Source organism: Stenotrophomonas sp. C-A (genome assembly GCF_054030835.1).
This window is the reverse complement of the sequence record NZ_CM132916.1, coordinates 3,261,365-3,376,707: the sequence shown is the minus strand read 5'-3', so window position 1 is coordinate 3,376,707 and position 115,343 is coordinate 3,261,365. Positions and strand designations below refer to the sequence as shown.

The 115,343-nt window shown below is 66.1% G+C and carries 97 protein-coding genes and 4 tRNA genes (1 of these 101 cut by a window edge); 69 read left to right on the top strand and 32 right to left on the bottom strand.

Going from position 1 to position 115,343, the window contains the following annotated elements; translation table 11 throughout:
• The 7 genes from leuS to ACW5IY_RS15875 form a co-directional block, all read left to right on the top strand.
• Positions 1-86 carry the 3' end of a leucine--tRNA ligase gene (gene leuS, locus ACW5IY_RS15905; protein WP_049437364.1) on the top strand. It extends 2,557 nt beyond the left edge of the window, so only the last 86 of its 2,643 coding nucleotides appear in the window; its start codon lies beyond the left edge, outside the window; it ends in the stop codon at positions 84-86.
• Positions 87-222: 136 nt separating this feature from the next.
• Positions 223-807 carry an LPS-assembly lipoprotein LptE gene (locus ACW5IY_RS15900; RefSeq protein ID WP_010482940.1) on the top strand — a complete coding sequence of 195 codons (585 nt, stop codon included), beginning with the start codon at positions 223-225 and terminating at the stop codon, positions 805-807.
• Positions 808-816: 9 nt separating this feature from the next.
• Positions 817-1,854, top strand: coding sequence for a DNA polymerase III subunit delta (gene holA, locus ACW5IY_RS15895; RefSeq protein ID WP_010482943.1), 1,038 nt, complete (start codon positions 817-819; stop codon positions 1,852-1,854).
• A 3-nt stretch (positions 1,855-1,857) separates the two neighbouring features.
• On the top strand, positions 1,858-2,523 hold the full coding sequence (nadD, locus tag ACW5IY_RS15890) for a nicotinate-nucleotide adenylyltransferase (RefSeq protein ID WP_010482945.1): 666 nt from the start codon (positions 1,858-1,860) through the stop codon (positions 2,521-2,523).
• 58 nt (positions 2,524-2,581) lie between these two features.
• Positions 2,582-2,992, top strand: a complete 411-nt coding sequence (gene rsfS / locus ACW5IY_RS15885) for a ribosome silencing factor (RefSeq protein WP_005418109.1) — start codon at positions 2,582-2,584, stop codon at positions 2,990-2,992.
• A gap of 64 nt (positions 2,993-3,056) precedes the next feature.
• Positions 3,057-3,527, top strand: a complete 471-nt coding sequence (gene rlmH, locus ACW5IY_RS15880) for a 23S rRNA (pseudouridine(1915)-N(3))-methyltransferase RlmH (protein WP_049437350.1) — start codon at positions 3,057-3,059, stop codon at positions 3,525-3,527.
• A gap of 22 nt (positions 3,528-3,549) precedes the next feature.
• Positions 3,550-3,626, top strand: a tRNA-Asn gene (locus ACW5IY_RS15875).
• Between the two features lie 128 nt (positions 3,627-3,754).
• Here the strand turns inward: ACW5IY_RS15875 and ACW5IY_RS15870 are convergent.
• The 4 genes from ACW5IY_RS15870 to ACW5IY_RS15855 form a co-directional block, all read right to left on the bottom strand.
• Positions 3,755-5,176: a basic amino acid/polyamine antiporter gene (locus ACW5IY_RS15870; protein WP_049437349.1), complete on the bottom strand. Its 1,422-nt coding sequence runs from the start codon at positions 5,174-5,176 to the stop codon at positions 3,755-3,757.
• A gap of 108 nt (positions 5,177-5,284) precedes the next feature.
• A complete protein-coding gene (locus ACW5IY_RS15865) occupies positions 5,285-8,095 on the bottom strand; it encodes a TonB-dependent receptor (RefSeq protein ID WP_049437348.1) in 2,811 nt (936 codons plus the stop codon).
• Between the two features lie 191 nt (positions 8,096-8,286).
• Entirely contained in the window at positions 8,287-8,937 is a 651-nt protein-coding gene (locus ACW5IY_RS15860) for an energy transducer TonB (protein ID WP_049437346.1), read from the bottom strand.
• Positions 8,938-9,154: 217 nt separating this feature from the next.
• Positions 9,155-9,892: an SIMPL domain-containing protein gene (locus ACW5IY_RS15855; RefSeq protein ID WP_006382138.1), complete on the bottom strand. Its 738-nt coding sequence runs from the start codon at positions 9,890-9,892 to the stop codon at positions 9,155-9,157.
• Between the two features lie 131 nt (positions 9,893-10,023).
• Between ACW5IY_RS15855 and ACW5IY_RS15850 the strand changes: the two genes are divergently transcribed.
• Genes ACW5IY_RS15850 through tldD form a run of 4 tightly spaced genes read left to right on the top strand, consistent with a single transcriptional unit; the run spans position 10,024 to position 17,503 of the window.
• Positions 10,024-10,632, top strand: a complete 609-nt coding sequence (locus ACW5IY_RS15850) for a Maf family nucleotide pyrophosphatase (protein ID WP_029379848.1) — start codon at positions 10,024-10,026, stop codon at positions 10,630-10,632.
• Positions 10,625-12,112, top strand: coding sequence for a ribonuclease G (rng, locus tag ACW5IY_RS15845; protein WP_049437343.1), 1,488 nt, complete (start codon positions 10,625-10,627; stop codon positions 12,110-12,112). The genes ACW5IY_RS15850 and rng overlap by 8 nt, the downstream gene beginning before the upstream one ends.
• 30 nt (positions 12,113-12,142) lie before the next feature.
• On the top strand, positions 12,143-15,997 hold the full coding sequence (locus ACW5IY_RS15840) for a YhdP family protein (protein ID WP_049486914.1): 3,855 nt from the start codon (positions 12,143-12,145) through the stop codon (positions 15,995-15,997).
• 60 nt (positions 15,998-16,057) lie between these two features.
• Positions 16,058-17,503, top strand: a complete 1,446-nt coding sequence (tldD, locus tag ACW5IY_RS15835; RefSeq protein WP_049437340.1) for a metalloprotease TldD — start codon at positions 16,058-16,060, stop codon at positions 17,501-17,503.
• 41 nt (positions 17,504-17,544) lie between these two features.
• Here tldD and yjgA read toward each other — a convergent pair whose 3' ends face one another.
• Positions 17,545-18,132 (bottom strand): ribosome biogenesis factor YjgA, encoded by a 588-nt coding sequence (gene yjgA, locus ACW5IY_RS15830; RefSeq protein WP_049437338.1) that lies wholly within the window; start codon positions 18,130-18,132, stop codon positions 17,545-17,547.
• A gap of 68 nt (positions 18,133-18,200) precedes the next feature.
• On the opposite strand from yjgA, the gene pmbA reads away from it, so the two are divergent.
• Positions 18,201-19,568 carry a metalloprotease PmbA gene (pmbA, locus tag ACW5IY_RS15825; RefSeq protein ID WP_010482969.1) on the top strand — a complete coding sequence of 456 codons (1,368 nt, stop codon included), beginning with the start codon at positions 18,201-18,203 and terminating at the stop codon, positions 19,566-19,568.
• An 87-nt stretch (positions 19,569-19,655) separates the two neighbouring features.
• On the top strand, positions 19,656-20,027 hold the full coding sequence (locus tag ACW5IY_RS15820; RefSeq protein ID WP_010482972.1) for a DUF4870 domain-containing protein: 372 nt from the start codon (positions 19,656-19,658) through the stop codon (positions 20,025-20,027).
• An 85-nt stretch (positions 20,028-20,112) separates the two neighbouring features.
• Here the strand turns inward: ACW5IY_RS15820 and ACW5IY_RS15815 are convergent, their stop codons facing one another.
• The 5 genes from ACW5IY_RS15815 to ACW5IY_RS15795 all read right to left on the bottom strand — a co-directional run bounded on the left by ACW5IY_RS15815 (position 20,113) and on the right by ACW5IY_RS15795 (position 25,369).
• A complete protein-coding gene (locus tag ACW5IY_RS15815; RefSeq protein WP_005410523.1) occupies positions 20,113-20,991 on the bottom strand; it encodes a polyprenyl synthetase family protein in 879 nt (292 codons plus the stop codon).
• The gene (locus ACW5IY_RS15810; protein ID WP_010482975.1) at positions 20,981-21,241 is read right to left on the bottom strand and encodes an exodeoxyribonuclease VII small subunit; all 261 of its coding nucleotides are present in this window, start codon (positions 21,239-21,241) and stop codon (positions 20,981-20,983) included. Before ACW5IY_RS15810 ends, ACW5IY_RS15815 begins: the two co-directional genes overlap by 11 nt.
• 36 nt (positions 21,242-21,277) lie before the next feature.
• Positions 21,278-22,564 (bottom strand): tRNA lysidine(34) synthetase TilS, encoded by a 1,287-nt coding sequence (tilS, locus tag ACW5IY_RS15805; RefSeq protein ID WP_049437336.1) that lies wholly within the window; start codon positions 22,562-22,564, stop codon positions 21,278-21,280.
• 556 nt (positions 22,565-23,120) lie between these two features.
• Complete coding sequence (locus ACW5IY_RS15800) at positions 23,121-23,666, bottom strand: WG repeat-containing protein (RefSeq protein WP_049436809.1); 546 nt, start codon at positions 23,664-23,666, stop codon at positions 23,121-23,123.
• On the bottom strand, positions 23,663-25,369 hold the full coding sequence (locus ACW5IY_RS15795; RefSeq protein ID WP_049436808.1) for an alkaline phosphatase: 1,707 nt from the start codon (positions 25,367-25,369) through the stop codon (positions 23,663-23,665). Before ACW5IY_RS15795 ends, ACW5IY_RS15800 begins: the two co-directional genes overlap by 4 nt.
• A 154-nt stretch (positions 25,370-25,523) precedes the next feature.
• Between ACW5IY_RS15795 and ACW5IY_RS15790 the strand changes: the two genes are divergently transcribed.
• Positions 25,524-26,858, top strand: a complete 1,335-nt coding sequence (locus ACW5IY_RS15790; protein WP_049409184.1) for a dicarboxylate/amino acid:cation symporter — start codon at positions 25,524-25,526, stop codon at positions 26,856-26,858.
• A 259-nt stretch (positions 26,859-27,117) separates the two neighbouring features.
• Here ACW5IY_RS15790 and ACW5IY_RS15785 read toward each other — a convergent pair whose 3' ends face one another.
• Both ACW5IY_RS15785 and ACW5IY_RS15780 read right to left on the bottom strand, forming a co-directional pair.
• Positions 27,118-27,894 carry a C40 family peptidase gene (locus tag ACW5IY_RS15785; protein WP_049436807.1) on the bottom strand — a complete coding sequence of 259 codons (777 nt, stop codon included), beginning with the start codon at positions 27,892-27,894 and terminating at the stop codon, positions 27,118-27,120.
• 131 nt (positions 27,895-28,025) lie between these two features.
• Complete coding sequence (locus ACW5IY_RS15780) at positions 28,026-28,604, bottom strand: C40 family peptidase (protein WP_065428014.1); 579 nt, start codon at positions 28,602-28,604, stop codon at positions 28,026-28,028.
• A gap of 73 nt (positions 28,605-28,677) precedes the next feature.
• Between ACW5IY_RS15780 and ACW5IY_RS15775 the strand changes: the two genes are divergently transcribed.
• The 7 genes from ACW5IY_RS15775 to ACW5IY_RS15745 all read left to right on the top strand — a co-directional run bounded on the left by ACW5IY_RS15775 (position 28,678) and on the right by ACW5IY_RS15745 (position 35,297).
• Positions 28,678-29,160, top strand: coding sequence for an FKBP-type peptidyl-prolyl cis-trans isomerase (locus ACW5IY_RS15775; RefSeq protein WP_049436806.1), 483 nt, complete (start codon positions 28,678-28,680; stop codon positions 29,158-29,160).
• Positions 29,161-29,259: 99 nt separating this feature from the next.
• Entirely contained in the window at positions 29,260-30,504 is a 1,245-nt protein-coding gene (locus ACW5IY_RS15770) for a DUF418 domain-containing protein (RefSeq protein WP_049436805.1), read from the top strand.
• Positions 30,505-30,507: 3 nt separating this feature from the next.
• A complete protein-coding gene (locus ACW5IY_RS15765; protein ID WP_049436804.1) occupies positions 30,508-31,758 on the top strand; it encodes an FAD-dependent oxidoreductase in 1,251 nt (416 codons plus the stop codon).
• Positions 31,755-33,113: a glutathione-disulfide reductase gene (gene gorA, locus ACW5IY_RS15760; protein ID WP_049436803.1), complete on the top strand. Its 1,359-nt coding sequence runs from the start codon at positions 31,755-31,757 to the stop codon at positions 33,111-33,113. Before ACW5IY_RS15765 ends, gorA begins: the two co-directional genes overlap by 4 nt.
• Positions 33,114-33,273: 160 nt before the next feature.
• The gene (locus ACW5IY_RS15755) at positions 33,274-34,194 is read left to right on the top strand and encodes a DMT family transporter (RefSeq protein WP_049436812.1); all 921 of its coding nucleotides are present in this window, start codon (positions 33,274-33,276) and stop codon (positions 34,192-34,194) included.
• Positions 34,191-34,529 (top strand): MGMT family protein, encoded by a 339-nt coding sequence (locus ACW5IY_RS15750; RefSeq protein WP_224329410.1) that lies wholly within the window; start codon positions 34,191-34,193, stop codon positions 34,527-34,529. Before ACW5IY_RS15755 ends, ACW5IY_RS15750 begins: the two co-directional genes overlap by 4 nt.
• A gap of 93 nt (positions 34,530-34,622) precedes the next feature.
• Positions 34,623-35,297, top strand: coding sequence for a rhomboid family intramembrane serine protease (locus tag ACW5IY_RS15745; protein WP_005410509.1), 675 nt, complete (start codon positions 34,623-34,625; stop codon positions 35,295-35,297).
• 180 nt (positions 35,298-35,477) lie between these two features.
• Here the strand turns inward: ACW5IY_RS15745 and ACW5IY_RS15740 are convergent, their stop codons facing one another.
• The 8 genes from ACW5IY_RS15740 to ACW5IY_RS15705 all read right to left on the bottom strand — a co-directional run bounded on the left by ACW5IY_RS15740 (position 35,478) and on the right by ACW5IY_RS15705 (position 53,467).
• Complete coding sequence (locus ACW5IY_RS15740; protein WP_049436811.1) at positions 35,478-37,061, bottom strand: phytoene desaturase family protein; 1,584 nt, start codon at positions 37,059-37,061, stop codon at positions 35,478-35,480.
• A gap of 76 nt (positions 37,062-37,137) precedes the next feature.
• Positions 37,138-37,632, bottom strand: coding sequence for a VOC family protein (locus ACW5IY_RS15735; protein ID WP_049436802.1), 495 nt, complete (start codon positions 37,630-37,632; stop codon positions 37,138-37,140).
• A gap of 126 nt (positions 37,633-37,758) precedes the next feature.
• Complete coding sequence (locus ACW5IY_RS15730) at positions 37,759-39,765, bottom strand: M13 family metallopeptidase (RefSeq protein ID WP_049436801.1); 2,007 nt, start codon at positions 39,763-39,765, stop codon at positions 37,759-37,761.
• Positions 39,766-39,987: 222 nt separating this feature from the next.
• Positions 39,988-42,090: a M13 family metallopeptidase gene (locus ACW5IY_RS15725; protein WP_019338610.1), complete on the bottom strand. Its 2,103-nt coding sequence runs from the start codon at positions 42,088-42,090 to the stop codon at positions 39,988-39,990.
• A gap of 190 nt (positions 42,091-42,280) precedes the next feature.
• Positions 42,281-45,163 carry a TonB-dependent receptor plug domain-containing protein gene (locus tag ACW5IY_RS15720; RefSeq protein ID WP_043401138.1) on the bottom strand — a complete coding sequence of 961 codons (2,883 nt, stop codon included), beginning with the start codon at positions 45,161-45,163 and terminating at the stop codon, positions 42,281-42,283.
• A gap of 196 nt (positions 45,164-45,359) precedes the next feature.
• Positions 45,360-47,387, bottom strand: a complete 2,028-nt coding sequence (locus ACW5IY_RS15715) for an alpha/beta hydrolase family protein (RefSeq protein WP_049436800.1) — start codon at positions 47,385-47,387, stop codon at positions 45,360-45,362.
• Positions 47,388-47,528: 141 nt separating this feature from the next.
• Positions 47,529-50,336: a TonB-dependent receptor domain-containing protein gene (locus ACW5IY_RS15710; protein ID WP_049436799.1), complete on the bottom strand. Its 2,808-nt coding sequence runs from the start codon at positions 50,334-50,336 to the stop codon at positions 47,529-47,531.
• 341 nt (positions 50,337-50,677) lie between these two features.
• Entirely contained in the window at positions 50,678-53,467 is a 2,790-nt protein-coding gene (locus tag ACW5IY_RS15705; RefSeq protein ID WP_049436798.1) for a TonB-dependent receptor plug domain-containing protein, read from the bottom strand.
• A gap of 214 nt (positions 53,468-53,681) precedes the next feature.
• Here ACW5IY_RS15705 and apbC point away from each other — a divergent pair, with 214 nt between their 5' ends.
• Entirely contained in the window at positions 53,682-54,536 is an 855-nt protein-coding gene (gene apbC / locus ACW5IY_RS15700) for an iron-sulfur cluster carrier protein ApbC (protein ID WP_026347084.1), read from the top strand.
• A gap of 77 nt (positions 54,537-54,613) precedes the next feature.
• Positions 54,614-55,186 carry a dCTP deaminase gene (gene dcd / locus ACW5IY_RS15695; protein ID WP_010483020.1) on the top strand — a complete coding sequence of 191 codons (573 nt, stop codon included), beginning with the start codon at positions 54,614-54,616 and terminating at the stop codon, positions 55,184-55,186.
• Between the two features lie 96 nt (positions 55,187-55,282).
• Here the strand turns inward: dcd and ACW5IY_RS15690 are convergent, their stop codons facing one another.
• From ACW5IY_RS15690 to ACW5IY_RS15680, 3 genes are read right to left on the bottom strand one after another with little or no spacing between them, the layout of a single operon-like run.
• Positions 55,283-55,450 carry a LiaI-LiaF-like domain-containing protein gene (locus ACW5IY_RS15690; protein ID WP_049436797.1) on the bottom strand — a complete coding sequence of 56 codons (168 nt, stop codon included), beginning with the start codon at positions 55,448-55,450 and terminating at the stop codon, positions 55,283-55,285.
• Positions 55,451-55,465: 15 nt separating this feature from the next.
• Positions 55,466-55,888 (bottom strand): HIT domain-containing protein, encoded by a 423-nt coding sequence (locus ACW5IY_RS15685; protein ID WP_010483023.1) that lies wholly within the window; start codon positions 55,886-55,888, stop codon positions 55,466-55,468.
• Positions 55,885-56,556 carry a dienelactone hydrolase family protein gene (locus tag ACW5IY_RS15680; protein WP_049409172.1) on the bottom strand — a complete coding sequence of 224 codons (672 nt, stop codon included), beginning with the start codon at positions 56,554-56,556 and terminating at the stop codon, positions 55,885-55,887. The genes ACW5IY_RS15685 and ACW5IY_RS15680 overlap by 4 nt, the downstream gene beginning before the upstream one ends.
• Before the next feature lie 203 nt (positions 56,557-56,759).
• On the opposite strand from ACW5IY_RS15680, the gene rimO reads away from it, so the two are divergent.
• Both rimO and ACW5IY_RS15670 read left to right on the top strand, forming a co-directional pair.
• Positions 56,760-58,121, top strand: a complete 1,362-nt coding sequence (gene rimO, locus ACW5IY_RS15675; RefSeq protein WP_049436796.1) for a 30S ribosomal protein S12 methylthiotransferase RimO — start codon at positions 56,760-56,762, stop codon at positions 58,119-58,121.
• The gene (locus ACW5IY_RS15670) at positions 58,118-58,954 is read left to right on the top strand and encodes a DUF3025 domain-containing protein (protein ID WP_049436795.1); all 837 of its coding nucleotides are present in this window, start codon (positions 58,118-58,120) and stop codon (positions 58,952-58,954) included. The genes rimO and ACW5IY_RS15670 overlap by 4 nt, the downstream gene beginning before the upstream one ends.
• 53 nt (positions 58,955-59,007) lie before the next feature.
• On the opposite strand, the gene greB is transcribed toward ACW5IY_RS15670, so the two are convergent.
• Positions 59,008-59,514 (bottom strand): transcription elongation factor GreB, encoded by a 507-nt coding sequence (gene greB / locus ACW5IY_RS15665; protein ID WP_049436794.1) that lies wholly within the window; start codon positions 59,512-59,514, stop codon positions 59,008-59,010.
• Positions 59,515-59,595: 81 nt separating this feature from the next.
• Complete coding sequence (locus ACW5IY_RS15660; RefSeq protein ID WP_049436793.1) at positions 59,596-61,101, bottom strand: helicase HerA-like domain-containing protein; 1,506 nt, start codon at positions 61,099-61,101, stop codon at positions 59,596-59,598.
• Positions 61,102-61,223: 122 nt separating this feature from the next.
• Between ACW5IY_RS15660 and ACW5IY_RS15655 the strand changes: the two genes are divergently transcribed.
• Together ACW5IY_RS15655 and ACW5IY_RS15650 are read left to right on the top strand one after the other, a co-directional pair.
• Positions 61,224-62,828 (top strand): transglycosylase SLT domain-containing protein, encoded by a 1,605-nt coding sequence (locus ACW5IY_RS15655; protein WP_049436792.1) that lies wholly within the window; start codon positions 61,224-61,226, stop codon positions 62,826-62,828.
• A gap of 23 nt (positions 62,829-62,851) precedes the next feature.
• Positions 62,852-63,199, top strand: a complete 348-nt coding sequence (locus ACW5IY_RS15650; protein WP_049436791.1) for a ribonuclease E inhibitor RraB — start codon at positions 62,852-62,854, stop codon at positions 63,197-63,199.
• Between the two features lie 131 nt (positions 63,200-63,330).
• On the opposite strand, the gene asd is transcribed toward ACW5IY_RS15650, so the two are convergent.
• The gene (gene asd / locus ACW5IY_RS15645) at positions 63,331-64,173 is read right to left on the bottom strand and encodes an archaetidylserine decarboxylase (protein WP_049436790.1); all 843 of its coding nucleotides are present in this window, start codon (positions 64,171-64,173) and stop codon (positions 63,331-63,333) included.
• Positions 64,170-64,820, bottom strand: a complete 651-nt coding sequence (locus ACW5IY_RS15640; RefSeq protein ID WP_010483041.1) for an SCO family protein — start codon at positions 64,818-64,820, stop codon at positions 64,170-64,172. The genes asd and ACW5IY_RS15640 overlap by 4 nt, the downstream gene beginning before the upstream one ends.
• Positions 64,821-64,942: 122 nt before the next feature.
• On the opposite strand from ACW5IY_RS15640, the gene prmB reads away from it, so the two are divergent.
• The 10 genes from prmB (at position 64,943) to ACW5IY_RS15590 (ending at position 75,938) form a co-directional block, all read left to right on the top strand.
• Complete coding sequence (gene prmB / locus ACW5IY_RS15635; RefSeq protein WP_010483043.1) at positions 64,943-65,872, top strand: 50S ribosomal protein L3 N(5)-glutamine methyltransferase; 930 nt, start codon at positions 64,943-64,945, stop codon at positions 65,870-65,872.
• Positions 65,869-66,972, top strand: coding sequence for a chorismate synthase (aroC, locus tag ACW5IY_RS15630; protein WP_049436789.1), 1,104 nt, complete (start codon positions 65,869-65,871; stop codon positions 66,970-66,972). The genes prmB and aroC overlap by 4 nt, the downstream gene beginning before the upstream one ends.
• A complete protein-coding gene (locus ACW5IY_RS15625) occupies positions 66,965-68,002 on the top strand; it encodes a 2-hydroxyacid dehydrogenase (protein WP_049436788.1) in 1,038 nt (345 codons plus the stop codon). Before aroC ends, ACW5IY_RS15625 begins: the two co-directional genes overlap by 8 nt.
• A 92-nt stretch (positions 68,003-68,094) precedes the next feature.
• The gene (locus tag ACW5IY_RS15620) at positions 68,095-69,123 is read left to right on the top strand and encodes an aspartate-semialdehyde dehydrogenase (RefSeq protein ID WP_049436787.1); all 1,029 of its coding nucleotides are present in this window, start codon (positions 68,095-68,097) and stop codon (positions 69,121-69,123) included.
• Positions 69,124-69,253: 130 nt separating this feature from the next.
• Positions 69,254-71,320 (top strand): FimV/HubP family polar landmark protein, encoded by a 2,067-nt coding sequence (locus ACW5IY_RS15615; RefSeq protein WP_049436786.1) that lies wholly within the window; start codon positions 69,254-69,256, stop codon positions 71,318-71,320.
• Positions 71,321-71,346: 26 nt separating this feature from the next.
• Complete coding sequence (locus tag ACW5IY_RS15610; RefSeq protein WP_032952441.1) at positions 71,347-71,709, top strand: VOC family protein; 363 nt, start codon at positions 71,347-71,349, stop codon at positions 71,707-71,709.
• A gap of 32 nt (positions 71,710-71,741) precedes the next feature.
• On the top strand, positions 71,742-72,512 hold the full coding sequence (truA, locus tag ACW5IY_RS15605) for a tRNA pseudouridine(38-40) synthase TruA (protein ID WP_049398724.1): 771 nt from the start codon (positions 71,742-71,744) through the stop codon (positions 72,510-72,512).
• Positions 72,509-73,165, top strand: a complete 657-nt coding sequence (locus tag ACW5IY_RS15600; RefSeq protein ID WP_019660598.1) for a phosphoribosylanthranilate isomerase — start codon at positions 72,509-72,511, stop codon at positions 73,163-73,165. The genes truA and ACW5IY_RS15600 overlap by 4 nt, the downstream gene beginning before the upstream one ends.
• Positions 73,166-73,352: 187 nt before the next feature.
• The gene (locus tag ACW5IY_RS15595) at positions 73,353-74,030 is read left to right on the top strand and encodes a hypothetical protein (RefSeq protein ID WP_100049987.1); all 678 of its coding nucleotides are present in this window, start codon (positions 73,353-73,355) and stop codon (positions 74,028-74,030) included.
• 48 nt (positions 74,031-74,078) lie between these two features.
• Positions 74,079-75,938, top strand: a complete 1,860-nt coding sequence (locus ACW5IY_RS15590; protein WP_100049988.1) for a C40 family peptidase — start codon at positions 74,079-74,081, stop codon at positions 75,936-75,938.
• A gap of 48 nt (positions 75,939-75,986) precedes the next feature.
• Here ACW5IY_RS15590 and ACW5IY_RS15585 read toward each other — a convergent pair whose 3' ends face one another.
• Positions 75,987-76,874, bottom strand: coding sequence for a LysR family transcriptional regulator (locus ACW5IY_RS15585; RefSeq protein WP_049436785.1), 888 nt, complete (start codon positions 76,872-76,874; stop codon positions 75,987-75,989).
• A 96-nt stretch (positions 76,875-76,970) separates the two neighbouring features.
• Between ACW5IY_RS15585 and trpB the strand changes: the two genes are divergently transcribed.
• The 5 genes from trpB to glmM all read left to right on the top strand — a co-directional run bounded on the left by trpB (position 76,971) and on the right by glmM (position 82,125).
• Entirely contained in the window at positions 76,971-78,188 is a 1,218-nt protein-coding gene (gene trpB, locus ACW5IY_RS15580) for a tryptophan synthase subunit beta (RefSeq protein ID WP_019336660.1), read from the top strand.
• Entirely contained in the window at positions 78,185-78,862 is a 678-nt protein-coding gene (locus tag ACW5IY_RS15575) for a hypothetical protein (protein WP_049436784.1), read from the top strand. The genes trpB and ACW5IY_RS15575 overlap by 4 nt, the downstream gene beginning before the upstream one ends.
• 1 nt (position 78,863) lies before the next feature.
• Positions 78,864-79,673, top strand: a complete 810-nt coding sequence (trpA, locus tag ACW5IY_RS15570; protein ID WP_049436783.1) for a tryptophan synthase subunit alpha — start codon at positions 78,864-78,866, stop codon at positions 79,671-79,673.
• A gap of 215 nt (positions 79,674-79,888) precedes the next feature.
• On the top strand, positions 79,889-80,764 hold the full coding sequence (gene accD, locus ACW5IY_RS15565; RefSeq protein ID WP_005410473.1) for an acetyl-CoA carboxylase, carboxyltransferase subunit beta: 876 nt from the start codon (positions 79,889-79,891) through the stop codon (positions 80,762-80,764).
• Positions 80,764-82,125, top strand: a complete 1,362-nt coding sequence (gene glmM, locus ACW5IY_RS15560) for a phosphoglucosamine mutase (RefSeq protein WP_010483073.1) — start codon at positions 80,764-80,766, stop codon at positions 82,123-82,125. Before accD ends, glmM begins: the two co-directional genes overlap by 1 nt.
• A gap of 78 nt (positions 82,126-82,203) precedes the next feature.
• On the opposite strand, the gene ACW5IY_RS15555 is transcribed toward glmM, so the two are convergent.
• Genes ACW5IY_RS15555 through ACW5IY_RS15545 form a run of 3 tightly spaced genes read right to left on the bottom strand, consistent with a single transcriptional unit; the run spans position 82,204 to position 86,106 of the window.
• Complete coding sequence (locus tag ACW5IY_RS15555) at positions 82,204-83,061, bottom strand: polysaccharide deacetylase family protein (protein WP_010483075.1); 858 nt, start codon at positions 83,059-83,061, stop codon at positions 82,204-82,206.
• A complete protein-coding gene (locus ACW5IY_RS15550) occupies positions 83,054-84,199 on the bottom strand; it encodes a glycosyltransferase family 4 protein (RefSeq protein ID WP_049436782.1) in 1,146 nt (381 codons plus the stop codon). The genes ACW5IY_RS15555 and ACW5IY_RS15550 overlap by 8 nt, the downstream gene beginning before the upstream one ends.
• Before the next feature lie 20 nt (positions 84,200-84,219).
• Positions 84,220-86,106: a DUF3413 domain-containing protein gene (locus tag ACW5IY_RS15545; protein ID WP_049436781.1), complete on the bottom strand. Its 1,887-nt coding sequence runs from the start codon at positions 86,104-86,106 to the stop codon at positions 84,220-84,222.
• Between the two features lie 194 nt (positions 86,107-86,300).
• Here ACW5IY_RS15545 and ACW5IY_RS15540 point away from each other — a divergent pair, with 194 nt between their 5' ends.
• The 27 genes from ACW5IY_RS15540 (at position 86,301) to pnp (ending at position 114,101) form a co-directional block, all read left to right on the top strand.
• Positions 86,301-87,236: an isopenicillin N synthase family dioxygenase gene (locus tag ACW5IY_RS15540; protein ID WP_032128257.1), complete on the top strand. Its 936-nt coding sequence runs from the start codon at positions 86,301-86,303 to the stop codon at positions 87,234-87,236.
• Between the two features lie 687 nt (positions 87,237-87,923).
• Positions 87,924-88,679, top strand: coding sequence for a triose-phosphate isomerase (tpiA, locus tag ACW5IY_RS15535; RefSeq protein WP_049437078.1), 756 nt, complete (start codon positions 87,924-87,926; stop codon positions 88,677-88,679).
• Positions 88,680-88,710: 31 nt separating this feature from the next.
• Positions 88,711-89,148, top strand: coding sequence for a preprotein translocase subunit SecG (gene secG / locus ACW5IY_RS15530; protein WP_010486424.1), 438 nt, complete (start codon positions 88,711-88,713; stop codon positions 89,146-89,148).
• A 51-nt stretch (positions 89,149-89,199) separates the two neighbouring features.
• A tRNA-Leu gene (locus tag ACW5IY_RS15525) sits at positions 89,200-89,284 on the top strand.
• Between the two features lie 111 nt (positions 89,285-89,395).
• A complete protein-coding gene (locus ACW5IY_RS15520; protein WP_008265012.1) occupies positions 89,396-89,752 on the top strand; it encodes an NADH-quinone oxidoreductase subunit A in 357 nt (118 codons plus the stop codon).
• Positions 89,743-90,297 (top strand): NuoB/complex I 20 kDa subunit family protein, encoded by a 555-nt coding sequence (locus ACW5IY_RS15515; protein WP_005410463.1) that lies wholly within the window; start codon positions 89,743-89,745, stop codon positions 90,295-90,297. Before ACW5IY_RS15520 ends, ACW5IY_RS15515 begins: the two co-directional genes overlap by 10 nt.
• 33 nt (positions 90,298-90,330) lie before the next feature.
• A complete protein-coding gene (locus ACW5IY_RS15510; RefSeq protein ID WP_010486428.1) occupies positions 90,331-91,080 on the top strand; it encodes an NADH-quinone oxidoreductase subunit C in 750 nt (249 codons plus the stop codon).
• Positions 91,077-92,384 (top strand): NADH-quinone oxidoreductase subunit D, encoded by a 1,308-nt coding sequence (locus ACW5IY_RS15505; protein WP_032957439.1) that lies wholly within the window; start codon positions 91,077-91,079, stop codon positions 92,382-92,384. The genes ACW5IY_RS15510 and ACW5IY_RS15505 overlap by 4 nt, the downstream gene beginning before the upstream one ends.
• A gap of 97 nt (positions 92,385-92,481) precedes the next feature.
• Positions 92,482-93,009: an NADH-quinone oxidoreductase subunit NuoE gene (gene nuoE, locus ACW5IY_RS15500; RefSeq protein WP_006381132.1), complete on the top strand. Its 528-nt coding sequence runs from the start codon at positions 92,482-92,484 to the stop codon at positions 93,007-93,009.
• 4 nt (positions 93,010-93,013) lie between these two features.
• Complete coding sequence (gene nuoF / locus ACW5IY_RS15495; RefSeq protein ID WP_005410459.1) at positions 93,014-94,354, top strand: NADH-quinone oxidoreductase subunit NuoF; 1,341 nt, start codon at positions 93,014-93,016, stop codon at positions 94,352-94,354.
• Positions 94,351-96,585 carry an NADH-quinone oxidoreductase subunit NuoG gene (gene nuoG, locus ACW5IY_RS15490; protein WP_049437080.1) on the top strand — a complete coding sequence of 745 codons (2,235 nt, stop codon included), beginning with the start codon at positions 94,351-94,353 and terminating at the stop codon, positions 96,583-96,585. The genes nuoF and nuoG overlap by 4 nt, the downstream gene beginning before the upstream one ends.
• On the top strand, positions 96,582-97,676 hold the full coding sequence (gene nuoH / locus ACW5IY_RS15485) for an NADH-quinone oxidoreductase subunit NuoH (protein ID WP_006381129.1): 1,095 nt from the start codon (positions 96,582-96,584) through the stop codon (positions 97,674-97,676). The genes nuoG and nuoH overlap by 4 nt, the downstream gene beginning before the upstream one ends.
• A 3-nt stretch (positions 97,677-97,679) precedes the next feature.
• Complete coding sequence (gene nuoI, locus ACW5IY_RS15480) at positions 97,680-98,168, top strand: NADH-quinone oxidoreductase subunit NuoI (RefSeq protein WP_006381128.1); 489 nt, start codon at positions 97,680-97,682, stop codon at positions 98,166-98,168.
• A 9-nt stretch (positions 98,169-98,177) separates the two neighbouring features.
• Positions 98,178-98,834, top strand: a complete 657-nt coding sequence (locus tag ACW5IY_RS15475) for an NADH-quinone oxidoreductase subunit J (RefSeq protein ID WP_049437083.1) — start codon at positions 98,178-98,180, stop codon at positions 98,832-98,834.
• Positions 98,831-99,136: an NADH-quinone oxidoreductase subunit NuoK gene (gene nuoK / locus ACW5IY_RS15470; RefSeq protein ID WP_006381125.1), complete on the top strand. Its 306-nt coding sequence runs from the start codon at positions 98,831-98,833 to the stop codon at positions 99,134-99,136. The genes ACW5IY_RS15475 and nuoK overlap by 4 nt, the downstream gene beginning before the upstream one ends.
• Before the next feature lie 7 nt (positions 99,137-99,143).
• On the top strand, positions 99,144-101,303 hold the full coding sequence (gene nuoL, locus ACW5IY_RS15465) for an NADH-quinone oxidoreductase subunit L (RefSeq protein ID WP_049437085.1): 2,160 nt from the start codon (positions 99,144-99,146) through the stop codon (positions 101,301-101,303).
• A gap of 23 nt (positions 101,304-101,326) precedes the next feature.
• On the top strand, positions 101,327-102,835 hold the full coding sequence (locus ACW5IY_RS15460; protein WP_049437087.1) for an NADH-quinone oxidoreductase subunit M: 1,509 nt from the start codon (positions 101,327-101,329) through the stop codon (positions 102,833-102,835).
• Between the two features lie 15 nt (positions 102,836-102,850).
• Positions 102,851-104,311 (top strand): NADH-quinone oxidoreductase subunit NuoN, encoded by a 1,461-nt coding sequence (nuoN, locus tag ACW5IY_RS15455; protein ID WP_049437089.1) that lies wholly within the window; start codon positions 102,851-102,853, stop codon positions 104,309-104,311.
• Positions 104,312-104,438: 127 nt separating this feature from the next.
• A tRNA-Met gene (locus ACW5IY_RS15450) sits at positions 104,439-104,515 on the top strand.
• An 82-nt stretch (positions 104,516-104,597) separates the two neighbouring features.
• Positions 104,598-104,674: transfer RNA gene (locus ACW5IY_RS15445), tRNA-Met, on the top strand.
• Between the two features lie 366 nt (positions 104,675-105,040).
• Positions 105,041-105,631: a ribosome maturation factor RimP gene (gene rimP / locus ACW5IY_RS15440; RefSeq protein WP_049434111.1), complete on the top strand. Its 591-nt coding sequence runs from the start codon at positions 105,041-105,043 to the stop codon at positions 105,629-105,631.
• Between the two features lie 4 nt (positions 105,632-105,635).
• The gene (gene nusA / locus ACW5IY_RS15435; RefSeq protein WP_006458580.1) at positions 105,636-107,147 is read left to right on the top strand and encodes a transcription termination factor NusA; all 1,512 of its coding nucleotides are present in this window, start codon (positions 105,636-105,638) and stop codon (positions 107,145-107,147) included.
• A 92-nt stretch (positions 107,148-107,239) separates the two neighbouring features.
• Positions 107,240-109,885 carry a translation initiation factor IF-2 gene (gene infB, locus ACW5IY_RS15430; RefSeq protein ID WP_049434113.1) on the top strand — a complete coding sequence of 882 codons (2,646 nt, stop codon included), beginning with the start codon at positions 107,240-107,242 and terminating at the stop codon, positions 109,883-109,885.
• Between the two features lie 124 nt (positions 109,886-110,009).
• Positions 110,010-110,393 (top strand): 30S ribosome-binding factor RbfA, encoded by a 384-nt coding sequence (gene rbfA / locus ACW5IY_RS15425; protein WP_005410447.1) that lies wholly within the window; start codon positions 110,010-110,012, stop codon positions 110,391-110,393.
• Positions 110,394-110,498: 105 nt separating this feature from the next.
• Positions 110,499-111,407: a tRNA pseudouridine(55) synthase TruB gene (gene truB, locus ACW5IY_RS15420; protein ID WP_049434114.1), complete on the top strand. Its 909-nt coding sequence runs from the start codon at positions 110,499-110,501 to the stop codon at positions 111,405-111,407.
• A gap of 173 nt (positions 111,408-111,580) precedes the next feature.
• Positions 111,581-111,841, top strand: coding sequence for a 30S ribosomal protein S15 (gene rpsO / locus ACW5IY_RS15415; RefSeq protein ID WP_005410445.1), 261 nt, complete (start codon positions 111,581-111,583; stop codon positions 111,839-111,841).
• Positions 111,842-111,992: 151 nt separating this feature from the next.
• A complete protein-coding gene (gene pnp, locus ACW5IY_RS15410; protein WP_032128652.1) occupies positions 111,993-114,101 on the top strand; it encodes a polyribonucleotide nucleotidyltransferase in 2,109 nt (702 codons plus the stop codon).
• 114 nt (positions 114,102-114,215) lie between these two features.
• Here pnp and ACW5IY_RS15405 read toward each other — a convergent pair whose 3' ends face one another.
• On the bottom strand, positions 114,216-115,214 hold the full coding sequence (locus ACW5IY_RS15405; protein ID WP_235304012.1) for a tetratricopeptide repeat protein: 999 nt from the start codon (positions 115,212-115,214) through the stop codon (positions 114,216-114,218).
• Between the last annotated feature and the right edge of the window lie 129 nt (positions 115,215-115,343).

Genomic DNA, 115,343 nt, shown 5'->3' with positions numbered 1-115,343 from the left:
CCAACGCGGCCAAGTTCATGGAAGGCCTGACGGTGCGCAAGATCATCATCGTGCCCGGCAAGATCGTGAACATCGTCGCCGCCTGATGTACCCCGCACCGGCCACCCGTGTGGTGGCCGGTGCCATTCCGGTGCAGGGCCAGGCGTTTGATGGCCCTGCATTCACGCGGCTTCGGGCACGCTGTGTGTTGCCGTGATCGCCCGGCTCCGCCAGACTGTCTCCATGACCCGAATCCTGCTTGCCCTCGTTCTTGTCCTCGGCCTTGCCGGCTGCGGTTTCCATCTGCGCAACAAGCTGATGCTGCCGACCGACACGGCACCGGTGAAGGTGGTTTCCACTGCGCCGTACAGCGAACTGGTCAAGCTGCTCAACCGCAGCCTGCTGGCCTCCGGCGCCAGGCTGGCCGATGAGGACAGCAAGGAACCCAGTACCCAGCTGCAGGTGCTGTCCGAACGCTGGGGCGACCTGCCGATCGCCATCGACTCGCAGGGCCGTGCGCAGGAATACAGCCTGCGCTACGCGGTGATCTTCATTTTCCGTCGCGAAGACGGCAGCGAGCTGGTGCCGCAGCAGGTGATCGAGCTGTCGCGCGACTACGTGTCGCCGCCGACCGACGCCACCGGTACCACCACCGAACGTGAAATCCTGGCCAATGAACTGCGCCGGGAAATGTCCGCCTCGATCATCCGCCGCATCGACAGCGTGGTGCGTGCCGAGATCGAGAAGGGCGGTAGCCTGTCGGCGCCGAAGGACAAGCCGGTTGAAGGTGCGGAGCCGGCCGAACCGGTCCCCGCAGCCAAGCACTGAGCCGCGACGATGGAACTGCGTCCGGAGCAGCTGGCCAGCCAGGGCGCTGATACCGCGCTGGCGCCGGCCTACCTGATTGCCGGCCCGGAAACCCTGCGCGTGCTTGAGGCGGCCGACGCCATCCGCGCGCGCGCGCGCGCCGCCGGCATCGGCGAGCGGGAAGTGTTCGACGCCGATGGCCGTGATTTCGACTGGAACCAGCTCGACGCCAGCTTCAACGCGCCCAGCCTGTTCAGCGCCCGCCGCCTGGTCGAGGTGCGCCTGCCCAGCGGCAAGCCGGGCAAGGACGGGGCCGAGGTGATCAGCCAGTTCTGCGCCAATCCGGCGCCGGACGTGGTGCTGATGATTACCGCCAACGAATGGAGCAAGGCCCACCAGGGCAAGTGGGCCGAGGCGGTCAACCGCATCGGCGTGCTGTCGGTGGCCTGGGCGATCAAGCCGCACGAATTGCCGGACTGGATCGAGCGCCGCCTGCGTGGCAAGGGCCTGCGCGCGGACCCGGCCGCCGTGCAGCGCCTGGCCGAGCGGGTGGAAGGCAATCTGCTGGCTGCCGCCCAGGAAATCGACAAGCTGGCGCTGTTGGCCGACGGCCAGCCGCTGGACGTGGAACGGATGGAATCGCTGGTGGCCGACGCCGCGCGCTATGACGTGTTCCGGCTGGTGGAGGCGACGTTCTCCGGGCAACCGCCGGCGGTGCTGCGCATGCTGGCCGGCCTGCGCGGCGAGGGTGAGGCGGTGGCTGCACTGATGCCGATGGTGATCCGCGAACTGCTGGCTGGTGCAGGCCTGGCCCGGGTGCAGGCCCGTGGCGGTAACCTGGCCGCCGAAATGAAATCGCGCGGCATCTGGGAATCGCGGCAGGCGCCGTACAAGCGCGCGCTGCAGCGGCATCCGGAAAGCAAGCGCTGGGAGCGCTTCGTGGCCGAAGCCGGGCTGGTCGACCGCATCGCCAAGGGGCGCGCCGACGGTGATGCCTGGCTGGCGCTGGAGCGCCTGCTGGTGGCTGTGGCCGAACCGCGTGCCGTGCGCCTGCTGGCGCGGGCCTGAGCAATGAGTCTGCGGATCTATTACGGGGGCACCTTTGATCCGGTGCACCTCGGGCACCTGGCGATCGCGCGCGCTGCCCGTGACGAACTGCAGGTTGCCGTGCGCATGCTGCCGGCCGCCGATCCGCCGCACCGGGCCGTGCCCGGCGCCACGGCCGAGCAGCGCTGCACCATGCTGTCGCTGGCCATCGGCGACGAACCGGGTCTGCTGCTGGACCGCCGCGAGCTGGACCGTGCAGCGCGTTTCCCCGGTCGGCCGTCCTACACCGTGGACACCCTGCGCGAGCTGCGTGGCGAGCTGGGTCCGAGCCGGCCGCTGGCTTGGCTGGTCGGCGCCGACAGCCTGCTTGGCCTGTCCCGCTGGCACGAGTGGGAGGCGCTGTTCGGGCTGGCTCATTTCGTGGTGGCGGAGCGCCCGGGCAGCCCGTTGCAGGCTGCGGTGGATGGCGAGCTGGGCCGGGCGCTGGAAGGGCGCTGGGCCGACACCGAGCAGGCCCTGTTCGCCAGCCCGGCCGGGCGCATCCTGCGCCTGCACCACCCGCTGCGCGAGGAATCGGCCAGCGCCGTGCGTTCGCAGATCGCCGGCGGCGGCCCCTGGCGCGCCCTGCTGCCACCCGGCGTGGCGGACTATGTGGCTGCACACGGGCTGTACCGCCCGGCCACAGCGTGAATGGCGTAGCGGCGCCATCCCCGTATAATCGCCCCCACGTTTATCGAGTCGATCCACTTTGAGCAACCAGACCCAGCCCCAGACCATCAAGGTCGATCTGCCCAGCCCGCCGCCGTCCGTGCCGGAACTGCTGGCCAGCGTCCGCCAAGCCACCGAAGACCTGAAGGCCAAGGACCTGGTCGAGATCGACGTGCGCGGCCGGTCCAGCGTTGCCGACTACATGATTGTCGTTTCGGGCACCTCGACCCGCCACGTCAAGTCGATTGCCGATGAAGTGGTGCGCTTCGCCAAGAACATCGACGTGATGCCGCTGGGCGTGGAAGGCGAGCGTGAAGCCGAGTGGGTGCTGGTCGATCTGGGCGACGTGATCGTCCATGTGATGCTGCCGCGCGTGCGTGAGTTCTACGCCCTCGAGCGCCTGTGGACCGTCGGCGACCAGCCGCCGTCCAGCGACGACGAAGTGGCTTGAGCCACGCGTTGATGCATCCCTTCGACGGCGCCGGTGGCGCCGTCGACGTTTTGGAGGACCGTTGATGAAAGCCCGCCTGATCGCCACCGGTGAACGCGCCCCCAGCTGGGTGGCGCAGGGCTTCGCCGAGTACCAGAAGCGGCTGTCGCACTGGCTGCCGTTCGAGCTGGTGGAAATCGAGCCCGGCCTGCGCGGCAAAGGCCGTGATCCGCGCCGCGCCACTGAAGATGAAGGCAAGCGGGTGATCGCTGCGCTGCCGAAGAATGCCTATGTGGTGGCGCTGGATGTGCCGGGTCGCCAGCTCAGTTCCGAACAGCTGGCACAGCGCCTGGAACACTGGCGCGGGCAGGGCAGGGACCTGGCGTTCCTGATCGGTGGTCCGGAAGGGCATTCGCGGGAAGTATCCGCGCTGGCCGACGAGAAGTGGTCGATCGGACCGCTGACGCTGCCGCACATGCTGGTACGCCTGGTGGTGGCCGAGCAGCTGTATCGGGCTGCCGCAATGATTGCCAATCACCCCTACCATCGCGCGTGAAGAGTGGTTATACTAGTCGTCTGCCCGAATAGCTCAGCCGGTTAGAGCACTTGACTGTTAATCAGGGGGTCGTTGGTTCGAGTCCAACTTCGGGCGCCACCTTGAGAAACCTGCATCGCGAGATGCAGGTTTTTTTTTGCGTCTTTGTGGAGTCGAGCTTGCTCGACTGCTGTTGTGGAGCCGAGCCGTGCTCGGCTGCCTGTGCGAAGCCGAGCGTGGGCTCGGCTCTACAGCGCCAGCGCTCCTCGCCAGAACGCCACCAGCGTGGCGATCGCCACGATCAGGATCGCACCGAACAGCGCCCATTCCCATCGCGTGAATACCTGTTCGCCGCGTTGGCGCCGGGTCAGTGCGAACAACACCACACCGGGCACGTACAGCAATACCGACAGCAGCAGGTTGTCCAGGCCACCGGCATACACCAGCCACAGCGCATACGCACTGGCCAGCAGTGCTACTCCGAAATCACGCCAGCGCACACCCGGCTCACCGGCATAGGCCTGCCCGCGCCAGGCCAGCTGCACGCCGAATGCCGTGGACAGGAAGTAGGGCACCAGGCTCATCGACGCGGCCAGCAGCACCAGCCCGGTGTAGCTGCCGGAACTGACCAGCACCAGCAGCAGGAACAACTGGATCAGGCCGTTGCTCAACCACAGTGCATTGGCCGGCACGCCGCGCGCGTTCTCACGGCCAAGGAAGGCGGGCATGGTGCCGTCACCTGCGGCGGCATAGAGCACTTCAGCGCACAGCAGCACCCAGGCCAACAATGCACCGAGAACGGAGATGATGGAACCGATGATGATCACCGTCGCGCCCCATTCGCCGACAATGGCGCGCAGCACATAGGCCATCGACGGATTTGGCAGTCCGGCCAGTTCCGCCTGCGACAGCACGCCCATCGACAACAGGCTGACCAGCACCAGCAGCAGCCACACGCCAAGGAAGCCGATCACCGTGGCGCGACCCACGTCGGTGCGGCGTGCCGCGCGTCGCGAATAGATGCTGGCCCCTTCGATGCCGATGAACACCCACACGGTCACCAGCATCATGCCGCGCAGCTGCTGGCCAAGGTCGCCGAGTGCAGGCGTGCCGAGGAAATCGGCGCGGAACACGTCCATGCGGAACGCGCCGGCGGCCAGGATCAGGAACAGCGCGATCGGCAGCAGCTTGGCCACGGTCACCAGGCCGTTGACGATGGCTGCGGTGCGCAGGCCACGCAGCACCAACAGGTGCACGGTCCACAACAGCAATGACGATGCGGTCACGGCGGCCGGGGTATTGCCTTCGCCGAACACGGGCATGAAGTGGCCGAGGCCACTGAAGATCAGCACGAAGAAGCTGGCGTTGCCAAGCACCGAGGCAACCCAGTAACCCCACGCAGCGGAGAAGCCGATGTAATTGCCGAAGCCTTCGCGCGCGTATGCGTAGATGCCGGTATCGAGATCAGGCCGGCGGTTGGCCAGCGCCTGGAACACGAAGGCCAGCATCAGCATGCCCGCGCCGCTCACCGCCCAGCCGATCAGCGCGGCGGCCGGACCGGCGCTGCGCGCTACGTTCTGCGGCAATGAAAAGATACCGGCGCCGACCATCGAGCCGACCACCAGTGCGGTCAGTGCGGTCAGGCCAAGGCGTTGGTTGGAAGAGGGCATCACGTGCGCTGCAGCTGTCGGGGTGCCCATGATGGACGCTGTCGCGTGCGGAAAAAAGCAAAGGCCCGGGCGAGAGCCCGGGCCTTTGCGGGTGACGCTGCAGCAGGATTACTTGAACGTGTACTTGGCACCGACGGTGAAGTAACGGCCCAGCGCACCGGAGAAGTGCATCGGGTTGTAGTTCACGCCGCCGTAGGTGGTCGGATCGAGCGGGGCGATACGGTCGAACACGTTGGCCACCGAGGCATTGAGCTCGAAGGCTTCGGTGATGTTCCAGCGACCGGACAGATCGAAGGTGGTGAACGAAGAGATCTTCTTCACCGGCGTTCCATCTTCATAGAACGCCTGATACGTGCCGCCGCGCTTGTCGGTGTTGTCCATCTTGCCGATGTAGTTGGCAATGCCGCTGACGCTCCAAGGTCCCTGTCGCCAGGTGGTACCGAAGTTGATCTTGTCCTTCGGGGTGCCGATGCAGTTGGTGACGTCGCAATTGCCGTGGGTGCCGGCATAGTCGACAGTCTCATCGCCTTCGGTACGCTCGAACTTCAGGACGTGGCTCCACTGCAGGTCCATTTCCAGCTGGCCCGGTCCGATGTCGAAGGTCTGGCGGATATCGGTATCGATGCCGCGAACACGTGAAGAGTTGGCATTCACGTAGGCCGTGTTGACCGCGAGGATGTTGCCGCTGTTGGGAACGCCGCCGATGTTGTTGATGTCACGCACCACATTGCCGGCCCGGATCGCTGCCGTCGTGCTGCCCTGGGCGATTTCGTTGGTGCGCTTGATCTGCCACGCATCGACGGTCAACGAGGTCGAGGACGTCGGCTGCAGCACGATGCCCACCGAGTAACTCTTGGATTCCTCCGGCTTCAGATCCTTGTTCGGGCGGGTGATGATCGCTACCGTACGGGCGGTACATTCGCCGGCGTCGATGGCGCAACGAACCGGGTCGGATGCGTTCGAGAATGCAGCCAGGCCACCGTCACCATTTTCGGCAGGGTTCGGTGCGCGGAAGCCTTCAGCATAGCTGGCACGCAGTGCGATCCAGTCGGCAGGAGTCCACTTCACGCCGAGCTTCGGCGTGGCCTTGCCTTCACCGCTTTCGTACTTGTCGTATCGCAGGGCACCAGACAGTTCCAGCTGTTCCAGAACAGGTGCGGACAGTTCGACGTAACCGGCGTACACGTTCTGGGTGCCGTCGTAGGCCGAGTAACCCAGACCGATGATGTCACCCGTGTCGGTATAGGTCTGCGGGGTCAGGCTGTTGCTGGTCTTGCGCCATTCCGTGCCGATTGCCAGGCCCAGTGGACCACCCTTCAGGTCCATCAGGCTGCGCGACACGGTGAAGTCGAACATGTCCAGGCCGGATTTCGCACGGGCGCTGATGGTTGGTGAGATGTAGTCGTACAACGCCTGCGAATTCAGATTGGCATTGTCGCCGATGCGCCACACGCCACCTGCGCAGTTCGGATTGCCCAGCGCGCACTGCACGGCGCTGTAGCGCAGGAAACCAGTGCGCTTGTTGACCAGGTCGGTCGCCGAATGCAGGTAGGCGGTGTCGTAGCTCCAGTCACCCCAGTTGCCCTTGACGCCCACCAGGAAGCGGTTGAACTCGTTGGTGTTGTTGGTCACGCGCGGACCGACATCCCACGCCGAATAGCGCAGCCTGGAGGCCTGGCCGGGAATCGGGTTGTCAGGATGGTTCGGGCCGAGCACGGTGGCTTTGGAGCCACTGTTCGCGGTGACGACGCCGCCTGGATAGCCCCAGGTACCCGCAGCGCCTGACGGGGTGTTGCTGAAGATCGTTTCCTTCTTCGAGTAGCCGATCTCCGTGTAGATCTCGCCGCCTTCGCCGAAAGCGAAGCTGGCACGGCCGAACACGTTGATGTACTTCTCTTCAGGAGTCAGGTCGCGATACTGCTGCGCCGGATCCCACAGGCAGCCCTGCGCCTGCGCGCTTGCATCCGTCTGGCCCGGAATGGTGGTGAGGTTCGCGCAGCCCGGCAGCGCGACCAGGAAGGCAGGATTGTCCTTGGTTACATTGCGGTCGTCGAAGACCGAACCATTGGGGCCGACGCCGCCTGCCGTGCCCTTGGATAGATACGCGCCGCCCAGGAACTGCGAGTCGGCTGCGTCGTAGCCCCACGGGCGGGTATCGCCGGTACCGATCCACTTGCGGTTCTTGCGGTCGCTGATCTTGATGGCATCGGTCTTGCCGACGTCCAGGCTGAAGAATGCGTTCCAGCCATCGGTGGCCAGATCGCCGGTACCGGCGGTCAGAGTGGCCTTCTTGGCATCGCCGTCGCCATCACCGGAGGTGCCGTAGGAGGCACGCAGGATCGCGCCCTGGAAGTCGCTGCGCAGGATGATGTTGACCACGCCTGCGATGGCATCGGAACCATAGATCGCCGAGGCGCCGTCCTTCAGTACTTCCACGCGCTCGACGGCATCGAGGGGGATGGTGCTGAGGTCGGTGAACACCTTCTGGCCGTCATCGGCCAGGCCGTAGGTGGCCATGCGGCGGCCGTTCAACAGCACCAGCGTCGAGCCGGCGCCCAGGCCGCGCAGCGAAATGCCGGCGCCGCCACCGGCGAAGCCGTTGCCGAAGGTCTTGGGGATGGAGCCGGCGCCATCGGCGGTGATGGTCTGCAGGTACTCGGCAAGTGTGGTCTTGCCGGTGCGATCGATCTCCTGGCGGGTCACCACCTGCACCGGGGACGGTGTTTCCGTGTTGGTGCGCGGGATGTTCGAACCAGTGACCGTGATGCGGTCCAGGTTGGTGGCCTTCTCCTGCGCGAAAGCGGAGGTGGACGCCACGGCGCCAACCAGCAGCAGGGTGCCGCCGGTAAGGATGTGGGTGATGGACGATGCCAGGGTGGTGCGGCGGCGGCTGGCGGGCCGTTGGATCAGGTGTTTCACAGCTTCTCTCCTAACTGGAAAACCGTAGCGTTGAGGGCTGTCTCCGGTAGATTCCGGGACGGACCAATCTAGGTTTCCGGCAGGTGACGAAGTCGTGAATTTTTACTTAATTGATAACAGTTGATCCTGTTCCGTCCGTACCCGCCCGGACGGAAGGGCCGGCCCGGCAGAGGGCCGGGCCGGCGATCACTTCAGTCCGGCAGCGAGAACTGCACCGGCACCATGCCGATGGCCGGCACGGCCACGCCATCACGCTGGGCCGGCTCGAAGCGCCAGTGCCTGAGCACCTGCTGGCGTGCGGCCTGATCCAGGCTGCGCGAGCCACTGCTGCGCTCGATGCTGACCACCGCCGGCTGCCCGTGGGTGTCCACCTCTACCCGCAACAGCACCGTACCCTGCTCGCGGTTGCGCAGTGCCGCCAGCGGGTAGGCCGGCGGCGGGGCGCTGCGGTACTGCAGCTGGGCGCCGGCCAGTGGTGTGGCGGTATCGATGCTCGGTGCGAGCTGGGGCGGGGCCGGTTCGGCGGCCGGCAGTGCGATGCCCTGGGTCTCCTCCACGGTCGCGGTGGGGGCGGGCAGCGGCGGTACCACCGGCTGCGTCCGCGGTTTGGGCACCACCTGGACGATCTCTTTCGGCGGGATCGGAACGGGCGGCGTGGGCGGTGGCGGGATCTTCTCGATCAGCCTGACCGCAGTCTTGTCACGCGGGACCTGCACAGCCTGGTAGGTCGCCGGGATCAGCAGCAACAGGAAGGCCAGCAGATGCAGGGCGATGGCCGCGCTCCAGGCGGCAACGCGGGCGGGGTCGAAGTGCGGGGATGCAACGGGATACGTACGAACCATGGTCCACCTCCATGCCAGTGACGAAGTCCTCAACACACCAGGGCCCGTGGCGGGGTTGCCGCACGCGGCTGGCAGTCCATCAGTAGCGCGACATGGCGGCTACTGCCTAGAGGCAGGGGGGGGATCGTTGGGCTGGCCTTCAGCCAGTGCCGGCTGCGGGCATGAAAAAAGGCGGATCCCCTGCGGGATCCGCCTTTGCCGGCAATGACGAACGGGATCAGCGGCCCAGTTCGAACACCACGTCCAGGTTGACCGAGACCGTCGATTCACCTGGTGCGACCGGGGTGGCCTTGTCCATCGCCGCGCCGGCCGACATGGCCCGCATCATCGGCATCGGGCGGTAGCCGCCGCCGGCGTTCTCGGAAATGCTGACGATGCGGCGCACCTGCAGGCCCAGCGACTTCGCATAGGTCTGGGCGCGGGCCTGGGCCTTCTTCAGTGCAGCCAGGCGGGCTTCGTCATAGACCGGTTCCGGCTGGTCGATCTCGAAGCTGGGGCCATTGATCTGGTTGGCGCCCTGCGCAGCCAGTGCGTCCAGCACCTTGCCCAGCTTGGCGATGTCGCGCACCTTCAGGCTGACCGTGTTGCTGGCCTGGTAGCCGGTGATCTTCGGTGCTTCGTTGTCGGCATAGCGGTACTGCGGGTTGAGGCTGACGCCACTGGTCTGCACGTCGCGCTCGGCGATGCCGGCGGCCTTGATCGCAGCCAGTACCTTGTCCATCTGCTGGGCGTTCTGGCGCATGGCGCTGTTGCCATCGGCGGCCTGGGTGACCACACCGGCCGACAGGGTGGCCACGTCTGGCACGCGGGTCGCCTCGGCGTTGGCCGAGATGTTCAGCAGGGTGCCTTCGGCCGGAGCGGCGATCGACGGCGACGACGGGGCAGCATGGGCGGTCATCGAGGTTCCAAGGGCGAGGGACAGGGCGAGCAGCAGCGGGGTGGCGGTCAGGCGCATGGAGAACTCCTTGTTGTGCCGTTGAGGGTGGTGTCGTAGCGATGAACGCGCTGTGAGCCCGTTCGGGGTTGAACGCGTTCCGGAACGGGTTGCCGACGATTCAGGTGGCAGCCTCAGGTTATGCTGTGCCGATGCTCTACCTTGCTTCCCGCTCCCCCCGACGCAACCAGCTGCTGGCCCGACTCGGACGCCCCTTCCAGGCCTTGGACCTGGAGGTCGTCGAGCAGCGCGCGCCCGCTGAAAGCGCCGAACAGTATGTCTGCCGGGTCGCCGCCGACAAGGCGCGCGCTGGCCTGGCCCGGGTGCTGGCCGATGACCCGCAGGCGCGGGTGCTCGGTTCGGACACCGAGGTGGTGCTGGACGGCGACGTGTTCGGAAAGCCCACCGACGCCGCCGATGCGCGGGCGATGCTGGCACGTCTTGCCGGGCGTACCCATCAGGTGATGACCGCGGTGGTGGTGGTCGGCGCGGACGGGCTGGACAGCGAGCTGGTCATTTCCGAAGTGACCTTCGCCCCGATCGACGCCGCCGACATCGCCGCCTACGTGGCCACCGGCGAACCGCTGGACAAGGCGGGTGCCTACGCCATCCAGGGCGGGGCCGAGCGCTGGATCGAGCACCTGTCCGGGAGTTATTCCGGGGTGATGGGGCTGCCGTTGCTGCACACCGATCGTTTGCTGGCGCGCTGTGGCGTGCCGGCCCCCACTGCCGATGCCGCCAGGGAGGCTGCCGATGTCTGAGGAAATCCTGGTCAATGTGACCCCGCGCGAGACCCGGGTCGCGGTGATCGAAAATGGCATGCTGCAGGAACTGCACATCGAGCGCGGCTGGCGCAGGGGTGTGGTCGGCAACATCTACAAGGGCAAGGTACAGCGGGTGATGCCCGGCATGCAGGCGGCCTTCGTCGAAGTCGGGCTGGAGCGCGCCGCGTTCCTGCACGCCAACGACGTGGTGCGGCCGGCGCCGGTAGCCAGTGCCGACACCGAGAACACCACGCTGCCGCCGCCGTCCAGCGTGCCGATCGTCGAGCTGCTGCGCGACGGCCAGGACATCGTGGTGCAGGTGGTGAAGGACCCGATCGGGACCAAGGGCGCCCGCCTGACCACGCAGATCAGCATTCCCTCGCGCTACATGGTGCTGCTGCCGCAGTCGAAAGTGGTGGGCGTATCGGCACGCATCGAGGATGAAACCGAGCGCGCGCGCCTGAAGGCGCTGGTGACCGAACTGTCGGCGCAGCACGGGGGCTACGGCTACATCGTGCGTACCAATGCCGAGGGCCAGCCGGCCGAGGCCATCGCCGAGGACATCGCCTACCTGTCGCGCGTATGGAACGTGGTCGAGCGCCGCGGCCGCGAAGCCCCCTCGTGCAGCAACATCTATGAAGACCTGAGCCTGCCGCTGCGTTCGGTGCGCGACCTGATCCGCAAGGACGTGGACAAGGTGAAGGTGGATTCGAAGGAGACCTTCGCCCAGCTGCAGGCCTTCGTCGCCAAGTACATGCCGGTGCTGGCCGAGAAGATCGAGCTGTATTCCGGCGATCGTCCGATCTTCGACATGTTCGGGGTGGAGGATGAGATCGGCCGCGCGCTGGACAAGCAGGTACCGCTGAAGTCCGGTGGTTACCTGGTGATCGACCAGACCGAGGCGATGACCACCATCGACGTCAACACCGGTTCGTTCCTCGGCCAGCGCAACCTGGAAGAGACGGTGTTCCGCACCAACCTGGAAGCGGCACAGGCGGTGGCACGGCAGCTGCGGCTGCGCAACCTGGGCGGCATCATCATCATCGACTTCATCGACATGGATGATGCCGAGCACCGCCGCCAGGTATTGCGTACGCTGGAAAAGGCGCTGGCCCGTGACCATGCCAAGACCACCGTGTACGACTTCTCGCCGCTGGGCCTGGTGGAGATGACCCGCAAGCGCACGGTGGAAAGCCTGGAGCGCCAGCTGTCGGAAACCTGCCCGCAGTGCAGCGGCCGCGGCAGCATCAAGACCACCGAGACGGTGACCTACGAGATCTTCCGCGAGATCACCCGTGCCGTGCGCCAGTTCGATGCCGCGCGCCTGCTGGTGATCGCTTCGACCAAGGTAGTCGCGCGCATCACCGACGAGGAATCCGCGGCAGTGGCCGAACTGGAGGAATTCCTCGGCAAGAGCATCCGCTTCCAGGCGGACGAGCAGTACCTGCAGGAGCAATTCGATGTTGTTCTGCTCTGATCCTCGCCGGCCGCAGGCCGGCGGTGGCCGATGAGCGCGCCGCCGCGCCTGCGACTGCGAAGGATCCGCCGTCATTTCATTGCCGCCTGCGCGGTGGGCCTGGTCGGGCTGGCACTGCTGGTGGGCACTCTCAGCCAGCTGTTGCCGCTGGCCGAGCGCCATCCCGACAGGATTGCCGCCTGGTTGAGTGAACGCGCCGGCCAGCCGGTGCGTTTCGACCAGCTGCAGACGGCCTGGACCCGGCGTGGTCCGCTGCTGCAGCTGAAGGGCCTGCGCATTGGCGCCGGCCAGGGCCTGGCGATCGGCGAGGCCGAGGTGCTGGTGTCGATGTACAGCGGGCTGCTGCCCGGCCGCACGCTGACCGAACTGCGCCTGCGTGGCCTGGCACTGGACCTGCAGCAGGGCGAGGACGGCCGCTGGTCGGTGCGTGGCCTGCCGCAGGCCGCCAATGGCGGGGACCCGCTGGATGCGCTGCGCCGGCTGGGCGAACTGCAGGTGATCGGTGGCCGCCTGGGCGTGCATGCGCCGGGGCTGGGGATCGATACCACGCTGCCACGCATCGACGTGCGCCTGCGGGTCAACGGCGACCGCCTGCGTGTAGGCGTGCGCGCCTGGGCCCAGACCGAAGCGCTGCCGTTGACTGCGGTGCTGGACGTGGACCGCGTGCGCGGCAACGGCCAGGCCTGGCTGGGCGCCGATCCGGTCGATTTTCATGCCTGGTCGCCGCTGCTGGCGGCCGGCGGTGTGCGCCTGCGCGAAGGCAAGGGCGAACTCAACCTGTGGCTGACCCTGCGCGATTTCGCGCCGGTGGCGGTGACCACCGATTCGGACCTGCGTGATGTCCGCATCGATGGCGCACCGATGCCCGCGATGGCGGCTCCGCAGCTGCAGCTGCAGCGGTTGCAGGCACGCCTGCGCTGGCAGCGCCAGGTCGACGGCTGGGCGTTGCAGATGCCGCGCCTGCGCCTGAAAACCGAAGAAGGCGAGCAGCAGCTCGATGGCCTGCAGCTGCAGCTCGGCAAGCAGCTGCGGGTCAGTTCTGGCGAAGTGCAGGCCGGCATCGCGCTGCGTGCGCTGGCCCTGAGCGATCGTCTTGAACCGGGCCTGCGTCGCTGGCTGTTCCTGTCCAGGCCGCAGCTGGACGTGCGCGAGCTGCAGCTGGCGGGCGAACGCGATGGCCCGCTGTGGGCGCAGGGCGAACTGCAGTCGCTGGGCTTCGCCAGCGTGGGCAATTCGCCCGGCCTGCGCGGCCTGGGCGGGCGCTTCGAAGGCGACGCGGATGGCTTCAGCCTGCAGCTGCAGCCGCAACGCCAGCTGCAGTTCGATTGGCCGACCGGCTTCGGCGTGCGCCACGATCTGCACCTGGCGGGCCAGGTGGTGGGCTGGCGCGATGAAGGCGGTGGCTGGCGCATCGGTACGGCGGCGATGCGCGTGGAAGGCACCGATTACGCGGCGGACGTGCGCGGTGGTGTCTGGTTCCAGGGCGACGGTACGCGGCCGTGGCTGCAGCTGGCGGCCAAGCTGGACGACGTGCCGATGACATCGGCCAAGCGCTTCTGGATCCACTCCAAGATGAGCAAGGGCGCCACCGACTGGCTGGACATGGCGCTGGCCGGCGGCCAGGTGCGCAATGGCATCGGCCTGGTCAGTGGCGACCTGGACGACTGGCCGTTCGACAACAACGATGGCCGCTTCGAGGCGACCGGCCATATCACCAATGGTGACATCCGCTTCCAGCACGACTGGCCGTTGATGCGCCAGGTCGACGCCGATATCGCCTTCATCGGCCCCGGCTTCGACATGCACGGTCGAGGCGATCTGGCCGGCGTGGCGGTGCAGAAATTCGAAGCGGGCATCCAGGACTTCGGACAGCAGCCGCTGTACGTGCGTGCCGATGCGCAGAGCGAGGCCGGCAGGCTGCTGGCCATGCTGCGGCAGAGCCCATTGCACAAGGATTATGGCGACACCCTGGACAACCTCACCGCTACGGGCCCGGCGCATGTGACCTTCGATCTGCTGCAGCCGCTGCACCACGATGAAGGGGGCGGCCACCTGCAGGGAACGGTCGATCTGGCCGGCGTGAAGCTGGTCGACAAGCGCTTCCAGCTCACCTTTGACAACATGCACGGGCAGGCGCGTTACAGCAACGGCGGTTTCGATGCCGAGGAACTGGCGGTGCGCCACCTCGGCCAGGACGGCCGCCTGAGCCTGCGTGCCGGTGGCTACGTGCACGACAGCAAGCTGGCCTTTGAATCGCAGTTGTCGGCCAACCTCGATGCTGGCGTGCTGATCGACCGCGCACCGGAAATGGCGTGGCTGAAGCCCTACATCGCCGGCACCTCGCCGTGGACCATCGCGGTCAATCTGCCCAAGGTCGCTCCGGGGGCGCCTGCGCCGCCCAGCGAGCTGCGGTTGAGCTCCGATCTGGTCGGGACCCGGCTGGATCTGCCGGCGCCGCTGGACAAACCGGCTGCCGAGCCGTTGGCGACCACCGTGGCTGCACAGCTGCCGATGGGGGCCGGCCGCATCGACGTGGCGTTCGGCCAGCGCCTGGCGCTGGCTGCGCGCAGCCACAACAACCAGACGGGTGTGCAGGTGACGCTGGGAAGCGACCATGCCGATCGCGAGCCGCCGCCGAGCGGACTGTCCGTGAATGGCCGCAGCCCGACCCTGGATGCGCTGGAGTGGATCGGCCTGGCCCGTGGTGGCAACGACGATGACGGCATGCCGCTGCGTGCGGTGGATGTGCAGGTCGGCAAGCTGATGCTGATCGGTGGCGTGTTCGAGCAGACCCGGTTGCAGCTGCGCCCGGGAGCGCAGGCACTGGATGTGCGCCTGGACGGCCCGTCGCTGGCCGGGCGCCTGACCGTCCCCAATGCAGACGGCGGCACCATCAGTGGCCAGCTCGACCGCGTGCACTGGCAGTCATTGCCGGCGGCTCCAGGTGCACCGGCCGCGCCGGCACGGGTACAGGCCGGCGCCAACGACATGGACCCGGCCAAGCTGCCGCCGTTCGCGCTGGACATCGCCGACTTGAAGTTCGGCAAGGTGGTGCTGGGCCAGGCGGTGCTGCGTACGCGGCCGCTGGCCAATGGCCTGAACGTGGATGAGCTGCGCTTCCGTGCGCCTGACCAGGAGATCGACATCAGCGGTCGCTGGCTGGGCCGCACCGGTGGTGCCCGCACCGAGCTGACCGCTCAGGTGCGCAGCGAGGATCTGGGCGGACTGATGCAGAACCTCGACTACGGCGGCCAGCTGCGTGGCGGTTCCGGCCAGGCGCAGCTGCAGGCCACGTGGAGTGGGGGGCCGTCGGACTTCCAGCTGGGCAACCTGCAGGGCCGCCTGGACCTGCACGCACGCAACGGCCAGCTGCTGGAGCTGGAACCCGGCGCCGGCCGCGTGCTGGGCCTGCTCAGCGTGACCCAGCTGCCGCGGCGCCTGATGTTCGACTTCCGCGACTTCTTCTCCAAGGGCTTCGCGTTCAACCAGATCGACGGCAGCATGCAGTTCGGCCAGGGCATGGCGCGCACAGACAAGGTGCTGATCGAAGGCCCGGCAGCCAACATCACCATCCGCGGCCAGGCCGACCTGCGCAACCAGCAGTTCGACCAGACCATCGACGTCAACCCGCGCGCAGGCAATCTGCTGACCGTGGTGGGGGCGGTGGCCGGTGGCCCGGTGGGGGCGGCGCTGGGCGCGGCCACCAATGCGGTATTGTCCAAACCATTGGGCGAGATTGGCGCCCGTACCTACAAGGTGACCGGTCCATGGAAGGAACCGAAGGTGGAAGTGATCGAGCGCAGCCGCGACAAGGCTCCGCCACCCGCGCCGGCACCGGCACCGGCCATTCCGCCGACCGTCACCGGCCTGCCGCGCGCGCGTTGAGCGCGGCTTTCCTGTTCACGGGGCTTGCCTGAGCGCCCCCGCATCCCCAGATCGAGAACCATGACTGATATCGCCCTGACGCTTGCCCAAGACCGCCTGCTGCGCCCTGGTGGCCTGGATACCGCTGGCCTGGAGCGCACCTTCGGGCAGTTGCTCGGCCCCGGTGTGGACTTTGGTGACCTTTACTTCCAGCACGCCCGCCGCGAGAGCTGGAGCGTGGAGGATGGCATCGTCAAGGACGGTGCCCATTCCATCGAGCAGGGCGTGGGCGTGCGGGCGATTTCCGGCGAGAAGACCGGTTTCGCCTACTCCGACGACATCCATGCCGATGCGCTGCGGGTGGCGGCGCAGTCGGCGCGCGCGATCTCGCGCGAAGGTGGTGCCCAGACCGGGCGCTCGCTGCTGCGTGGCAACGCGCGCGCGCTTTACCCGGCGCTGGACCCGATCGACGGCATCGGCAACGAGGCCAAGGTCGAGGTGCTCAAGCGCCTGGACGGCTACCTGCGTGCCGCCGACCCGCGCGTGAAGCAGGTGATGGTCAGCCTGTCCGGCGGCGTCGATACGGTGCTGATCGCCCGCAGCGACGGTGTGCTGGGCGCTGACGTGCGCCCGCTGGTGCGCCTGAACGTGCAGGTGATCGTCGAGCACAACGGCCGTCGCGAGTCCGGCTATGCCGGTGGCGGTGGCCGTTACGGGTATGAGGAACTGTTCGCGGACGGCCGCCCGGAAGCCTTCGCCCGTGAGGCGCTGCGCCAGGCGCTGGTGAATCTTGAAGCGGTACCGGCACCGGCCGGCGTGATGCCGGTGGTACTGGGCCCGGGCTGGCCCGGCGTGCTGCTGCATGAAGCGGTCGGCCATGGCCTGGAAGGCGACTTCAACCGCAAGGGCACCAGCGTCTACGCGGGCCGGATCGGCGAGCGCGTTGCCGCCCCGGGCGTGACGATCGTCGATGACGGCACGCTGGACGGACGCCGTGGCTCGTTGAACATCGACGACGAGGGTCATCCCAGCCAGTGCACGACGCTGATCGAGGACGGCATCCTGGTCGGCTACATGCAGGACAGCCTCAACGCGCGCCTGATGGGCGTAGCGCCGACTGGCAACGGCCGCCGCGAATCGTTCGCGCACCTGACCATGCCGCGCATGACCAATACCTACATGCGTGCCGGCCAGCACGACCCGCAGGAGATGATCCGTTCGGTGAAGAAGGGCCTGTACGCGGTCAACTTCGGCGGCGGCCAGGTCGACATCACCAGCGGCAAGTACGTGTTCTCGGCCACCGAGGCGTACCTGATCGAGGATGGCCGCATCACCACGCCGGTGAAGGGCGCGACCCTGATCGGCAACGGTCCGGAAACCATGCAGAAGGTGCGCATGGTCGGCAACGACCTGGCCCTGGACGAGGGCGTGGGCATCTGCGGCAAGGATGGGCAGAGCGTGCCCGTGGGTGTCGGCCAGCCTTCGCTGTTGATCGAGGGCATCACCGTCGGCGGTACCCAGGCCTGAGCCGGGCGATGGCCAGCGCCACCGCCCCGACCGGCGCGGACTCAGCCCTCGTCGGCCTCGTCGGTCTCGACGTGGCCAGCGTCTTCGCCGCTGGCCTTCAGGCCCAGCGCCGCCGGCAGCATCAGCGCGCGCAGCACCTGGTAGATCTCGCGGTAGGCGCGCGGCGGCTTGTTCTTCGCCTTCTCGGCCTGCGCGTTGCGCACCAGCGTGCGCAGCTGCTGGCGGTCGGCCTGCGGGTAATCGTCCAGCAGGGCGGCCAGCGCCTTGTCACCTTCGGCCAGCAGGCGCTCGCGCCAGTCTTCCACGCGGTGCATCATCGCCACTTCGCGGCGGCCGGTTTCGCTGTTGGCGTCCAGCGCATCGCGGATCGCATCCAGCGTGGCGTCTTCTTCGCGGCGCATGTGCTTGGCCAGGAACGCCAGCTGGCGTTTGTGGGCGATGTGGGCGGTGATGCGCTTGCACTCGGCGATGTGCGGCAGCAGGTCTTCCGGAATCGGCAGGCGCGCCAGCTGGGCCGGGGTCAACGACACCAGCTTCTCGCCCAGGGCCAGGACGTCGAGCGCATCGCGCCGGTTCTGGCTGCGGCTCTTGTCGTGGAATTCACCGGTTTCTTCGTCGCGTCCGCGCATCGTTCCTACCTGATCTCAAAAAAAGTCGCCCGGCGTGATGCCGGGCCCAACCCGTACAGGATAAAGCATTGAACGTGATCGCCCCTGAAGTCGCTGTCGGCGACGACAGCCCGGCCCGGCTGGAACGGCTGGCCGACCTTTCCCAGCAGCTGCTCGACCGTGCCCGGGCGCTGGGCGCCAGCCAGGCCGAGGTCAGCTGCAGCGAGGACCGTGGCCTGGAGGTCAATGTCCGCCTTGGCGAGGTTGAGACCGTGCAGTCCACCCGTGACCGCGGTATCGCCGTCACCGTCTATTTCGGCCAACGCAAGGGCAGCGCCAGCACCGGCGACCTGAACGAGGCCAGCCTTGCCGCCACGGTCGAGCAGGCCTGCGCGATCGCCCGCCATACCGAGGACGACCCGGCCGCCGGCCTGGCCGAGGCGGCGCTGATGGCGACCGACTTCCCCGACCTGGACAGCTGGCATCCCTGGGCGCTGCAGGCCGACGAGGCGGTGGACCTGGCCCTGGCCTGCGAGAACGCAGGTCGTGAGGCCGATGCGCAGATCCGCAACTCCGACGGCGCCTCGGTGTCGAGCATGCAGAGCCTGTCGGTGTACGCCAATTCGCATGGCTTTTTCGGCCGTGAGCGTGGCACCCATCATTCGGTGGGCTGTGCGCTGATCGCCGGCCAGGGCGATGGCATGCAGCGCGATGGCTGGTACACCAGCGCGCTGGCCCGCGAGGACCTTGAGGAGGTGGGCCTGGTCGGTCGTCGTGCCGCCGAGCGTACCGTTGCCCGCCTGCAGCCTCGCTCGATGGCCACCGGCAGCATGCCGGTGCTGTTCGCCCCGGAAGTCGCGCGCAGCCTGGTCGGTCACCTGCTGTCGGCGGTGTCCGGCGGTGCCCTGTACCGCCAAGCCAGCTTCCTGCTGGACAGCGTTGGCCAGCAGCTGTTCCCGGACTGGATGCAGATCGAGGAACTGCCCCACCTGCGCCGTGGCCTGCGCTCGGCCGCCTTCGACGGTGACGGCGTGGCCACCCGTGCTTCGGCCCTGGTCCGTGACGGCGTGCTGCAGCGCTATGTGCTGGGCAGCTACTCGGCGCGCAAGCTGGGCCTGCAGACCACCGCCAATGCCGGTGGCGTGCACAACCTGCAACTGGCCGCCAACGCGGGCTCCCTGCAGGAGATCGCCCGCCAGATGGGCGATGGCCTGCTGGTGACCGAGCTGATGGGGCAGGGCGTGAACGGGGTGACCGGCGACTACTCGCGCGGTGCCGGCGGCTTCCGCGTCGAGAATGGCGAGATCCAGTACCCGGTGGATGGCATCACCATCGCCGGCAACCTGCGCGAGATGTTCAGCAGCATCGAAGCGGTTGGCAGCGACGTCGACCCGCGCTCGCACATCCGGACCGGTTCGATCCTGCTGGGGCGGATGACCATCGCCGGTAATGATTGATGGCGTCGATGGCGTAAGCTATGCCCGCCTGACGCAACCAGCTTGGTGCTGGTGGGTCAAGACCACCCAATGAAAAGGAGTTTTGTCGTGAGCGAATTCGATAACGTCCCGCCGCCGCCGGCCACCACCGACGTGCCGGCCGACCAGCGCACCATGGCCCTGGCTGCCCACCTGCTGGGCATCTTCACCGGCTTCATCGGCGCGCTGATCATCTGGCTGATCAACAAGGACGATGCTGGCAAGGCCTTCGTGACCGACCAGGCCAAGGAAGCCCTGAACTTCCAGATCACCGTGACCATCGCCATGGTGATCAGCATGATTCTGACCATCGTGATCATCGGCGTCTTCCTGGCCCCGATCGTCGGCATCATCAGCCTGGTGTTCAGCATCATCGCAGCGGTCAAGGCCAACAACGGCGAAGCCTATCGCTACCCGTTCGCGCTGCGCCTGATCAAGTAATACCGGCTGCATGCGGAACTGAAAACGCCCGGCATTGCCGGGCGTTTTCATGTGCGGGGAGCGACGGGCGGTGCCCGGCGAGCAATCAATGATCGCGTTCGACCGCCAGCGTCGCCAGCGCACGCAGCGCATCGGCTTCCTCGCCATACCCGGCCAGGATCGATTGCATGCGTGCAGCGAGTTCGTGCAGCTGGGCCTTTGCGCCGTCCATACCGAGCAGGGCGGGGAAGGTGCTCTTGTCCTGAGCCTGGTCCTTGCCGGCGGTCTTGCCCAACTGCTCGGAACTGGCCTCGACATCGAGGATGTCGTCGCGTACCTGGAAGGCCAGGCCGAGTGCATCGGCGAAGCTGTCCAGCTGGGCCAGCTGCGGTTCGTGGGCCTGGCCGCACAGCGCGCCCATGCGCACTGCCGCACGGATCAGCGCGCCGGTCTTCAGCGCGTGCATGCGGGTCAATGCCGCCAGCGTCTGCTGCTGGCCGGTGGCATCGATATCCAGCGCCTGGCCGCCGCACATGCCGGACGCGCCGGAGGCGTGGGCCAGGGTCTGCAGGCAGGCCACGCGCAAGGTGGCTGGCAGCGGCGCATCGGCGAGCAGGCCAAAGGCACGGGTCTGCAGCGCGTCGCCTGCCAGGATCGCGGTGGCTTCATCGAAGGCGATGTGGGTGGTCGGCTTGCCGCGGCGCAACGCGTCGTCATCCATCGCCGGCAGGTCGTCATGCACCAGCGAGTAGGCGTGGATGAGTTCGACGGACATGGCCGCCGCATCCAGGCTTTCCGGCTGCGCACCGAACAGGTGGCCACTGGCGTAGACCAGCAGAGGGCGCATGCGCTTGCCACCGCCCAGCACCGAATAGCGCATGGCCTGGTGCAGGCGCTGCGGCGCTTCGGCAGGCGAGGGCAGAGCGGCGTCGAGCTGGCTTTCGATACGGTCGCGCCAGCGCGCGAACAGAACCTCAGCCGTCATGGCTGGGCGGATCGAAGGGTTCGGCTGCTTCCGGCTGCGCCGGATCGCTGAGCAGGCGCACGCGCAGTTCGGCCTGCTCCAGCGCCTGCTGGCACTGGCGATACAGACCGACGCCACGTTCGTAAGCACTGAGCGAGGCTTCCAGGCTCAGCTCGCCGGTTTCCATCTGCTCCACCAGCTGTTCCAGCGATTCGAGCGACTGCTCGAACTGGGCGACCGGGGAGGCGTTTTCGGGGGACTTCTTGGCCATGTGGCAAGTGTGGACGGGCCGCGCGCGGGGGTCAATTCACCAGCCGCCGGGACGCCACTGCAGCTGTGCCTGGTGGGCCTGCAACCAGGCCTGCAGTGGCGCGGAGATGACCACGTCGGCGGCTGCCAGCAACTGCGGGCCATCAAAGATCAGCGGCAGCTGCGCGCGTCGCCAGGGGGCGAGATGTTCGCGTTGCAGGCAGTCCTTCAATGCGTGCGAATGCTGGCGACCGGGCAGCAGGATGCGCTCACCGCCCACGCGTGCACGGACCTGCAGTGGGCGCTCGAAGGCGGCGGCGCCCTGCAGCCGCAGCTGGCCGCCATCGGGCAGCGGCAGGGGGGCATGCCCATCCCATTCGGCCTGCCACGCGCGGGGCAGCGATGGCAGCTGCGCGGGTAGCAGGTAGGCGTGGTCGCGCCATTGCTGGATCGCGTGATCGTGCCAGCGTACCCGCGCCTGGCGATCGTTGCCGGCCGGCAGCAGTTCGTCCAGGCCCTGCTGCAGCACCGTGGCCGGCAGTGGGGCGGCACCATGGCCGATCACCCAGGCGCGCAGCACGCGCGCGGCGCGTCCCGGTGACACCTGACGCAGCAACTGCAGCGACAGCACGCGCGGTGCCACTTCCAGGTGCGCGATCAGTTCGGCATCTTCCTCATCCAGCAGTTCGCGGGTCTGCCGGCAATGCAGGGCGCTGCCGGCCAACGCGGCGGCGGCGTGCGGCCAGCGCTGGCGCAACAGTGGCAGTACCTGCAGGCGCAGGAAGTTGCGATCGGCGTGGTCTTCGGCGTTGCTGGGATCCTCGATCCAACGCAGCGCGTGTTGCCGGGCATAGTCGAGCAGTGCGGTGCGCGGTGCGTGCAGCAAGGGACGCCACAGGCGGTGCGTACCGAGCTGACTGTCATCGGCCATCGCGGCAAGGCCATCGACACCGGAGCCGCGCAGCGCGCGCAGCAGGAAGGTCTCGGCCTGATCGTCCTGGTGCTGTGCCAGTGCCAGTGTTTCGCCTTCGCGCAGTTCAGCAGTGAACGCTGCACGTCGTGCTTCGCGCGCTGCGCCTTCGAGGCCCAGGCCTGTGGTGTCGTCGATCTGTACGTGGCGCACGGCCAGCTCGACGCCCAGTGCTGCGCACTGCTGCTGGCAATGCCGTACCCAGTCGTCGGCTGCTGGCTGCAGACCATGGTGTACGTGCACCGCACGCAGCGCGGTGCCGGCGGCCTGGGCGCAGCGCCACAGCCAATGCAGCAGCACGGTTGAGTCGACACCGCCGCTGTAGCCCACCAGTAGCGGCGCATCCAGCGGAACGAGGGCAGGGAAGGCAGTCACGTCGGCAAGTATAGGGTGGGGTTTACGTGGCAGGGCTGCGCCCTGCACCTGCAGAGGCCACGGCCACGGCAAGAGCCGAAGCAACAGCAGAAGCTGGTTTCCTGAGGGATGGCGGGGTGGGTCCGGTTGCGGGGGCCGCTGCAAGTACGTCCATGTAAGCTCGGTCGCCGCATCCATGCGGCTCACGCCCCCGCAACCGGACCCACCCCGCCTTCGACAGTTGGCCGCGTTCTGTCGGAGCACGGGGTAATTGCTCTTGGGGTCAGATCCGTTTTCCGAAGGAAAACGGATCTGACCCCGGATTCAACTCGATATCTGCCAGATTTCATCCACGCGTGGCGTGGATCTACTGGGCGCCGGAAAACTGTCGAAGGCGGGGCACTGTGGGTTTGCGGGGTGTGAGCCGCATGGATGCGGCGACCAAGGCTACATGGACGTACTTGCGCCGTCCCCGCAAACCCACAGTGCCCCGCCATCCCACGGAATGCACGCTGTTGCTGTTGCTTCCGCCGTTGCCGTTGGGTCTGCAGGTGCAGGGCGCAGCCCTGCCGAAAACCTACTTCACCCGACGACCCGAGCGGTCGATCCGGAACCACTCTCCGCCTTCCATCGGCGTGTGGCCATCGGCATCCGGCGTGCCGCGACGGCAGCCGTTGCAGACCTCGGCCACGCCGTCGCGGAACGGCCAGGCGAAATCGAAGGTGCCTGGCACCACCTGGCGGAACTTCAGGTCGAAATAGCCGATGCGATTACCGACGCGGCCGCGCAGCAGGCCTTCTTCCGGTATCTCCGGGCCGTTGTCCCAGGTCAGCACGGGCAGGCTGCGGCCCATGCGGTCGACGTAGTGGAAACCCTGGTCGGCATACACCACGGCCAAGCCGTGGTCATCAAAGTTCAGGTCTTTCAGGGTGTCCGGCTGGATCTTCGGCCGGTGGTCGACCACTTCGCAGTTGGGCAGCGGCCACAACCCGTGTTCGTCGGTCAGCAGCTTGCACGCCGGTGCCTGCGCCAGCGCGTTGGCACTGGCCAGCACGCCGAGCAGGGCCAGCGACCGCGCGAAGCGGCCGCTGGCAGGCGCAGGGCGGGCCTGCCGTGCGATCACTTGGCCTCGGCCTTGCGTTCGAAGGCCGTCGGCGCCGGCAGCTGCACCGGCACGCCCTTGTCGTCGCAGGTGCCGGCCTGGCACAGGCGCTCGCGCAGGGCCGGGGTGGCCTGCACGATCATGTGGTAGATCGCGTTCTGTTCCAGCGTGCCGCGGATCGCCTTGCTGCCCGGGCCGCGTGCCCAGATGCCGACGTCTTCACCGCCGTGCGACTCGGACTTCATCGGCACCAGTGCTTCCTGCATGTAGTCCGGATGCTCGGTGTCGACCTCGCGCAGGTTCGGGCGGCCGTTGGCCGGTTCGAAGCTGCTCGGGTTGTGCGGGTAGCGCTTCGGGCCGGCCGGCTGCTGGTTGCTGCTGCCGGTATGGCCCGGGCCATTGGCGTAGCTCAACGTGGTGTACGGCTGGCCGGTGCCGTCCAGCGCGTAATCCAGCTTGCCGGCGCCATCTTCGCCACCCTTGTCCTTCACCTTGCCCAGGATCGGGTTGCCGCGTGCCGGGTAGCCGACGAAGTTCAGCGTGTGCGAGTGGTCGGCGGTGACGATGATCAGGGTGTCGTCGGCCGAGGTCAGTTCGTTGGCCACGCGCACTGCATCGGACAGGGCCACGGTCTCGGTCAGTGCACGGTAGGCGTTGCCGCTGTGGTTGGCGTGGTCGATGCGCGCGCCTTCGATCATCAGCACGTAGCCTTCCTGGTGCTTCGACAGATTCCTGATCGCCGCAGCCGTCAGTTCGGCCAGGCTCGGCTCACCGCCCGGATCCTGCGGTCGCTCGTACTCGTAGCGCATGTGGTCCGGCTCGAACAGGCCAAGGATGGCCGGCGCATTGGCGGCGGCGGCCAGCTGCTTGCTGTTCCAGACGTAGGCGCCCTGCGGATGGGCCCGCTGCCATTCCTGCACCAGGCTGCGGCCATCCAGGCGCTGGCCGACCTTGTCGTCGTACTCCGGATCGCGCTCTTCCACGGTGGTGAATTCTCCGCGGCCACCGCCGAGGGCGACCAGCGGGCCGCGACCATAGCGCGAGGTCGACAGCAGCTGCTGGGCGATGTCCTTGCAGCCGGCGGCCTTGGCCGCGTCGGTCAGGTCGGTGTCGTTCTCCCAGTTGCGCTCGGGCGAGTGCGCGTAGGTGGCGGCCGGGGTGGCATGGGTCAGGCGCGCGGTGGATACCACGCCGGTAGCCAGGCCGGCGCTGTCGGCCAGCTGCAGCCAGGTCAGCAGGCCCTTGGACAGGCTGTCGGCACAATCGGTGCGGCTGCCGGCACTGACGCCGATCGCGCCCATGTGGGTCTTCACGCCGGTGGTGATGGCGGTCATGGTGCCGGCCGAATCCGGGGTCTGCGAATCGGTGTTGTAGGTCTTGCTGAACGCCGTGGCCGGGAAGCGTTCCCAGGACAGCAGGTTCTCTTCACCGGAGCCGCCCTTCTGCTGGCCCTCGTAGATGCGCGAGGCGGCCACCGTGGTCAGGCTCATGCCGTCACCGAGGAACAGGATGACGTTCTTGGCCTTGCCAGACATCGCGCCGTTGGCGGCGGCCTGGGCGGCGCCACTGCGGTACCACCACTGCGGTGTCTCACCGGCCGGGTGGGCGACGGGGTCGACGGCGACCTTCAGGCCGGCCGGAGCGGACGCGGGGGCGGTGCTGGCGCAGGCGCCCAGCAGCAGGGTGGTGGCGCAGGCGGCCAACAGGGAGACGGAACGGCGCATGGACGCTGGGATCTCACAAACTGTAACGGGACGTTCATTATGCCCGCCCTCGCAAGGCACGCCGATGACACACTGATTTGCCGGCCGGGCGGTCGTTCTGCGGGCCGCCTTGGGCTATCGTGCCAATATCCCTTCCTTCCCCTCTGGATTGCCTATGAAGCTGGTCTCTGCCTGGCTGCGGATTCCATTCTGGCAGCGCGTGGTCGGTGGCTTCGTGCTCGGCGCGCTGGCCGGCTGGGCGCTCGGCCCGGCCGCGGAAACGTGGTTCGGCCCGCTCGGCGAGCTGTACGTCACCCTGATCAAGATGATCGCCGTGCCGCTGGTGTTCTTCGCGGTCATCAACGCGATCTCGTCGCTGCACGGGCAGAAGTCGGTCGCCGCGCTCAGTGGCCGCACCTTCCTGTGGTTCGTGATCACCGCCGCGCTGGCGGTGTGCGTGGGCCTGGCCGTAGGCACGGTGCTGCAGCCCGGCGCCGGTGGCCTGCAGTTGTCGATGGCCAGCAACTACGTGCCGCGCGAAGTGCCCAGCGTGGTGCAGGTGCTGCTGGACGTGGTGCCGGCCAATGTCTTCTATGCGCTGTCCGGTATCGGCACCAAGGTCAATGCCGCCGGTGAAACCGTGCTGGCCGCGGGCCGTGGCTCGATCCTGCCGGTGATCTTCTTTGCTGGTCTGGTCGGTTTCGCCATCGTCAAGCTGGGCGAGAAGGTGACCGAGGCGCGCAAGCTGGTCGGCCAGATGAGCGACATCATGATCCAGGTGACCCGCTTCGTGCTGGAAGTCACCCCGATCGGCACCTTCGGCCTGATCGCTGGCCTGGTCGGCAGCTACGGCTTCGAGAAGCTGCTGCCGCTGGGTCATTTCGTGCTGGCGCTGTACGTGGCCTGCGCCCTGCACATCGTGGTGGTCTACAGCGCGCTGCTGCTGGCGCACGGCCTGAACCCACTGAAGTTCTTCCGTGGCGCCGCGCCGGGCATGCAGGTGGCGTTTGTCAGCTCGTCCAGCTTCGCCGCGATGCCGGTGGCGCTGCGTTCGATCACCCACAACCTGGGTGTGAACAAGGACTACGGTTCGTTCGCGGTGCCGCTGGGCGCCAGCATCAAGATGGATGGCTGCGGCGCGATCTACCCTGCGCTGTGCGCGGTGTTCATTTCGCAGTACAGCGGTGTGCCGCTGACCCCGGAACAGTACGTGGTGGTGCTGATCGCCTCGGTGCTGGGCAGCTTCGGTACCGCCGGCGTGCCGGGTACTGCGGTGATCATGGCCACGGTGGTGCTGAGCGCGGCCAACCTGCCGCTGGAGACCATCGGCTACCTGTATGCCATCGACCGCATCCTGGACATGATGCGCACGATGACGAATGTGACGGGCCAGATGCTGGTGCCCGTGATCGTGGCCAAGGAGACCGGGCTGCTCGATCAGGCGGTGTATGACAATCCGTCCAGCAATGTCGGGGTGGACGATCCGGACCCGACGCCGCCACGCGCCTGAGGTTGCGTGGAGATGAAAGGCCCGCCCAGACCGGCGGGCCTTTTGTTTGGGAGATGGCCGACGCGGTGCCGGCCAAGGTGGGCCCCTGGTAGATCCATGCCATGCGTGGATGGAGGCAGTGCCGACCAACGGTCGGCACCCACCAGGGCAGGCGGCGCTGTGCCGACCAAGGTCGGCCCCTACCGGGGGCGCAAACAAAAAAGCCGCTGCAGGGCAGCGGCTTCTCGCATCAGGCGGCGCGGAGGCGCCAGCGGGTGTGTCAGAGGTCGACCCGGCGGGCCTGCATGAACTTGTTGCCCCAGTAGCCGCTGAGCAGGGTGTCCACGCGGACGTCCTTGCCCGAGCTGGGCGCGTGCAGGAAGCGGCCATCGCCGACATAGATGCCGACGTGGTCGACGCGGCCCTTGCGGCCGAAGAAGACCAGGTCACCCGCCGCCAGCGCGGTACGGTCGTTGATCAGCTCGGCGTTGTCGTCGTGGGCCATTTCGCGCGAGACGCGCGGCAGCTCGATGCCCAGCGCCGAACGGAACACATAGCCGACCAGGCCGCTGCAATCGAAGCCGCTGTCCGGGTTGCTGCCACCCCAACGGTACGGGGTGCCCAGCAGGGTCATCGCGCGGCGCAGCAGCGACTGCACCTTGCCGTTATCGGCGGCGGTGCCGACAACGCTGCCATTGGCGGCGCTGCTGGTGTCGTAGTTGGCGAGCAGGCGGCTGAGGTCACCGGCCACCACGGCCGAGCGGTCCATCAGCGGAATGGTGTCGTTGGCGGCCAGGTGCGGCAGCAGGGCGGCCAGCGTGGCGCTGGCGGCGGCGTCGACGCGGCTGCGCTGCGGAGCGGCAGCCTCGGCCTTGGCGGCCGGTCGGGCGGTGCTCTCGGCCACCGGGGCCGGGGTCACATCGGAGGAACGGTTCGGAGCGGTCTGCGACCAGGCCGGAAGGCTGGTCAGACAGAGTGCCAGGCCAAGCAACAGGGGGCGGGCACTACGTGAAGATACGGAAGTCTGGCCTTCGCTTTTCAGGTCGTCAGTCGTCACGCGTCGGTCACAGGAAAAAAACGATGGGGCATCATGCCCTGTAAAAGCGCGGATAAGTTAAAAATTCCGTTAGTAATTCGTTAGTTGCATGGTGATATCCGTCACAGTTTTGAACATATCGCCTGTTCATTTTAGCGAAGGACGCGTTTCGCCCCTGTGTAGTGGTCTTTCCAGTAGGGACCGCTGAGCGAGTCGAGGCGTACCGTGCCGCCGGTGCTCGGCGCGTGCACGAAGCGCCCTTCACCCACATAAATACCGACATGGGTGACGCTGCCGCGGCTGCCGAAGAACACCAGGTCGCCGGTGGCCAGGCGCTGCGGGTCGATCTTCGGGCCCTGTACCGCCGCCAGGTCGCGCGAGGTGCGGGGCAGTTTCAGGTCCAGCATCTCGCGATAGACATAGGCCACCAGGCCGCTGCAGTCGAAGCCGGAATCCGGGGTGTTGCCGCCGTAGCGGTAGGGCGTGCCGACCAGGCTGATGGCCCGCATCAGTACCGAGTTGGCCGCCTCGGGGTTGTCCGGCACGGTCTTGGGCCAGTTCGCCGTCGGCGGGGGGGGCGCGGGGCGGGTGGCCTTGCCGCCGCCGCAGGCGGTCATCAGCACGGGCAGGGCCAGCAGCAGGGCCGGGGCGAGGAGCCGGCGCAGGCCGGACGAAACTGGCGTGATGTGCATGATCTCCGGATAATGCGCCACCTTAGGATTGGCCGTCATGATGGCGGCGTCCCCGCCGGGCGACAACCCGCCCCAACCCGCCTGCCTTCGGCAGATCCAGACAGAGTTGCGCATGAAGATCGAAAAAGACCGCGTTGTCCGCTTCCACTACACCGTTTCCGAAGCCGGCCAGGAGCCGATCGAATCGTCCAAGGACCGCGGCGAGCCGCTGGCGATCCTGATCGGCCACGGCAACATCATCCCGGGCCTGGAAAACGCCATGATGGACAAGGAAGCCGGCGCGACCTTCAGCGTCGACGTCACTGCTGCCGATGCCTACGGCGAGCGCCGCGAGGGCCTGTCCCAGCGCGTGCCGAAGAAGCACTTCGGCAACACCAAGCTGGCCCCGGGCCAGCAGGTCGTGCTGCAGACCAACTTCGGCCCGCGTGCGGTGACCGTGCAGAAGGTCGGCATGAGCGTCGTCGACGTCGACCTGAACCACCCGATGGCTGGCAAGGACCTGCATTTCGACGTCGAAATCGTTGACGTGCGCGAAGCCGGCAAGGAAGAGATCGACCACGGCCACGTCCACGGCGACGGCGGCCACCACCACTGATCGCAGCGCGATCGTGATGGCAGCAACGGCCCGCTTCGGCGGGCCGTTGCGTTTCTGGAACACGACGCGGCCATCCATGGCATGCGGGCCAGCGGCATAATGGCGGACCTGCCTGACGGATGCCCCGTGAACGCCGCTTCTCCTTCCCTGCAGCCGATGGCTTCCGGCGAACGCATCGCCATACTGGACGTGCTGCGCGGTGCGGCGTTGCTGGGCATCCTGCTGATGAACATCGAGGCCTTCAGCGGACCGCTGGATCTGGCCTTCACCGGCATCGACACGCACTGGCAGGGCATCGACTACTGGGCTGATGCGTTCGTTTACGTGTTCGTGCAGGGCAAGTTCTTCACCCTGTTCTCATTGCTGTTCGGCGCCGGCTTCGCGGTGATGGCGCAGCGCGCCGAGGCCGCCGGGCGCGACTTCACCCCGTTCTACCTGCGCCGCAGCGCTGGTCTGTTGCTGATCGGCCTGTGCCACGCGCTGCTGGTCTGGTCCGGTGACATCCTGGTGATGTATGCGCTGATCTCGCTTCCGTTGCTGGCCTGCCGCGAGGCACCACGCGGCTGGTTGCCATGGATGGGCGTGATCGTCTATCTGGGCGGCGTGGCCATGATGCTGCTGGTCGGCGCGATGGTGTCGATGGCTTCGGCGGAAGACCTGCAGAAGATGCTCGCCGACGCGCAGCAGAGCATCGATCTGCAGCGCCTGGTGTACGGGCACGGCAGCTGGATGCAGGCCAATGCGCAGCGGCTGAGCGAGTTCGGCACGTCGATGGGCGCGCTGCTGATCACCGGCCCGGAGGTGCTGGGCATGTTCCTGATCGGCAGCTGGTTTGCCGGCAGTGGCGCGCTGGCGGCACCGGAGCGCTTCCCGCGCCTGTACGCGACGCTGCGCTGGATTGCGTTGCCGTTGGGCCTGCTGGTCACGTTGATCGGTGTTGCCTGGAAACCCTACCTGGCACCGGGTGCCTACAATCTGCCGGTGACCGCCGCAATGGCACTGGTGACGATCGGTGGCCTGCCGATGTGCCTGGGCTACCTGGCGTGGATCGTGCATTGGCGTGCGCGGTTGGCCTGGCTGGCACCGGTCGGGCGCATGGCGTTGACCCACTACCTGGGCCAGTCGCTGCTGTGCACCTGGTTGTTCTACCACTACGGCCTGGGCGCGTTCGAAATGATGCCACGCAGCGTGCAGCTGCTGTTCGCACTGTTGTTGTTTGCCGTGCAGGTGGCCCTTTCGCACGCCTGGTTGCGCCACTTCCGTTTCGGGCCCATGGAATGGTTGTGGCGCGCCATGACCTACCGGCAGTGGCCGCCGATGCGGCGCGAGGCCGGGCAGGGCTGATCGATGCAGGGCGCGCGCGAGGATGTGATCGTGGTCGGCGCCGGTGCCATTGGGCTGGCCGCCGCGCTTGCGCTGCGCGCACAGGGGCGGCAGGTGCGGGTGATCGACCGTGGGCGCATCGGCGGCGCGACCTCGCATGGCAACTGCGGCACCATCACCCCCAGCCACGCGCCACCGCTGGCAGCGCCTGGTGTGCCGTTGCGGGCGCTGCGCTGGATGCTCGATCCGCGTGCGCCGCTGTACGTCCGTACACGCCTGGACCCTGCATTGTGGCGCTGGCTACTGCAGTTCGGGGCGCGCTGCAACGCGCGTGACTGGCTGCACTCCACGCGGGCACGCGGCGCACTGTTGAATGATTCACGGCTGCGCCTGGCGCAGTGGGTGCGGACGCATGCGCTGGACTGCGAATTCGAGACGCGCGGTCTGGACTATGTGTTCGGTGACGCCCGCAATTTCGATCACCATGCAGCCGAGTGTGAGGCGCTGAACGCGCAGGGCATCGCCACGGTGCGCATCGATGGCGCCGACTACGCGCGCGACAATCCAGCGTTCCATGATCGCCTTGCCGGTGCGATCCACTTCCCCGGCGATGCGCAGTTGCGTCCGGACCGCTACACCGCCGAGCTGGCGCGCGTGCTGCGCGCACAGGGCGTGGTGATCGAAGAGCACTCGGACGTGCAGGATTTCAGCGCCGACGCGCAGGGTGTGCGCGTGCACGTCGGTGAACGCACGCTGCACGCACGCGAACTGGTGCTGGCGACCGGGCCGTGGTCGCCGCGCTGGGCGCGGCAACTGGACCTGCGCGTGCCGATCCAGCCCGGCAAGGGCTATTCACTGACCTGGTCGCGACCGTCTCAGGTGCCGAAGCGCCCGGTGGTCCTGAAGGACCATTCCGTGTTCGTGATTGCCTGGCGCGAGGCGCTGCGACTGGGCGGCACCATGGAATTCGCCGGTGCCGACCCGCAGCTGCGCACGACCCGCCTGCAGGCCCTGCAGCACGCTGCCGACCACTACCTGCGCGCGCCGCGTGGTGCGCAGCTGCAGGAGAAGTGGTGCGGTTGGCGTCCCATGAGCGTGGACGATGTGCCGTTGATCGGCCGCGCGCCCGCACATCCTCACGTCTGGCTTGCAGCGGGGCATGGCATGCTCGGCATCAGCATGAGTGCCGGCACCGGCCAGCTGATCGCCGATCTCGTCTGCGGCCGCACGCCGGCGATCGATCCTGCCCCTTACCGACCCGAGCGATTCCGATGAGCACTGCACCCTATGATTACGACCTGATCGTCCTTGGCGGCGGCTCCGCTGGCCTGGCCGGTGCGATCCGCGCCGCGCAGCACGGCAAGCGCGTGGCGATGCTGGAGCCTGGCGAACTGGGCGGGACCTGCGTCAATGTCGGCTGCGTGCCGAAGAAAGCCATGTGGCTGGCGGCAGACCTGCACGAGCGCATCGGTCTGGCCAGTGCGATGGGCTTCAATGTCGAGGCGCGCCCGGCGCTGTCGTGGAAGGAACTGGTGATCCACCGCCAGGCCTATATCAGCAACATCCACACCAGCTACCACAAGCGCCTGGATGAAACCGGCGTGGTGCGCATCCCGGCACGCGGCCATCTGCTCGATCCGCACACCGTGGCCTGCAGCGATGGCGTGCGCTATAGCGCCGAGCACATCCTGATCGCCACCGGCGCGCACCCGCTGCGGCCCGACATTCCCGGCGCGGAACTGGGCCTGGTCTCCGATGATTTCTTCGATCTGCGCGCGGCACCTGCCGAGGTGGCGATCATCGGTGGCGGCTACATCGCGGTGGAGCTGGCCGGCCTGCTGCAGGCACTGGGCAGCAAGGTCAGCCTGCTGGTGCGCGGCAAGCGCCTGTTGGAGCGCTTCGACTACGAGCTGACTGATCAGTTGGCCGAAAACCTCAAGCAACAGGGCGTGCGCATCCATTTCGGCTATCGCCTGCGCGGACTGCAGCGCGATGGCGAGCGTGTGCGTGCATTCGGCCATGATGGCCCGCTCGACAGCGTGTTCGACGCGGTGTTCTTTGCCACCGGCCGGCGCGGCAACAGCCGTGACCTCGGCCTGGAAGCGCTCGGCATCGGCATCGGTGAGCACCAGCAGGTGGAGGTGGACGAATGGCAGACCACCAGCGTGCCGAACGTGCATGCGGTGGGTGACATCGCCGGCAAGGTTGGCCTGACCCCGGTGGCGGTGGCCGCGTCGCGGCGGCTGATGGACCGCCTGTTCGGTGGCCGGCCGCAGTCGAAGATGGATTATGAGAACGTGGCCAGCGTGGTGTTCTCGCATCCGCCGCTGGGCGCGGTGGGCATGAGCGAAGAAGAGGCGCGCGCCCGTTTCGATCAGGTGAGTGTGTATCACAGCCGTTTCCGCCCGATGCTGCAGGCGCTGGCCAACGGCACCCAGCGCAGCCTGTTCAAGATGGTCTGTGCTGGTCCGGAAGAGCGGGTGGTGGGCATCCATCTGCTGGGTGAAGCGGCCGACGAGATCCTGCAGGGATTCGCGGTGGCGGTGAAGATGGGCGCGACCAAGGCCCAATTTGACGATACCGTGGCGATCCACCCGACCTCGGCCGAGGAAGTGGTACTGATGCGCTGACCTGGGCGGTTGTAGAGCCGAGCCTATGCTCGGTTGCATTCCGTGCAGACATGGTGCAGCCGAGCGCAGGCTCGGCTCTACAGGGCACCTGGCGCCCCCATGCGATACTGGGCGCCCCCATGCGTTTCCGGGCCGCCCTATGCGGCCCGCCGTCGTCCTGATGTCCAGCCCCGCTTCCCGTATCGCCACCGCTTCCCCGCGCATCGCGCTGGGGGGTATCGGCCTGGCCGCGATCGGCGCCATCGCCGCCTCCGGCAAGGCCATCATCGTCAAGCTCGGCCTGCGTCATGGCGTCGATGCCACCACGCTGCTCGCCCTGCGCATGCTGATGGCGCTGCCGCTGTTCGTGCTGATGGCACTGTGGGCTGCGCGCCGGGCAGAGCCGCTGTCCTGGGCCGACCGCGCCCGCGTGCTGTGGCTGGGCTTCACCGGCTACTACCTGTCCAGCCTGCTCGATTTCCAGGGCCTGCAGTACATCAGCGTGACCCTGGAGCGGCTGATTCTTTACTTGAACCCGACCCTGGTGCTGCTGATCAACGTGCTGCTGGCACGGCAGCGGCCGGGCCGCTGGCAGATCGGTGCGCTGGTGCTGAGCTATCTGGGCGTGCTGCTCGCCTTCGGCCACGATCTGCAGCGCGAGGGCGGGCAGATCATCGTCGGCAGCCTGCTGGTGCTGGGCAGTGCGCTCAGCTATGCGCTGTACCTGTTCGGCAGTGGCCAGGTGGTCGCGCGCATCGGTGCGGTGCGGCTCACCGCCTACGCCAGCTGCGTGGCCAGCGTGCTGGTGCTGCTGCATTTCGCGGTGACCCATCCGCTGCCGTTGCTGTGGCAGGCACCGGCGCCGGTGCAATGGTTGTCGCTGGTCAATGCCACCGTGTGCACGGTACTGCCGGTGCTGGCGATCATGCTGGCGGTGCAGCGCGTGGGTTCGTCGCTGGCCGCGCAGGTCGGTATGCTGGGCCCTGTTTCCACCATCGTGATGAGCCTATGGCTGCTCGACGAACCGATGGGGCTGGCGCAGATCGCCGGCACCGTGCTGGTGCTGATCGGCGTACTGCTGGTGACCCGCCTGCGGCGCTGACGCCGGAGCAGGCGCGTGCGCGCATCCTGGCGGTGATCCGCGCCATCCCGGCGGGGCAGGTGATGGGCTATGGCCAGGTGGCGATGCGTGCCGGCCTGCCGGGGCGTGCGCGCTTGACCGCGCGCATCCTCGGCCAGAACGACGATCCCGACCTGCCCTGGCATCGCGTGCTGCGTTCGGACGGGCGCATTGCCATGGAAGAAGGGTCGGCTGGTTGGCGCGAGCAGTCACAACGGCTGCGTGCCGAAGGTGTGGTGGTGGAGAACGGCCGGGTGCGGATGCCGGCCACCGATCCGGCCGCGGCGCTGGATGCCGCCGTGTGGGGCCCGGGCTGAGCACCGCTGGCGACTGAACAGGCTGCGCCTGCCGGTCGCCAACAACACACGGTGCTGCGGCTATGATGGAGGCCGTTCCATGCCGGTGCTCCCATGTTCCCGCGACTGCCTACCGTCACCAAGGCCCTGCTGATCGCCAACGCGATCCTGTTCCTGCTGCAGCAGCCGTTCCTGCTCGGCATGCAGACCTTCGAGCCGTTCATGCTGCAACCGCTGCAGCAGGGCTTCGATGCGTTCTCGCCGGGCGGCAACTTCCAGCCGTGGCAGCTGCTGACCTATGGCTTCCTGCATGGCAGCTTCGGCCATCTGTTCTTCAACATGCTGGCGGTCTTCATGTTCGGCGCGCCGCTGGAGCAGACCTGGGGCGAGAAGCGCTTCCTGCTGTACTACCTGGTGTGCGTGGCTGGCGCCGGTGTCTGCCAGCTGCTGGTCGGTACCCTGCTGGAGAATCCGGCCACGGTACTGGGCGCCTCCGGCGGCGTGTTCGGCCTGCTGCTGGCCTACGGCATGCTGTTCCCGAACCAGCGGGTGATGCTGCTGTTCCCGCCGATCCCGATGAAGGCACGGACCTTCGTGATCCTGTTCGGTGTGGGTGAGCTGGTGCTGGGCATGACCGGCTGGCAGCCGGGCGTGGCCCACTTCGCGCATCTGGGCGGCATGCTGTTCGGTTGGCTGCTGATCCGCTACTGGCGCGGGCAGCCGCCATTCAACAAGCGTCGCCCGCCCGGCCCGCCGAAGCGCCCGAACCATCTGCGCAGCGTCAAATGATCCGAAGGATCATTTGACGCTGTAGGTGCCGACCGTTGGTCGGCACAGCTTCTCCCACGCGGGTAGGTGCCAACCTTGGTTGGCAATCATCCCTGTCGTTTCGTGCCAACCAAGGTTGGCACCCACCAATGGCAGGTCATGCATGCGGCGGGTACGTGCGCATCCACGCATGGCGTGGCTCTACAGATCCTGCAACACCACCTGCGCGGCATTGTGCCCAGGCGCCCCTGTCACGCCGCCACCGGGATGGGTACCCGACCCGCATAGATACAACCCGGGCAGGGCACCGCGATAGCCGGCCTGGCCAACCATCGGCCGCGCCGAGAACAACTGGTTGGCACTGAGCGCACCGTGGAAGATGTCGCCGCCGACGAGGCCGAAGGTGCGTTCCAGGTCCAGCGGTGACAGGACCTGGCGGCCCAGCACGCTGTCAGCGAAACCCGGCGCATACCGTTCAACGGTGGCGATCATCAGATCGGCCACTGCTTCACGATGATCATCCCAGTGACGTCCGTCGGGCAGCACCGGCGCCACGTGCTGGCAGAACAGGCTGGCGACGTGCTGCCCCGCTGGCGCCAGCGAGTCATCCAGTGTGCTGGAAATCAGCATCTCCACGATCGGTTCGCGCGACCAGCCGTCGCGCCGCGCCTCCAGCCACGCGCGATCCATGTAGTCCAGGCTGGGCGCCAGGATGATGCCGGCGCTGAGGTGATCGCCGGGGCCGGGCAGGGCGCGGAAGTCCGGCAGCCGCGACAGCGCGAGATTCATCCGGAACGTGCCGGAACCGCAGCGCCAGTGTGCCATCCGCTCACGCGTCGCCGCCGGTACCTGCGCCGGTTCCAGCAACTGCTCGTACAGCAGCTTGGGGTTGACGTTGGCGATCACCGCGCGTGCGTGCAGGGTTTCGCCGTTGGTCAACACTACGCCGACTGCCCGGCCGGCCTCGATGAGCAGCCGTTGCACGCCGGCATCCACGCGCAGTTCCGCGCCGGCCTCGCGTGCAGCGGCGGCGATGGCCTGGCTGATCGCGCCCATGCCACCGATCGCATGGCCCCAGGCACCTTTCACGCCATTGCACTGGCCGAACACGTGATGCAGCAACACGTAGGCACTTCCCGGTGTATATGGACTGGCATAGTTGCCGACGATGCCATCGAAGCCGAACAGCGCCTTGATCGGCTCGCTCTCGAACCAGTGGTCCAGGTATTCAGCCGCTGAGAGCGTGAACAGGTCCAGCAGTTCCTGCCGCAGCGAAGCATCCAGCGCTGCCAGTTCGCGGCCGAGACGGCCCATCTGCCAAAGCGCGGGCAGGGCACGCCAGCCGCCTGCAACGCCGACGTCCGGCGGTGCACGCAGGGCCCACGCGCGCAGCACATCGGCGAAGATCTCCAGGCGTGCTTCGTATGCGGGTAGGTGCTGTGCATCCCGCTCGGAAAACTTCGCCACCTCGGCCTGGGTGCGGCCGGGCGCCGACAACAGGTAGCGGCCGTCCGGCAATGGCAGGAAGTTGTTGACCGGGCGCGCGACAATGCGCAGCCCATGCGCCTGCAACTGCAGGTCGTCGATCACCTTCGGCTGCAGCAGCGAGACCGTGTACGACGCCACCGAGTTGCGGAAGCCGGGATGGAACTCCTCGGTGATCGCGGCGCCGCCGAGCACACCACGCCGTTCGAGCACCAGCACCTGCTTGCCGGCGCGTGCCAGATAGGCTGCACAGACCAACCCGTTGTGGCCACCGCCGATGATGATTGCATCCCAGGACATCAGCACCTCGGGAAAAGGGGACGGAGGGGATTAAGTCGCAATTCGCATGGGGTCATCGGCAATGGGGAAAAACGACTTAATCCCCTCCGTCCCCTTTTTTGATCGCCGCTTCGATGGTGGCGATGTCGATCTTCTTCATTGGCATCATCGCGTTGAAGGCACGCTTGGCCAGTGCCTTGTCCTTGCTGGTCACCGCTTCGATCAACATGCGCGGGCTGATCTGCCAGGAAATGCCCCAGCGGTCCTTGCACCAGCCGCATTGGCTCTCCTGGCCGCCATTGCCCACGATCGCATTCCACAGGCGGTCGGTCTCGGCCTGGTCCTCGGTCTGGATCTGGAAGGAGAAGGCTTCGCTGTGCTTGAACGCGGTGCCGCCGTTGAGGCCGACGCAGGGAACGCCGCAGACAGTGAATTCGACGGTCAGGACGTTGCCCTCCTTGCCGTCTGGATAGTCGCCGGGGGCGTGATGCACGGCAGTCACCGCGCTGTCGGGCAGGAGGCTGGCATAGAAGGTGGCGGCCTCGAGCGCGCCATTGTCGTACCAGATGCAGATCGTGTTCTTGTGTGCCATGTCGGGGCTCCACGTTGGACGAAGCCGCAGCGATAGCATGCCCGGTGTTAACCCGGGATCGTGCTGCACCCGCAAAAAAGAAGGGCGCCCGAAGGCGCCCTCTGCATTGCCAGTGCAGCAGGCAGCTCAGCGCCAGACCTTGATCTGCTCGGCTTCGCTGCGCTGCATCGGCTGGCCGGCCTTGCAGCTGAAGGTGGCACCGAATGCCGGCAGGTTGGCCAGCGTGCCGTTGCTGCGCCACAGGCCCGGTGCACGGATGTCGGCGGTCAGGCGACGCACGGCCTCGTTCGGCGACAGCTGCTGCGCCCACAACGCCGACCACGCGCGGAAGAAGCCCTGCTGCTGCGCCTGCTTGGCCTTCGGCTCCTGCGCGACATACGCCGCCCAGGCCAGTTCCAGGCCGGCGATGTCGGCCAGGTTCTCTTCCTGGGTGAGCGTGCCGTTGACCTTGGCACCCTTCACGCCCGGGAAGTCGTAGGCGCTGTACTGCGCGGCCACGCGGCTGCCGAGCAGGGTCCAGGCGGTCTTGTCGGCCGGGGTCCACCAGCTGCGCAGCTCGCCCTTGGCGTCGACCAGCGCGCCCTTGGCATCGATCGCGCGGGTCAGCTCATGGCCGACCAGGCCACCGAAGCTGCCGAACTTGTCGGCAGCATCGGCCTTGGCGTTGAACACTGGTCCCTGCAGGATCGCGGCGGTGACGATCAGGCGGTTCTGCGCCAGGTCGTAGGCCAGCGACGGCTGCTGCGGCAGCACGTCCCAGCGACGGTCGGCGTTGCCCTTGCCGATGCGCTTCATTTCCTCGCGATGGCGCCAGGTCGAAGCGATCAGCATGTTGCCGCCGAACGAGCCACGGCCCATCGGCTGCACGCTGTAGTCGAGGTCACGCAGCGGGGTGCCGATTTCGATCTTCAGCGCGGCCAGCTTGGCCTGCGCTTCGGTCTTGGCCTCCGCGCTCATCCAGCTGCTGTTCTTCACCGCCTCGATCTGCACTTCGCGCACCTTGTCGACGATCCACGCCGCCTGGCGACGATCTTCGGCCGACAGGTAACGGGAGGCGTATTCGCGGCCGACCATCGGGCCGGCGGCCACGTTGATCGCGTCCAGCACGTCTTCCCAGCGCTGCGGCGGCAGGGTTTCGCCACGCAGCACACGACCGCGGAATTCGAACTCGGCGTCGCGGTAGGCCTTGGACAGGTACGGCGCCATCGAATCGCCCACGCGCCAGCGCAGGTAGGCCTTCCACTGGTCCGGCTTGAGCTTGGTGACCATGCCGTCGAGCTGCTTGAACAGGCCCGGGTCGGCCAGCGAGACCAGGTCGTCGTCCACGCCCTGTGCCTTCAGGAAGGCATCCAGCTGCAGGTTGCGGTAACGGCTGTTGAGCTCCTTGGTGGAGATCGGCGCGTAGTTGTTGAACGGGTTGTTGATGCCGGCCAGCGACTGCGCATTGCGTGCCAGCTCGGTTTCCAGCGCGATCACCGCCTGCGACTCGGCATCCAGCTTGGCCGCCGGGGTGCCGGTCAGCGCCAGGATCTGCTTGACGTAGTTGCGGTAGCGGCCCATCAACGCCACGGTGTCGGCGTCGGTGCGGGTATAGAACGCCGGGTCCGGCAGGCCCATGCCGCCCTGCATGAAGTAGCCGATGTGACGGTCCAGCGCCTTCAGATCGACGTCCGGGCCGAAGTTGAATGCCACCGGGATGCCGACCTGGTGCAGTGCGGCGATCGACGCCGGCACATCCTTGGCCTTCTTGATGGCATTGATGCGGGTCAGCAGCGGGGCGATCGGGTTGGAGCCGTCTGCTTCCACGGCAGCTTCGTCCAGGCCGCTGGCCCAGAAGTCACCCAGCAGTTTCTGCACGTTGCCCTGCGGCGCTTTCATCGCGGCGTCGAGCAGTTCACGCTGCTGCTGGCGGCTGCGGTCGACCAGCTGGCCCAGCGCGGTGGTGGCGCCGGTCTGCGGCACCGGGTTGGCCTTCAGCCAGCCTGCATTGGTGGCGTCATAGAAGTCGCTGCACTGGGCACTGACAGCCGGGGCACGCGCAGCCTTTTTCTTCGCAGCGAACGCGTCGTGGGTCGGGACCAGGGTCGCCAGGCTGATGCCCAGGGCGATGGCAAGCGGACGGAAGTTGGGCATGTGGAACGAATCCGTGATGGATTGAGGGCGCGCGCACTATAGCAAGCCGGGCATCGACGCGGCATGCACGCGTCGCGGTGCATTCGCCGACCAAGGTCGGCAGCTACCGGGGAGCGCCGGGATCAGTAGATCCACGCCATGCGTGGATGAAAGACACCCCAGAAAAACAAAGGCCCGGGAATTCCCGGGCCTCTGCAGGTCTGCCTTGGCGTCAGCCGTGGCTTACCAGATCACCACCTGCTGCTCGCCAGTGCGGGCCATCGGCGAACCGGCCTTGCACTGGAATGCCGCGGCGAAGGTCGGCAGGTTCGACGGCGCACCCATGGCGCGGAACTGCGCCGGCGCGTGCGGGTCGGTCGCGAGGCGGACCTTGGCGTTTTCCGGGGTGTACTTGGTGCGCCACACGGTGGCCCAGTTGAAGAAGAAGCGCTGGTCGCGGGTGAAGCCATCGACCTTTGCATCTTCCTTGCCGGCGGAGGCCTTCTGCAGCGCGTCGTAGGCGGTAGCCAGGCCGCCCAGGTCGGCGATGTTCTCGCCCAGGGTCAGGTGGCCGTTCACGGCCTGGCCGTCGACCTTGTACTGGTCGAACTGCTTGACCAGCTTGCCGGTGAGGCCTTCGAAGTTCTTCTTGTCAGCGGCGGTCCACCAGTCTTCCATGTTGCCGGTCGGCCCGAAACGTGCGCCCTGGTCGTCGTAACCGTGGGTCATTTCGTGGCCGATCACCGCACCGATGCCGCCGTAGTTCAGCGCGTCGTCGGCCTTCGGGTCGAAGAACGGCGGCTGCAGGATGGCGGCCGGGAACACGATCTCGTTCTGCAGCGGGTTGTAGTAGGCGTTGACCGTCTGCGGGGTCATGCCCCACTCGGTCTTGTCCACCGGCTTGCCGATCTTGGACAGGTTGAACTTGTAGTTGAACTCGCTGGCCGCGCGCACATTGCCCAGGTAGCTGTCGCGCTGGGTCTGCAGGCCCGCCCAGTCACGCCACTTGTCCGGGTAACCGATCTTCGGGGTGAAGGTTTCCCACTTGGCGATGGCCTTGGCCTTGGTTTCATCGCTCATCCAGCTCAGGCCCTGGATGCGTTCCTTCAGCGAGGCGGCCAGGTTCTTCACCAGCTCTTCCATCTTCGCCTTGGCTTCCGGCGAGAAGGCAACCTTCACGTACAGCTGGCCGAAGGCTTCACCGGCATCGTTCTCGATGGTGCCCAGCACGCGCTTCCAGCGCGGCTTCTGTTCCTTCTGGCCGTTGAGGGTCTTGCCGTAGAACTCGTAGTTCTCCTGCACGAAGGCGTCGGCCAGGTACGGCGAGGCGCTGTCCACGGTGTGGAAGCGCAGGTAGGCACGCCACACCGACGGATCGGTGTCGCCCAGTGCCTTGCTCACTTCCTCATGGAAGGCCGGCATGGCCAGCGAGAACTTCTCCGGTGCGGCCACGCCCTGCGACTTGAAGAACTCGGTCCAGCTGAAGTTCGGGGTCAGCTTGTCGGCGTCGGCCAGGGTGACCGGGTTGTAGTACAGCTCGACGTTGCGCGACAGCTCGACGCGCGACTTGGAGGCCTTGGCCAGGCGGGTCTCGAACTTGACCACGTCCTCGGCCTGCTTGGCAGCATCGGCAGCGGCGACGCCGGACAGCTCCAGCACCTTGGCGACGTGCGCCTGGTAGGCCTTCAGCTTGTCGGCGTTCTTGGCATCGGTGTAGTACGTGCTGTCCGGCAGGCCCAGGCCGCCCTGGCTGGCGTAGGCCAGGTTGACGGCCGAGTTCTTGAAGTCGGCTTCGGCGCCGAAGCCGAACAGGACGTTGTCACCCTTTGCGGCGCTGCTGCGCAGGTAGTCGGCGATGGCGGCCTTGTCCTGCAGGCCGTCGATCGCCGTCAGGTCGGCCTTCAGCGGCTCGATGCCCTGGGCGTTGATCTTGGCTTCGTCCATGCCGGTGGCCCACAGGTCGCCGACGATCTTCTCAATGTGGTTCGGGTTCTTGACCTGCGCGACCTGTTCAGCCAGCTGGTGCTGCACGGCCACCGAACGCTCGTCGAGGATGGTGAACGCGCCCCAGCTGGTGCGGTCGCCCGGAATTTCATTGGCGGCCAGCCACTTGCTGTTGACGTAGTCGCCGAAGGCGCCGCAGGCGTCCTTGCTGGTATCCAGATCGCTGGGCTGGAAGGCGTTGTAGGCCGGCAGCTTGCTCTCGTCCAGGGTGTACTGGGTGGCTTCGGCGGCAGCCGGCGTGGAGGCGGTGGCGTCCTTGGCCGGGGTTTCGTTCTTGCCGCAGCCGACCAGCGCGGCCGAAACGGCCAGGGTCAGCAGCACGATCTTGGGAGTACGGGTCACTTTGATGGCCTCCAGGCCGAGTGAGTCAGGGAAGGGCCGCGGGGACGGCCGTGGGCCGAACAATACGCCGCCGGCCTGCCCTGCAAGGGTGTCGAAGGTCATGGCCGGGCGCAAGGGGGCCGTTTCGTGGCCCGGAAAAGACAGACCCGGCAAAAGCCGGGTCTGTCGGGGTGCTGCGATCAGGCGTGGATCAGAACTTGTACTTCAGACGCACGAACGGGGTGCGGCCGTAGTAGTCGTACTGGGTGGCGAACGGGTAGGTGTTGCCGTAGCGCGACGAGTAGACGCTGCTGGAGATCAGCGGCGGCTTGGTGTTCAGCACGTTCGCCACGCCCACCAGGATCTGCCAGTCGGCCTGGTCGTAGCTGACCGAAGCGGTGTGGTAGAAGCGGCTCTCCAGGGTGGTATCGCGGTAGGAGTTCGGTCGGTTCTGGTAGGTGAACTTCTCGTCCAGATCTGGATCCTTGGTCTGGGCGATGTACTGCGTCAACCAGTTGTAGGTCCAGTCACCACGCTTCAGGCTCAAACCGAGGTTACCAACCAGGTCCGGACGGCCCAGGTCACCCAGGCGGTCGGACGAGGACAGGCCACTGGCAGCCGCGCTGTCGAACAGTTCTGCGGTGTCTTCCACCGTGTAGGTGATCTGCGAGTCCAGCGAGAACTTGCCGAAGCTGAACTCATGATCCCAGTTCAGTGTCATGTCCCAGCCGCGGGTGCGCTGGCGGTTGATGTTCAGGTACTGGGCATACACCTCGGTCACCATGTTCGCATTCGCGCTGGTGCTCGGATTGCGGCGCAGCAGGTCGCAGTAACGATTCGGATAGGTGGTCGATTCGTAGCAGCCCTGCAGGATGGAGGACGCACCGAGTGAGGTGATCTGATCGCGCACTTCGTAGTCGAAGTAGTCGATGGCGATGCTCAGGTCGGCGAACGAAGGCGTGAACACAAGGCCGACGCTGCGCGCGCGCGAGGTTTCCGGAGTCAGGTTCCCGTCCTTGCCGCCGCGGGTATACACGGTAGCGCTGGAGTTGCCAGCGGCGGTGTAGTCGGCCGGGATGCCTGCCGCGCCACAGTTGGCCTGGATGCGGGTGTTGTTGCTTTCACCCCAGCGGATGCAGGGATCGATCTGGGTCTGCGCCAGGAAGCCGGTCTGATTGCCCAGGTACATTTCGTACAGGCCCGGTGCGCGGTAGGACGTGCCGATGGTGCCGCGCAGACGTAGCGAGGGAATGATCTGCCAGTTCAGGCCGAGTTTCCACACGTTGTCCGAGCCGGAGATCGAGTCGTACTTGAAGACGCGGCCAGAAGCATTGGCCGACAGCGATTCAACACCGGGCAGGCCCTTCAGCAACGGGATGTCGAACTCGACAAACGCTTCCTTGACCTTGTCATCGCCCTTCGTGCGATCGGCTGTGGTCGAACCCCACAGATCGTAGTTCTCCGGCGCCGGCCTGTCGTCGATCTTGTAGTTGCGGTACTCGAAGCCCACCGCAGTAGCCAACGCACCCGCCGGCAGGTCGAACAGTTCACCACTGAACACCGCGTTGACGGTGGTCTGATCGTAAGTGGTCTTGCCGTTGGCCCAAACGCCGAGGATGCCGATCAGCTCATCGACCTTGGCGCCGCTCAGGTAGCCGGGGTCGAAGTAATTGGCTGCCGGGGTGGTACCTGCACCCGGGCGGCCGAGGTCACCGCTTATCGAGTTGCGGATGCCAAGGGTGCTGTACTTGCCGTTGGAACGGGTGTAGTTGGCATTGACTTCCCAGGCCCAGGTGTCGGTGCCCTTGATCAGGCCATCGAGTTTGTTGGCGAAGTAGAAGTAGTCAACTTCCGTGTTGGAAATGCTCTTGAACGGCATGACCGGTTGTGCCGTTGCGGTGGCACTGCCGGGCAGGCGGACAGTCGGGAAGAACTGGCGCCACTGGAAGTTGTCAGTAGTGCGGTTGTTGTACAGGAACTGGGTCTTCCAGTTGAACGAATCGAAGCCGAAGTCGGTCGCGAAGTAGACCGACTTGCGTTCCTGTTTGTTGACGATGTGGGACTTGCCGTAACCCAGGAAGTTGTTGGGCTCTTCATAGGTGGCAATCGGATTGCCGTTGGCATAGGTCTGGTTGGCACGCGGACGGTAGCCCGGGAACGGGCCCACCGTGGAGCCGTCCGGGCTGGGCACGTAGCGGGTGGTGACACGGTTGTTGGTCACGTCCACGACGTTGTGCAGCATGTTCTGGCAGCCACCCAGATTGGTGTTGGCCATGATCGAGCGGTCGACACGATCGATACGGTTGCCATCTGCGTCCCAGACCAGATCTTCAGCGCACTTGAAGTAGTCGCGGTCGCCGCGGGTCAGTTCATTCTGCTTGTACCACTCGACGGCTGCGACGATGCTGCCCTTCTCGAAGTTCCAACCATTGGCCAGCGAGGCGGAGAACACTTCGCCACCGCCTTCCGTCGGCACGCGGCCAGTCACGGTGAGTTCCGGGCGATCGAAGTGCTTCTTGGTGATCAGATTGACTACGCCGGCAACGGCGTCGGAACCATAGATCGAAGACGAACCATCCTTCACGATCTCGGCACGCTGCAGCACAGCAGTCGGCAGCACGTTCAGGTCGAAGGCCCCGACGGCGCCACGAGTACCTGCCGGGCCCGGGCGCTGGCCGTCCAGCAGAACCAGCGTGCGGTTGGCACCCAGGCCACGCAGCGAGAAGGTCTGTACGCCGGTACCACCGTTGGTGTTGAAGCCACCGAACTGGTTGGTGATCTGGGTTTCTGCGGCACCAATGGCCGACTTCTGCAGGAACTCAGCGACGTTTACCTGTCCCTGGGTCGCATTTCGTTCTGTGTCGATGGTGAAGACCGGGGAGGTGGTCTCATAGTCGGCACGGCGAATCAGTGAGCCGGTGACCGTTACCTTGTCAAGGTCGGTCGCCTTCTTGCTTTCAGGGGAGGCGCTTGACGCCGCGGCTTCCTTTTGTGCTGCTTCCTGGGCCAGAACCGGTGCTGCTTGAAGACAGGCGACCACTGCCAGGGCGAGCGGAAGGCGGCTTGGCGAAATTAGGCGGTTGGTACTGCGCATACTGTTTGACCCCCATTTGTTATGCTTCGGTTAACGGAGTGTATGTTGGGCGTAAAGTAAATGCAACGTGAATGATGCTGTTGCGTAACTTATTGTTGCTAATGGTCAATTCAGCGTTCTGGGGGCAAGAACCCCGCCAACCTGGCGGTGGCGGGGCGGGCTGGTAGCCGCGGGTCGGGGGTAGGGGGTAGGGGGGTCAAAGCCCGCCCGGTCCACAGTCCTTTGCGAGGAAGTCGGCCATCAGTGGCAGCGTTACCTGGTAGTGGCGGGGGTACCACGGCATGCTGTGCGGCATGTCCGGAATCAGCTCGAACTTTGCCGGTACCTTGTCTTTCACTGCGCTGTAGAAGTTCTTGGCATGGAATGCCGGGGTACGCACGTCGCGATCACCAACGAACGTCAGGAGAGGAATATTGGCCTTCGCGGTGTTCTGCATCGGGTCCATGCCTTTGACGGTCTGCCCCTGCAGGATCCGCTGCAGCCTGTTCTCGCTCCAGGAAACACCCAGTCGTGCGAGATCCGTAACGGGCGCGCCTGCGATGGCGCACTGGAATGGCGATGGGGCGCGGACCGTCGCAGCAGCAGCAGCAAAGCCGCCGTAGGAATAACCGAAGATGGCCAGACGATCCTTTGCCGCGATGCCTTGCTGCACGAGCCAGGCAGCGGCGTCGTCATTGTCATCCTGCATGGTCAGGCCCCACTGCTTGTCACCGGCAAGCCAATGCTCGCGACCGAAACCGGTCGAACCCCGGTACTGCGGCCGGATCACGGCGTAACCGCGTGACGTGAAGAACGGCACCCAGCCAGACACATCCCATCCGGTGTAATCGCGTGCCCAGGGGCCGCCGTGCGGATGCACCAGCGCCGGAAGCGGTGCATCTCCCTGTTTCCATCCAACCGGAAGATCGACAATCGCCGGGATCTTGCGGCCGTCACGCGCTGTGTAGGTGACCCAGCGTTGCTCGCCGATCTGCTTGCCATCGACCCAGGGTCTTTCGCTGCCCAGGGTGGTGACCTGTTTGCGATCACTCAGCATGCGGTAGGTCGTGGGCTGATCGGCGGCATTGGTCGTGAACAGGACCCGCGACAAGTCGTCGTTGTAGCCAGAGATGGCAACGTAGGTGCCTGGGTAGGCCTGCTTCAGGCCTTCGTACAGGCCCTTCATCTGCGGGTCCACGTACACAGCCTCGCGGCGTGGGCCTTCGAGGTAGAACCCAAGAACCTGATTGAAGTTGCTTGGCTTGGTGCCCAGGATCAGGCCGCCAATCGGATACTGGGGATGTGCTGCCAGCGGTTCGTTGTCGAAGGTTCGGTTGGCGGGATCGTACAGGCGTGCTTGGACCTGCTCCGAGAACCTGTCGGTGAGCACGTACAACTTGCCCGTCTGGTCGTCGATCCCGACAACGTCCATCGTGTAGCGATCGCTCAGGCGCGTGGTCAGCGGGTCATGCTTCTCGAACTGGCCACTGCCCTTGTTCTTGATCAGTATCTGCTGCTCATACTCGTTCGAGCCCGCAGGTTCGATCTGGGTGCGGGTCAGCAGTTCGCCATCGCGGGGGTGGAACAGGCCTGGCGAGGAACGGGCGTCGCCACGGAACAGCAGCCCGGTCTCACCAGTGCGCAGATTGAATAGATAGTAGTTCGACGACAGTGTGGACTGGTTGACCTGGGAAATGATCACTCTGTCCGGATCCAGCGGTAGAGAATGCACGAGCGAGGCCGTACCCGCGATCTCCAGACAGCGGCGGGTCTGTTCGCTGATGCCCAGCTTGCGACTGTTGTCGGCAAAGGCTTCGTCAAACTTGGTCTGGCTGCTGTCGGTCAGGTAGGCTTTGGCCAGGAAGGTCTTGGTCGAGCCTACAGAGTTGCCTTCGCCACAGCCCGCCAACTGCGCGGTCAGCTCCTGGCGACCGATCACCAGGCTGCGGCCCGCCTTCAGGGCGCTGGCTGCAATGAACTTCATGCGGTCACCGGAAGGCGTGATGGCGACCGGTCCTGCGCCCAACTTGTCCAGATTCCAGTTGGCCAATGCGGTGTCGCCATTGTTGCTGCCCGGTGCGGCGATAATGGCGACCAGTTGTTTACCGTCCGGACTCATCGAGACGGATTGGATCGCAGGGATTTTGGCGAAGTCTTCAACCGGCAAAGGGGCGGAGCTGGCCTGGCTGGCGGCGAGTGCCAGGGCGGCCACCAGGGCGGTACGGGTCACAGCAGGGCGGTTCATCTTCGGGACGTCCTTGGCGTTTATCCATCAAGATGACCTGAAGATGAACGAGTGCCGGGCGTCCGTCAACTGCATGTGAAACCCGCAGCTGACCGCGTGCCAGGGCGCCCCGTCAGCACGGGGCGCCCTGGCGCGGCTCGTTTACTTGCCCCCGAACTCGTACTTCGCCTGCACGTAGATGGCACGCCCGTAGGCGTTGTACAGGTAATTGTTGTACGGCTGGCCGCTGGTCCCGGCGAAGCTGAAGCGCTGGTTGTCCGGCATCTTGTTGAACACGTTGTTGACCATCAGCGACAGGGTCAGGTTGTCCAGCGCGCGATAATTCACGCTCAGGTTGTAGGTGGTGTAGGACCCCCACTTGCCTGCCTTGTAGCCGGAGCTGTGGACGTAGTCGTAGCCATTGCCCACGTAGGCCATGTAGTTCGGCGTCTTGCCGATGTAGTTGGCATACAGGGTGGTGGTCCACTTGTCCTTGGCCCAGCCGACCGAACCATCGGCGCGCACCTTGGCGTACGAGTCGTATACCCACATCGCGTACGGGTCACGCAGCAGGTCCAGGAACTCATCGCCTGGCTGCGGCTGCAGTTCGCGCTTGAGCATGTCGGTGTAGTTGCCCGAGAACTGCAACGAACCGAAGCGGCCCATGTCGTGCACGTACTTGAAGCTGGCGGTCAGCGCTTCCAGGTTCTGGCGGGCGACGTTCATCTTCGGGGTGTAGATCTCGTCCAGCACGCCGGACGCATCGCGGGTGATCCAGTCGTTGACGTTCTGGCAGCTGGCCGAGGTGTTGTTGGCCTGGCCGCCACGGCAATAGTACTCGGCCAGCAGCAGCTGGTCGGAGCTGAGCGTATCGACCTCGTTCTTGATCTTCCAGTTGTAGTAGTCCACCGACAGCGACAGGTTGTTGATCGGTGCCCACACAACACCTGCGTTCCAGACGTCGGCGGTGATCGGTTCCAGGTCGGGGTTGCCGGCGCGGGTGCCGAACACCGAGACGCTGTCATACGGGCAACCGGTGGTGTTGGCCGGGTCGTAGCCCAGCTGACCGCAACGGTAGTAGTCGGTGGAGCCGTTGGCGTAGTAGCCGCTACGGCCCTGGAATGCGTCGGACAGGGTCGGCGCACGGAAGGCGGTGCCGTACTTGCCGCGGAACAGCAGGCTCTCGATCGGGCGGAACTCGATGCCGATGCTGTAGGTGGACTTGTCGACGGTGTTGCTGCCGATCTTGAAGGCGTCGTAGCGGCCGGAGCCGGTGACTGTCAGCGTGTCATGCAGCGGCAGACGCAGCTCACCGGTCACCGCATAGTTGCTGCGGTGGCCGGCGCCGGAGACCGCCGTGGTGCCCCAGACGCTGCCATCCATCAGGCCCGGATCGGGGCTGTAGTCCCAGCCTTCACTGCCACCTTCAACGACCACGGCCAGGCCGGCGTCGCCGCCGGGCAGCTTGAACAGTGAGCCGTTGGTGACCTGTGCACGGGCCAGGTTCTGCCAGGTACGGCTCTGGCTGTAGCTGTAACCGGTGAAGGTCTGGAAGTCTCCGGCCGGCAGCGGCGCGTAGAAGGCTTCCCAGTTCGGGCTGTAGATGTCGTAACCGGTGCTGGTGGTGCCCAGCACCGGGCCCAGCACGCGCTGTTCGAAGTAATCGTTGATCGGGTCATTCCAGCGCACGAAGTTGCGCTCGGTCAGCTTGTACTCGCCGCGGGTGAAGCTGAGGCTGTAGTCCCAGTTGCCGGCCGTGCCGCGGCCGCCCAGCGTTACCTGGTAGGCCTTGTTGCGGTCGGTGTTCATGATGTCACGGTAGCCGGCGCCGCCGATGTCTTCCGGGGCGAACACCCGCTGCAGGTTCATGTACTGGCCGCTGGCCTGGTCATAGAAGCGGCCCCAGCCGGACGAGGTGCCCCACCAGGTGTAGCCGGAACCCGTCGCGTACTTGACCTCTTCCAGGCTGTACAGCGCATCGCCGAACAACTGGAAGTTGTCATTCACGTCGAAGGTGGCAGAACTGTAGATCTGCGCGCTTTCCTTGCCGTTCTTGATGGTCTTGTAGCCGGTGCCATAGGTGGAGCCACATGCCTGGCCGGTGGGCCGGGTGCCGAGCACCGTGGTGCCATCGAACTGCCCGGCCACATTGGCGCACAGGTTCGGGTCCATCATGGCGTAGGCGTTGTTGGCGGCCGGCAGCAGCACCAGGAAGTCGTTGGAGACGTACTGCGGGCTGTAACCGTCGGGATTGTTGACCTTGGTCAGATCGCGCTGGTAACCCCAGATCGGGCTGGTCTTCTCATACTGCACGTTGACCAGCGCATGGAAGCGATCATCCACGCCATTGAAGCCGCGGGCGCCGCTGAGGCGGAAGCTGTTGCCGCCGCCTTCACTGTAGGCGCCACCACGTACGTTGAGGACGCCACCATCCATGCGTTCCTTGAGGATGATGTTGACCACGCCAGCGATCGCATCGGAGCCATACAGTGAGGACTGGCCACCCGGCAGGATCTCGATGCGCTCGACGATGTCGATCGGAATGCCGCTGATGTTGTTGAACGTATCGCCGCCGTTGTACAGCGCCGGATACGAAAGCATCGGGCGACCGTTGATGAGGTACTTGGTGTAACCCGGGCTGAGGCCGAACATGCCGGCGGCTTCGGCGCCCTGGGTGAACGAGGCCGAGGTCTGGCCGCCCTGCAGGCCACCCGTGGACAGAGAGGACTGCTGCAGGACATCGGCAACGCTGGTGAAGCCGCGGGTCTGGATGTCCTCGGCGGTCACGGTCAAGACCGGCGTGTGGTTCTCGATCTCGGTCTGCGGAATCAGCGAACCGGTGACCGTCACGCGGTCAAGCTGGGTCGGCGCATTGTTGCTTTGCGCCAGGGCCGTGCCGGAGGCGAGCAGCGTGCCGAGGAGGGCGAGGGTCAGTGGGTGGCGCGAGAGTGTGGAACGATGGCGAGACATTGAAAATCCCCGTAGTGAGATGTCTTGGCGACCGGCTTCCATGTCGGTTTAACGATCTGTTCAGTTGCATTCCATTCAGTCGGACCGTAACACGCACTTAACGCAGAGGACACGCGATCGTCATTTCGTCAAGCGGGGTTTGGCCTGAAAAATGTCGGTAAATCAATGGTTAACGCCAATTGTTTTGGTGTGTTTCAAAAGATGGCGATATGAAGGTCATTCTGTCGTAGTGCATTTGCTGCTTCTGCATAAGTGCTTTACCGAAGGCTTCCTGGAACCAAAAAAAAAGGCCCCGCCGAAGCGGGGCCTGGTCCAGACACGGAGTCCGGAAAACGACGGGATCAGAAGTTGTACTTGACCTGGGCCGAGATCTGGCGGCCGTAGACGCTGTAGAAGCCGTCATTGAACGGGGTCGATTCGTTGCCCGGGTAGTTGTAGCGCTGGCCTTCCGGCAGCTTGTTGAACACGTTGTTGACCATCAGCGACAGGACCAGATCTTCCTGTGCCTGGTAGTTCATGCTCAGGTTGTACGTGGTGTACGAACCCCACTTGCCGGCCTTGGCGCCGGAGGAGTGGACGTAGCCGTAGCTGCGGCCGGTGTAGGCCAGGTAGTTCGGGGTGCTGCCGACGTAGTTGGCGTACACGGTGGTGGTGAACTTGGCGATGTTCCAGGCCACCGACAGATCGCCGCGGACCTTGGCGAAGTTGTCGTAGTACCACATGTTGTACGGGTCGCTCAGCAGGTCGAGCTTGGCGGCACCCGGCATCGGCTGCACTTCACGCTTCAGCATGTTGGTGTAGTTGCCGGAGAACATCAGCGAGCCGAAGCGGCCGATATCCTGCTGGTACTTGGCCGCCACGGTCACCGCTTCCAGGTTCTGGCTGGCAACGTTGAGCTTCGGCGTGTATACGCGGGTCAGGTTGCCACCGGCGTCGCGCGATATCCAGTTGGTCACGTCACCGCAGCTGGCCGAGGTGTTGTTCGGCAGGCCGTTGTGGCACTGGTACTCGGCCAGCAGCAGCTGGTCGGAACTGAGGGTCTTGACCTCGTTCTTGATCTTCCAGTTGTAGTAGTCGGCCGACAGCGAGAAGTTGCTGACCGGGGCCCACACCACACCTGCGCTCCAGACATCGGCGGTGATCGGCTTCAGGTCCGGGTTACCGGACTTTTCGCTGTACACCGAGGTGTTCTTGTAGAACGAGCAGGCCTCATCACGCAGGCCATAACCCATCTGGCTGCAGCGGTAGTAGTCATTCTGGCCGGACGAGTACGAACCGCTCATGCCCTGGAAGGCATCGGACAGGGTCGGTGCGCGGAAGGCGGTACCGTACTTGCCGCGCAGCAGCAGGCTCTCGATCGGACGGAATTCCAGGCCGATGCTGTAGGTGGCCTTGTCGACGGTCTTGTCGGCGATCTTGAAGGCGTCATAGCGGCCCGAGGCGCTGACGGTCAGGGTGTCGTGCAGCGGCATGCGCAGTTCGCTGGTGACCGCGTAGTTGCTGCGGTGGCCGGCGCCGGCGACGGCGGTGGTGCCCCACACATTGCCATCAACGAACGCCTGGTCCGGCGAGTAATCCCAACCTTCGCTGCCACCTTCCAGCACGACGGCCAGGCCGGCATCACCGCCCGGCAGGCTGAACAGCGAGCCGTTGGTCACCTGCACGCGACCCAGGTTCTGCCAGGTCTTGCTGCGGTGGGTACCGTAGCCGGTGAAGCTGGCGAACTGGTCCGGGGTGATCGGCGAGTAGAAGGCCGCATAGTCCGGGTTGTAGATGCCGAAGCCGCCAGCCGAGGTGCCCAGGCGCGGGCCCAGCACGGTCTGGCCGAAGAAGTCTTCGATCTTGTCCTTCCAGCGCACGAAGCGGTTCTGGTCCAGGCGGTACTCGCCACGGGTGAAGCTGGCGCTGTAGTCCCAGTCGCCGACCATGCCCTTGCCGCCCAGGGTGACCTGGTAGGCACGGCTTTCGTCGGAGTTCATGATGTTGTTGTAGTGGCCCGGGCCGATTTCTTCCGGCGCGAAGGCGCGCTGCAGGTTCACGACCTTGCCCAGGCCCTGGTCGTAGAAGCCGCCCATGACCGACTTGGTGCCCCACCACAGGGCGCTCGAGCCGGAGGTGAACTCGGTCTTTTCCTTGCTGTACAGCACGTCGGCGAACAGCTGGAAGTTGTCGTTCACGTCGAAGGTCATCGACGAGTAGAACTGGCCGCTGTTCTTGCCGTTCTTCAGGGTCTTGTAGCCGGCGCTGTACACCGAACCGCAGGACTCGCCCGACGCGCGCTTGCCGACCACGGTGGTGCCGTCGTACAGGCCTGCCACGTTGGCGCAACGGCTCGGGTCCATCATCAGCAGCTTGTTGTCAGCGTTGGTGATGACGGCGAAGTCGTTCGACGGAACCTGGGCGGTGTAGCCGACCGGGTTGTTCTGGCGGGTGATGTCGCGCTGGTAGCCCCAGATCGGGCTGCCGTTCTCGATCTGCACGTTGAACAGCGCATGGAAGCGGTCGTCGAAGGCGTTGATGCCCTTGGCAGCGCTGAAGCGGATGTTGCTGCCGCCGCCTTCGGTGTAGGTGCCGCCACGGAGGGTCATGGTGCCGCCGTCCATGCGCTCCTTCAGGATGATGTTGACCACACCGGCGATCGCGTCCGAGCCGTACAGCGAGGACTGGCCGCCCGGCAGCACTTCGATGCGCTCGACGATGTCGATCGGAATGCCGCTGATGTTGTTGAAGGTTTCGCTGCCGTTGTACAGCGCCGGATACGAGAGCATCGGGCGGCCGTTGATCAGGTACTTGGTGTAGCCCGGATTCAGGCCGAACATGCCGGCGGCTTCGGCGCCCTGGGTGAACGAACCCGAGGTCTGGCCGCCCTGCAGGCCGCCAGTGGTCAGCGACGACTGCTGCAGCACTTCAGCAACACTGCTGAAGCCGCGGGTCTGGATGTCTTCGGCGGTGATGGACATCACCGGGGTCTGGGTTTCAACCTGGGTCTGCGGGATCAGCGAACCGGTGACGGTGATCTTGTCCAGGTTGGTCGCCTTGTCCTGGGCCATTGCCGGGGCGGCGGCCATCAGAGCGGAAATCAGGGCGACGGCGAGCGTGTTGCGACGTGCGGTGTTGCTTACGTAGTTCATGTAGTTCCATTGGAGAGCAAAAACAAAAACGGCACTGCGCATGCGCCATCGCGCGGGCTGGAAATGCCAGCTCCGCAGCCCAAAACAGTGCGGGTCGAACGTAACATGAACTTAACAATCTGTGCACGAATCTGTAGCAATCCTGAATTTCAGTCAGGTTACGTCCAGCTTGTATGATGCTCGGTTATTCCCCCTGACCCCGCCGGTGCTCGTTGTGAACAGTTCTCCCCGCCGTCCCCATGCAAGCCAGGTCCAGAAGGGACTCACGCCGCATGCCCGCATCCGCAATGTGATCGCGGTTGGTTCGGGCAAGGGCGGCGTCGGCAAGTCGACCACCGCGGTCAATCTGGCCGTGGCGCTGCAGCAGCTCGGTGCGCGCGTGGGCGTGCTCGACGCCGACATCTATGGCCCCAGCGTGCCGGCCATGCTGGGCCTGTCCGGCCGCCCGGAAAGCCCGGACAACAAGAGCATCGAGCCGCTGCGTGCGTTCGGCGTCGACACCATGTCGATCGGCTACCTGATCGAAGAGGACACGCCGATGATCTGGCGTGGGCCGATGGCCACCTCGGCGATGACCCAGCTGTTCAACGACACCCTGTGGGACGACCTGGACTACCTGCTGATCGACCTGCCGCCGGGCACCGGTGACATCCAGCTGACCCTGACCCAGAAGATTCCGCTGGCCGGTGCGGTGATTGTCACCACGCCGCAGGACATCGCCACGCTGGACGCGAAGAAGGCGCTGAAGATGTTCGAGAAGGTCGAGGTGCCGGTGCTGGGCATCGTCGAGAACATGGCGGTGCATACCTGCAGCAGCTGTGGGCATGTCGAGCACCTGTTCGGCGAGGGCGGCGGCGAGCGCATGGCCGCGCAGTACGGCGTGCCGTTGCTCGGTTCGCTGCCGCTGCAGATCGGCATCCGCGAGCAGGGCGATTCCGGTACCCCGATCACCGTGGCCCAGCCGGATTCGGTTCCGGCCCAGGCCTACCGCCATGCCGCGCAGCGCCTGATCGAGGAGGTTGGCAAGCGTCCGCGTGCCTCGATCCCGATCCTGTCGTCGCTGCTGTAAGTGCCCGGGCAGGGGCCGCCGGCGACGCCCGGCCCCCTGCTAGAATCCTCGCGCCCCCTCGCACCCCAGGACAAAGCATGAGCATCAAGAGTGACCGTTGGATCCGCCGCATGTCCGAGCAGCACGGCATGATCGAGCCGTTCGAGGCCGGGCAGGTCAAGCAGGCCAACGGCGAGCGCATCGTCAGCTATGGCACCTCCAGCTACGGCTACGACGTGCGCTGCTCGCGCGAGTTCAAGGTGTTCACCAACATCAACTCGACCATCGTCGATCCCAAGCACTTCGATCCGGGCAGCTTCGTCGATATCGTCGGCGATGAATGCATCATCCCGCCAAACAGCTTCGCGCTGGCGCGCACCGTGGAGTACTTCCGCATCCCGCGCGACACCCTGGTGGTGTGCCTGGGCAAGAGCACCTACGCGCGCTGCGGCATCATCGTCAACGTGACCCCGCTGGAACCGGAATGGGAAGGGCACGTGACCCTGGAGTTCAGCAACACCACGCCGCTGCCGGCGCGCATCTATGCCAACGAAGGCGTGGCGCAGATGCTGTTCTTCCAGGCGGCCGCCGATGACATCTGCGAGACGTCGTACCGCGATCGTGGTGGCAAGTACCAGGGCCAGACCGGCGTGACCCTGCCGCGGACCTGATCGGTTGTAGCGCCGAGCCATGCTCGGCTTCTTGGCAGGGTAGCCGAGCATGGCTCGGCTCTACATGAAGGAAGGCGGCGCAATGCGCCGCCTTCTTTATTTCCCGCGACCGAACAGCATCGCGATGCCGACACCCACCAGTGCCACCGGCCACCAGGTCAGCAGCAGCTTGGACAGGTTCAGGTGCGCCCAGCCGAGGTTGCTGGCGAGCATGAACAGGCCGATCAGGATCAGCAGGACGGCGGCAACGAGGTTGAATCGCATCGGGTCGGCAAACGCTCAGGACTGGGCTGGATATCCTAGCCGTTCCTTCCAGTAGGCGACATGCTGGTCCAGTGCACCCGGCTCGTAGCGGTGCGCGGGGCCGCTGCCCCAGACCGGGCCCGGCCACGCGGGGTCGCCGTCATGGCGGCCGATCACATGGAAATGCAGCTGCCGCACGATGTTGCCCAGCGCACCGATATTGATCTTCTCCACCCCGTCGGCACCCTTCAGGGCCTTGCAGGCGCGGTTGAGCTCGGTGCGCAGCTTGTCCTGCTGCTCGCCGTCCAGCTCGATCCACTCGGTCACCCCGGCAAGGCGCGGTACCAGCACCAGCCAGGGGAATCGTTCGTCGTTCATCAGCCGCACTTGCGACAACGGTCCTTCCGCCACCAGCACGCTATCGGTGGCCAGGCGTGAATCGAGTTCGAAATCGCTCATCCAAGATGCTCCGAGAAGAAGTCCAGGGTGCGTTGCAGCGCCAGGGCGGCGCTGTCTGGATCATACGCATGTCCGACCTCCCGGTTGAAGGCGTGGTCGGCCGGATAGACGAAGGTGGCCATCTGCGGCAGCTTCTCGCGATGGGCCTGGACCGCCTCCGGCGGGATGCTCCTGTCCTGGGCGCCGAAGTGGAAGATCACCGGGGCCTTGGGCGTCTCATCCAGGAACTGGACATTGCGCGCACCGTAGTAGCTGGCCGAGGGCAGGCCCAGGCGCAGGGCCGACAGCATCGCCACCGTGCCGCCCCAGCAGTAGCCCACCGTGCCGACCTTGCCATGGGGTGCCAGCCGGGTGGCGGCCGCACGCACGACCTCCAGCGCCTTCTCCATGCCCAGTGCGGTCACCCGTTCCAGGCCCTGCTTCACGCCTTCGGCGTCATAGGGCAGGGCATCCGGATCGGCTTCTGCACCGTCGACCAGGTCGAAGAACGACGGCGCCAGCACCGCGTAGCCTTCGGCCGCGAAGCGCTCCGCTACGCCGCGGATGTGCGGGTTGGCGCCGAAAATTTCCTGCACCACCACCAGCCCGCCACGCGGGGTGCCCTCCGGCAGGGCCTGCCAGGCCCGTACCGGGCCGTGATGCGTATCCAGGGTGATCCACTCGGCCATCGTTTCCATCTCGTTGTGGGGAACAGAACGGCATTGTCGGTGCAGCGTGGGTTAGCGCGATGTCAGCGGCTGTGCGGGATCGGGCGGCTGGCCATTCAGAGCGCGGCCGCCAACCCCGGTATACTGGCGCCCTTTCAGGCCCCGGCCCCCAGGAACCCCTGCCACGACGGCAGGGGCCCAGGCCCCCAGAGTCCCGCGATTCCATGTCCCAGCTGAACCCCAAAGTCGGCTTCGTCAGCCTTGGCTGCCCGAAGGCCCTTGTCGATTCCGAACGCATCCTTACCCAGCTCCGCTCGGAAGGCTACGACATCGTGCCGTCCTACGATTCGGCCGACGTGGTGGTGGTCAACACCTGTGGCTTTATCGATTCGGCGGTGACCGAATCGCTGGACGCGATCGGCGAGGCGATGAACCAGAACGGCAAGGTCATCGTCACCGGCTGCCTGGGCAAGCGCCCGGAGCAGATCCGCGAGGCGTACCCCAACGTGCTGGCGGTGTCCGGCCCGCAGGACTACCAGAGCGTGATGGAAGCCGTGCATGAAGCACTGCCGCCCAAGCACGACCCGTTCGTGGACCTGGTGCCTGACTACGGCATCAAGCTGACCCCGCGCCACTACGCGTACCTGAAGATTTCCGAAGGCTGCAACCACAAGTGCAGCTTCTGCATCATTCCGTCGATGCGCGGCAAGCTGGTCTCGCGCCCGGTGGATGAGGTGCTGCGCGAAGCCGAGCGCCTGGTGCGCGGCGGCGTGCGTGAGCTGCTGGTGGTTTCGCAGGACACCTCGGCCTATGGCGTGGACGTGAAGTACGCCGAGAAGATGTGGCGCGACAAGGCCTACCAGACCCGCCTGAAGGCGCTGTGCGAAGGCCTGTCCGAGCTGGATGCGTGGGTGCGCATGCACTACGTCTACCCGTACCCGCACGTGGACGAGGTGGTGCCGCTGATGGCCGAGAACCGCATCCTGCCGTACCTGGACATTCCGTTCCAGCATGCCAGCCCGCGCATCCTGCGCCTGATGAAGCGCCCCGGTGCGGTCGAGAAGACCCTGGAGCGCGTACAGAACTGGCGCCGTATCGCGCCGGACATCACCGTGCGTTCGACCTTCATCGTTGGCTTCCCGGGCGAGACCGAGGCCGAGTTCGAAGAGCTGCTCTCGTTCCTGGACGAGGCGCAGCTGGACCGCGTCGGTGCGTTCGCCTATTCGCCAGTGGAAGGCGCCACCGCCAACGACCTGCCCGATGCGGTGCCGGAGGAAGTGAAGCAGGAGCGGCTGGCCCGTTTCATGGAAAAGCAGGCGCAGATTTCCGCTGCGCGCTTGGAGGCCAAGATCGGCACCGTGCAGCAGTGCCTGGTCGACGCCATCGAAGGCGATATCGCCGTGGCCCGCTCCAAGGCCGATGCCCCGGAGATCGATGGCCTGGTGCACATCCAGAATGCCGACCAGGTGCCGCTGCGCGTGGGTGAGTTCGTCGACGTGGAAATCACCGAGAGCGACGAGCACGACCTGTACGGTGACGCGCTGCCGGCCGCTACCCGCCCGGCATTCGATCTCAAGATGCTGTGACCACAGCGACGACCGCCGCCGGTGACGGCAGCGGTGTCCGCCGCTTCGTGCCGCCGCCGCGTGCGGCGGTCGATCCGCAGGTGCTTGAACATCCGCTGTTCGCCGGCTTGCAGGACTTCCGTGATCTGCTGGACGATGCGGCATGGCCGTCCATCGCAGCGCTTGATGCGCGGCTCGGGTTGCCCGGCAAGCGCCTGGTGGAACAGGACGCCGCGCTGCTGGCCGACGGCCTGCATTACGAGGCGCGCATCGCGCAGGGGCATATCGCCACCCGCACCGACAACTGGCATGACCTGTTCAATGCACTGGTGTGGGCCCGTTACCCGCAGCTCAAGCAGGCCCTCAATGTGCAGCAGTGCAGGCATATCGAGGCCATGCCGCCGGGCCAGCGCAACCGTGCGCAGGCCGCGCTGACCCAGTTCGATGAGACCGGCGTGATCGTGCGTGTGCGCGATCACGCGCCGCTGACTGCCTGGGATGCCCACGACTGGCGTGCGCTATTTGAATCGAGATATTGGCTGAGCGGAGACATCGCCATCGCTGCGGTATTCGGGCACGCGCTGATGGAGCAGGCGCTGCTGCCGGGCCGCCGGCTGGTGGGCAAGTGTGTGGTGGTGCACGGTGAAGTCGATGATGCCTGCGTTGACGGAGTGACTGCGGCCATCGCCGAGGGCAGGGCAGTGACCGATCCGCTGCAGCTGCGTCCGCTGCCGTTGGCCGGAATCCCGGACTGGTACGAGGGACAGGATGTCGCCTTCTACGCAGATGCCGCGTACTTCCGCCCGCTGCGTGCCGGCCGCCAGTACCCGCCGCCGTTGATGTCCTCCCTGTAGAGCCGAGCCGATGCTCGGCTGCGTTTGCCCATCAGCCGAGCATCGGCTCGGCCCTACACTTGCGGGTACTCCACCCCGATTACCGCAAAGGTGAACTGGCCGCCGGGCAGTTCCACCGAAAATTCATCATCCAGCCGCTTCTTCAGCAGCGCACGTGCCAGCGGCGAATCGATGCTGATCCAACCCAGGCCTGCGTCGGTCTCGTCCGGGCCGACAATGCGATAGCGGCTGGTGTCGCCACTGTCCACGTTCTCCAGTTCCACCCACGCGCCGAAAAACACCGCCTGCGGATCGGTCGGCGTGGTGTCGACCACGCGCAGCGATTCCAATCGCTTCGTCAGGTAGCGCACGCGACGGTCGATCTCGCCCAGCTGCTTCTTGCGGTAGGTGTACTCGGCGTTCTCGGAACGATCGCCTTCCGCGGCGGCTGCGGCCAGCGCCTTCACCACCTCTGGGCGGCGGACCCGCCACAGGTCATCCAGTTCGGCCTTCAGCCGTGCGTGGCCGGAGGCGGTGATCAGGGCGGTACTCTTTTCTGCAGGGGGACGCCAACGGGACATGCGGTAAGACTTCTTTTCAGGGGAACGATGGGGTCGGAGCCCTTTCCCGTGGAAAGGGCTCTGACCGCCAGTGGCGGTGAATCAGCGCTTGCCGCCGAAGATGCCGCCCAGCAGGCCACGCACGATCTGGTTGCCCAGCTTGGTGCCGACCGTGCGCGTGGTCTGCTTGGCCATTGTCTCGATCATGCCCTGGCGGCGCTTGGTGCCGAAAATCGCATCCTTGATCGCCTGGCCGAAACCGCCTTCCTGCGCTTCGTCCTGCTCGCGGCTGCGGGCGGCCGGTGCCTGCGCCTGCTCGACCGTCTTCTGCGCGCGCTGGGCCAGCAGCTCGGCGGCCGATTCACGGTTGATCGCCGTGTCGTAACGACTGCCGACCGGGCTGCCGGCACGCACCTGCGCGCGCTCGGTCTCGGTGATCGGTCCCATCCGGCAGCGCGGCGGCGCGATCATCGTTTGCTGCACCGGCATCGGCACGCCCTTGTCCTGCAGCGTGGATACCAGCGCCTCGCCGGTGCCGAGCTGGCTCAGCACCTTGGCCACGTCCAGCTTCGGGTTCGGCACGAAGGTTTCGGCCGCGGTCTTCACCGCCTTCTGGTCGCGCGGGGTGAACGCACGCAACGCGTGCTGCACGCGGTTGCCCAGTTGGCCGAGGATGTTGCCCGGCACGTCGTCGGGGAACTGCGAGCAGAAATACACGCCCACGCCCTTGGAGCGGATCAGGCGCACCACCTGCTCGATGCGCTGCACCAGCGACGGCGGTGCGTCGTCGAACAGCAGGTGGGCCTCGTCGAAGATGAAGACCAGCTTCGGCTTGTCCAGGTCGCCCACCTCCGGCAGCTGCTCGAACAGCTCCGACAGCAGCCACAGCAGGAAGGTGGAATACAGCTTGGGCTTGAGCACCAGTTGGTCGGCGGCGAGGATGCCGATCACGCCGCGGCCGTCGTGATTGACCCGCATGATGTCGGCCAGTTCCAGGGCTGGCTCACCGAAGAAGTTCTCGCCGCCATCCTGCGCCAGGCGCAGCACCGAACGCTGGATCGCGGCGATCGACTGCGCACTGACCAGGCCGTACTCGGTGGAGATGTCCTTGCGCTCCTCGGCCACCAGGCCGAGCAGGGCGCGCAGGTCGTCCATGTCCAGCAGCAGCAGGCCTCGGTCGTCGGCCAGCTTGAACACGATGTCGAGCACGCCGGACTGGGTGTCGTTCAACTCGAGGATGCGCGCCAGCAGGGTCGGGCCCATCTCGCTGACCGTGGTGCGCACCGGATGGCCGAGCTTGCCGTACAGGTCCCAGAAAATGGTGGGGCTGGCGGCCGGCGCATAGTCGGCCACGCCGATCTCGGCAGCACGCGTCAGCAGGTTCTCGGCGCCGGTGCCGGGCACGGCCAAGCCGGACACATCGCCCTTCACATCGGCCAGGAACACCGGTACGCCCAGCCGCGAGAAGCCCTCGGCCAGGGTCATCAGGGTCACCGTCTTGCCGGTACCGGTGGCGCCGGCCACCAGGCCGTGGCGGTTGCCGAGTTTCGGCAGCAGGGTGACGGCAATATCGTCGGTAATGCCTTTGCCGAGCAGAATCGGATCCATGGTCCAGCCCTTGTGGTGAATAGCCCAATGTTAACCGCCGGCGGTGGCGGTCCGAAGGTCGGCTTGCCCGGACCTTGGCGGCGCCGCTACTCTGCCTGCCTGTTTCGCACACAGTGCCATCAATGCCCGTTCCTGTCCTGATTTCCCGCGGTTGGCCGCTGCTGGCCCTGGCCGGCCTGGTTTCCCTGGCGCCCGACGCCCATGCGCAGCGGGTTTCGGCCCGGGACAAGGTGAAGGTGGATGCGCTGCAGCAGCGCATGACCGTCGCCGAAAAGCGTTACAGCGACGCCCTGTTGCTGGTCGCCAATGCCGACCCGAAGGGCAGCAACGAGGCCGATGCCGCGCTGGAAGACATGGAAGATGTCCTCAACGACTGCGTGAAGCAGAAGGGCTGCCAGATGGGCACCCTGCTTGCCAGCTACAAGCGCCTGCTCAAGCACGACGCTGATGCCGCGGCCAGCGATGACGTGGCGGACGAAGGCGGCGACCGCCTGGAAGCCGACCCCGACCATATCGGCCCGCTCACCGCCGACGTGCCGGAGGCCGCGCGCGCTGCCGCGCTGCTCAACGACAAGCGGCACGCCTTCGACAGCATGGTCGAATACAACCCGGCGGTGCAGGCCGGCATCCGCCGCTGGCTGACCGACATGCGCCCGGCGCTGCTGACCAGCTACGAGAACTACCAGAACCTGCGCGCGGTGATGTGGCCGGAGTGGGAAAAGCGCGGCCTGCCCGAGGCGCTGCTGTTCGGCATCATGGCCAAGGAATCCAACGGCCGCGTGCATGCGTCCTCGCGCGCCGGCGCCGCCGGGCTGATGCAGTTCATGCCGGCCACCGGCCGCCGCTTCGGCCTCGGTCCGGATGGCACCGGCTTCGATACCCGTTTCGATGCGCGCAGTGCTGCTGAAGCCAGCGCCAGTTACCTCAACGAGCGTCTGCGCGAGCTGAACAACAACGTGGAAATGTCGGTGGCCGCCTACAACGGTGGTGAAGGCCGTGCCGCGCGCGTGTTCAAGCAGAGCGCCGGCCAGAGCTTCTGGACCGACAGCGTCTACAACCAGTTCCCCGGCGAGACCAAGGACTATGTGCCGATGGTGATCGCGGCGGCCTGGATCTTCCTGCACCCGCAGCAGTACGGCGTGGAATTCCCGAAGATCAGCGCGCAGCCGGCCACGCTGCGCCTGGCCAAGTCCACCACCATCTACGAACTGACCATCTGCCTGGGCAGCCACGGCACCCGCGATGGCTACATGCGCGCGCTGCGCAACCTCAACCCGCGCTATGAAGCCGACGGCTGGATTCCGGCCGGCACGCTGATCAACGCCACCACCCGCATCGCCGGCCTGTACCAGCGCAACTGCGTCAGCGGCCCGCGTGCCGACCTGGCCCGTACCCTGATCACCGCCGATCTGAACGCAGCGATCAAGCGTCCGACCGCTGCCAGCTACACCGGCAGCGTGGCCGTGGGCGGTGTGGTGCCGGTGGCCGATGCGGCCGCGTCCACCAGCGTGCCGACCACCCCGGTGGCGCCGGTGGCGGCCCCGCGCCCGGCGGCGCGCCCGAAGCCGGTGCGCAGCCACAAGGTGGGCAAGGGCGAGACCTTGGGCGCCATCGCCGCGAAATTCCAGTGCGACGTGCCGACCCTGGCCCGCGCCAACGGCCTGAAGGCCCCGGCCTACAGCCTGCGCCACGGCCAGACGCTGAAGCTGCAGGGCTGCGACAAGTAATCCCCCCGACCCCTGGAATCCGCATGGACCTCGAAGACACCCGCAACCTGTTCGCCAACCTCCGCGAAAACACCGACTGGGACATCACCGGCCCGTTACTGTGGGGGTACTTCTTCGTGCATTCCACTGCTGAGCCGTTGCAGGTGCTGGCTGACCATCTGCAGGCGCAGGGTTACACCTTCGTGGAACTGTTCGAGCAGGAGCCGGAAGAAGGCGACGCGCCGTTCCACGTGCTGCATGTGGAGCGCGTGGAGATTCACGACGAAGCCTCGCTGGACCGTCGCAACCAGGAGTTCGCGGCGCTGGCCGCGGAGAAGGGCGTGGAAGACTACGACGGCATGGACGTCGGCCCGGCCCCGTCCCTGCAGTAACGCGCATACCGGTCGTGCCGGCCGCTGGCCGGCATTCCGTTGATTCCCTCCACGCATGGCGTGGATAAAGGGGACGGAGGGGATTAAGTCGTTTATGCATAAACGACTTAATCCCCTCCGTCCCCTTTTTGTCAGCGCAGCTTCGCCAGCGCCTGGCCCAGCTGCACCGGGCTTTCGGCGCCCAGCTGCGGGGCGAACTCGGCCACGCCCGGCGGCAGCAGCACGATCACGGTCGAACCGTAGTTGAAGCGCGCCATCTCGGCGAAGCGCTCCAGCTGGATGCCCTGGCCGCGGTAGTCCTTGCGGGTGATGCGGTCACCGTAGGCCGGGATCTCCTCGCCACTCCACACGGTTTCCACGCCGGACACCAGCAGCGCACCGACCATCACACTCACCATCGGGCCGAAGCTGGTATCGAAGTGGCAGACCAGACGCTCGTTGCGGGCGAACAGGCGCGGCACGCCGTTCACTGCGGCCGGGCCGACGCTGAACAGGCGGCCCGGCACGTGCACGGTCTCACGCAGGGTGCCGGTCCACGGCATGTGCACGCGGTGGTAATCGCGCGGCGACAGGTACACGGTGGCGTACAGGCCGTCGTTGTACGGCTTGGCGTCTTCGTCGCTGCCCAGTAGTTCGGCGGCGGTGAACGACTGGCCTTTGGCCTGGAAGATCCGGCCGGCCTCGATCTTCCCCAGCTGGCTGATGCGGCCGTCGGCCGGCATCACCAGGCTGCGCGGATCGGCATCGGCCACGCGCGCGCCCGGCTTCAGCGCACGCGTGAAGAACTGGTTGAAGGTGGCATAGCTGCGCGGGTCCGGGTTGGCCGCTTCGTCCAGGTTGACGTTGAACTTGCGGGTGACGGTGTCGATCAGCCAGCGCGACACGCGCGGATCGTCCGAGTACGCCAGCGAACGCGCCATCGAGGACAGCAGGCGGTGGGGCAGGGCGTACGTCAGGGCGGTGGTGAGGCTCATGGGGCGGTTTTCTCGGTCAGCTTCTGCAGGTCGCGGGCAATGGCCGGCGCGTTGAACGGGGGCCGCACCAGGCCGGCAAGGCGGCCCTGCGGGTCGAGCACGGCCAGGCTGGCCGAGTGCTCGACGGTGTAATCCTCGGGGTTCTCGTCGAAGTGCTTGCCCGGCACCTTCTGGAACACGAAACCCAGCGAAGTGGCAAAGCGCTCCAGCGACGGGATATCGGCGGTGGCGGCCAGGGTGTCCTTGTGGAAGCCGTGCACGTACTCGCCCAGGCGTGTGGCACTGTCACGGTCCGGGTCGACCGAGATGAACAGCACGCGCGGGCGCAGGCTGTCGGGCAGGGCCTCCCACTGGTTCTGCGCGCCGGCCAGCTCGGCCAGAGTGGTGGGGCAGACGTCGGGGCAGAAGGTGAAGCCCAGGAACACCAGGGTCCAGTGGCCCTTCAGCTCGCCCGGAATCAGGCGGGTGCCGTCGGACTGGGCCAGGTTGAAGTCGGGCAGTTCGCGCGGCTGCGGGTACAGCGTGATCGCTTCGGTGGCCGGGGCGTTGGCCGGCGGCTTCGGCGCGAACACCTGCTGGGCGGCCAGCAGGCCGAGACCCGCCGCCAGGGCGATCAGCAGGATGATGCCGGCGTTGCGATTGAACATGGGAGCCCCCGCGCGAAGTGGGCTCCATCATACCGGCTGCGGCCCGATCGTTTCTGCCGCAACGGATGCCGCCGCGGGCGCCAGCCCCTATAATCGGGGGCCACTTTGCCCGCAGTACCGCCATGACCGCTGAAACGGCCGCCGAACTCCACACGATCATCGATCTGATCCGCTACGGCACCAGCCGTTTCAACGAAGCCGGACTGACCTTCGGGCACAGCTACGACAACGCGCTGGATGAGGCCACCCAGCTGGTGCTGCACAGCCTGCACCTGCCGCACGACCTCGGCCCGGCGTACGGCCAGGCGCGCCTGCTGCAGGCCGAGAAGCTGCGCGTGCTGGAACTGTTCCAGCGCCGCATCGACGAACGCATCCCGGCCGCCTACCTGACCGGCGAGGCCTGGTTCGCCGGCCTGAGTTTCAAGAGCGACAAGCGCGCCCTGGTGCCGCGCTCGCCGATCGCCGAACTGATCGAATGCGGCTTCGAGCCGTGGCTGGCCGGCCGCGATGTCAGCCGCGCGCTGGACCTGTGCACCGGTTCGGGCTGCATCGCCATCGCCATGGGCCATTACTACCCGAACTGGGAAGTGGATGGCGTCGACCTCAGCGACGACGCGCTGTCGCTGGCCGAAGAGAACAAGGAACGCCTGCAGGCGCACAACGTCACCCTGCTCAAGTCGGACCTGTTCAACGGCCTGACCGGCCGCCACTACGACCTGATCGTCACCAACCCGCCGTACGTCACCAACGACGAGACCGATGCCCTGCCGCAGGAATACTCCTACGAGCCGGAGATGGGTCTGCGTGCCGGCGATGACGGCCTGGACCTGGTGCTGAAGATCCTGCGCGATGCCCCGCTGCACCTGAGCGAAGACGGTCTGCTGATCTGTGAAGTGGGCGAGTCCGAACAGCATCTGGTCAAGCTGCTGCCGGAAGTCGATTTCGCCTGGATCGAGTTCAAGGTTGGCCAGATGGGCATCTTCGCGGTCGAGTGCCGCGAACTGATCGCCCACAGCGCCCGCATCACCGAACTGGCGGCGCAGCGCCCGTGAGCTCCAATTCGTTCGGCAAGCTGTTCACCGTCACCACGTTCGGCGAGTCGCACGGGCCGGCCATTGGCTGCGTGATCGATGGTTGCCCGCCGGGGCTGGCGCTGGACGCGGCCGAATTCGCCCACGACCTGCAGCGTCGCGCAACCGGCAAGAGCCGGCACACCTCGGCGCGTCGCGAAGCCGATGAGGTCGAGATCCTGTCCGGCGTGTACGAGGGCCTGACCACCGGCACGCCGATCGCGCTGCTGATCCGAAACACCGACCAGCGCAGCAAGGACTACGCCAACATCGGCCAGCAGTTCCGGCCGGGTCATGCCGACTACAGCTACTGGCACAAGTACGGCATCCGCGACCCGCGCGGTGGCGGCCGTTCCTCGGCACGCGAGACCACCATGCGCGTGGCCGCCGGCGTGGTCGCCAAGAAGTGGCTGGCCGAGCGCTTCGGCGTGACCGTGCGTGGCTACCTGTCGCAGCTGGGCGACATCACGCCGGCCGGTTTCGACTGGTCGGCGGTGGAAGATAATCCGTTCTTCTGGCCGCACGCCGCACAGATGCCGGAACTGGAGGCGTACATGGATGCGCTGCGCAAGTCCGGTGATTCGGTCGGTGCGCGCGTGGACGTGGTCGCCGACAACGTGCCGCCGGGCTGGGGCGAGCCGATCTACGGCAAGCTCGATGGCGAACTGGCCGCCGCGCTGATGAGCATCAACGCGGTGAAGGGTGTGGAGATCGGTGACGGTTTCGCCAGCGCAGCGCAGAAGGGCACCGAGCACCGTGACCTGCTGACCCCGCAGGGCTTCGCCAGCAACCATGCCGGCGGCATCCTCGGTGGCATTTCCACCGGCCAGCCGGTGGTCGCCTCGATCGCGTTGAAGCCGACCTCCAGCCTGCGCCTGCCGGGCCCGTCGCTGGACACGGCCGGCAACGTGGTCGAGGTGGTCACCACCGGCCGCCATGATCCCTGCGTCGGCATCCGTGCCACCCCGATCGCCGAGGCGATGGTGGCGATGGTGCTGATGGACCAGGCGCTGCGTCATCGCGCGCAGTGTGGCGATGTCGGCACGATCACCCCGCGCATTCCCGGGCAGATCGATGGCTGACACGCGGCCGACGGTGTGGGTGAGCCAGCCGCTGATCGACGCGGCCATCGCGCCGTTGCGCGATCGCGTACAGCTGCGCAGCACCGACACCGTCACCGCCTGGTCGCCCGCCCAGATCGCCGAACAGCTGGCCAGCGCCGACGGCGCCATCATCACCCTCAACGAGCGCATTGGTGTGGCCCAGGTGGCCGACGCCGCACAGTTGCAGGTGATTGCCAATGTCGGCGTCGGCTACAACAACCTGGATGTCGACGCGCTCAGTGCGGCCGGCATCCTCGCCAGCAACACGCCGGACGTCCTGACCGAGACCACCGCCGATCTCGGCTTCGCGTTGCTGATGGCCACTGCACGCCGCATCACTGAATCCGAGCGCTGGCTGCGCGAAGGGCAGTGGCAGCAGTGGTCGTTCCAGACCATGCTCGGCGCGGATGTCCACGGCAGCACGCTGGGCATCCTTGGCATGGGCCGCATCGGCCAGGGCATCGCCCGCCGCGGTGCGCATGGTTTCGGCATGAAGGTGCTTTACCACAACCGCTCGCAGCTGCCCGCCGCGACCGAGGCCGAGGTGGGGGCCCGTTACGTTGACCTGGACACGCTGCTGGCGCAGTCCGATCACCTGCTGCTGGTGCTGCCGTATACCCCGGCCTCGCACCACCTGATTGATGCCGCCGCGCTGGCGAAGATGAAGCCGTCGGCGACGCTGGTGAACATCGCCCGCGGTGGCCTGGTCGATGAGATCGCGCTGGCCGATGCGCTGGCCAACGGTCGCCTTGCCGCTGCCGGCCTGGATGTCTACGAAGGCGAGCCGAAGGTGCGCCCCGAACTGCTGGCGCTGCGCAATGTCGTGCTGACTCCGCATATCGGCAGCGCCTCGCTGGCCACGCGCACGGCGATGGTACAGCTGGCCGTGGATAATCTGGTTGCCGGGCTAGGCCTGGACGGCGGCCCGTTGCGCATGCCGAGCGCGATCAACGCTGACGCGGCGATGGCCGCGCGCGTGACTCTGGGCAAAAAAACCGGGAAACGATAGGGAACCTCCGCGCGCCCCGCTTGAGGAGGTTCCCCGAACCCAGCTGTCGTGCGTGTTTCTTCCCCATTCCCGTTTTCGTGAGAGTTTCCCCCATGAGCAATGCACAGCGCAGTTTCCACGTCGCCGTCGTCGGTGCCACCGGTGCGGTCGGCGAGACCATGTTGTCGATCCTGGCCGAGCGTGATTTCCCGGTCGGTACCCTGAGCGTTCTCGCTTCCGAGCGTTCGGCCGGCGGCGAGATCGAGTTCAACGGCCAGAAGGTCAAGGTCCAGGACCTGGCTACCTTTGACCCGAGCGGCGTCGAGATCGCCCTGTTCTCGGCCGGCGGCAGCGTGTCCAAGGAATACGCGCCGAAGTTCGCAGCAGCGGGCGCTGTGGTGATCGACAACTCCTCGGCCTTCCGTTACGACGATGACGTGCCGCTGGTGGTGTCCGAGGTCAACCCGGAGCAGGTCGCCAACCGTCCGCGCGGCATCATCGCCAACCCGAACTGCTCGACCATGCAGATGCTGGTGGCACTGGCACCGCTGCACCGCAAGTACGGCATCGAGCGCATCAACGTCTCCACCTACCAGTCGGTGTCTGGCGGCGGCCGTTCGGCAACCGAGGAACTGGGCAAGCAGACCGGCCAGCTGCTGAGCTTCCAGGAGATCGATCCGCAGCGCTTCCCGGTGCAGATCGCCTTCAACCTGATCCCGCACATCGATGACTTCCAGGACAACGGTTTCACCAAGGAAGAGATGAAGCTGATCTGGGAGACCCGCAAGATCCTCGGCGACGACAGCATCCTGGTGAACCCGACCGCTGTGCGCGTGCCGGTGTTCTACGGCCACTCCGAATCGGTGGCGATCGAAACCCGCGACAAGGTGACCGTGGCCGAAGCGCGCGCGCTGCTGGAACAGTCGGCGGGCGTGGAAGTGGTGGACCGCCATGAAGCCGGTGGTTATCCGACTCCGGTCACCCACGCCTCGGGCACCGATGCGGTGTATGTCGGCCGTATCCGTGAGGACCTGTCGCACCCGCGCGGCCTGAACCTGTGGATCGTGTCGGACAACGTGCGCAAGGGCGCGGCGTTGAATGCCGTGCAGCTGGCCGAGCTGGTCGCCGCCGAGCAGCGCTGATGGAGAGGCCGGGCAATGCCCGGCCTTTTCTGTAGAGCCGAGCCCACGCTCGGCTCAGGCCATGCAGCCGAGCATGGGCTCGGCTCTACATGGGTGCGGACCCCGGTCCGCACGCTTTATAGTGTCGCCCATGAATAAACGGGCCAAGGGCGCAAAGCGCCCGCTCACCTATCTGTCCGCCGCACTGCTCGCCTTGGCCAGCAGTTCGGCGCTCGCCCTGGGGTTGGGTGACATCCGGGTCCTGTCCAAGCCGGGCCAGCCCCTGCTGGCTGAAATCCCGGTGGTCTCGGCCGATCCGTCCGAGCTGGAAAACCTGCGCGTGGCGCTGGCCTCACCGGTCACATTCGAACGTGTCGGCCTGCAGCGGCCAACCGGACTGGTCAGCGAACTGCAGTTCGAACTGACCCGCGACACGCAGGGCAGGGCAGTGGTGCGCGTCACCTCGCAGGCGCCGGTGGAGACGCCGTCGCTGAGCTTCCTGATTGAAGCCGACTGGGGTCAGGGCCGCCTGGTGCGCGAGTACTCGGCGCTGGTCGATGCGCCGCCCAGTGCGCTGGCCGTGGCCGAGCCGGAGATCGTCGCGCCGGCCGGCACGCTCTCCAATACCATCGTGCGCGAACCTGCACCGACTTCAGCTTCGGCAACGGTGCCGGCAGCAGAGACGCCCACTGCGCCGCCACCTGCGGTGGTGCCTGCATCGGCACGCCCGCGTGCGGCCTCCGCGCCGATTGCTGCACCAGCGGCCGATGGCAGCATCACCGTGCAGCGCGGGCAGACCCTGTCGCAGATCGCCAGTGCAGTGGCACGTGGCAACCAGGTCAGTCGCGACCGCGCGATGATCGCCCTGCTGCGTGCCAATCCCGAAGCCTTCATCCGGGGCAACGTCAACCTGCTCAAGCAGGGGGCGGTGCTGCGCATGCCAGGCAGTGATGCGCTTGCTGCGGTCGACGCTGCCGAAGCGGCGGCGCTCGTGCGCGAGCACGCTGCGCAATGGCGGCAGGCGCGTACCGTACCGCAACCCGCGGGTACCGTCGCCGCGGTCGCCAAGGCCGCAACCACGAACGCTTCTTCCCCGGCTGCCGCCAACGGGGCACGACTTGAGATCGCTCCGGCGCTGGCGTCCGACGCCGCGCACGCGGGCACAACCACCGGCACCGCTGCCGGCAGCGAGGGTGACATGCTGGGCAACGAACAACTGCGCCAAGCGCGTGAGGACATCGCCACCCGCGATGCCGAGATCGGCGAGCTGAAGCAGCGCGTGGCCGACCTGGAAAAACTCAAGGAACAGCAGCAGTCGCTGATCGCGATGAAGGACAACGACCTGGCCGCCGCGCAGCAGCGCCTGGCGCAGGCACCGGATGCCCGCGATGCGGCAACGCCGTGGTACTGGCTGGGGCTGCCGGTACTGCTGCTAGCGGCGGGCGCGGCCTGGCTGCTGCGTCGTCGCAAGCCGTCGCCGCTGCCGCCGCTGCGCGAGGAAGACGATGCCGCCGGCCTGACCGCGGCGGTGCCGGCGGGTGCGGCGCTGGATACGCTGGCCGAGCAGTCCTCATGGTCGTCGGCTGTTGCCGACAACGGCCGCCAGGAACCGGCGATGCCCGCCTGGGCGACCGAAACCGAAGTGCATGACGTGGTGGTCGCCGAACCCGTTGCCGAGGACCTGGCGCGGGCCGACTGGCAGGCCGACGCGCTGCGCGACGAGGACGCGGTGGCATTGCCTGAAGCGGTGACCGATCTGCCGCGCTGGGACGATCACGCAACCACCGGCGACGAGGTTGTCGCCGCCGAGCCGCTGCAGGACGAACGCGTTGTACCGCAGGCGCCGGCCGAAGTGGCGGTGCCGGACTACGCACTGCATGCCGAACAGCAGCCGCAGTTCCGTGGAGTGTTCGATCTGCCGGCCGACACGCATGAGAACGAGGCTCCGGTGGACGCCGCCCGTCGCGAAGCCATCGACGGCATCGACCATGGCACCGTCGAGGCCTCTCATTCCGACGCCATCGCGTCGAGCGCGGCCGTGCCTGCCGGCGACGCGGGCTGGTCGCCACGTGCCGGCCAGGAGCGCCTGGAACTGGCCATTGCCTACCTCGATCTGGGCGACGCGCAGACTGCGCGCACCCTGTTGCTGGAAGTCGCCGAAGGCGGTGACCTGCACAGCCAGGCCCAGGCCCGCGAACTGCTGGCGCGCCTGCCGTGACCGAACCTGCCGACAAGGACCTTGCCATGAGCCGCGAACGCCGCATCGACTACGTTGAATTCGCGTCCAGCGACCCGGCCGCCAGCCGTGCCTTCTTCGAGAAGGTGTTCGACTGGTCGTTCGTCGACTACGGCAGCGACTACACGGCGTTCGACGATGGCCGCCTGCAGGGCGGCTTCTTCCGTGGCCAGCCGCAGCGGGCCAGCGACAGCGGTGCACCGCTGCTGGTGCTGTATGCCGACCAACTGGCACCGGTCGAGGCCGCCGTACGCGACGCCGGCGGCGAGATCGTGCGCCCGGTGTTCTCCTTCCCCGGTGGCAGTCGCTTCCAGTTCGTCGAGCCCGGTGGCAACGAACTGGCGGTCTGGTCCGAACGCGATCCGGCCTGAGCGCCGCCCCATCCGCAACATCGAGGTAGCACATGCGTTATGCGCTTGGCGTCGAGTACGACGGCAGCGATTTCAGGGGCTGGCAGAACCTGGGCGAGGGTGGTCCCAGCGTGCAGGCCAGCCTCGAGCAGGCCCTGTCATCGGTGGCTGATGCGCCGCTGCAGGTGGTCTGCGCCGGCCGCACCGATGCCGGCGTGCACGGCCAGTGCCAGGTCGTGCATTTCGATACCGACGTGGTGCGCGATCCGCGCGCCTGGATGCTCGGCACCACCACCCGCCTGCCGCGCTCGATCGCAGTGCGCTGGTGCGTGCCGGTGGCCGATGATTTCCACGCCCGCTTTTCCGCACGTGCGCGCCGCTACCGCTATCGGCTGCTCAACCGCGAGGTGCGGCCGGCACTGGACCGGCAGACCCTGAGCTGGGAGCGCCGGGCGCTGGACGAGACCCTGATGCACGCCGCCGGCCAGGCCCTGCTTGGCGAGAACGACTTCAGCGCGTTCCGTTCGGTGCAGTGCCAGGCGCTGCATGCGCGGCGTGAACTGCAGTCGTTGCAGGTCAGCCGCCATGGCGAAGTGATCGAAGTCGCAGTACGTGGCAATGCATTTCTTCATCACATGGTCCGCAATATCGTCGGATCGTTGATCCTGGTGGGCAGCGGTGAAAAACCGGTGGAATGGATCGCCGAACTGCTGGCCGGGCGCGACCGCACCGTAGCTGGTCCCACCGCACCGCCGCAGGGCCTGGTGTTCCTTGGGCCCCTGTACCCCGACAACTGGCATCTGCCCGCCGAGGTCACGCTATGAGCCGTTCCTACTACCGTACGCGCATCAAGTTCTGTGGAATGACCCGTGCCGGCGACGTCCGCCTGGCCGGTGAGCTGGGCGTGGACGCAGTGGGTTTCATCTTTGCCCGCGAGAGCAGCCGCCGGGTCGCACCGGCTGAGGCCCGCGCGATGCGCCAGGCGATCGCACCGATGGTCGACGTGGTGGCGCTGTTCCGCAACAACAGCAAGGAAGAAGTGCGCGAGGTGCTGCGTACGGTACGTCCGACCCTGCTGCAGTTCCACGGCGAGGAAGACGAGAGCTTCTGCCGCAGCTTCAACATGCCGTACCTGAAGGCGATCGCCATGGGGGGCCGTGAAGAGGTCAACGCCCGCACCCTGCAGTTGCGCTACCCCAGCGCTGCCGGCTTCCTGTTCGACAGCCACGCCCCGGGAGGCGGTGGCGGCACCGGCGTGGCATTCGACTGGGGCCGCGTTCCGACCGGATTGCACCGGCCGTTCCTGCTGGCCGGGGGCCTGAACCCGGAAAACGTCTACGACGCCGTGCTGGCGACGCTGCCGTGGGGCGTGGACGTCTCCAGTGGCATCGAACTGGAACCGGGCATCAAGGACGGCTACAAGATGCGCACCTTCGTCGAGGAAGTGCGTCGCGCGGATTGCACCGTTCTGGAGTGATCTGCGCCACCTGAGTGTGATGGGAGTCACGCTTCCGGGCGATTCAGGTTCCAGCGCCAAAAAGTCGACACCCCCCGAACATCTGATCGGACACAATGCGCCCAGCCTTACCTGGCCGGGTGCGATGCCGTGTGCGTGTCGCTAGCCGCACCCTTGAGATACGACTTACCTTTCGAACGAGGACGCAATGGATATGCCCCATCTTTCTTCCCACCGTCTCCGCCTGGCCCGCCTGACGCTCGTGCCCGGCCTGCTGCTCGCCTTGGGCGCGTGTGCGGCCGGTGACTCATCCGCCCCGACAGCATCGGCACCGGCCGCTGCCACACCGGCGGCCGCACCTGCCGCAGTGCCGGCCACAGCTCCGGCTGCCGACGGCCTGGCTGCGCTGATCCAGGCCAGTGGCGTGAAATGCAGCAACGCCAGTACGGGCAGCGGCTGCACGGCCGGTGATGTGGACAGCGGTGATTTCTACGATGTTGAACTGTTGCCGGACTGTGGCGACCAGGGTTTCTTTGCCGGCGTAGCCGACGCCAAGGGCGTGGAGACGTTGAATGCGGTGCCATCCACCGGCAGCAAGGCCAGCGTGACCGCGAAGCTGTCGAAGGGGCAGCTGGTCTGCGTGCAGGGCATCGGGCGCACCGGACAGAATCCCCTGTTCTATTACGTCGTTGCGGTTCCCGCTGCGACGGTCGGCAAGTGCAAGGGCAACACGTTGTGTGACACCTATGGCGACAGGCCGATCACTGGCTTGGCCAGCACAGGGGGCGAGGCCTGCCATGCGGCGGCGCCGGGACGTTACGCCGGGAACTGCGCACAGGGCTGGGTCAGTGCGGACGTGCTCGACGTGTTTTCCAACGGAATGTAATCACCGCCAGGGGAGCGGTCCAATCAACTACTGGCAAAGGAACAGCTCATGTCGGATCCAAAAATCACCCGGCTGGTCAGCAGCGTAGGTACCACGCGCACGCTGGAAATGGACGATGGCAGTGTCATCGAACGATCAGGTGGCAGCGTCTCGTGGCGCAACAACAATCCTGGCAATCTCAAGTTCGAATTCGCCGGCAGCGCGGACAAGACGGTGACCAATCCGCGTACCCGCGAGCAGGCGCTGGAATCGGCGCAGGGGCGCTACAAGGGCGTGGTCGATCTCGACCAATGGGGCAACGCGGTCTTCGAAAGCTATGAAGCGGGCCGGGTGGCGAAGATCCAGCTGCTCGAACGCCGGTTCGGCGACAAGACCGTGGAGGAAATGCTGCCGAGCTACTCCACGAAGGATTACAGCGGCACCACCCACCACAAGGAGCAGGCGGCCACCATCTATGCCGAAGGCGATCGCCAGGGTGTCGATCTGCGCTCGAAGACCGTCGGCCAGATGAGCGTGCGCGAGCGTGAAGTGCTGGCCGACGGCATCCGCCGTTTCGAGGGCTGGCAGCCGGGTGAGGTTGCCACGCAGCAGCCACCCACGCGCGCACAGGCGGCCACGCCCGTGCAGACCCAGGCCCAAACGCAGGTACAGACGCCTTCGGCAGCTGCGCCCGCGGCGGGCCAGGCCGCGGCTGCAGTTGGCAGTGCCGCGCTCTACAACGAGGCCTATCAGCATTTCATGGCCTCGGGCCGCCAGTACGAATACGGGCGCCCCGACCATCCGCGTCCCGGTCGCGACAGCAGCCGGCTGGAGCGTGACCTCGATGGTGACGGACGCTTCGGCGTGGATTGCTCGGCATTCGTATGGCGTGGCCTGAAGAACGCAGGTTACGACGTGCGTGGCGAGAACGCCGCAGGGTTCACTACCTCGACGCTGTTCAATGGCGCGAACACGACCGCTTACGCACGCGAGCATTTCGATGTGACCTCGGCTGCCGAAGCACGCAAGCCGAACGGATCGCTGAAGCAGGGCGATATCCTGATGTTCTCCTCGTCGCAGGGCCAGCATGTCGGTATTTTCAAAGGCTACGACGCGCAGGGAAACATCCAGTTCATCGGCTCGCAGGGAAGCACCGGGCCGGCCGAAGTCACCATCCGGCCGGGCGGGTACTGGGATGGCGGAAGCACCCGCATCGTTGGTGCGCTGACACCGAAGCCGGAATTCCAGGTGCGCGCGCCGCTGCATGGCAATGGCGAACCTGCGCTGTCCCGGCCTGGCGCCACCGTGCAGCCGGCTGCATCACACCCGGCGGCCACCAGCGAGGTGATGAAGCAGGGGCAGCGTGGCACCGACGTGCAGGCGTTGCAGCAGACCCTCAATCAGCTCGGCGTGCGTGATGCGCAGGGCCATCGGTTGTCGGAGGATGGCCGTTTCGGTGACCACACCCGCGAAGCGGTGATCGCGTTCCAGAAGCAGCAGGGGCTGGCGGCCGATGGAATTGTCGGTCGCCAGACCACAGCCGCACTGGCGGCGGGCCGTGCGCAGGGCCATGAACCTGCAGCGGCTGCACCGAAGGGGCCGTCGCTGAACGATGCATCGCATCCGGACCACGCACTGCACAACGCCGTCCGCAGCAAGCTTCCCAGCGTGTTTTCCGATGAGGCTGCGGCCAATATCACCCTGCATGCAAAGCAGAACGGTATCGACGCGGCCGACAAGCTGCAGAGCATCACGGTGCAGGATGGCAAGGCGTTCGTGATGGGCACGACGCCGGGCTTCCGCACCGCCGTCGATCTGGCCCAGGCGCCGCCGTCACTGGAGCAGACCAGTGCCAAGCTGCTGGCAGATCCGTCGCACCAGCAGCAGGTGCATGAGGAGCAACAGCGGGTCGCGATGGGCGGTCGCTGAGGCCTGCGTTGCGGGCTCCGGGAGGTGAATGCCGCCCGGGGCCTCGTCTCATCGCAGTTGCGCTGCAGCCCAGTCGGCCAGGGCGTCCACCCGTGCATCGGCCGGGCCATCCGGCCGCGCCAGCACCCAGAAGCCGCCGGTGGCGGCAAACCCCCACGGTGCGACCAGCCGGCCTGCTGCCAGATCTTCGGCCACCAGCGGCTCGGGCGCGATCGCCGGGCCCAGCCCGGCGACTGCTGCTTCCAGCAGGTAATAGAGATGTTCGAAAGCGGTGCCCAGCTGCAACTTTGATGGGTCCAGGCGATGTGCCTGCGCCCATGCCGGCCACGCCTGTGGCCGCGAGCTGGTGTGCAGCACTGTTTCCTGCAGCAGTGCCGAGGGCGGTGCCTGCCGCAGGCGCTGCGCCGCCGGATGTGACGGGGCCACCACCACGCCAACCCGCTCCGGTGCCAGCTCGCGGACCTGCCAGCCCCGTGGCCACGGACCCTGCGCCAGCAGCAGCACGGCGTCCAGCGCCGCCTGCGCTTCGGTGAAACTGCCATCCAGCGCCGACCACTGCAGGCGCACGCCGGGCAGGGCGGCCTGCAGCACGGGCAGGCGCGGAATCATCCAGCGCGCCAGTACGCTGCCGCTGCAGCCCAGTACCAGTGCTGGGGAGGCCGCTGGCCGGCGCAGCTCGCGCACGCAGTCCTCGATCCCGCCGAAGGCCTCGCTGCACGCCGCCTGCAGGCGGGTGCCGGCCGCTGTCAGTCGCAGCCCGCGACCGGCACGCTGGAACAGCGCCAGGCCGAGATGGTCTTCCAGCAGCTTCAGTTGCCGGCTGACCGCGCCGTGGGTGACGTGCAGGTCCTGTGCGGCGCGGCCCACGCCACCGAGGCGTGCGGTGGCCTCGAACGCGCGCAGTGCATTGAGCGGCGGAAGCAGGGAACGGCTCATGTGAGATTTCCTGACGATATGCGCCAGATAATATCCATTTTCCGGTCACGACCCGTGCGCTAGAGTATCCACCTGTCTGAACCACCGGTCGTATCCATGTCTGCCTCCCCCATTGCCGACTACCACGCCTTCCCGGATGCCCAGGGTCACTTCGGCCGCTACGGCGGCAGTTTCGTTGCCGAAACCCTGGTCGGCCCGCTGCAGGAACTGGCCCAGGCCTATGACCAGGCCCGCCAGGACCCCGAATTCCAGGCGGCCTATGACCGCGACCTGGCGCACTACGTGGGCCGGCCGAGCCCGATCTATCACGCCCAGCGCCTGAGCGATCACGTCGGCGGCGCGCAGATCCTGCTCAAGCGCGAGGACCTGAACCACACCGGCGCGCACAAGATCAACAACACCATCGGCCAGGCGCTGCTGGCCGCGCGCATGGGCAAGAAGCGCATCATCGCCGAGACCGGTGCCGGCCAGCATGGCGTGGCCAGTGCCACGGTTGCTGCGCGACTGGGCCTGGAATGCGTGGTGTACATGGGTGCCACCGACATCGAGCGGCAGAAGATCAACGTCTACCGCATGAAGCTGCTCGGTGCGACGGTGGTACCGGTCACTTCCGGCTCGGCCACCCTGAAGGACGCGCTCAACGAAGCGATGCGCGACTGGGTGACCAACGTGCAGGATACCTTCTACATCATCGGCACCGTGGCTGGACCGGATCCGTACCCGCGCATGGTGCGTGACTTCAATGCCATCGTCGGCCGCGAAGCGCGTGAGCAGATGCTGGCCGAGTACGGTCGCCTGCCGGATGCGATCACCGCCTGCGTCGGCGGCGGCAGCAATGCCATCGGTCTGTTCCATGCCTTCCTCAACGATCGCCAGGTCGAGATCGTCGGCGCCGAAGCCGCCGGTGATGGCATCAGCACGGGTCGCCATGCCGCCTCCATCGCGGCGGGTCGGCCCGGCGTGCTGCACGGCAACCGCACCTATGTGCTGTGCGATGACGACGGCCAGATCATCGAGACCCACTCCGTGTCGGCCGGCCTGGACTATCCGGGCGTCGGCCCGGAGCACGCGTTCCTGGCCGATACCGGCCGCGCCCGCTATCTCGGCATCACTGACGAGGAAGCGCTGCAGGCCTTCCACCTGCTGGCGCACACCGAAGGCATCCTGCCGGCACTGGAATCCAGCCATGCGCTGGCGCAGGCGATCAAGCTGGCGCGTGAGCGTCCGCGTGACCAGATCGTGCTCTGCAATCTGTCCGGCCGTGGCGACAAGGACGTGCATACCATCGCCGCGCGCGAAGGGCTGGTGCTGTGAGCGCGCTGCTGCGGAACAGTGGTGTGCTGCTGCTGACACTGGGGTTGGCCGCGTGCCAGCCGCCGGAGCCGCCGGTGCTGGCACCGGCCGCCAAAGCCACCACGCAGCCTGTGCAGCAGGCCGCCAACGATGATCTTGACCCGATGGCGCGTACGCCCATTGTCGATGCCCCCTCCGAAGAAGGGACCAGCGGCGATGACGCGCCCGCGGTGGCTTCGGTGGCGCTGGATCATGCCGGTGACGTGCTGGTTGGCCAGCACATGAGTGACCTGAAGGCACAGGGTCCCTGGAAGGCGCAGGGTGCGAGGGAATTCTTCGAAGGCGACTGCGAGTACTACGACGGCAAGGGGCTGCCGCCGGGCGTGTCGATGATGACCGACGACGACCGCGTGGTCCGTTTTGATCTGAAGCCGGGTGATGAGGCGGAACTGCCGGTTGAACAGCCGGGGCCGTTCGGCCTGCGCATCGGCATGACCCGTGCCCAGGCCATGGCCCAGTTCCCGAAACCGCCGGTGTCCAGCCCGCATGCCTACGACGGTGACCAGGGCGAGTACCTCACCTGGCAGGACCCGGGTTCGGACCTGGGCATCCGCCTGGAACTGTTTGAAGGGAAGGTTACCCGGATGTACTGGGGGACCAGCGATGCGATTGAACTGATTGAAGGATGTGCCTGAGATGCCTGTATCCCGACTCGATGCCTGTTTCCAGCGACTGCGCGAGCAGCAGCGCAAGGCGCTGATTCCCTTCATCACTGCTGGTGATCCCTCGCTGGAGGCCACCGTGCCGGTGATGCACGCGCTGGTCGATGCCGGTGCCGACGTGATTGAACTGGGTGTGCCGTTCTCCGACCCGATGGCCGACGGCCCGACCATCCAGCGCAGCTCCGAGCGTGCGCTGGCACGCGGGGCGGGCAGCCGCTACGTGCTGCAGGCCGTGGCGCAGTTCCGCGAGCGCGATGCGCAGACCCCGGTGGTGCTGATGGGCTACCTGAACCCGGTGGAGATCCACGGTTACGCGGACTTCGCCAAGGCCGCCGTGGACGCAGGCGTGGACGGCGTTCTGCTGGTCGACCTGCCACCGGAAGAAGCCGGTGAAGCGCAGCAGGCCTTTGATGCAGCGGGCCTGGCACTGGTCCTGCTGGCCTCGCCGACCACCAGCGAAGCGCGGGCCGACAAGCTGTTGGCACTGGCCCGTGGCTACCTCTACTACGTCAGCTTTGCCGGTGTCACCGGCGCGTCCGAGCGGCTGGACAGTGATGCTGCCAGCGCCCGCCTGCAGGCCCTGCGTGCGCGCGCGTCGGTGCCGGTGGTGGCTGGCTTCGGCATCAAGGATGCCGCCAGTGCGGCGGCGATGGCGCGCCAGGCCGATGGCGTGGTGGTCGGCAGCGCTCTGGTGGCGGTGCTGGCCGAAGCGGGCTCGGCTGAAGAGGCCGCGCAGCGCGCGGGAGCCTTCCTGTCCCCGCTGCGGCAGGCGCTGGACGCGTAACGGTGGTGCCGGCCGCTGGCCGGCATCCGCCTGACGGCTCACATGCAAGGGCTGCCGGCCAGCGGCCGGCACGACCCAGCACCTAAACGTACGTCCCAGCATGGTTTTTTCAGGCTGCCCCGTGGCCGGCAAGGGGGTGCACGGGCGGGGAAAGCGGAGCTAGACTGTCCGCCTTTGCGGCCCTTGGGCCGCCCTGAACGGAAGTGTCCTCCCGCATGAGTTGGCTCAGCAAGTTGATGCCGTCCGGCATCCGCACCGACAACACCCCCAGCAAGAAGCGCAGTGTCCCCGAGGGCCTGTGGGAAAAGTGCAGCAACTGCGGCAGCGCGTTGTACCGTCCGGAACTGGAAGAGAATCTGGAGGTCTGCCCGAAGTGCGGCCACCACATGGCGATCCGCGCGCGTGCGCGCCTGGCCGCCCTGTTCGACGCCGACAGCACCACCGAGATCGGTGCGCGCCTGGGGCCGACCGACCTGCTCAAGTTCAAGGACCAGAAGAAGTACAGCGAGCGCATCAAGATCGCGCAGAAGAACACCGGCGAATATGACGCGCTGATCGCCATGCGCGGCCTGCTCAAGGGCCGTGCGCTGGTGGCCTCGTCGTTCGACTTCGCCTTCATGGGGGGCTCGATGGGCTCGGTGGTGGGTGAGCGTTTCGCGCTGGCCGCCGAAACCGCAGTCGAGATCGGTGCCCCGTACGTGTGCTTCTCGCAGAGTGGCGGCGCGCGCATGCAGGAAGGCCTGTTCTCGCTGATGCAGATGGCCAAGACCTCGGCCGCGCTGGGCAAGCTGCGTGAGGCCGGTCTGCCGTACATCTCGGTGCTGACCCACCCGACCACTGGTGGCGTGTCGGCCTCCTTCGCGATGCTGGGCGACATCAACATCGCCGAGCCGCAGGCGCTGATCGGCTTCGCTGGCCCGCGCGTGATCGAGCAGACCGTGCGCGAAAAGCTGCCGGAAGGCTTCCAGCGTTCGGAGTTCCTGCTGGAGCACGGTGCCATCGACCAGATCTGTGACCGCCGCGAGATGCGTGACCGCCTGTCCGACCTGCTGGCGATGCTGGGCCGTCAGCCGGCGCCGGAGGTGGCTTGATGGGAGGCCGCAAGTACTTCGGTACTGATGGCATCCGTGGGCGGGTCGGCCAGGGCGTGATCTCGGCTGACTTCGTGTTGCGCCTGGGCAACGCCCTGGGCCGTGTCCTGGTCGCCCAGCGCGGCCAGGACGGGCGCAGGCCGATCGTGGTGATCGGCAAGGACACCCGTATTTCCGGTTACATGTTCGAAGCGGCTCTGGAAGCAGGCCTGGTGGCCGCCGGTGCCGACGTGCAGCTGCTCGGCCCGATGCCGACCCCGGCGGTGGCGTTCCTGACCCGCACGCTGGGTGTGGACGCCGGCATCGTCATCAGCGCCTCGCACAACCCGCATTACGACAACGGCATCAAGTTCTTCTCCGCCCAGGGCGAGAAACTCGACGACGCCACCGAACTGGCCCTGGAAGCGGCGCTGGACATTCCGTTCACCACCGCCGAATCGGAGAAGCTGGGCAAGGCTTCGCGCGCGCGCGAAGCGGTCGGCCGCTACATCGAGTTCTGCAAGGCCAGCGTGCCGCGCGCGTTCGACCTGCGTGGCGTGCGCCTGGTACTGGATTGCGCACACGGCGCCACCTACCAGATCGCACCGTTGCTGTTCCGCGAACTGGGTGCCGAAGTGATCGGCATCGGGGCCGAGCCCAATGGCGTCAACATCAACGCCGGCGTGGGCTCCACCCATATCGACAACCTGGCGGCCAAGGTCCGCGAGACCCGCGCCGATCTCGGCATCGCCTTCGATGGTGATGGCGACCGTGTGCTGATGGCCGACGACCAGGGCAACCCGGTCGACGGCGATGACCTGCTGTACATCCTGGCCCGCGCCTGGAAGGACGAAGGCCGCCTGCGCGGCCCGGTGGTCGGCACGCTGATGAGCAACTACGGTGTGGAGAAGGCCTTCGCCGATCTGCAGATCCCGTTCGTGCGCAGCAACGTCGGTGACCGCTACGTGCACCAGGCATTGGTCGAGGGCGGTGGTGTACTCGGTGGCGAAGCCTCGGGCCACTTGCTGTGCCTGGACCGGGCCACCACCGGCGATGGCATAGTCAGCGCCCTGCAGGTGCTGGTCGCGCTGCGCAACAGTGGGCAGACCCTGCGCCAGGCACTGAAGGGCCTGGTACGGGTGCCGCAGAAGACCGTCAACGTGCGCCTGGGCAATGTCTCGGCCAAGGCCACGGTGCAGTCTGAAAGCGTGCAGTCCGCGCTGGCTGTGGCGCAGCAGGCCGTAGCCGGCCGTGGCCGCGCGTTCCTGCGTCCGTCCGGTACCGAGCCGGTGGTGCGGGTCACCGTGGAGGCCGATGACGCCACGCTGATGCAGCAGACGCTGGACCGCTTGTCCGCTGCGGTGCGTGAAGCCGCCAGTTGAGGCGCCTGCCCGTCGGTACAGGAAAAACGCCCCGGAATTCCGGGGCGTTTTCTTTTTGCGGGCAGGGCTGTGTCGCGCCTACGGCCCCGGCACCATCTTTTTCTGGCGTGCCTTGAACCCATTGAACAGCGGCGCGATCAGCGGGTTGTAACTCAGGCGGATGCGCTTGCGCAGCCAGTTGGCCGGCCGGTTGCGGATCGCGAAACGGTAGATGCGTTCCGGGTCGCCGCCGATCACGTTGCGGCCGAACGGGTGGGTGGTGTGCAGGTAGCGGAAGCCCTGCTCGCGCGCCACTTCGATGTGATCCTGGTCGAAATCACCGTACGGCCAGCACAGCGTATCGGACACGTCGCCGAGCTTGTCCTGCAGGACTTCGCGCGAGATCGCCAGATCCCGGCTGAGGCCTGCGCGGCGCTGCGCACGGTCCAGATCGTCGCGGCGCAGCCAGCGGGTATGGGTATGGGTGTGGCAATGCACTTCGAAGGTGCCGGCGGCGATGGCCGCACGTGCTTCGCTCCAGCGCATCATCACATCGTCACTGCGGTCCTGCTCGTAGATCGCCGCTTCGCAGCCACGATGGTCCGGCGTCGGCGGCAGCGTCGCCCCGGCAATGCCGGCGTGCGGACGTTCCGGGCCTTCGCCCATCCAGCCGGTGACCACGAACACCACCGCATGCATGCCGTACTTCTGCAGGATCGGATGGGCATACACCCAGTTGTCGAGGTAGCCATCGTCGAAGGTGATGACGATCGACCTGCGCGGCACCGGCTTGCCGGCCAGGAAGCCTGCGTACTGGTCCAGCGTCAGTGAGGTCCAGCCATTGCCTGCCAGCCACGCGATCTGGCTTTCGAAGTTTTCCGGCGACACGGTGATCATGCCCGGCGAGGGGCTGACATGGTGGTGCATCAGCACCGGAACGGTTCGCGCATCAGCCATGTCCCAGCTCCTTCAGCCACTGGTGGTAGTAATGTTCGGTGGCTTCACCGTGGCCGTCCGGCGTGAAGCGATGTGCGCCGTGCATCCAGTCCCAGCCAGCGCGTCCCATCTGCCGCCGCCGTTCCGGGTCGTCCACCAGCAGGCGCAATGCACCTGTCAGGGCGGCATTGTCACCCAAACGGGTGAGGATCGCATTGCTGCCATCGACCACCATCTCCGGCACGCCACCCACTCGCGTGGCTACGATCGGTACGCCCACGTAAGCCGCTTCCAGGAACACGGTGCCGGCTGCTTCCTTGTGCGAGGCCAGTGCGAAGATGTCGAAGCCGGCCATCAGCCGGCAGGCTCCATCGCGGTAGCCGAGCAGGTGCACCTGGCGCTGCAGCCCGTGCTCGGCGCACATCGCCTGCAGTCGTTCCGTCACGGCCTGGCCATCGCCGACGATCACCAGGTGCAGGTTCGGGTTGGCCTTGCACAGCGGCACCATCGCCTGCATCAGGTCGACATGGCCCTTGGGCTCGCGCAGCACCGCCACGCAGCCGACCACGATGTCCTGTTCACCGAAGCCGAGCTCGGCACGTACTTGCGCGCGCACCTCCTGCAGGCACTGCCAGGGATCGGCCTTGCGGATCTCGCTCCAGCGCGGCGGAACTGCGATCGGCGGCACGATGCCGATGCGCTCGGTCGGAATGCCGCGGTCGGCCAGCAGCTGCTTGACGAAGCTGCTGACGGTCAATACCCGGTGTGGAAGCCCGGTATAGGTCAGCAGCGAATTGACCGGGCTCATCAGATGGCGCGAGCGCACCACCAGCGGCGTGCCGCCCAGGCGTGCACCGGCGGCGGCGATCAGTGCATCGCGGCGGCTGGTGGTGTTGACCACGTCGTAATGTTCGCGGCGCACCAGTCGCGATACCCACCACACGCCACGCAGCAGGCGCGCCAGGCCTCCCATGCGCAGCGTATGCACGGTGAAGCCGTCGTCGCGTGCCAGTGTGGCCAGGCGCGCATCGGGCTGGCACAGCAACGACACCTCATGGCCACGCGCGCGCATCACCTGCATGTGCCGGAAGATGTAGATCTCCTGCCCGCCCATTCCCTTGGCGGCTTCGGTATGTAGGATGCGCAGCGGACGGTTCATGCAGGATCGGCCCTTGAAAATCAGCGGTTGCGGAAGCGGGTCAGCGCTTCCCATGCGGAGCGGATGGCGGCGGCGTCCGGAGCCTGCTGCGGCAGCGGGCGGTAGTGCCGGTCGAGCGCGGTGGCGTTGCCGAACTTGTCGAACACGTAGATGGCATCGCCATGGCGTACCGCGCGCTGCGACCAGCTCTCCACCACCAGCGCACGTTTGCTGGTGGTGGGTGCCGCCAGCAGGTCCTGGCCAGTACTGAAGTCGCTCAATGCGTTCTCGCAGCCCAGTGCGTGGCGCATCAACGTAGGCACCCAGTCCTCATGCGAACTGGTGCGCGTCTCATGGCCGCTGGCCTGGCCGGGCCAGTGCAGCACAAACGGCACCTGCAGCTGGTAGTCGGAGAAGTTGCCGTTGTGGCCCCAGTAGTTCAGCTTGAGGTCGTTGAACTCTTCGGCATGGTCACCGGTGACCAGCACGATGGTGTCGTCGGCCAGGCCTTGCGCGCGAAGGTCGTCCAGCAGCGAGCCGATCAGGCTGTCGGCGTAGTGCACGGCGGTGTGGTAGCGGTTGAGCTCCGGCGTCGGGTCGTGGTCCGGTCCAAAGGACAGGAAGTCGATCTCCTTGGCCATCGGTGTGGCCACCGGCGGGTAGCCGGTGGGCAGGTGGTAGCCGGCGTGGGTGGAGTCGAGGAACACGAAGCCGAACCACGGGTGCTGCGCGGCCTGGCTGGTGCGGATGCCGGTCTGCAGTGCGGCGACGATGGCTGCGTCACGCTTGTCGGGCGTCAGGGCGGAGGGGCCCTGGTGCAGCTGGTCGCGCACGTCGGCGAAGGCCGTGCGATCGAACTCCGGACTGTACAGCGGTGCACTGCCGTACAGGTGCAGGTCGTAGCCCTGCTGGCCCAGCACCTGGAACAGCTGCGAGCCGCGCTGTTCGTCCAGCATGCTCTGCCAGTAGCCGCCGGGCAGGCCGTAGAGCAGGCCGAACAGGCCGTAGCGGGTGGCATTGCCGGTGCTGAAATGCTGGTCGTACACGCGTGCGGTCCGGGCCAGTGCCGTCGTGTTGGGCATCAACTCGGGGGTCATGGCGTCCTGGCGCAGCGACTCCAGCACCACCATCAGCACGTTCGGCCGGTGTGGGTTCTGGCAGCGCAGGGGCTGCAGCGGATACAGCAGCTGCGCATGGCGTGGGTCAGGCAGGCCGGCCTGCTGTTCGCTGACGACCCCGAGCCTGCGCATGAAGCTCTTGGCGGTGATCGGCTGTGCCCAGGGCAGGTAGTTCCACTGCGCGATGACGTCGCGGTCGCCACGGGCATCGTAGTAGGCCGTGGCGACCTGGCCGCCGGCCATCAGCAGTGCAACCACGGCCCAGGCCTGCAGGACCCGGCGGCGGCGCGGCAGAGCAGGCAGCAGCTTCCAGCAGGCCCAGGCCAACAAGCCTTCGGCAGCGAAGATGGCGGCCACCAGCAGTCCAGCCTGCAGCCAGGTTTTCCACGACAACGCGACCTGGTCCTGCAGCGCACCGCCGAACACCATGTTCACGACCATGGCATTGAGGTGGAACCGATACAGAGTGAAAACCTTTGCATCAACCAGCAACAGGCACAGCCACAGGCCCTGCAGCAGCACGGCGCTGATGCTCAGCGTGCGTGCGCTGCGCGGCCACAGGCCCAGCAGCAGCGGCAGCAGGCCGGCAAGGGCGCCGAAGGCCAGCAGGTGGCCGGGCAGGGCGACGGCCAGATAGGCCAGGCCCACGCTGCCACCAGGGTTGTCGGCCAGCGGCACGTTGCCGAGCGTGATCGCCATGGCCAGCAATGCGTTGCCGGCCACGAAAAGCGACCACCAGGCCAGTCGTTGCCAATGGCGTGCCGGGCCGGAGGGCAGGGAGGTGGCGGCAGAAGGAGCAGCAGGGCGCATGAAGGACGGAGGCGGCAGGTGGAACAGGGCGGGAGTCCCGGTTGTGACGGAATCGTTAATCCGCGCGTGGGTTGCGCATTGTATCGGTTTGTTTCTTCGTATCGAGTGGCGTCCCCGGGGCGATCTGTCACAATGTTCAGGTGGGCCATGAATGCGCTGGCCCTCCCAGACCCAACGACAAGCCAGGAACCGCTGTGAGCCAGATCCCCACCCTCGACATCACCCGTTTCGACAGCGACCGCGAGGCCTTCGTGGCCGAGCTGGGCGCGGCCTACCGCCAATGGGGATTCGCGGGCATCCGCAACCACGGCATCCCGCAGGCCGACATCGACGCGGCCTACGATGCCTTCAAGGCCTTCTTCGCCCTGCCGGAGGAGGTCAAGCGCAAGTACCACGTGGCCGGCAGTGGCGGCGCCCGCGGCTATACCCCGTTCGGGGTGGAAACCGCCAAGGGTTCCAAGCACTTCGACCTGAAGGAGTTCTGGCACATCGGTCGTGAAATCGCCGACGACTCCAAGTACCGTGACGTGATGGCGCCGAACCTGTGGCCGACCGAGGTCGAGGGCTTCCGTGAGCGCGGTTACGGCCTGTACCAGGCGCTGGACAACCTGGGTTCGCGCGTGCTGTCGGCGCTGGCCCTGCACATCGGCCTGCCGGAAGACTTCTTCGCCGACAAGACCAACTTCGGCAATTCGATCCTGCGCCCGATCCACTACCCGCCGATCACCACCGACGACATCCCGAACGTGCGTGCCGGTGCCCATGGCGACATCAACTTCATCACCCTGCTGGTCGGTGCCAGCGCCGCGGGCCTGGAAGTGCAGTCGCATGAGGGCGAGTGGGTGCCGTTCACCTCGGACGCGGACACCATCGTGGTCAACATCGGCGACATGCTGCAGCGCCTGACCAACCACGTGTATCCGTCCACGATCCACCGCGTGGTCAATCCCCCGGGTGAGCTGGCGCGCCAGCCGCGTTACTCGGTGCCGTTCTTCCTGCACCCGAACCCCGACTACCTGATCGACGTGCTGCCGTCCTGCATCACCCCGGAGAACCCGAGCCGGTACCCGGAGGCGATCACCGCCCACGGCTTCCTCGAGGAACGCCTGCGCGAGATCAAGCTGAAGTAAAGAGAAGTGAGGCCGCCGAAAGGCGGCCTTCTTCTTTGCAGGGTTGCACCCTGCACCCGCAGAGGCCGAAGCCAAAGCCAAGGCCCAAAGCCAAATCGACTCTGGGTTTCTGCGTGTTGGGCGGGGCGGTGTGGGTTGGCTGGACACACCGTGAACCCGTCCCTGGGGGCTCGATGGCGCCATCCATGGCGCCAACGGTCCTGCCAACCCACACCGCCCCGCCTTCGACAGTCTCCCGGTGACGGTGGGTAGGTGTCGACCTTGGTCGACACGGTAGATCCACGCCATGCGTGGATGAGATCTGTCAGATCGAAGTGGGTAAGGGGGGTGGTCCAGCCGGCAGCCACCCGGAATGCAGCTTTTGCCTTTGCTCTTGCTCTTCTTTTTTCTTTCCGTGGCGGGCAGAGCCGCCGGAATGTGTCAAAGGCCGGGCGGGTGGGGCTGCGCAGGGGCGTGAGCCGCATGGATGCGGCGATCGAGCTTACATGGACGTACTTGCAGCGCCCCCTGCGCAGTCCCACCCGCCCGGCCAAACCCCAGATCTAGCCGGGCTCTCCGCGACCAACCCAACCCCCGCCACGAGGGGCCGCGCCGTTGGCTGAAAATCCATGTAACCGCTTACACGGAAACGGATTTTTGCCGTAACGGGTATCATGACCGGCTGACTTCACACAGGAGCCACCGCTCATGCGCCGCAAGATCGTCGCCGGAAACTGGAAGCTGCATGGCAGCCGTCAATTCGCCAATGAACTGCTGGGGCAGGTGGCCGCCGGGCTGCCGCTGCAGGGGGTGGATGTGGTGATCCTGCCGCCGCTGCCCTACCTGGGGGAGCTGGTCGAGGACTTCGGTGAGACCGGCCTGGCCTTTGGCGCACAGGACGTGAGCAGCAACGAGAAGGGCGCCTACACCGGCGAAGTCTGCGCGGCCATGCTGGTCGAGGTCGGGGCCCGCTATGGCCTGGTCGGCCACTCCGAGCGTCGCCAGTACCACCATGAAAGCAGCGAACTGGTCGCGCGCAAGTTCGCCGCCGCCCAGCACGCCGGCCTGGTGCCGGTGCTGTGCGTAGGCGAGACCCTGGAGCAGCGTGAGGCCGGGCAGACCGAAACGGTCATCGCCAGCCAGCTGGCGCCGGTGCTGGAGCTGGTCGGCGCGGCCGGTTTCGCCAAGGCCGTGGTCGCCTACGAGCCGGTCTGGGCCATCGGTACCGGCCGCACCGCTACCAAGGAGCAGGCGCAGCAGGTGCACGCGTTCATCCGTGGCGAAGTCGCGCGTATCGATGCTAGAATCGCTGATTCACTGCCCATTGTTTACGGCGGTAGCGTGAAGCCCGACAATGCCGGGGAACTGTTCGCGCAGCCGGATGTCGATGGTGGGCTGGTCGGCGGCGCCTCCCTGGTGGCCGCGGACTTCCTGGCCATCGCAAGGGCGGCGGCCGCGAACTAATCCTAGAAGTTTTGTCCGAGGGCGGTTTCCAATGCTGATGTTGATCCTCAATGTCGTCTACGTACTGGTCGCTGTGGCCATGATCGCGCTGATCCTGATGCAGCGTGGTTCGGGTGCGGCGGCGGGTTCGGGCTTTGGTGCCGGTGCCTCGGGTACGGTGTTCGGTGCGCGTGGCGCCTCGAACTTCCTGTCCAAGTCGACCAAGTGGCTGGCTGTCGTGTTCTTCGGCATCAGCCTCTTCATGGCCTGGTATGCCGGTCATGGCAGCCGCCCGGCGGCCGACCAGGATCTGGGTCTGATGTCCGCTCCGGCGGCCGTCGCTCCGGCGGCTCCGGCGGGCGAGCTGCCGGCCGTTCCGAAGGCCGATGCGGTCCCGGCCGCCCCGGTTCCGGCCGCGAATGTGCCGGCTCAGGCGGAATCTTCGGTTTCTGGTGAAGAAAAGCCTTCGGAAGGCTCCCAGAAAGACTGAAGCCGGTTACAATACGCGGCGCATCGGGAAGATAGTCTGATGTGATCGTTTGCCCAGGTGGCGGAATTGGTAGACGCACTACCTTGAGGTGGTAGCGACGCAAGTCGTAGGGGTTCGAGTCCCCTCTTGGGCACCATTTGTAAGTAAAGCGGGTTCGTCTGGCGCGCAAGGCGCCAGGCAGATTCCCGTCCACTCCCCCATGCCAAAGCGCCTGCAGGCGTAGCGGCAGAGGCAAGAGAGAATCGCTGTGCTGGCCGAATATTTGCCGTCTCTGCTGTTTCTGATCGTTGCCACCGGTATCGGCATTACGCTGATGCTGGTTGGTCGATTCCTCGGTCCCCGCCGCCCCGATCTGGAAAAGCTGTCGCCGTACGAGTGCGGCTTCGAAGCCTTCGAAGACGCGCGCATGAAGTTCGACGTGCGCTACTACCTGATCGCGATCCAGTTCATCGTCTTCGACCTGGAAATCATCTTCATCGTGCCGTGGACCCAGGTCTTCATGGAGCTGGGTGCCCGTTCGCTCATCACCATGGGCCTGTTCGTCGGCATGCTGTTCCTCGGTTTCATTTACGTCTGGAAGAAGGGAGCGCTGGAATGGGAGTGATTCAGACTCTCGATGGCCTCATGAACAACCCCACGCCGGAAGGCCGGGTTGATGACATCCTGCGGCCGGAAGGCGACAACCCGCTGCTGGAAAAGGGCTTCGTCACCACCAGCGTCGATGCACTGCTGAACTGGGCGCGCACCGGCTCGATGTGGCCGATGACCTTCGGTCTGGCCTGCTGCGCGGTCGAGATGATGCACGCCGGCGCCGCGCGCCTGGACCTTGACCGCTACGGCGTGGTGTTCCGCCCGTCGCCGCGTCAGTCCGACGTGATGATCGTGGCCGGTACCCTGGTCAACAAGATGGCCCCGGCGCTGCGCAAGGTCTACGACCAGATGCCGGACCCGAAGTGGGTCATCTCGATGGGTAGCTGCGCCAACGGTGGCGGCTATTACCACTACTCCTATTCTGTGGTGCGCGGCTGTGATCGCGTGGTGCCGGTGGACGTCTACGTCCCGGGCTGCCCGCCGACCGCCGAGGCGCTGGTGTACGGGATCCTGCAGCTGCAGAAGAAGATCTGGCGTACACAGACCATCGCCCGCTGACCCCTTCACCTGACAAGAGCGCGCCAAGCCCCCATGGCAGAGCAAGCATCCTTCATCGACCGACTCTCCGCACGTTTCGCAGGTGCGAAGGTCATCGTGGTCGAACCCCGCGGCGAAGTGACGCTGGAAGTGCCTGCCGCCGAGTGGCACGCCACCGCCCTGGCGCTGCGTGACGAGTTTGGTTTCGAGCAGGCCGTGGATCTCTGCGGCGTCGACTACCTCGGTTATGGCTCCGACGAATGGGACACCGCCGACGTGTCCTCGCAGGGCTTCAGCCGTGGCGTCGAAGGCAAGGCCCAGGGCCGCTTCGCGTGGGGCGAGTTCCCCACCGAGGAAAACGGCGCCGACGGTGCCCGCCCGCAGCACATGCCGACCCAGCGCTTCGCCGTGGTCGCCCAGCTGCGTTCGTACCAGCACAACCTGATGATGCACCTGCGCTGCTTCGCTCCTGACGAAGCGCTGCCGGTGGTGTCCTCGCTGACCAGCATCTGGCCGGGCCTGAACTGGTTCGAGCGCGAAGCGTTCGACCTGTACGGCGTGATCTTCGAAGGCCACCCGGACCTGCGCCGGATCCTGACCGACTACGGTTTCGTCGGCCATCCGTTCCGCAAGGACTTCCCGCTGATCGGTAATGTCGAAGTCCGCTACGACGAAGAAAAGAAGCGCGTGATCTACGAACCGGTCACCTCGGTGGAGCCGCGCGTCGGCGTGCCGCGCGTGATCCGCGACGACGCCCGTCTGCAGACCGCAGAAGGTGAGCGCGCGCAGGAGGCAGTGAAGTGAGCCACGTACACCAGGCCGGCGAAGCATTCGCCAGCAACGCCGCCGAAAGCCGGCAGGAAATCCGCAACTACACCATGAACTTCGGCCCGCAGCATCCGGCCGCGCACGGTGTGCTGCGCCTGATCCTGGAGATGGACGGCGAAACCATCATGCGCGCCGACCCGCACGTGGGTCTGCTGCACCGTGGTACCGAAAAGCTGGCCGAGTCCAAGCCGTTCAACCAGTCGATCGGCTACATGGATCGCCTGGATTACGTGTCGATGATGTGCAACGAGCACGCCTACGTGCGCGCGATCGAGACCCTGATGGGCATCGAGGCGCCGGAGCGTGCGCAGTACATCCGCACCATGTACGACGAAATCACCCGCATCCTCAACCACCTGATGTGGCTTGGCTCCAATGCGCTCGATCTGGGTGCGATGGCGGTGATGCTGTACGCCTTCCGCGAGCGCGAAGAGCTGATGGACTGCTATGAAGCGGTCTCCGGCGCGCGCATGCACGCGGCGTACTACCGTCCGGGCGGTGTCTACCGCGACCTGCCGGACCACATGCCGAAGTACAAGGAATCGCGCTGGCACAAGGGCAAGGCGCTGAAGCAGCTCAATGCTTCGCGCGAAGGCTCGCTGCTCGACTTCCTGGAGAACTTCACCGTCGAGTTCCCCAAGCGCATCGACGAATACGAAACCCTGCTGACCGACAACCGCATCTGGAAGCAGCGTACCGTCGGCATCGGCGTGGTCACTCCGGAACTGGCCCACCAGTGGGGCATGACCGGCGTGATGCTGCGCGGCTCGGGCGTTGCCTGGGACCTGCGCAAGAAGCGTCCATACGCCAAGTACGATGCCGTCGATTTCGACATCCCGCTGGGCAAGGAAGGCGACTGCTACGACCGCTACCTGGTCCGCGTTGCCGAAATGCGCGAGTCCAACCGCATCATCAAGCAGTGCGTGGCGTGGCTGAAGGCCAACCCGGGCCCGGTGATGGTGAAGAACTTCAAGGTCGCTCCGCCCAAGCGCGAGGACATGAAGGACGACATGGAAGCGCTGATCCATCACTTCAAGCTGTTCAGTGAAGGCTATTGCGTGCCGGCCGGCGAGACCTATGCGGCAGTGGAAGCGCCCAAGGGCGAGTTCGGCTGCTATCTGGTCTCCGACGGCGCCAACAAGCCGTTCCGCGTGCACCTGCGCGCACCGGGCTTCGCCCACCTGTCCTCGATCGATTCGATCGTGCGCGGCCACATGCTGGCCGACGTGGTGGCGATGATCGGTACCTACGACCTGGTGTTCGGCGAGGTTGACCGGTAATGCCGTCCGCCACGCCAACGCCCGCTGCAGGCAGCCGGCGCAAGCCGGCGCCGCAGTTTCTGGAATTTCACGTTATGCATTTCGCTGAGGTCGGCCGATGAAGGCGACAGGTAATTTCGAGGCGGCGCGCGACGTCGACCCGATGGTGGTGCTGAGCGACAAGACCCGCGCTCACATCGATCACTGGCTGTCCAAGTTCCCGCCGGACCGCAAGCGCTCTGCCGTGCTGCAGGGCCTGCATGCGGCCCAGGAGCAGAACGAGGGTTGGCTGACCGACGAGCTGATCGCCGGCGTGGCCAAGTACCTTGATCTGCCGCCGGTGTGGGCCTACGAGGTCGCCAGCTTCTACTCGATGTTCGAGACCGAGAAGGTGGGCCGCAACAACGTGGCCATCTGCACCAACATCAGCTGCTGGCTCAATGGCGCCGAGGACATCGTCCGCCATTGCGAGAAGAAGCTGGGCATCAAGCACGGTGAATCGACCCCGGACGGCCGCGTCTACCTCAAGCGCGAGGAAGAGTGCCTGGCCGGTTGCGGTGGCGCGCCGATGATGGTCATCAACGGTCACTACCATGAGCGTCTGACCCTGGAAAAGGTCGACGAGCTGCTGGACGGGCTGGAGTAAGGGCATGGCACATCACCACGAATCCAAGGGTCCGGTCGGCCCCGCGCCGCTGCCGCACCAGGTGGTCTACACCACCCTGCATTACGACACCCCGTGGTCGTACGAAAGCTACCTGAAGACCGGTGGCTACGCCGCCCTGCGCAAGATCCTCGAAGAGAAGATCCCGCCGGAGCAGGTCATCGAGATGGTCAAGGCCTCGGGCCTGCGTGGCCGCGGTGGCGCGGGCTTCCCGACCGGCCTGAAGTGGTCCTTCATGCCCAAGGGCAACATGCAGAAGTACATCCTCTGCAACTCGGATGAATCCGAGCCGGGCACCTGCAAGGATCGCGACATCCTGCGCTACAACCCGCATTCGGTGGTGGAAGGCATGGCGATCGCCTGCTACGCCACCGGTTCGACCGTGGGCTACAACTACCTGCGCGGTGAGTTCCACCACGAGCCGTTCGAGCACTTCGAGCAGGCCCTGGCTGACGCCTATGCGAACGGCTGGCTGGGCAAGAACGTGATGGGCTCGGGCGTGGACATCGACATCTACGGCGCGCTGGGCGCCGGCGCGTACATCTGCGGTGAGGAAACCGCGCTGATGGAATCGCTGGAAGGCAAGAAGGGCCAGCCGCGTTACAAGCCGCCGTTCCCGGCCAATTTTGGCCTGTACGGCAAGCCGTCGACGATCAACAACACCGAAACCTATGGTTCGGTGCCGGCGATCATCCGCAACGGACCGGAGTGGTTCAAGGGCCTGAGCCTGACCGCCAACGGCGGCCCGAAGTGCTTCTCGGTGTCCGGCTGCGTGCAGAACGGCGGCAACTTCGAAGTGCCGCTGGGCACCAAATTCCACGATCTGCTGGAAATGGCCGGTGGCCTGCGTCCGGGCCGCACCCTGAAGGGCGCGATCCCGGGCGGCGTGTCGATGCCGGTGCTGACCGCGGCCGAGCTGAAGGACCTGCCGATGGACTACGACACCATCCGTGCGCTGGGCTCCGGCCTGGGTTCGGGTGCGATCGTGGTGCTCGACGACAGCGTGTGCTGCGTCAAGTTCGCCTGCCGCATCAGCCAGTTCTTCCACAAGGAATCCTGTGGCCAGTGCACCCCGTGCCGTGAAGGTACCGGCTGGATGCACCGCGTGCTGGAGCGCATCGTCGCCGGCAAGGCCACGATGGAAGACCTGCACCAGCTGAAGGCGGTGGCAGGCCAGATCGAAGGCCACACCATCTGTGCGTTCGGTGAAGCGGCTGCATGGCCCATCCAGGGCTTCCTGCGCCAGTTCTGGGACGAATTCGAGTACTACATCGTCAACGGTCATTCGATGGTTGACGGCAAGAAGGTGGAGGCAGCCGCCGCATGAGCGCGCAACCCGTAAACCCGAACGTGCCACCGGATCACGTGACCATCGAAATCGATGGCAAGTCCCTGGTCGTGCCCAAGGGTTCGATGATCATCCAGGCGGCCGACAAGGCCGGCATTTCGATTCCGCGCTTCTGCTACCACGAGAAGCTGCCGATCGCCGCCAACTGCCGCATGTGCCTGGTGGACGTGGAGAAGTCGCCGAAGCCGGCGCCGGCCTGCGCCACCCCGGTGATGGATGGCATGAAGGTCGCCACCCGCAGCGAGAAGGCACTGAAGTTCCAGCGCTCGGTGATGGAGTTCCTGCTCATCAACCACCCGCTGGACTGCCCGATCTGCGATCAGGGCGGCGAGTGCGAGCTGCAGGACGTGTCGCTGGGCTATGGCCGTTCGGTCAGCCGCTTCAACGAGCGCAAGCGCGTGGTGCCGGACGAGGACATGGGCCCGCTGGTCGCCACCGAGATGACCCGCTGCATCCAGTGCACCCGCTGCGTCCGCTTCACCGCCGACGTTGCCGGTACCTACGAACTGGGCGGCATGTACCGCGGTGAGAACCTGCAGATCGGTACCTTCGACGGCAAGCCGCTGACCACCGAGCTGTCGGGCAACGTCGTCGACGTGTGCCCGGTCGGTGCGCTGACCAACAAGGTGTTCCAGTTCCGCGCCCGCCCGTGGGAACTGACCGCGCGCGAATCGCTGGGCTACCACGACGCGATGGGTTCGAACCTGTTCCTGCACGTGCGTCGCGGCGAAGTGCTGCGCACCGTGCCGCGCGACAACGAAGCGGTGAACGAGTGCTGGCTGTCCGACCGTGATCGCTACTCGCACCAGGGCCTGTACAGCGAAGACCGTGCGGTCAAGCCGCTGCGCAAGGTCAATGGCGAGTGGAAGGAAGTGAGCTGGGCCGAAGGCCTGGCCGCGGCCGCCGAGATCCTCAAGGCCAACCAGGGCGACAACCTGGGCGTGCTGGTGCATCCGTCCACCTCGAACGAGGAAGGCGCGCTGCTGGCCCGCCTGGCCAAGGGCCTGGGCTCGAGCAACATCGACCACCGCATCAACAACCGCGATTTCTCCGACGCCGCCACCGCCGAAGTGTTCGGCCTGCCGCTGGCCGAGATCGAAGGCGCCGACCGCATCGTCGTTCTGGGCAGCAACATCCGCCACGAACTGCCGCTGCTGCACGCACGCCTGCGCAAGGCGCAGACCACCAACGGCGCGGAGATCCACGTCGTCAACCCGGTGGACTTCGACTTCGCCTTCAGCATCGCCGGCAAGCAGATCGTTGCACCGTCGAAGTTCGTCGACGCGCTGGCCAACGCAGAGCTGCGTTCGGCCGTGCAGGGCGGCAACAACACCGTGCTGATCGTCGGTGGCATCGCCGAGAACCACCCGCAGGCTGCCGCGATCCGCGCTGCCGCGCGTGACTTCGCTGCCGCCACCGGTGCCAAGCTGTGCCGCATCCCGCAGGGCGCCAACGCTGTTGGCCTGACCCGCGCCGGCGTACTGCCGGCCGGCAAGGACGTCGCCGCGATGCTGGCGCAGCCGCGCCAGGCCTACGTGGTGTACGGCCTGGAGCCGGGCCTGGACTTCGCCGATGCACCTGCCGCGCGCAAGGCGCTGGTCGGTGCCCAGGTGGTGGCCTTCAGCCAGTTCGCCTGCGTCTCCACCCGTGATGTTGCCGACGTGATCCTGCCGATCGGTACGCTGCCGGAAATCGACGCCACCCTGACCAACCTCGATGGTCGCGAGCAGTCGGCCCGTGCCGGCGGCAAGCTGCCGGGCGAGGCCCGTGAGGGCTGGCGCGTGCTGCGCGCCCTGGGCGGCGACATGGCGCTGGCCGGTTTCGACTTCACCGACCTGGCCGGCCTGCGTGCCAGCCTGGCTCCGGTGTCGGTCGCCGTTGCCGCTTCGGCACAGCCGGTGGTTGCCGGCGAAGGCCTGGAAGTGGCTTCGACCGCTGCGATCTACCGCACCGATGCGGTGGTCCGTCGTGCGCCGGCGCTGCAGTCGCATCCGCTCAACAACGCCCCGCGCATCGTGCTGAACGCTGAAGATGCCGTTCGCCTGCAGCTGCAGGAAGGGCAGATGGCCAAGGTCGGCACCGATGCCGGCAAGGCCACCCTGCCGGTGGTGGTCGACGCCCGCGTCGCTGCGGGTTCGGTCTGGATTGAATCGGGCCACGGCGCGACCGCGCCGCTGGGTGCCGCTCGCGTAACGGTGGTGGCTGCATGAACGAATTGCTGTTGAACGCGGTCGACCCGCTGCACCAGTGGCTGCTTGGCCTCGGTGACATCGGCGCGCTGATCTGGATCATCCTGAAGATCCTGGTGATCACCGTTCCGGTGATCATCTCGGTGGCCTTCTACGTGGTCTGGGAACGCAAGCTGATCGGCTGGATGCACGTCCGCCACGGCCCGATGTACGTGGGCATGGGCATCTTCCAGGCCTTTGCCGACGTCTTCAAGCTGCTGTTCAAGGAAGTGGTCCAGCCGAGCAGCGCCAACAAGGCGATCTACCTGCTGGCACCGCTGATCACCCTGGCCCCGGCCTTCGCGGCCTGGTCGGTGGTCCCCTTCGATTCGCAGATCGTGCTGTCCAACGCCAATGCCGGCCTGCTGTACCTGCTGGCGATGACCTCGCTGGGCATCTACGGCATCATCCTGGCCGGTTGGGCATCGAACTCGAAGTACGCGTTCCTGGGTGCGATGCGCGCCTCGGCGCAGATGATCAGCTACGAAATCGCCATGGGCTTCGCCCTGGTCGGCGTGATGATCGCGTCGGGCAGCCTGAACCTGAGCAACATCGTGATGGCGCAGGCCGGCAATTCCGGTTTCTTCGACTGGTTCCTGCTGCCGCTGTTCCCGCTGTTCGTCATCTACTGGGTGTCGGGCGTTGCCGAAACCAACCGCGCGCCGTTCGACGTGGTGGAAGGTGAATCGGAAATCGTCGCCGGTCACATGGTCGAGTACTCGGGCGGTGCCTTCGCGCTGTTCTTCCTGGCCGAGTACGCCAACATGATCCTGATCAGCTTCCTGATCTCGATCTTCTTCCTTGGTGGCTGGCTGAGCCCGATCCAGGGCTGGGTCAACTTCGGCGATGTCTCGCCGCTGGTCGACTGGATCTGGAAGGGCGGTGCACCGTGGCTGTTCGTCAAGGTGTTCTTCTTTGCCAGTGCCTACATCTGGTTCCGTGCCAGCTTCCCGCGCTTCCGCTATGACCAGATCATGCGCCTGGGCTGGAAGGTCTTCATCCCGCTGGCCATTCTGTGGATCGCGGTTACCGCCGTCATGGTGTTCTTCGGCGTGATTCAAAAGGGCGTCTAAGTGATGAACAGGATTACCCATTACTTCAAGAGCCTGCTGCTGCTCGAACTGCTGGGCGGCCTTTGGCTGACGCTGAAGTACAGCTTCAAGCCCAAGTACACGATGATGTACCCGATGGAGAAGTTCCCGCAGTCGCCGCGCTTCCGTGGCCTGCACGCCCTGCGCCGTTACCCCAACGGTGAAGAGCGCTGCATCGCCTGCAAGCTGTGCGAAGCGGTGTGCCCTGCATTGGCCATCACCATCGACTCGGCCAAGCGCGAAGACGGCACCCGCCGTACCACCCGCTACGACATCGACCTGTTCAAGTGCATCTTCTGCGGCTTCTGTGAAGAAAGCTGCCCGGTGGACTCGATCGTCGAAACCCACATCCTCGAGTACCACTTCGAGAATCGTGGCGAAAACATCGTTACCAAGCCGCAGCTGCTGGCCCTGGGCGACCGTCTCGAGTCCGAGATCGCCGAGCGTCGCGCCGCCGATGCCGCTTACCGCTGAGGTCGAGAGATGGATTGGGTAAATATCGCTTTCTGGGTGTTCGCCATCGCGGCAACGGTTTCGGCCGGTGCGGTGATCAGCGTGCGCAACCCGGTTCACGCCGTGCTCTGCCTGGTGCTGACCTTCTTCTCCATCGCCTGCGTCTGGCTGCTGGTCGGCGCCGAGTTCCTCGGTGTGGCACTGGTGCTGGTGTATGTCGGCGCGGTGATGGTGCTGTTCCTGTTCGTGGTGATGATGCTGGACATCGACCCCACCAAGATGCGTGAGGGTTGGGTGCGCTACCTGCCGGTCGGCCTGATCGTTGCCGTGGCCATGCTGGTGCAGATGCTGATCCTGATCGGCGTGAAGGGCAGGGCGGTCACCCCGTTCCCGGCCGACAACGCCGCTGCGCTCGCCGCCGACAGCTCCAACGTCACCTGGCTGGCCCGCACGCTGTTCACCGAATACCTGCTGCCGTTCGAGTTTGCTGCGGTCATCCTGACCGTGGCCGTGGTTGCCGCCGTGATGCTGACCCTGCGTCGCCGTACCGGCGTGAAGAGCCAGAACCCGGGCGAGCAGACCATGGTCAAGGCCGGCCAGCGCCTGCGCATGGTCAAGATGGGCGCCGAGGCACCGGTCGTGCACAGCAACAGCAAGCCGGCCGCCGGCGAGGAGACCCAGCCGTGATTACCCTTGGCCACATGCTTGCGCTGGGCGCGGTGCTGTTCGCCATCAGCCTGGCCGGCATCTTCCTCAACCGGAAGAACGTCATCGTCCTGCTGATGTCGATCGAGCTGATGCTGCTGTCGGTGAACGTCAATTTCGTCGCGTTCTCGCGTCAGCTGGGCGATCCGTCCGGCCAGCTGTTCGTGTTCTTCATCCTGACCGTCGCCGCCGCGGAAGCCGCCATCGGCCTGGCGATCCTGGTGACCCTGTTCCGTACCCGCCGCACGATCAATGTCGGCGAAGTCGATTCGTTGAAGGGCTGATCCACAGATGGAAATCACTCTCTCCAAGAGTCTGTTGATCGCAGTGGTGCTTGCACCGCTGTTCGGCAGCATCATCGCCGGCCTGTTCGGTCGCCAGGTCAAGCGCTTCGGCGCGCAGACCATCACCATCCTCGGCGTTGCGGTTGCCTGCGGCCTGTCGATGTACACGCTCTACCAGCTGCTCTGGGGCGGTGCGCAGCCGTTCAACCAGAACATCTACACGTTCTTTGAAGTCGGCCAGTACTCGGCCCACGTCGGCTTCATGGTCGACAAGCTGACCGCGATGATGATGGTGGTGGTGACCTTCGTGTCGCTGCTGGTCCACATCTACACGATCGGCTACATGCAGGACGATCCGGGCTACCAGCGGTTCTTCAGCTACATCTCGCTGTTCACCTTCTCGATGCTCACCCTGGTGATGAGCAACAACTTCCTGCAGCTGTTCTTCGGCTGGGAAGCGGTGGGCCTGGTGTCGTACCTGCTGATCGGCTTCTGGTTCAAGCGTCCGACCGCGATCTTCGCCAACATGAAGGCGTTCCTGGTCAACCGCGTCGGTGACTTCGGCTTCCTGCTGGGCATCGCCGGCGTGCTGTGGGTGTTCGGCACCCTGGACTACTCGCAGGTGTTCTCGCAGGCCGGCATGCTGGCTGACCCGCGTGCCCAGCTGCAGATCTGGGACGGCACGATCCTGGGCATGCAGCTGCTGAACGAGCCGGTGATCTGGTCGATCGCCACCGTCATCTGCATCTGCCTGTTCATCGGTGCCATGGGCAAGTCGGCCCAGGTCCCGCTGCACGTGTGGCTGCCGGACTCGATGGAAGGCCCGACCCCGATCTCGGCACTGATCCACGCCGCGACGATGGTGACCGCCGGTATCTTCATGGTCACCCGCATGTCGCCGCTGTTCGAGCTGTCGCAGACCGCGCTGAACTTCATCCTCTTCATCGGTGCCACCACCGCGTTCTTCACCGGCCTGATCGGCATCGTGCAGAACGACATCAAGCGCGTCGTCGCGTACTCCACGCTGTCGCAGCTGGGCTACATGACCGTGGCGCTGGGCGTGTCGGCCTATTCGGCGGCCGTGTTCCACCTGATGACCCACGCCTTCTTCAAGGCGCTGCTGTTCCTGGGTGCCGGCTCGGTCATCATCGCGATGCACCACGAGCAGGACATGCGCAAGATGGGCGGCCTGCGCAAGTACATGCCGATCACCTTCATCACCATGTGGATCGGTACGCTGGCCCTGGTCGGTACGCCGTTCTTCTCCGGCTTCTATTCGAAGGACACCATCATCGAGGCGGCCGAGATCCACGCCCACATGCAGAACAGCTGGGTGGCCACCTATGGCTACTGGGCGGTGCTGGGTGGCGTGCTGGTGACCAGCTTCTACAGCTTCCGCCTGCTGTTCATGACCTTCCATGGCAAGGAACGCTTCCGCGACGCGCACGACGATCATGGCCATGGCCATGACGATCACCACGCCGCCGACGCCCACCATGGCGATGCCCATGACGACCACGGCCATGGCCACGGTCCGCATGAGCCGCATGAAACCCCGTGGGTGGTGACCCTGCCGCTGATCCTGCTGGCCATCCCGTCGATCGCCATCGGTTTCTTCAGCATCGGTCCGATGCTGCACGGTACCGACTGGGCCGGCCACCATGCGCACGAGGCGATCAAGGGCCAGGCACAGACGTTCTTCACCGGCATCGTCGACTTCTACGATCCGGCCAAGAACACCGTTGCCTTCCTGGGCGAAGAGTTCCACGGGCCGGTGGCGTTCGCGCTGCACGGCATGATGCTGCCGCCGTTCTGGCTGACCCTGGCGGGCTTCCTGCTGGCCGCGCTGTTCTACCTGTGGAAGCCGGACCTGTCGGGCAAGGCACGCAAGACCTTCGCCCCGATCGTTTCGGTGCTGGAAAACAAGTACGGCTTCGACAAGCTGTGGATCGATGGCTTTGCCGGCGGCAGCGTCAAGCTGGGCAAGGTCTCGCGCTGGATCGACAGCAACATCGTCGACGGCGTGGTCAATCTCTCGGCACGTGTTGTGGACGTTGCAGCCGGCGTGCTGCGTCGTACCCAATCCGGTTTCCTCTATCACTACGCCTTCGCGATGATCATCGGCCTGATTGCCCTGTTGGGCGTGCTGATGCATTACCTGCGTTGATGACCTGTACGGAATAAGAAGACGTGTCGAACTGGCCTCTACTCAGTGTCCTCATCTGGCTGCCGATCATCGGTGGCGCCCTGATCCTTGCGATCCGTGATGCACAGACCGCCCGCTGGGCGTCGCTGGGCGTCGCGGTACTCACCTTCGTTGCAAGCCTCTCGCTGCTGAGCGGCTACAACGCGGGCATCGACGGTCTGCAGTTCGTCGAGACCCATGCCTGGATCCCGGCGTACAAGATCGGCTACAACCTGGGCGTGGACGGCATTGCCGTGGCGCTGATCCTGCTGACCACCCTGGTCAGCGTGCTTGCCCTGATCGGCGCCTGGAGCGCCATCGACAAGCGCGTGAACCAGTATGTGGCGGCCTTCCTGATCCTGGAAGGCGTCACCGTCGGTATCTTCTCGGCCACGGACGCGATGCTGTTCTACGTGTTCTTCGAGGCGATGCTGATCCCGATGTTCCTGATCATCGGTGTCTGGGGTGGTCCGCGCCGCATCTACGCCGCGCTGAAGTTCTTCCTGTACACCTTCCTCGGCTCGGTGCTGATGCTGGTGGCGCTGATCTACCTGTACATGAAGGGCGGCAGCTTCCAGCTGGCCGACCTGTACGCGCTGCCGCTGTCGGCCAAGGAACAGACCTGGATCTTCTTCGCCTTCCTGATCGCCTTCGCGGTCAAGGTGCCGATGTTCCCGGTACACACCTGGCTGCCGGACGCCCACGTGGAAGCGCCGACCGCCGGTTCGGTGATCCTGGCCGCCATCGCGCTGAAGATCGGTGGCTACGGCTTCCTGCGCTTCAACCTGCCGATCGTCCCGGACGCGTCGCAGGAATGGGCCTGGCTGGTGATCGCGCTGTCGCTGATCGCGGTGATCTACGTCGGCCTGGTCGCCCTGGTGCAGGACGACATGAAGAAGCTGATCGCCTATTCGTCGATCGCACACATGGGCTTCGTCACCCTGGGCACCTTCATTGCCCTGTGGCTGGTGCGTGAAGCCGGCAACGCCGACGCCGCCCGCCTGGGCCTGCAGGGCGCCATGGTGCAGATGATCTCGCACGGCTTCGTGTCCGGTGCGATGTTCTCCTGCGTCGGCGTGCTGTACGACCGCATGCACAGCCGCCGCATCGCCGATTACGGCGGCGTGGTCAACGTGATGCCGTGGTTCGCCACCTTCGCCATGCTGTTCTTCATGGCCAATGCGGGCCTGCCGGGCACCAGCGGTTTCGTTGGCGAGTTCATGGTCATCCTGTCGGCCTTCCAGCGTAATCCGTGGATCGCACTGGGCGCGGCCACCACCCTGATCATCGGCGCCGCCTACACCCTGTGGCTGTACAAGCGCATCTTCTTCGGCGAAGTGGCCAACAGCCACGTGGCCGAACTGAAGGACATCAACGGCCGCGAATGGCTGGTGCTGGGCGTGTTCGCCATCGGCGTGCTGGCCCTGGGCATCTACCCCAAGCCGCTGACCGACCTGATGGAGCCCTCGATCGCGAAGCTGGCGATGCAGATCGCATCCAGCAAGCTGCTGTAATTCCAGGATTTGATGATGACCACCTCGCCGCTGCTGCCATTGACCGCCGCTGACCTGCCACCGCTCGCTCCCGAGCTGGTGCTGATCGGCAGCGCCTTCGCCCTGATGATCCTCGACCTGTTCGTCAGCAACCGGAACAAGATCGTCACCCACCTGTTCTCGCTCGCTGCGCTGGCCGTGGTGCTGTTCATGCTGGCCACCGGCGTGGGCGGGCAGGGGGAGGTCTTCCATGGCATGTTCGTGCGCGATACCGCCGCGGACGTGATGAAGACCGGGATCGTGCTGCTCAGCGGCCTGACCCTGATCTACGGCTGGCGCTACCTGCGTGACCGCAACCTGTTCCAGGGCGAGATCCCGGTGCTGATCCTGTTCGGCACCGCCGGCATGATGATCCTGGTCTCGGCCGGCAGCCTGCTGATGGTCTACCTGGGCCTGGAACTGCTGGCGCTGTGCTCCTACGCCCTGGTCGCCAGCAACCGCGAGAACGGCCTGGCCTCGGAAGCGGCGATGAAGTACATCGTGCTCGGCTCGCTGGCCTCCGGCCTGCTGCTGTACGGCATGTCGCTGATCTACGGCGCCACCGGCAGCCTGCACCTGGACGTCATCCGCGATGCCATCCCGCACTCGGAAGAGCGCGTGCTGCTGATCACCGGTGCGGTGTTCATGATCGCCGGCGTCGCCTTCAAGCTGGGTGCCGCGCCGTTCCACATGTGGCTGCCGGACGTGTACCAGGGTGCCCCGGCGCCGATCGCGCTGTTCATCAGCTCGGCACCGAAGCTGGCCGCATTCGGCATGGCCTACCGCCTGCTGGAAATGGGCGTGGGCCCGCTGTCGACCGAACTGCAGCTGCTGATTGCTGGCCTGGCCGCCGTCTCGCTGGTGATCGGCAACCTGATGGCCATCGCGCAGAGCAACCTCAAGCGCATGCTGGCGTTCTCCACCGTCTCGCACATCGGCTTCCTGCTGATGGGTATTGCCGGTGGCGGTTCGCAGGGCTATGCCGCCGCGCTGTTCTATGCACTGGCCTACGCCATCATGTCCACCGCCGCCTTCGGTGCGATCATCGCGCTGTCGCGTGCCGGCTTTGAAGCCGAGAACATCGAGGACTTCAAGGGCCTGAACGCCCGCAACCCGTGGATGGCCGGCCTGGTGCTGTGCATCATGGCGTCGCTGGCCGGCATCCCGCCGTTCCTGGGCTTCTGGACCAAGCTGGCGGTGCTGGGCGCGGCCGTCAACGGTGGCCTGCTGTGGCTGGCCATCCTCGGCGTGCTGTGTGCCGTGGTCGGCTGCTTCTACTACCTGCGCGTCATCAAGGTCATGTACTTCGATGAGCCGGTGGGCGAGGCCATGCCGCGCAGCAACGACCGCGTCCTGGGCCTGGTGCTGGGCGTGAACGCGCTGGCACTGCTGGCGCTGGGCCTGGCCTGGAACCCGATCATGGTCTGGTGCCAGCAGGCATTTGCGCATCTTGCATAAAAGTTGACACAAAGCTGCGCGATTCGTGTAATATGCGCAGCCTGAGTTGTCACTGCAGCGGTTCAGCCAGAACATCGTTGCGGTAGCCCTCCTCGAAAGAGCAGGGCAGCAGTTCAAACACTTCCGGTGCGGGGTGGAGCAGTCTGGCAGCTCGTCGGGCTCATAACCCGAAGGTCGCAGGTTCAAATCCTGCCCCCGCTACCAACATCGAACCGGCGCCAACCGGTCTGATGAATGAGGGAAAGCTTGCATGTTTTGAAGTTATCGCTCATAATTCCGCTTCTGATGCGGGGTGGAGCAGTCTGGCAGCTCGTCGGGCTCATAACCCGAAGGTCGCAGGTTCAAATCCTGCCCCCGCTACCAAGTAAAGAGATCGCCTTCGAAGTCCTGCTTCGAAGGCGTTTTTCTTTGCGGTTTGCGTCGTTTCCGTCCGATTGGGGTCAGATCCCTTTTCCACGGGAAAAGGGATCTGACCCTGGGTCCGCACCTTGCACCAGCGCGGTGCAGTCGCTATCATCAGCGGCCTAGCAATACCCCTGAAGGTGGCCTCCCAGCGGGAGTCCAGACCCGGAAGGAGGGCCGCAACCGGCAGGCAATGCCGGTTGCAACCGGAATCCAGTCACCGGAGTCTTTCCGGAAAAGGGGCCCAGCGGGCCCTTTGTCGTTTCCGGGGCGTCATGTTTTCACGCCGGCCAAGGCCGGCACCCAACCAAGAGATCAAGGCAGGCTGTGAGCGACAAGGCAACCGACATCGCGAATCTGCTCGCCCCGACCGTTGTGTCGCTGGGCCTGGAGCTGCTGGGCGTTGAGTATCTGCCGGCCCCCGGCGGTGCGACCCTGCGCCTTTACATCGACGTGCCGCTGGCTGAACAGCCCGAGCGCATCATCAATGTCGACGACTGCGAGCGGGTCAGCCGCGAAGTGTCGGCGCAGCTGGACGTCGAAGACCCGATCAGCGGCAATTACACGCTGGAAGTGTCCTCGCCGGGCGTGGATCGCCCGCTGTTCAACCTGGAGCAGTTCGCCCGCCACCAGGGTGAATCGGCCAGGGTCACGCTGAAACTGCCGCAGGACAACCGTCGTCGCCTGCAGGGCCGCATCGAAGCGACCGACGAGGCCGCAGGCACCATCACCTTCATCGTCGACAAGGCTGAAGTGGTGGTGTCGGCCGACAACATCGACAAGGCACGGATCATGCCCGACTGGGTGGCGCTGGGGCTGGCCCCGAGCAAGCCGACCGGTCCGGCACCGAAGCGTCCGAAGCCGAACACGAATTCTTCTTCCAACGAGCCGGCGGCAAAGAAGCCGCGCGCGGAGTGAGCCAATGAGCAAGGAACTGTTGCTGGTAGTCGACGCAGTCGCCAACGAGAAGGGCGTGCCGCGTGAAGTGATCTTCGATGCCATCGAGGCCGCCCTGGCCTCGGCAGCGAAGAAGCGCTATCCCGACGAGGAAGTGCTGACCCGCGTGGTCATCGACCACAAGGATGGCAGCTACGAAACCTACCGCCGCTGGGAAGTGGTGGCCGATGACGTGGTCATGGAATCGCCGGATCGCCAGATCCGCCTGATGGACGCGGTCGATGAAGCCGAAGGCGTGGACGTCGGCGACTACATCGAAGAGCAGATCGAGAACCCGGACTTCGGCCGCATCGCTGCCCAGGCCGCCAAGCAGGTCATCGTCCAGCGCGTGCGCGAAGCCGAGCGCCAGCAGGTCGTGGATGCATGGAAGGATCGCGTGGGTGAGCTGATCACCGGTGTGGTCAAGCGCGCGGAGCGCGGCAACATCTACGTCGACCTCGGTGGCAACGCCGAAGGTTTCATTCCGAAGGACAAGGGCATTCCGCGCGACGTGCTGCGCGCCGGCGACCGCGTGCGCGGTTACCTGGCCGAAGTCCGTTCGGAACCGCGTGGCCCGCAGCTGTTCATCAGCCGCGCCGCCCCGGAATTCATGATCGAGCTGTTCAAGCTGGAAGTGCCGGAAGTCGGCCAGGGCCTGGTGGAAATCAAGGCCTGTGCCCGCGATCCGGGCGACCGCGCCAAGATCGCCGTGCTCGCCCACGACCAGCGCACCGATCCGATCGGCGCCTGCATCGGCATGCGCGGTTCGCGCGTGCAGGCCGTGTCCAACGAGCTCAATGGCGAGCGCGTGGACATCGTGCTGTGGAACGACAACCCGGCCAACTTCGTCATCAACGCGATGGCGCCGGCCGAAGTGCAGTCGATCATCGTTGATGAAGACAAGCACTCGATGGACCTGGCTGTCGCTGAAGACCGCCTGGCCCAGGCGATCGGCAAGGGCGGCCAGAACGTGCGCCTGGCCAGCCGCCTGACCGGCTGGCAGCTCAACGTGATGACCCAGGACCAGGTCACCGCCAAGTCGGAAGCCGAGCAGGCTTCGGCCCGCCAGCTGTTCATGGACAAGCTGGAAGTGGACGAAGAGATCGCCGGCATCCTGGTCAGCGAAGGCTTCGGCACCGTCGAGGAAATCGCTTATGTCCCGGTCGGCGAACTGCTGGCCGTGGAAGGTTTCGACGAAGACATCGTCGAAGAGCTGCGCGCTCGTGCCCGCGATGCGCTGCTCAATGAGGCCCTGGCAGTCGAAGAAGGCCTTGAAGACGGCCAGCCGGCGCAGGACCTGCTGTCCCTGAAGGGCATGGACGAAGCCACCGCATATGCGCTGGCCGGCCACGGCGTGCGTACCAGCGAGGACCTGTCCGACCTGGCCGCCGACGAGGTCATGGACTTCGGCATCGAAGGACTGGATCAGGCGCGCGCCGCTGCGCTGATCCTGGCCGCCCGTGCCGAAGAGATCGCCCGACTGGAACGCGGCGAATGAGCCGGCAATGAACAGGGCCCTGAGCCGCTCAGGGCGTAGAATCCGCGCCACCTCCAGATGCGGGGGGGCGCCCACAAGATCATAGGATCCGAATGTCGCAGCAAACCACCATCCGCAAGCTTGCCGAACTGGTCAACACGCCGGTCGAAAAACTGCTGGAACAGCTGGCCGGTGCCGGCATGAAGTTCAGCGGTCCCGACCAGGTCGTGACCAGCTCCGAGAAGGTGAAGCTCCTGGGCTTCCTTCGTCGTTCGCACGGCAAGCCCGAGCAGGCCCCGGAAGAGACCGATCAGTCTGCAAAGAAGATCACGCTCAACCGCCGGAAGCAGCAGGAAGTGACGGTCAATTCCGGTCGCAGCAAGACGACTGTGAATGTCGAGGTGCGCCAGAAGCGCACCTACGTCAAGGATGGTGCGCGCGCCATGACGCCGGACGAAGAGCGCGCCGACATCCTGCGCAAGCTGGAAGAGTCGCGCGCGCGCAATCTCGCCGAACAGCAGGCGCTGGCCGAAAAGGATCGTCTGCGCGACGAAGCCATCGTCCGTGCCCGTGAGGAAGAGATTGCGGCCAAGGAACGCGCAGAGGCCGAGAAGAAGGCGGCCGAGGAAGCTGCGGCCGCCGCCAAGGCTGCCGAGGCACTGGCTGCCACTAAGCCCAAGCGCGCTCCGATCGATGAAACCGCGCCGCGCCCGCCGCGTGCTCCGGCCGCCGCGCCGGCTGCGCCGCGCAGTGCGCCGCCGCCGCCGCGCAACGACGACCGCAACAACCGCAGCGCGCCGCGCAACGAGCGTGGCCCGGGCGACCGTTTCGCCGGCCAGATGCATCTGTCGGCGGCCGATCGTGCGCGTCGTGGCAACAGCAACAACAGCAACACCCGGGGTCGTCCGGGCGGGCGTAACCAGGCGGGTGGCCGTCGCGACATGTCGCGCGGTGGCAGCAACGCCGGTCCGCACGCCTTTGAGCGTCCGACCGCGCCGGTGGTGCGTGAAGTGGCGATCGGCGACACGATCACCGTGGCCGACCTGGCGCAGAAGCTCGCGCTGAAGGGCGGCGAGGTGGTCAAGGCGCTGTTCAAGATGGGCGTGATGGCCACCATCACCCAGTCCATCGACCATGACACCGCCGCGCTGGTGACCGAAGAACTCGGCCACAAGGCGATCCGTGCCAATGACAACGACGCCGAAGACGCACTGCTGGCCTCGACCGGTGAAAACCAGGGCGAAGCCACCCAGCGTCCGCCGGTGGTCACCATCATGGGCCACGTCGACCACGGCAAGACCTCGCTGCTGGATTACATCCGCCGTACCAAGGTCGCCACCGGCGAAGCCGGCGGCATCACCCAGCACATCGGTGCCTACCACGTGGATACGCCGAAGGGCGTGATCAGCTTCCTGGATACCCCGGGCCATGCTGCCTTCACCTCGATGCGTGCCCGCGGCGCCAAGCTGACCGACATCGTGGTGCTGGTCGTGGCCGCCGATGACGGCGTCATGCCGCAGACCAAGGAAGCGATCCAGCACGCCCGTTCGGCGGGTGTGCCGCTGATCGTGGCGATCAACAAGATCGACAAGTCCGACGCTGACCCGATGCGGGTCAAGAACGAACTGCTGTCCGAGCAGGTCGTGGCCGAAGACTTCGGTGGTGACACCCAGATGGTGGAGATCTCGGCCAAGACCGGCCTGGGCATCGACGACCTGCTGGACGCCATCTCGATCCAGGCCGAACTGCTGGAACTGAAGGCGGTCGACGAAGGCCGCGCCGCGGGCGTGGTGATCGAATCGTCGCTGGACAAGGGCCGTGGCCCGGTCGCGACCGTGCTGGTGCAGCAGGGCCGCCTGAAGAAGGGCGACTACCTGGTGTGCGGCATCCAGTACGGCCGCGTGCGTGCGCTGTTCGACGAAACCGGCAAGCAGCCGGAGTTCGCCGGCCCGTCCATCCCGGTGCAGGTCCTGGGCCTGTCCGGCGTGCCGGAAGCCGGTGACGACTTCGTGGTCGTCGAGGACGAGCGCCTGGCCAAGGACGTTGCCCAGCAGCGTGAGACCAAGCGCCGTGAATCGCGCCTGGTGGCCACCGCAGGCAGCCGCATGGAAGACATCATGGCGACCCTGGGCAAGGGCGAGGGCCAGCAGGTCCTCAACCTGGTCATCAAGGCCGACGTGCAGGGTTCGGTGCAGGCCCTCAGCCAGGCATTGGTCGCGCTGTCCAACGAAGACATCCGCATCAACGTGATCCACTCCGGCGTGGGCGGCATCACCGAATCGGACGCCAACTCGGCGGCCGCTTCGAAGGCTACCGTCATCGGCTTCAACGTGCGTGCGGATGCTTCGGCCCGTCGCATCATCGAATCCAACGGCGTGGACCTGCGCTACTTCTCGATCATCTATGACGTGATCGATCAGGTGAAGCAGGTGGCCTCCGGTCTGCTGGGCGTGGAGATCCGCGAAGAGATCATCGGTATCGCCGAGGTCCGCGACGTGTTCCGCAGCTCCAAGCTGGGCGCCGTTGCCGGCTCGATGGTCATCGAGGGCGTGGTCAAGCGCAACAAGCCGATCCGCGTGCTGCGCGACAGCGTGGTGATCTTCGAAGGCGAACTGGAATCGCTGCGCCGCTTCAAGGAAAACGTCGAGGAAGTCCGCAACGGTACCGAATGCGGTATCGCGGTGAAGGCCTACAACGACGTCAAGCCGGGTGACCAGATCGAGTGCTTCGAGCGTATCGAAGTGCCGCGCACCCTGTAATGCTGTACAGGACCGGTCCTCACCGGCCGGTCCACCCCCTGGTGGGGCCCGACCTTGGTCGGGCCGCTCCTCCTGGTAGGACCCGACCTTGGTCGGGTCACATTCAAATCGAGAGCCCGACCGCGTGCCCAAGACTTTCCATCGAACCGACCGTGTCTCCGCCCAGCTGCGCCGTGAACTCGGCACCCTGGTGCACAACGCCGTGCGCGAGCATGGGTTGCCCTCGGTGAGCGTGTCCGACGTGGAAATCACCCGCGACATGGCTCATGCCAAGGTATTCGTCACCGCGCTGATGCCGGAGCGTTCGGCGGAAGCCGTGGCCGGCCTGAAGGAGCTGGGCTACCGCCTGCGCATGGACCTGGCCCGTGCGATGAAGTTGCGCCACGTGCCGGAGCTGCATTTCCACTACGACGACTCGGTCGACCGTGGTGAGCACATCGACAACATCCTGCGCGACCTGCCCGATACGCTGGCCGCGGAGAAGCGTCGCGAGAGCGACGAAGAATAAGCCAGCGCCGGGCCCATGCCCGGCGTCTTTCCATTCCGGCAACGCGATGCCTGTGCCGGCCGCGCTGCGGCAGCCGAGCATGGCTCGGCTCTACACAATCCTGTCATGACCCGAATTCAGTTCCGCCGCCTGGATGGCATCCTGCTGCTCGACAAGTCGACCGGCATGAGTTCCAACGCCGCCCTGCAGGTGGCTCGTCGCCTGTTCCGTGCCGAAAAGGGCGGCCACACCGGCAGCCTCGACCCGCTGGCCACCGGCCTGTTGCCGCTGTGCTTCGGCGAGGCGACCAAGATTGCTGGCCTGCTGCTCGGCTCGGCCAAGGCGTACGACGCCGAGATCATGCTGGGCCAGACCACCGACACCGACGATGCCGAAGGCCAGGTGCTGCTGCAGCGCCCGGTGCCTTCGATCAGTGCCGAGACCCTGCAGGCGGCGCTGGCGCCGCTGACCGGCAGCATCCGCCAGCGCGCGCCGATCTATTCGGCGCTGAAGCAGGGTGGGGAGCCGCTGTATGTAAAGGCCCGCCGCGGTGACGTCATTGAAGCGCCGGAGCGCGAGGTGCAGGTGCACGCCATCGAGGTGCTCGAGCAGCACCCGGAGCGGTTGCGGCTGCGGGTGACCTGCGGCTCGGGCACCTATATCCGCAGCCTGGCCCGCGATCTGGGCGAGGCGCTGGGCTGTGGCGCGCATATCAGCGCGCTGCGCCGGCTCTGGGTCGAGCCGTTCCGTGAACCGGCGATGGTCACCCTGGATCAGCTGCGGGCGATGGTCGAGGCGGGTGACGAGGCGGGCATGGACGCGCTGTTGCTGCCGCTGGCGGCCGGCCTGGCTGAATACCCGCGGGTCGACCTCGATGCCGACCAGGCCCATCGCTTCTGCGTCGGCCAGCGCCAGCGCGATCTGTCGTGGCCCCGTGGTCTGGTGGCCGTGTTCGGTCCGGACGATGCTGTCCAGGGGTTGGGTCAGGTCGATGACAGTGGCCTGCTGGCTCCGCAGCGTCGTTTCAACCTCTGACCGGGCCCGGGCGGTTCAGCCCCGGTCCTTGTCCCGGAAGCCCCCGACCGTTACAATTTCGCGGCCGTTTTCCGGCAGCCTGCCTCGCGCAGGTTTCATCCTCGTAGTCCACGGCGAGCCTGGCGGTGCGCGAAGCGCGTTCCTGCCGGCCACGCATCACAGAGAAAAAAGAAATGTCGATCGACACCCAGAAGGTCATTGAAGACAACAAGCGCAGCTCGGCTGACACCGGCTCCCCGGAAGTCCAGGTTGCACTGCTGACCGCCCGCATCGAACTGCTGACCGGCCACTTCAAGACCCACAAGAAGGACCACCACAGCCGCCGCGGCCTGCTGCAGATGGTCAACCGCCGTCGCAGCCTGCTCGACTACCTGAAGAAGAAGGACGTCGAGCGTTACAAGGCCCTGATCGAGAAGCTTGGCCTGCGTCGCTAAGCAACGAATCCCCCGCGGCGCAGCGATGCGCCGCGGTTTTGTTTTGTAGCACCGCAATCCCCGATTCAGGCCGGAACGATCCGGCCACCCGCTGGCGGCAAGGGTCGCCGACGGTCCAAATTCGCAGACAGCATCCCCAAGGACACCCTCCGTGGCAAAAATCACCAAAACCTTCCAGTACGGCAAGCACACCGTCACGCTCGAGACCGGCGAAGTCGCCCGTCAGGCCAGCGGTGCCGTCATCGTCAAGATGGACGACACCGTACTGCTGGTCACCGCCGTCGCCGCCAAGAGCGCGCGCGAAGGCCAGGACTTCTTCCCGCTGACCGTCGATTATCAGGAAAAGTTCTACGCCGGCGGCCGTATCCCGGGTGGTTTCTTCAAGCGTGAAGGCCGTGCGACCGAGAAGGAAACCCTGATCTCGCGTCTGATCGACCGTCCGATCCGCCCGCTGTTCCCGGAAGACTACAAGAACGAAGTGCAGATCATCGCCACGGTCATGTCGCTGAACCCGGACGTGGACGGCGACATTCCGGCCCTGATCGGCGCCTCGGCTGCGCTGGCCCTGGCCGGCACCCCGTTCATGGGTCCGATCGGCGCTGCCAAGGTCGGTTACAAGAACGGCGAGTACATCCTGAACCCGACCGTCAGCGAACTGGCTGACTCGCAGCTGGAACTGGTCGTCGCCGGTACCTCCAACGCCGTGCTGATGGTCGAATCCGAAGCCGCGCTGCTGTCCGAAGAAGTGATGCTGGGCGCTGTGACCTTCGGTCACCGCGAAATGCAGAAGGTCATCAACGCGATCAACGAGCTGACCGTCGAAGCCGGCACCAAGCCGTCGACCTGGGAAGCCCCGGCCAAGAACGACGCGCTGATCTCCGCCCTGAAGGAAGCCATCGGCCCGCGCCTGGGCGAAGCCTTCCAGGTGCGCGACAAGCTGCAGCGCCGCGACGCCATCTCGGCGATCAAGAAGGACGTGGTCGAAACCCTGGCTGGCCGCGTGGCCGCTGAAGGCTGGAACCCGGCCGAGCTGTCGAAGGAATTCGGCGAGCTGGAATACCGCACCATGCGTGACTCGGTGCTGGACACCAAGGTCCGCATCGACGGCCGTGCGCTGGACACCGTCCGCCCGATCGCGGTGAAGACCGGCGTGCTGCCGCGTACTCACGGTTCCTCGCTGTTCACCCGCGGCGAAACCCAGGCCATCGTGACCATCACCCTGGGCACCGCCCGTGACGGCCAGGTCATCGACGCCGTTGCCGGTGAGTACAAGGAAAACTTCCTGTTCCACTACAACTTCCCTCCGTTCTCGGTGGGTGAGTGCGGCCGCATGATGGGCCCGAAGCGCCGCGAAATCGGCCACGGTCGCCTGGCCAAGCGCGGCGTGCTGGCTGTCATGCCGTCGCTGGAAGCCTTCCCGTACACCATCCGTGTCGTCTCGGAAATCACCGAGTCGAACGGTTCCTCGTCGATGGCCTCGGTCTGCGGCTCGTCGCTGGCCCTGATGGACGCCGGCGTGCCGGTGAAGGCGCCGGTTGCCGGTATCGCCATGGGTCTGGTCAAGGAAGGCGAGCGCTTCGTCGTCCTGTCCGACATTCTGGGTGACGAAGATCACCTGGGCGACATGGACTTCAAGGTGGCCGGTACCGCTGAGGGCATCTCCGCCCTGCAGATGGACATCAAGATCGAAGGCATCACCGAAGAGATCATGAAGCAGGCCCTGCAGCAGGCCAAGGCTGGCCGTCTGCACATCCTGGGCGAAATGGCCCACGGCCTGACCGCTCCGCGTGAAGAGCTGTCGGACTACGCGCCGCGCCTGCTGACCATCAAGATCCACCCGGACAAGATCCGCGAAGTGATCGGCAAGGGTGGTTCGACCATCCAGGCCATCACCAAGGAAACCGGCACCCAGATCGACATCCAGGACGATGGCACCATCGTCATCGCGTCGGTCAACGCCATCGCTGCCCAGGCCGCCAAGGCCCGCATCGAGCAGATCACCTCGGACGTCGAGCCGGGCCGCATCTACGAAGGCAAGGTCGCCAAGATCATGGACTTCGGTGCGTTCGTCACGATCCTGCCGGGCAAGGACGGTCTGGTCCACGTGTCGCAGATCTCCAGCGACCGCGTCGAGAAGGTCGGCGACGTGCTGAAGGAAGGCGATGTGGTCAAGGTCAAGGTGCTGGAAGTCGACAAGCAGGGCCGTATCCGCCTGTCGATGAAGGCCGTGGAAGAAGGCGACGCCGTCAGCGCCGAGTAATCGGCGGTGGGTGTCAACCTTGGTTGACACGCTCCTGGAATCGCTGAAATGAAAAAGCGGGCTTCGGCCCGCTTTTTCTTTGCCTTCAATCCTGTGGGTGAGAACCGTTGGTCCTTACACCTGCGCGCCTTCTTCCTCTTCCCCCAGCCACCACACCTGGCCCGGAGCGGGGTCACTCAGCGGATGCTCGCGCTGTTCGATGGCCTCCAGCACGCGTCCCGGGGCCGCAGCGGCCCACGTCGCCAGCAGCGTCTCCACCGCAGCCCGGCCCTGAGCGGCAATGCCCAGATCGCGCTGGCGCGCCCAGGTGCCTTCCTCAGTGACTTCTGCCTCGTCGCCATGCTGATGCGGGGTGCCATAGCTGCAGCGGCGGCACAGCCGGCGCACGGTCGCGGTCCAGTCCTCGACCATGCCGATGCCGGGCAGGTTCATGGCCCCCAGGGCAGCGATGTCATCGGCTGAATCGCACTGCACGAACACGGTGAAGGTCGCCATGTCCGATGGCTGCAGGCGCTGCATGGCATTGAACACCGGTACCTCGCGTTCGCCGTATGTACGGCGGCCGGTCGATGCACCGTCATGCAGCACGATGTCGCCGAAGCGGAAGCCACTTTCGGGCAGCGGTACGTTGTCGATGCGTGCACGCACCGGATCAATGCGGCTCATGTACACCACCTCGGCATCGGACCATGGCGCCAGGCGCACGCAGGCCACGCCGAAGTTGCCCTCGATCGGGCCTTCGCCCTCGGGCAGGGTGATGCCACAGCGGGTCCACTGGCGCCGTGCTTCGGCCCAGTCCGCCATGCCGGTGGCGGCGATGCCGGCATTCCAGGCCGTGGCGACATCGAATTCCTCGCGCAGCTGCTCCGATCGCAGGTTGTCCTGCAACGAGGCCGGCCAGTCGCGCAGGTACTTGTGCGCCAGCCCGCGCATGTAATGCAGGTACGGCACTTCGGGAGCGAGTGCGATCAGCTCGGCAAACAGCGCCACCGCCTGGGGCAGGTCGCCTTCGTGGAACGCGTCGTAGGCGCGCGCTTCCAGTGACTGGCGTTCATCGAGGGATGCGTCGTCCAGCAGGTCGCCGTCGGGGTTGGTGTCGTGATCGATGCTCATGTCCATGTGCGGTTGAAGATCCGCGGCCACCTTAGCCGATGCAGGAGGCCGGGTGCGCCGCGTCGGCGCGTGTCCTGCTGCAATGCATGATGGCAGCGGCATGACTGCCCCATTGTCGCCCTCTGGCGG

Coding starts and splice junctions, on each gene's coding strand:
- ACW5IY_RS15900 (WP_010482940.1), top strand. CDS start 223: ATGACCCGAATCCTGCTTGCCCTCGTTCTTGTCCTCGGCCTTGCCGGC.
- holA (WP_010482943.1), top strand. CDS start 817: ATGGAACTGCGTCCGGAGCAGCTGGCCAGCCAGGGCGCTGATACCGCG.
- nadD (WP_010482945.1), top strand. CDS start 1,858: ATGAGTCTGCGGATCTATTACGGGGGCACCTTTGATCCGGTGCACCTC.
- rlmH (WP_049437350.1), top strand. CDS start 3,057: ATGAAAGCCCGCCTGATCGCCACCGGTGAACGCGCCCCCAGCTGGGTG.
- ACW5IY_RS15870 (WP_049437349.1), bottom strand. CDS start 5,176: ATGCCCTCTTCCAACCAACGCCTTGGCCTGACCGCACTGACCGCACTG.
- ACW5IY_RS15860 (WP_049437346.1), bottom strand. CDS start 8,937: ATGGTTCGTACGTATCCCGTTGCATCCCCGCACTTCGACCCCGCCCGC.
- ACW5IY_RS15855 (WP_006382138.1), bottom strand. CDS start 9,892: ATGCGCCTGACCGCCACCCCGCTGCTGCTCGCCCTGTCCCTCGCCCTT.
- ACW5IY_RS15850 (WP_029379848.1), top strand. CDS start 10,024: ATGCTCTACCTTGCTTCCCGCTCCCCCCGACGCAACCAGCTGCTGGCC.
- rng (WP_049437343.1), top strand. CDS start 10,625: ATGTCTGAGGAAATCCTGGTCAATGTGACCCCGCGCGAGACCCGGGTC.
- ACW5IY_RS15840 (WP_049486914.1), top strand. CDS start 12,143: ATGAGCGCGCCGCCGCGCCTGCGACTGCGAAGGATCCGCCGTCATTTC.
- tldD (WP_049437340.1), top strand. CDS start 16,058: ATGACTGATATCGCCCTGACGCTTGCCCAAGACCGCCTGCTGCGCCCT.
- yjgA (WP_049437338.1), bottom strand. CDS start 18,132: ATGCGCGGACGCGACGAAGAAACCGGTGAATTCCACGACAAGAGCCGC.
- ACW5IY_RS15815 (WP_005410523.1), bottom strand. CDS start 20,991: ATGACGGCTGAGGTTCTGTTCGCGCGCTGGCGCGACCGTATCGAAAGC.
- ACW5IY_RS15810 (WP_010482975.1), bottom strand. CDS start 21,241: ATGGCCAAGAAGTCCCCCGAAAACGCCTCCCCGGTCGCCCAGTTCGAG.
- ACW5IY_RS15795 (WP_049436808.1), bottom strand. CDS start 25,369: ATGCGCCGTTCCGTCTCCCTGTTGGCCGCCTGCGCCACCACCCTGCTG.
- ACW5IY_RS15790 (WP_049409184.1), top strand. CDS start 25,524: ATGAAGCTGGTCTCTGCCTGGCTGCGGATTCCATTCTGGCAGCGCGTG.
- ACW5IY_RS15780 (WP_065428014.1), bottom strand. CDS start 28,604: ATGACGGCCAATCCTAAGGTGGCGCATTATCCGGAGATCATGCACATC.
- ACW5IY_RS15775 (WP_049436806.1), top strand. CDS start 28,678: ATGAAGATCGAAAAAGACCGCGTTGTCCGCTTCCACTACACCGTTTCC.
- ACW5IY_RS15770 (WP_049436805.1), top strand. CDS start 29,260: ATGGCGGACCTGCCTGACGGATGCCCCGTGAACGCCGCTTCTCCTTCC.
- ACW5IY_RS15765 (WP_049436804.1), top strand. CDS start 30,508: ATGCAGGGCGCGCGCGAGGATGTGATCGTGGTCGGCGCCGGTGCCATT.
- gorA (WP_049436803.1), top strand. CDS start 31,755: ATGAGCACTGCACCCTATGATTACGACCTGATCGTCCTTGGCGGCGGC.
- ACW5IY_RS15755 (WP_049436812.1), top strand. CDS start 33,274: ATGTCCAGCCCCGCTTCCCGTATCGCCACCGCTTCCCCGCGCATCGCG.
- ACW5IY_RS15745 (WP_005410509.1), top strand. CDS start 34,623: ATGTTCCCGCGACTGCCTACCGTCACCAAGGCCCTGCTGATCGCCAAC.
- ACW5IY_RS15740 (WP_049436811.1), bottom strand. CDS start 37,061: ATGTCCTGGGATGCAATCATCATCGGCGGTGGCCACAACGGGTTGGTC.
- ACW5IY_RS15735 (WP_049436802.1), bottom strand. CDS start 37,632: ATGGCACACAAGAACACGATCTGCATCTGGTACGACAATGGCGCGCTC.
- ACW5IY_RS15730 (WP_049436801.1), bottom strand. CDS start 39,765: ATGCCCAACTTCCGTCCGCTTGCCATCGCCCTGGGCATCAGCCTGGCG.
- ACW5IY_RS15720 (WP_043401138.1), bottom strand. CDS start 45,163: ATGCGCAGTACCAACCGCCTAATTTCGCCAAGCCGCCTTCCGCTCGCC.
- ACW5IY_RS15715 (WP_049436800.1), bottom strand. CDS start 47,387: ATGAACCGCCCTGCTGTGACCCGTACCGCCCTGGTGGCCGCCCTGGCA.
- ACW5IY_RS15710 (WP_049436799.1), bottom strand. CDS start 50,336: ATGTCTCGCCATCGTTCCACACTCTCGCGCCACCCACTGACCCTCGCC.
- ACW5IY_RS15705 (WP_049436798.1), bottom strand. CDS start 53,467: ATGAACTACGTAAGCAACACCGCACGTCGCAACACGCTCGCCGTCGCC.
- dcd (WP_010483020.1), top strand. CDS start 54,614: ATGAGCATCAAGAGTGACCGTTGGATCCGCCGCATGTCCGAGCAGCAC.
- ACW5IY_RS15690 (WP_049436797.1), bottom strand. CDS start 55,450: ATGCGATTCAACCTCGTTGCCGCCGTCCTGCTGATCCTGATCGGCCTG.
- ACW5IY_RS15685 (WP_010483023.1), bottom strand. CDS start 55,888: ATGAGCGATTTCGAACTCGATTCACGCCTGGCCACCGATAGCGTGCTG.
- ACW5IY_RS15680 (WP_049409172.1), bottom strand. CDS start 56,556: ATGGCCGAGTGGATCACCCTGGATACGCATCACGGCCCGGTACGGGCC.
- rimO (WP_049436796.1), top strand. CDS start 56,760: ATGTCCCAGCTGAACCCCAAAGTCGGCTTCGTCAGCCTTGGCTGCCCG.
- greB (WP_049436794.1), bottom strand. CDS start 59,514: ATGTCCCGTTGGCGTCCCCCTGCAGAAAAGAGTACCGCCCTGATCACC.
- ACW5IY_RS15660 (WP_049436793.1), bottom strand. CDS start 61,101: ATGGATCCGATTCTGCTCGGCAAAGGCATTACCGACGATATTGCCGTC.
- ACW5IY_RS15655 (WP_049436792.1), top strand. CDS start 61,224: ATGCCCGTTCCTGTCCTGATTTCCCGCGGTTGGCCGCTGCTGGCCCTG.
- ACW5IY_RS15650 (WP_049436791.1), top strand. CDS start 62,852: ATGGACCTCGAAGACACCCGCAACCTGTTCGCCAACCTCCGCGAAAAC.
- asd (WP_049436790.1), bottom strand. CDS start 64,173: ATGAGCCTCACCACCGCCCTGACGTACGCCCTGCCCCACCGCCTGCTG.
- ACW5IY_RS15640 (WP_010483041.1), bottom strand. CDS start 64,820: ATGTTCAATCGCAACGCCGGCATCATCCTGCTGATCGCCCTGGCGGCG.
- prmB (WP_010483043.1), top strand. CDS start 64,943: ATGACCGCTGAAACGGCCGCCGAACTCCACACGATCATCGATCTGATC.
- ACW5IY_RS15625 (WP_049436788.1), top strand. CDS start 66,965: ATGGCTGACACGCGGCCGACGGTGTGGGTGAGCCAGCCGCTGATCGAC.
- ACW5IY_RS15620 (WP_049436787.1), top strand. CDS start 68,095: ATGAGCAATGCACAGCGCAGTTTCCACGTCGCCGTCGTCGGTGCCACC.
- ACW5IY_RS15615 (WP_049436786.1), top strand. CDS start 69,254: ATGAATAAACGGGCCAAGGGCGCAAAGCGCCCGCTCACCTATCTGTCC.
- ACW5IY_RS15610 (WP_032952441.1), top strand. CDS start 71,347: ATGAGCCGCGAACGCCGCATCGACTACGTTGAATTCGCGTCCAGCGAC.
- truA (WP_049398724.1), top strand. CDS start 71,742: ATGCGTTATGCGCTTGGCGTCGAGTACGACGGCAGCGATTTCAGGGGC.
- ACW5IY_RS15600 (WP_019660598.1), top strand. CDS start 72,509: ATGAGCCGTTCCTACTACCGTACGCGCATCAAGTTCTGTGGAATGACC.
- ACW5IY_RS15595 (WP_100049987.1), top strand. CDS start 73,353: ATGGATATGCCCCATCTTTCTTCCCACCGTCTCCGCCTGGCCCGCCTG.
- ACW5IY_RS15590 (WP_100049988.1), top strand. CDS start 74,079: ATGTCGGATCCAAAAATCACCCGGCTGGTCAGCAGCGTAGGTACCACG.
- ACW5IY_RS15585 (WP_049436785.1), bottom strand. CDS start 76,874: ATGAGCCGTTCCCTGCTTCCGCCGCTCAATGCACTGCGCGCGTTCGAG.
- trpB (WP_019336660.1), top strand. CDS start 76,971: ATGTCTGCCTCCCCCATTGCCGACTACCACGCCTTCCCGGATGCCCAG.
- trpA (WP_049436783.1), top strand. CDS start 78,864: ATGCCTGTATCCCGACTCGATGCCTGTTTCCAGCGACTGCGCGAGCAG.
- accD (WP_005410473.1), top strand. CDS start 79,889: ATGAGTTGGCTCAGCAAGTTGATGCCGTCCGGCATCCGCACCGACAAC.
- glmM (WP_010483073.1), top strand. CDS start 80,764: ATGGGAGGCCGCAAGTACTTCGGTACTGATGGCATCCGTGGGCGGGTC.
- ACW5IY_RS15555 (WP_010483075.1), bottom strand. CDS start 83,061: ATGGCTGATGCGCGAACCGTTCCGGTGCTGATGCACCACCATGTCAGC.
- ACW5IY_RS15550 (WP_049436782.1), bottom strand. CDS start 84,199: ATGAACCGTCCGCTGCGCATCCTACATACCGAAGCCGCCAAGGGAATG.
- ACW5IY_RS15545 (WP_049436781.1), bottom strand. CDS start 86,106: ATGCGCCCTGCTGCTCCTTCTGCCGCCACCTCCCTGCCCTCCGGCCCG.
- tpiA (WP_049437078.1), top strand. CDS start 87,924: ATGCGCCGCAAGATCGTCGCCGGAAACTGGAAGCTGCATGGCAGCCGT.
- secG (WP_010486424.1), top strand. CDS start 88,711: ATGCTGATGTTGATCCTCAATGTCGTCTACGTACTGGTCGCTGTGGCC.
- ACW5IY_RS15515 (WP_005410463.1), top strand. CDS start 89,743: ATGGGAGTGATTCAGACTCTCGATGGCCTCATGAACAACCCCACGCCG.
- ACW5IY_RS15510 (WP_010486428.1), top strand. CDS start 90,331: ATGGCAGAGCAAGCATCCTTCATCGACCGACTCTCCGCACGTTTCGCA.
- nuoE (WP_006381132.1), top strand. CDS start 92,482: ATGAAGGCGACAGGTAATTTCGAGGCGGCGCGCGACGTCGACCCGATG.
- nuoF (WP_005410459.1), top strand. CDS start 93,014: ATGGCACATCACCACGAATCCAAGGGTCCGGTCGGCCCCGCGCCGCTG.
- nuoG (WP_049437080.1), top strand. CDS start 94,351: ATGAGCGCGCAACCCGTAAACCCGAACGTGCCACCGGATCACGTGACC.
- nuoH (WP_006381129.1), top strand. CDS start 96,582: ATGAACGAATTGCTGTTGAACGCGGTCGACCCGCTGCACCAGTGGCTG.
- nuoI (WP_006381128.1), top strand. CDS start 97,680: ATGAACAGGATTACCCATTACTTCAAGAGCCTGCTGCTGCTCGAACTG.
- ACW5IY_RS15475 (WP_049437083.1), top strand. CDS start 98,178: ATGGATTGGGTAAATATCGCTTTCTGGGTGTTCGCCATCGCGGCAACG.
- nuoL (WP_049437085.1), top strand. CDS start 99,144: ATGGAAATCACTCTCTCCAAGAGTCTGTTGATCGCAGTGGTGCTTGCA.
- nuoN (WP_049437089.1), top strand. CDS start 102,851: ATGACCACCTCGCCGCTGCTGCCATTGACCGCCGCTGACCTGCCACCG.
- nusA (WP_006458580.1), top strand. CDS start 105,636: ATGAGCAAGGAACTGTTGCTGGTAGTCGACGCAGTCGCCAACGAGAAG.
- infB (WP_049434113.1), top strand. CDS start 107,240: ATGTCGCAGCAAACCACCATCCGCAAGCTTGCCGAACTGGTCAACACG.
- truB (WP_049434114.1), top strand. CDS start 110,499: ATGACCCGAATTCAGTTCCGCCGCCTGGATGGCATCCTGCTGCTCGAC.
- rpsO (WP_005410445.1), top strand. CDS start 111,581: ATGTCGATCGACACCCAGAAGGTCATTGAAGACAACAAGCGCAGCTCG.
- ACW5IY_RS15405 (WP_235304012.1), bottom strand. CDS start 115,214: ATGAGCATCGATCACGACACCAACCCCGACGGCGACCTGCTGGACGAC.